This window comes from Providencia rustigianii, assembly GCF_900637755.1.
Classification (GTDB): Bacteria; Pseudomonadota; Gammaproteobacteria; order Enterobacterales; family Enterobacteriaceae; genus Providencia; species Providencia rustigianii.
In genome coordinates, this window is the sequence record NZ_LR134396.1 from 3,458,797 (window position 1) to 3,574,139 (window position 115,343).

Annotated in this window: 90 protein-coding genes, 3 tRNA genes and 4 pseudogenes; 47 read left to right on the plus strand and 50 right to left on the minus strand. The window is 43.5% G+C overall.

Going from position 1 to position 115,343, the window contains the following annotated elements; genetic code table 11:
* Positions 1-181: 181 nt before the first annotated feature.
* On the plus strand, positions 182-3,553 hold the full coding sequence (locus EL244_RS15930) for an autotransporter outer membrane beta-barrel domain-containing protein (RefSeq protein WP_230084880.1): 3,372 nt from the start codon (positions 182-184) through the stop codon (positions 3,551-3,553).
* Positions 3,554-3,656: 103 nt separating this feature from the next.
* Here EL244_RS15930 and EL244_RS15935 read toward each other — a convergent pair whose 3' ends face one another.
* Positions 3,657-5,033 (minus strand): rhodanese-like domain-containing protein, encoded by a 1,377-nt coding sequence (locus tag EL244_RS15935; protein ID WP_126462252.1) that lies wholly within the window; start codon positions 5,031-5,033, stop codon positions 3,657-3,659.
* Between the two features lie 8 nt (positions 5,034-5,041).
* Positions 5,042-6,034 carry a YeeE/YedE family protein gene (locus tag EL244_RS15940; RefSeq protein WP_126462255.1) on the minus strand — a complete coding sequence of 331 codons (993 nt, stop codon included), beginning with the start codon at positions 6,032-6,034 and terminating at the stop codon, positions 5,042-5,044.
* Positions 6,035-6,633: 599 nt separating this feature from the next.
* Between EL244_RS15940 and EL244_RS15945 the strand changes: the two genes are divergently transcribed.
* The 3 genes and pseudogenes from EL244_RS15945 to EL244_RS15955 form a co-directional block, all read left to right on the plus strand.
* Positions 6,634-7,470, plus strand: a complete 837-nt coding sequence (locus EL244_RS15945; protein WP_197721683.1) for an HNH endonuclease — start codon at positions 6,634-6,636, stop codon at positions 7,468-7,470.
* Positions 7,467-7,868 carry a (deoxy)nucleoside triphosphate pyrophosphohydrolase gene (locus tag EL244_RS15950; protein ID WP_126462258.1) on the plus strand — a complete coding sequence of 134 codons (402 nt, stop codon included), beginning with the start codon at positions 7,467-7,469 and terminating at the stop codon, positions 7,866-7,868. The genes EL244_RS15945 and EL244_RS15950 overlap by 4 nt, the downstream gene beginning before the upstream one ends.
* 109 nt (positions 7,869-7,977) lie before the next feature.
* A pseudogene (locus tag EL244_RS15955) lies at positions 7,978-8,194 on the plus strand (transposase); the annotation flags it as partial.
* A 293-nt stretch (positions 8,195-8,487) separates the two neighbouring features.
* On the opposite strand, the gene EL244_RS15960 reads toward EL244_RS15955, so the two are convergent.
* The 5 genes from EL244_RS15960 to EL244_RS15980 all read right to left on the minus strand — a co-directional run bounded on the left by EL244_RS15960 (position 8,488) and on the right by EL244_RS15980 (position 11,693).
* Entirely contained in the window at positions 8,488-8,709 is a 222-nt protein-coding gene (locus EL244_RS15960; RefSeq protein WP_108478868.1) for a DUF987 family protein, read from the minus strand.
* A gap of 8 nt (positions 8,710-8,717) precedes the next feature.
* On the minus strand, positions 8,718-9,200 hold the full coding sequence (locus EL244_RS15965) for a JAB domain-containing protein (protein WP_108478867.1): 483 nt from the start codon (positions 9,198-9,200) through the stop codon (positions 8,718-8,720).
* A 17-nt stretch (positions 9,201-9,217) separates the two neighbouring features.
* Entirely contained in the window at positions 9,218-10,039 is an 822-nt protein-coding gene (locus EL244_RS15970) for a DUF932 domain-containing protein (protein ID WP_108478866.1), read from the minus strand.
* 101 nt (positions 10,040-10,140) lie between these two features.
* The gene (locus EL244_RS15975; protein ID WP_108478865.1) at positions 10,141-10,575 is read right to left on the minus strand and encodes an antirestriction protein; all 435 of its coding nucleotides are present in this window, start codon (positions 10,573-10,575) and stop codon (positions 10,141-10,143) included.
* Between the two features lie 161 nt (positions 10,576-10,736).
* Positions 10,737-11,693, minus strand: a complete 957-nt coding sequence (locus EL244_RS15980) for a hypothetical protein (RefSeq protein ID WP_108478864.1) — start codon at positions 11,691-11,693, stop codon at positions 10,737-10,739.
* Between the two features lie 799 nt (positions 11,694-12,492).
* On the opposite strand from EL244_RS15980, the gene EL244_RS15985 reads away from it, so the two are divergent.
* From EL244_RS15985 to EL244_RS16010, 6 genes and pseudogenes are all read left to right on the plus strand, one after another.
* Positions 12,493-13,062 (plus strand): inovirus Gp2 family protein, encoded by a 570-nt coding sequence (locus EL244_RS15985; protein WP_108478877.1) that lies wholly within the window; start codon positions 12,493-12,495, stop codon positions 13,060-13,062.
* Between the two features lie 137 nt (positions 13,063-13,199).
* Positions 13,200-13,418, plus strand: a complete 219-nt coding sequence (locus EL244_RS15990; RefSeq protein WP_108478863.1) for a helix-turn-helix transcriptional regulator — start codon at positions 13,200-13,202, stop codon at positions 13,416-13,418.
* Between the two features lie 212 nt (positions 13,419-13,630).
* Positions 13,631-15,073 carry a DUF262 domain-containing protein gene (locus tag EL244_RS15995; protein ID WP_115164746.1) on the plus strand — a complete coding sequence of 481 codons (1,443 nt, stop codon included), beginning with the start codon at positions 13,631-13,633 and terminating at the stop codon, positions 15,071-15,073.
* Positions 15,066-17,099 (plus strand): DUF262 domain-containing protein, encoded by a 2,034-nt coding sequence (locus EL244_RS16000; protein WP_108478861.1) that lies wholly within the window; start codon positions 15,066-15,068, stop codon positions 17,097-17,099. The genes EL244_RS15995 and EL244_RS16000 overlap by 8 nt, the downstream gene beginning before the upstream one ends.
* Positions 17,100-17,182: 83 nt before the next feature.
* The gene (locus EL244_RS16005) at positions 17,183-17,653 is read left to right on the plus strand and encodes a hypothetical protein (protein WP_108478860.1); all 471 of its coding nucleotides are present in this window, start codon (positions 17,183-17,185) and stop codon (positions 17,651-17,653) included.
* A gap of 150 nt (positions 17,654-17,803) precedes the next feature.
* A pseudogene (locus tag EL244_RS16010) lies at positions 17,804-18,433 on the plus strand (tyrosine-type recombinase/integrase); the annotation flags it as partial.
* An 88-nt stretch (positions 18,434-18,521) separates the two neighbouring features.
* Here the strand turns inward: EL244_RS16010 and zorE are convergent.
* Genes zorE through zorA2 form a run of 3 tightly spaced genes read right to left on the minus strand, consistent with a single transcriptional unit; the run spans position 18,522 to position 21,983 of the window.
* Positions 18,522-19,613, minus strand: a complete 1,092-nt coding sequence (gene zorE, locus EL244_RS16015) for a type II Zorya anti-phage system protein ZorE (protein WP_108478859.1) — start codon at positions 19,611-19,613, stop codon at positions 18,522-18,524.
* Positions 19,614-19,616: 3 nt separating this feature from the next.
* Positions 19,617-20,324, minus strand: coding sequence for a type II Zorya anti-phage system protein ZorB2 (gene zorB2 / locus EL244_RS16020; RefSeq protein ID WP_108478858.1), 708 nt, complete (start codon positions 20,322-20,324; stop codon positions 19,617-19,619).
* Positions 20,325-20,330: 6 nt separating this feature from the next.
* A complete protein-coding gene (zorA2, locus tag EL244_RS16025; RefSeq protein WP_108478857.1) occupies positions 20,331-21,983 on the minus strand; it encodes a type II Zorya anti-phage system protein ZorA2 in 1,653 nt (550 codons plus the stop codon).
* A 213-nt stretch (positions 21,984-22,196) separates the two neighbouring features.
* On the opposite strand from zorA2, the gene EL244_RS16030 reads away from it, so the two are divergent.
* The 6 genes from EL244_RS16030 (at position 22,197) to EL244_RS16055 (ending at position 48,356) form a co-directional block, all read left to right on the plus strand.
* Positions 22,197-25,556 (plus strand): STY4851/ECs_5259 family protein, encoded by a 3,360-nt coding sequence (locus EL244_RS16030; RefSeq protein WP_126462261.1) that lies wholly within the window; start codon positions 22,197-22,199, stop codon positions 25,554-25,556.
* Entirely contained in the window at positions 25,556-31,882 is a 6,327-nt protein-coding gene (locus EL244_RS16035; protein ID WP_108478855.1) for a motility-regulating DEAH-box RNA helicase, read from the plus strand. The genes EL244_RS16030 and EL244_RS16035 overlap by 1 nt, the downstream gene beginning before the upstream one ends.
* Before the next feature lie 223 nt (positions 31,883-32,105).
* Positions 32,106-34,964 carry a DEAD/DEAH box helicase gene (locus EL244_RS16040; protein WP_126462265.1) on the plus strand — a complete coding sequence of 953 codons (2,859 nt, stop codon included), beginning with the start codon at positions 32,106-32,108 and terminating at the stop codon, positions 34,962-34,964.
* Between the two features lie 2 nt (positions 34,965-34,966).
* Positions 34,967-39,901 carry a DNA methyltransferase family protein gene (locus EL244_RS16045; protein WP_115164747.1) on the plus strand — a complete coding sequence of 1,645 codons (4,935 nt, stop codon included), beginning with the start codon at positions 34,967-34,969 and terminating at the stop codon, positions 39,899-39,901.
* The gene (locus tag EL244_RS16050; protein WP_108478852.1) at positions 39,901-46,242 is read left to right on the plus strand and encodes a DEAD/DEAH box helicase; all 6,342 of its coding nucleotides are present in this window, start codon (positions 39,901-39,903) and stop codon (positions 46,240-46,242) included. Before EL244_RS16045 ends, EL244_RS16050 begins: the two co-directional genes overlap by 1 nt.
* A complete protein-coding gene (locus tag EL244_RS16055; protein WP_108478851.1) occupies positions 46,239-48,356 on the plus strand; it encodes an ATP-dependent helicase in 2,118 nt (705 codons plus the stop codon). Before EL244_RS16050 ends, EL244_RS16055 begins: the two co-directional genes overlap by 4 nt.
* A 345-nt stretch (positions 48,357-48,701) precedes the next feature.
* On the opposite strand, the gene EL244_RS16060 is transcribed toward EL244_RS16055, so the two are convergent.
* Both EL244_RS16060 and EL244_RS16065 read right to left on the minus strand, forming a co-directional pair.
* The gene (locus tag EL244_RS16060; RefSeq protein WP_230084879.1) at positions 48,702-49,292 is read right to left on the minus strand and encodes a helicase-related protein; all 591 of its coding nucleotides are present in this window, start codon (positions 49,290-49,292) and stop codon (positions 48,702-48,704) included.
* Positions 49,293-49,337: 45 nt separating this feature from the next.
* Positions 49,338-49,733, minus strand: a pseudogene (locus EL244_RS16065) (IS630 family transposase); the annotation flags it as partial.
* Positions 49,734-49,793: 60 nt separating this feature from the next.
* Here EL244_RS16065 and EL244_RS16070 point away from each other — a divergent pair.
* Together EL244_RS16070 and EL244_RS16075 are read left to right on the plus strand one after the other, a co-directional pair.
* A pseudogene (locus EL244_RS16070) lies at positions 49,794-50,490 on the plus strand (IS1 family transposase).
* Between the two features lie 30 nt (positions 50,491-50,520).
* On the plus strand, positions 50,521-50,910 hold the full coding sequence (locus tag EL244_RS16075; protein ID WP_230084878.1) for a DUF2130 domain-containing protein: 390 nt from the start codon (positions 50,521-50,523) through the stop codon (positions 50,908-50,910).
* 102 nt (positions 50,911-51,012) lie between these two features.
* On the opposite strand, the gene EL244_RS16080 is transcribed toward EL244_RS16075, so the two are convergent.
* From EL244_RS16080 to EL244_RS17925, 4 genes are all read right to left on the minus strand, one after another.
* Positions 51,013-51,297 carry a hypothetical protein gene (locus EL244_RS16080; protein ID WP_108478850.1) on the minus strand — a complete coding sequence of 95 codons (285 nt, stop codon included), beginning with the start codon at positions 51,295-51,297 and terminating at the stop codon, positions 51,013-51,015.
* A 110-nt stretch (positions 51,298-51,407) separates the two neighbouring features.
* A complete protein-coding gene (locus tag EL244_RS16085; protein WP_108478849.1) occupies positions 51,408-52,676 on the minus strand; it encodes a tyrosine-type recombinase/integrase in 1,269 nt (422 codons plus the stop codon).
* A 198-nt stretch (positions 52,677-52,874) separates the two neighbouring features.
* Positions 52,875-52,959: transfer RNA gene (locus EL244_RS16090), tRNA-Leu, on the minus strand.
* 204 nt (positions 52,960-53,163) lie between these two features.
* Complete coding sequence (locus tag EL244_RS17925) at positions 53,164-53,313, minus strand: hypothetical protein (protein WP_154600595.1); 150 nt, start codon at positions 53,311-53,313, stop codon at positions 53,164-53,166.
* A gap of 78 nt (positions 53,314-53,391) precedes the next feature.
* On the opposite strand from EL244_RS17925, the gene ampH reads away from it, so the two are divergent.
* Positions 53,392-54,618: a D-alanyl-D-alanine-carboxypeptidase/endopeptidase AmpH gene (gene ampH / locus EL244_RS16095; RefSeq protein ID WP_126462267.1), complete on the plus strand. Its 1,227-nt coding sequence runs from the start codon at positions 53,392-53,394 to the stop codon at positions 54,616-54,618.
* Between the two features lie 175 nt (positions 54,619-54,793).
* Here ampH and lptG read toward each other — a convergent pair whose 3' ends face one another.
* Positions 54,794-55,870, minus strand: coding sequence for an LPS export ABC transporter permease LptG (gene lptG / locus EL244_RS16100; protein ID WP_126462270.1), 1,077 nt, complete (start codon positions 55,868-55,870; stop codon positions 54,794-54,796).
* Complete coding sequence (gene lptF / locus EL244_RS16105) at positions 55,870-56,967, minus strand: LPS export ABC transporter permease LptF (RefSeq protein ID WP_126462273.1); 1,098 nt, start codon at positions 56,965-56,967, stop codon at positions 55,870-55,872. The genes lptG and lptF overlap by 1 nt, the downstream gene beginning before the upstream one ends.
* A 275-nt stretch (positions 56,968-57,242) precedes the next feature.
* Between lptF and pepA the strand changes: the two genes are divergently transcribed.
* The 4 genes from pepA (at position 57,243) to EL244_RS16125 (ending at position 63,264) form a co-directional block, all read left to right on the plus strand.
* Positions 57,243-58,754, plus strand: coding sequence for a leucyl aminopeptidase (pepA, locus tag EL244_RS16110; protein ID WP_006814462.1), 1,512 nt, complete (start codon positions 57,243-57,245; stop codon positions 58,752-58,754).
* A gap of 484 nt (positions 58,755-59,238) precedes the next feature.
* A complete protein-coding gene (locus EL244_RS16115) occupies positions 59,239-59,688 on the plus strand; it encodes a DNA polymerase III subunit chi (RefSeq protein WP_039854984.1) in 450 nt (149 codons plus the stop codon).
* A 37-nt stretch (positions 59,689-59,725) separates the two neighbouring features.
* A complete protein-coding gene (locus EL244_RS16120) occupies positions 59,726-62,596 on the plus strand; it encodes a valine--tRNA ligase (RefSeq protein WP_172597558.1) in 2,871 nt (956 codons plus the stop codon).
* A 164-nt stretch (positions 62,597-62,760) separates the two neighbouring features.
* Complete coding sequence (locus EL244_RS16125) at positions 62,761-63,264, plus strand: GNAT family N-acetyltransferase (protein WP_126462276.1); 504 nt, start codon at positions 62,761-62,763, stop codon at positions 63,262-63,264.
* A 59-nt stretch (positions 63,265-63,323) separates the two neighbouring features.
* Here the strand turns inward: EL244_RS16125 and rraB are convergent, their stop codons facing one another.
* Entirely contained in the window at positions 63,324-63,758 is a 435-nt protein-coding gene (gene rraB / locus EL244_RS16130) for a ribonuclease E inhibitor RraB (RefSeq protein ID WP_039854835.1), read from the minus strand.
* A 163-nt stretch (positions 63,759-63,921) separates the two neighbouring features.
* Between rraB and argF the strand changes: the two genes are divergently transcribed.
* The 7 genes from argF (at position 63,922) to nrdG (ending at position 70,302) form a co-directional block, all read left to right on the plus strand.
* Positions 63,922-64,947, plus strand: coding sequence for an ornithine carbamoyltransferase (gene argF / locus EL244_RS16135; RefSeq protein ID WP_126462278.1), 1,026 nt, complete (start codon positions 63,922-63,924; stop codon positions 64,945-64,947).
* Positions 64,948-65,001: 54 nt separating this feature from the next.
* Positions 65,002-65,223, plus strand: a complete 222-nt coding sequence (locus EL244_RS16140; protein ID WP_126462281.1) for a hypothetical protein — start codon at positions 65,002-65,004, stop codon at positions 65,221-65,223.
* Between the two features lie 251 nt (positions 65,224-65,474).
* Entirely contained in the window at positions 65,475-66,410 is a 936-nt protein-coding gene (gene pyrB, locus EL244_RS16145) for an aspartate carbamoyltransferase (protein ID WP_006814474.1), read from the plus strand.
* 10 nt (positions 66,411-66,420) lie between these two features.
* Positions 66,421-66,885 carry an aspartate carbamoyltransferase regulatory subunit gene (pyrI, locus tag EL244_RS16150; protein WP_006814475.1) on the plus strand — a complete coding sequence of 155 codons (465 nt, stop codon included), beginning with the start codon at positions 66,421-66,423 and terminating at the stop codon, positions 66,883-66,885.
* Positions 66,886-66,979: 94 nt separating this feature from the next.
* Positions 66,980-67,366, plus strand: a complete 387-nt coding sequence (gene ridA / locus EL244_RS16155) for a 2-iminobutanoate/2-iminopropanoate deaminase (protein WP_006814476.1) — start codon at positions 66,980-66,982, stop codon at positions 67,364-67,366.
* 328 nt (positions 67,367-67,694) lie between these two features.
* The gene (nrdD, locus tag EL244_RS16160; protein WP_112837445.1) at positions 67,695-69,833 is read left to right on the plus strand and encodes an anaerobic ribonucleoside-triphosphate reductase; all 2,139 of its coding nucleotides are present in this window, start codon (positions 67,695-67,697) and stop codon (positions 69,831-69,833) included.
* A gap of 4 nt (positions 69,834-69,837) precedes the next feature.
* Positions 69,838-70,302, plus strand: coding sequence for an anaerobic ribonucleoside-triphosphate reductase-activating protein (gene nrdG, locus EL244_RS16165; protein WP_115164754.1), 465 nt, complete (start codon positions 69,838-69,840; stop codon positions 70,300-70,302).
* Here nrdG and EL244_RS16170 read toward each other — a convergent pair.
* Both EL244_RS16170 and EL244_RS16175 read right to left on the minus strand, forming a co-directional pair.
* Positions 70,299-70,736, minus strand: coding sequence for a YhbP family protein (locus tag EL244_RS16170; RefSeq protein WP_126462284.1), 438 nt, complete (start codon positions 70,734-70,736; stop codon positions 70,299-70,301). The two genes, nrdG and EL244_RS16170, sit on opposite strands and share 4 nt — an antisense overlap.
* Before the next feature lie 311 nt (positions 70,737-71,047).
* The gene (locus EL244_RS16175; RefSeq protein ID WP_039854843.1) at positions 71,048-71,299 is read right to left on the minus strand and encodes a YdgH/BhsA/McbA family protein; all 252 of its coding nucleotides are present in this window, start codon (positions 71,297-71,299) and stop codon (positions 71,048-71,050) included.
* Between the two features lie 297 nt (positions 71,300-71,596).
* On the opposite strand from EL244_RS16175, the gene EL244_RS16180 reads away from it, so the two are divergent.
* On the plus strand, positions 71,597-71,905 hold the full coding sequence (locus tag EL244_RS16180) for a GIY-YIG nuclease family protein (protein ID WP_126462287.1): 309 nt from the start codon (positions 71,597-71,599) through the stop codon (positions 71,903-71,905).
* On the opposite strand, the gene EL244_RS16185 is transcribed toward EL244_RS16180, so the two are convergent.
* On the minus strand, positions 71,878-72,381 hold the full coding sequence (locus EL244_RS16185; RefSeq protein ID WP_006814483.1) for a GNAT family N-acetyltransferase: 504 nt from the start codon (positions 72,379-72,381) through the stop codon (positions 71,878-71,880). The two genes, EL244_RS16180 and EL244_RS16185, sit on opposite strands and share 28 nt — an antisense overlap.
* Positions 72,375-72,899 (minus strand): ubiquinone anaerobic biosynthesis accessory factor UbiT, encoded by a 525-nt coding sequence (ubiT, locus tag EL244_RS16190; RefSeq protein ID WP_115164756.1) that lies wholly within the window; start codon positions 72,897-72,899, stop codon positions 72,375-72,377. The genes EL244_RS16185 and ubiT overlap by 7 nt, the downstream gene beginning before the upstream one ends.
* Positions 72,900-73,278: 379 nt before the next feature.
* On the opposite strand from ubiT, the gene ubiU reads away from it, so the two are divergent.
* The 8 genes from ubiU (at position 73,279) to EL244_RS16230 (ending at position 78,884) form a co-directional block, all read left to right on the plus strand.
* Positions 73,279-74,274: a ubiquinone anaerobic biosynthesis protein UbiU gene (gene ubiU / locus EL244_RS16195; RefSeq protein WP_126462290.1), complete on the plus strand. Its 996-nt coding sequence runs from the start codon at positions 73,279-73,281 to the stop codon at positions 74,272-74,274.
* Positions 74,275-74,290: 16 nt separating this feature from the next.
* Entirely contained in the window at positions 74,291-75,166 is an 876-nt protein-coding gene (locus EL244_RS16200) for a U32 family peptidase (protein WP_126462293.1), read from the plus strand.
* A gap of 261 nt (positions 75,167-75,427) precedes the next feature.
* A complete protein-coding gene (locus tag EL244_RS16205) occupies positions 75,428-75,826 on the plus strand; it encodes a PAAR domain-containing protein (RefSeq protein ID WP_126462295.1) in 399 nt (132 codons plus the stop codon).
* A gap of 6 nt (positions 75,827-75,832) precedes the next feature.
* The gene (locus tag EL244_RS16210) at positions 75,833-76,333 is read left to right on the plus strand and encodes a DUF4123 domain-containing protein (RefSeq protein WP_126462298.1); all 501 of its coding nucleotides are present in this window, start codon (positions 75,833-75,835) and stop codon (positions 76,331-76,333) included.
* Positions 76,323-76,661, plus strand: a complete 339-nt coding sequence (locus EL244_RS16215; RefSeq protein WP_126462301.1) for a hypothetical protein — start codon at positions 76,323-76,325, stop codon at positions 76,659-76,661. The genes EL244_RS16210 and EL244_RS16215 overlap by 11 nt, the downstream gene beginning before the upstream one ends.
* Before the next feature lies 1 nt (position 76,662).
* Complete coding sequence (locus tag EL244_RS16220) at positions 76,663-77,430, plus strand: Tox-REase-5 domain-containing protein (protein WP_126462304.1); 768 nt, start codon at positions 76,663-76,665, stop codon at positions 77,428-77,430.
* Between the two features lie 13 nt (positions 77,431-77,443).
* On the plus strand, positions 77,444-78,121 hold the full coding sequence (locus EL244_RS16225) for an Imm52 family immunity protein (protein ID WP_126462307.1): 678 nt from the start codon (positions 77,444-77,446) through the stop codon (positions 78,119-78,121).
* Between the two features lie 283 nt (positions 78,122-78,404).
* Positions 78,405-78,884, plus strand: a complete 480-nt coding sequence (locus tag EL244_RS16230; protein ID WP_223844732.1) for a hypothetical protein — start codon at positions 78,405-78,407, stop codon at positions 78,882-78,884.
* Between the two features lie 66 nt (positions 78,885-78,950).
* On the opposite strand, the gene EL244_RS16235 is transcribed toward EL244_RS16230, so the two are convergent.
* The 3 genes from EL244_RS16235 to EL244_RS16245 are packed head-to-tail and all read right to left on the minus strand — an operon-like array spanning position 78,951 to position 82,239.
* A complete protein-coding gene (locus EL244_RS16235; protein WP_126462900.1) occupies positions 78,951-80,111 on the minus strand; it encodes an ABC transporter permease in 1,161 nt (386 codons plus the stop codon).
* A complete protein-coding gene (locus tag EL244_RS16240) occupies positions 80,111-81,256 on the minus strand; it encodes an ABC transporter permease (protein ID WP_006814494.1) in 1,146 nt (381 codons plus the stop codon). Before EL244_RS16240 ends, EL244_RS16235 begins: the two co-directional genes overlap by 1 nt.
* An 11-nt stretch (positions 81,257-81,267) precedes the next feature.
* Positions 81,268-82,239: an HlyD family secretion protein gene (locus tag EL244_RS16245; RefSeq protein WP_126462310.1), complete on the minus strand. Its 972-nt coding sequence runs from the start codon at positions 82,237-82,239 to the stop codon at positions 81,268-81,270.
* Positions 82,240-82,907: 668 nt separating this feature from the next.
* Here EL244_RS16245 and EL244_RS16250 point away from each other — a divergent pair.
* Entirely contained in the window at positions 82,908-84,590 is a 1,683-nt protein-coding gene (locus EL244_RS16250) for a sensor histidine kinase (RefSeq protein ID WP_126462312.1), read from the plus strand.
* A 17-nt stretch (positions 84,591-84,607) separates the two neighbouring features.
* Complete coding sequence (gene btsR / locus EL244_RS16255; RefSeq protein WP_126462314.1) at positions 84,608-85,324, plus strand: two-component system response regulator BtsR; 717 nt, start codon at positions 84,608-84,610, stop codon at positions 85,322-85,324.
* A gap of 75 nt (positions 85,325-85,399) precedes the next feature.
* Here btsR and EL244_RS16260 read toward each other — a convergent pair whose 3' ends face one another.
* From EL244_RS16260 to rlmE, 16 genes are all read right to left on the minus strand, one after another.
* Entirely contained in the window at positions 85,400-87,382 is a 1,983-nt protein-coding gene (locus tag EL244_RS16260; protein WP_126462317.1) for a DEAD/DEAH family ATP-dependent RNA helicase, read from the minus strand.
* A gap of 168 nt (positions 87,383-87,550) precedes the next feature.
* Entirely contained in the window at positions 87,551-88,468 is a 918-nt protein-coding gene (gene nlpI, locus EL244_RS16265) for a lipoprotein NlpI (protein WP_006814500.1), read from the minus strand.
* An 81-nt stretch (positions 88,469-88,549) separates the two neighbouring features.
* Positions 88,550-90,670 carry a polyribonucleotide nucleotidyltransferase gene (gene pnp / locus EL244_RS16270; protein WP_039854852.1) on the minus strand — a complete coding sequence of 707 codons (2,121 nt, stop codon included), beginning with the start codon at positions 90,668-90,670 and terminating at the stop codon, positions 88,550-88,552.
* A 278-nt stretch (positions 90,671-90,948) separates the two neighbouring features.
* On the minus strand, positions 90,949-91,218 hold the full coding sequence (gene rpsO / locus EL244_RS16275) for a 30S ribosomal protein S15 (RefSeq protein ID WP_006814502.1): 270 nt from the start codon (positions 91,216-91,218) through the stop codon (positions 90,949-90,951).
* A 112-nt stretch (positions 91,219-91,330) separates the two neighbouring features.
* The gene (gene truB / locus EL244_RS16280; RefSeq protein WP_126462320.1) at positions 91,331-92,284 is read right to left on the minus strand and encodes a tRNA pseudouridine(55) synthase TruB; all 954 of its coding nucleotides are present in this window, start codon (positions 92,282-92,284) and stop codon (positions 91,331-91,333) included.
* Positions 92,284-92,697, minus strand: coding sequence for a 30S ribosome-binding factor RbfA (rbfA, locus tag EL244_RS16285; RefSeq protein ID WP_006814504.1), 414 nt, complete (start codon positions 92,695-92,697; stop codon positions 92,284-92,286). Before rbfA ends, truB begins: the two co-directional genes overlap by 1 nt.
* Before the next feature lie 86 nt (positions 92,698-92,783).
* Positions 92,784-95,504, minus strand: coding sequence for a translation initiation factor IF-2 (infB, locus tag EL244_RS16290; protein WP_126462323.1), 2,721 nt, complete (start codon positions 95,502-95,504; stop codon positions 92,784-92,786).
* 23 nt (positions 95,505-95,527) lie between these two features.
* Complete coding sequence (nusA, locus tag EL244_RS16295) at positions 95,528-97,036, minus strand: transcription termination factor NusA (protein WP_006814506.1); 1,509 nt, start codon at positions 97,034-97,036, stop codon at positions 95,528-95,530.
* 23 nt (positions 97,037-97,059) lie between these two features.
* Positions 97,060-97,512, minus strand: a complete 453-nt coding sequence (gene rimP / locus EL244_RS16300; RefSeq protein WP_039854991.1) for a ribosome maturation factor RimP — start codon at positions 97,510-97,512, stop codon at positions 97,060-97,062.
* Positions 97,513-97,720: 208 nt separating this feature from the next.
* A tRNA-Met gene (locus EL244_RS16305) sits at positions 97,721-97,797 on the minus strand.
* Between the two features lie 57 nt (positions 97,798-97,854).
* Positions 97,855-97,944: transfer RNA gene (locus EL244_RS16310), tRNA-Leu, on the minus strand.
* Positions 97,945-98,049: 105 nt separating this feature from the next.
* The gene (gene secG, locus EL244_RS16315; RefSeq protein ID WP_006814508.1) at positions 98,050-98,394 is read right to left on the minus strand and encodes a preprotein translocase subunit SecG; all 345 of its coding nucleotides are present in this window, start codon (positions 98,392-98,394) and stop codon (positions 98,050-98,052) included.
* Positions 98,395-98,662: 268 nt separating this feature from the next.
* Positions 98,663-100,000 carry a phosphoglucosamine mutase gene (gene glmM, locus EL244_RS16320; protein ID WP_006814510.1) on the minus strand — a complete coding sequence of 446 codons (1,338 nt, stop codon included), beginning with the start codon at positions 99,998-100,000 and terminating at the stop codon, positions 98,663-98,665.
* Positions 99,993-100,841 carry a dihydropteroate synthase gene (gene folP, locus EL244_RS16325; protein ID WP_126462326.1) on the minus strand — a complete coding sequence of 283 codons (849 nt, stop codon included), beginning with the start codon at positions 100,839-100,841 and terminating at the stop codon, positions 99,993-99,995. The genes glmM and folP overlap by 8 nt, the downstream gene beginning before the upstream one ends.
* A 70-nt stretch (positions 100,842-100,911) precedes the next feature.
* Positions 100,912-102,879 carry an ATP-dependent zinc metalloprotease FtsH gene (gene ftsH / locus EL244_RS16330; RefSeq protein ID WP_126462903.1) on the minus strand — a complete coding sequence of 656 codons (1,968 nt, stop codon included), beginning with the start codon at positions 102,877-102,879 and terminating at the stop codon, positions 100,912-100,914.
* Positions 102,880-102,936: 57 nt separating this feature from the next.
* Positions 102,937-103,566, minus strand: a complete 630-nt coding sequence (gene rlmE / locus EL244_RS16335) for a 23S rRNA (uridine(2552)-2'-O)-methyltransferase RlmE (protein WP_006814514.1) — start codon at positions 103,564-103,566, stop codon at positions 102,937-102,939.
* A gap of 257 nt (positions 103,567-103,823) precedes the next feature.
* Between rlmE and yhbY the strand changes: the two genes are divergently transcribed.
* Positions 103,824-104,117 (plus strand): ribosome assembly RNA-binding protein YhbY, encoded by a 294-nt coding sequence (gene yhbY, locus EL244_RS16340; RefSeq protein ID WP_006814515.1) that lies wholly within the window; start codon positions 103,824-103,826, stop codon positions 104,115-104,117.
* Between the two features lie 118 nt (positions 104,118-104,235).
* Here yhbY and greA read toward each other — a convergent pair whose 3' ends face one another.
* Positions 104,236-104,712 (minus strand): transcription elongation factor GreA, encoded by a 477-nt coding sequence (greA, locus tag EL244_RS16345; protein ID WP_006814516.1) that lies wholly within the window; start codon positions 104,710-104,712, stop codon positions 104,236-104,238.
* 259 nt (positions 104,713-104,971) lie between these two features.
* Here greA and dacB point away from each other — a divergent pair, with 259 nt between their 5' ends.
* Complete coding sequence (gene dacB, locus EL244_RS16350) at positions 104,972-106,420, plus strand: serine-type D-Ala-D-Ala carboxypeptidase (RefSeq protein ID WP_126462329.1); 1,449 nt, start codon at positions 104,972-104,974, stop codon at positions 106,418-106,420.
* Between the two features lie 87 nt (positions 106,421-106,507).
* On the opposite strand, the gene cgtA is transcribed toward dacB, so the two are convergent.
* The 3 genes from cgtA to rplU form a co-directional block, all read right to left on the minus strand.
* Positions 106,508-107,683 (minus strand): Obg family GTPase CgtA, encoded by a 1,176-nt coding sequence (cgtA, locus tag EL244_RS16355; protein WP_126462332.1) that lies wholly within the window; start codon positions 107,681-107,683, stop codon positions 106,508-106,510.
* A gap of 132 nt (positions 107,684-107,815) precedes the next feature.
* Positions 107,816-108,073, minus strand: coding sequence for a 50S ribosomal protein L27 (rpmA, locus tag EL244_RS16360; RefSeq protein ID WP_004905922.1), 258 nt, complete (start codon positions 108,071-108,073; stop codon positions 107,816-107,818).
* A 19-nt stretch (positions 108,074-108,092) separates the two neighbouring features.
* Entirely contained in the window at positions 108,093-108,401 is a 309-nt protein-coding gene (gene rplU, locus EL244_RS16365; protein ID WP_008913976.1) for a 50S ribosomal protein L21, read from the minus strand.
* Between the two features lie 334 nt (positions 108,402-108,735).
* On the opposite strand from rplU, the gene ispB reads away from it, so the two are divergent.
* Positions 108,736-109,707 carry an octaprenyl diphosphate synthase gene (gene ispB / locus EL244_RS16370; protein WP_006814520.1) on the plus strand — a complete coding sequence of 324 codons (972 nt, stop codon included), beginning with the start codon at positions 108,736-108,738 and terminating at the stop codon, positions 109,705-109,707.
* Between the two features lie 62 nt (positions 109,708-109,769).
* Here the strand turns inward: ispB and EL244_RS16375 are convergent, their stop codons facing one another.
* Both EL244_RS16375 and EL244_RS16380 read right to left on the minus strand, forming a co-directional pair.
* On the minus strand, positions 109,770-110,135 hold the full coding sequence (locus EL244_RS16375) for a DNA-binding protein (protein WP_006814521.1): 366 nt from the start codon (positions 110,133-110,135) through the stop codon (positions 109,770-109,772).
* 111 nt (positions 110,136-110,246) lie between these two features.
* Positions 110,247-110,594, minus strand: coding sequence for a DNA-binding protein (locus EL244_RS16380; protein WP_126462906.1), 348 nt, complete (start codon positions 110,592-110,594; stop codon positions 110,247-110,249).
* A gap of 492 nt (positions 110,595-111,086) precedes the next feature.
* Here EL244_RS16380 and EL244_RS16385 point away from each other — a divergent pair, with 492 nt between their 5' ends.
* Positions 111,087-111,368 carry a helix-turn-helix domain-containing protein gene (locus EL244_RS16385; RefSeq protein WP_006814523.1) on the plus strand — a complete coding sequence of 94 codons (282 nt, stop codon included), beginning with the start codon at positions 111,087-111,089 and terminating at the stop codon, positions 111,366-111,368.
* Positions 111,369-111,584: 216 nt separating this feature from the next.
* Here EL244_RS16385 and mdh read toward each other — a convergent pair whose 3' ends face one another.
* Entirely contained in the window at positions 111,585-112,523 is a 939-nt protein-coding gene (gene mdh / locus EL244_RS16390; protein WP_126462335.1) for a malate dehydrogenase, read from the minus strand.
* A 468-nt stretch (positions 112,524-112,991) separates the two neighbouring features.
* Between mdh and argR the strand changes: the two genes are divergently transcribed.
* Positions 112,992-113,462 carry a transcriptional regulator ArgR gene (argR, locus tag EL244_RS16395; RefSeq protein ID WP_039854857.1) on the plus strand — a complete coding sequence of 157 codons (471 nt, stop codon included), beginning with the start codon at positions 112,992-112,994 and terminating at the stop codon, positions 113,460-113,462.
* Between the two features lie 41 nt (positions 113,463-113,503).
* Positions 113,504-113,914, plus strand: a complete 411-nt coding sequence (locus tag EL244_RS16400; RefSeq protein WP_126462338.1) for a DUF6122 family protein — start codon at positions 113,504-113,506, stop codon at positions 113,912-113,914.
* A 40-nt stretch (positions 113,915-113,954) separates the two neighbouring features.
* Here the strand turns inward: EL244_RS16400 and mpl are convergent, their stop codons facing one another.
* A complete protein-coding gene (gene mpl, locus EL244_RS16405; RefSeq protein WP_126462341.1) occupies positions 113,955-115,334 on the minus strand; it encodes a UDP-N-acetylmuramate:L-alanyl-gamma-D-glutamyl-meso-diaminopimelate ligase in 1,380 nt (459 codons plus the stop codon).
* Positions 115,335-115,343 lie beyond the last annotated feature (9 nt).

A 115,343-nucleotide genomic window follows, 5' to 3' on the forward strand; every position in this document is an offset into this window, starting at 1 on the left:
TTATTAAAGACTAAAAAAAATTCACCAATAAAATCAATGCTCATTAATTTAATAATAAGAGCTTAAAAATAGTTTAAATAATCCCGTAACTGCATCAGTAGCCTAACAGCTCGCTGGGCATCATTACATTGCTAATAACTTGATTTAATTTATAAAAATTAAACGTCAAGGATGGTTCCACATGAAAAATAAAAAGCGTTATTACCCCGCCAATTATCTTCTTTTACTTATAATGGCCTCAACAGGTAATGCTGCCACCATTACAAATGGTGAAGTCAAAGAGTTGGATGATAAAAATGAAATTTTAGACCTTGATAATTTATATCTAAAAAATGGGAAAATTCTCATTAATTCTGGAACACTAAATACTCAGGACACTATTATAACTGATATGGCGGGAGACTCTGGACATGTGACTCTTTCAGGTAAAGACTCTATCTGGAATAACAGCAGCACTTTGAACCTTGGCGTTACGAATGAACGTTCTCGTTATACAAATACTCCCGCTTATTCAGGTATTGATATTCTCAATGGCGCTCAAGTTTACACCAATAAATTTGCTATGGGTAATTATACTGGTGTCTTTATAGACGAAAGAAGGAATTCTACACTGAATGTCGATGGTAAAGGTTCACTCTTAAAAGTTAATCATGATTTAACCGCCTCTTCATATACTGGTAATCGATTCCCAATCGGTGTTGTCACAATAAATATCGATAATGACGGTGTTATTGAAGCTGAAAATGTCGTCATGCATGATATGGACACAAACAATAGTGATGCCTCCATAAAAACGGTTTTAAATATCAAAAATAAAGGATTGTTAAACGTTAAAGAAGACGTTTACTTTGCCAAAAACTTTGGAAATTCACATTCTGATACCCCCAGTGAACTGAATATTTTGTCTGGCGGTAAAATTAAAGCTAAAAACTTCCATGCTGGCGTACATAAAGTGTGGAGTGATACTTCCCCAATGACCATATTGGTGTCAGGTCAAGGTTCATCGATTGATGTGGTTGAAGACTTTACGACAGGCGGAAATTTACTCAGTTTATTAAAAGTTGAAGATGGCGCTGAAATAAACGCAAAAAATATCACCTTGGGAACGGGGGAGTCAAAATCTGTTAGCGGCGGAGATAAACGCGAACCGCATCCAACCGTTATCGTGAGCGGAAAACAATCAAAAATTACCGCTCAAAATCACCTTACTTTAGGGGATAATGTTAACAATGAAATCACCATTGCCAACGGTGGTTCCGTCTCTGCCGAAGAAATAACCTTCGGTAAAACAAAGTTTAACCCACGTCCTTCAGGGGAAAGCACCATGAACCTACTGGCTGGAGGGACCGTCACCACCCACAAAATCAACTTAAACAAAGACAGTAATTACTTTAATGCCGTTATTTATCATGGTGATGGTGGCCTAGCGGGTGAATTAAATACCGAGAGTATCGAAGGCTTCACCGGTAAAAATAACTACCAGTTTGATGGCGATAAACTCCCTATGCAGGCGGGATTAGTGTTCAATTATCAAAATGATAATGATTTCTCACCGAACCTGATTAATACCATCAATGTGGTAAAAAACAATACCAACACTATTACGTTTGCAGGGAATAACAGCGAGCATAGTGGCATTGTGGTCATCAACGGTGGCGCATTAAAAGCAGGTAATCAAAACGCATTTGGAAAAGGTGTCGATGTTAAAAACTTCAGCCATTTTGATCTTAATGGATTTGGTCAGACTATTTCCTCACTGGATAACCGAGGAGAAGTTCATCTTTCAAGGAACAACCAAACACAAACGCATTTGAATATTCTTAATGGTTATAAGGCTGATAATGGTTCTCTCTATTTTAATACTGAACTGGGTGGCGATGATTCAAAAACAGATAAATTGATCATCAATGGTGATAGCACCGGTAATACCACGGTTTATGTGAACAATATTCATGGAAAAGGCGCACAAACGGAAAAAGGCATTGAGCTGATTACCGTTGCAGGTCGTTCCCTTGGGGAGTTTAAACAAAGCGGACGTATTGTTGCGGGCGCCTATGATTACACTCTACTACGCGGTGGCTATATTTCAGGTACCAATTATAACAACTGGTATTTGACTAGTCTTTATGTGGAGCCGCCTGTTGACCCGGTTAAACCTGTCGACCCTGTTGACCCGGTGAAACCTGTCGACCCTGTTGACCCGGTGAAACCTGTCGATCCTGTTGACCCGGTTAAACCTGTCGATCCTGTTGACCCGGTTAAACCTGTCGATCCTATTGACCCGGTTAAACCTGTCGATCCTGTTGACCCCGTAAAACCTGTCGACCCCGTGAAACCTGTCGACCCCGTGAAACCTGTCGACCCTGTTAAACCTGTCGACCCCGTGAAACCTGTCGACCCCGTGAAACCTGTCGACCCCGTGAAACCTGTCGACCCTGTTAAACCTGTCGACCCCGTGAAACCTGTCGACCCCGTGAAACCTGTCGACCCCGTGAAACCTGTCGACCCTGTGAAACCTGTCGACCCCGTGAAACCTGTCGACCCCGTGAAACCTGTCGACCCTGTTAAACCGCCACCTCGACCAGAAGTGGGGACTTACATCAGTAATATGCAAGCTGCCAATACTCTGTTTGATCTGCGACTGCATGACCGTTTGGGCGAGACTCAGTACACCGATGCGTTAACGGGCGAAACCAAAGTAACCTCAATGTGGCTACGTAATGTGGGTGGCTTTAATCGTTCCCAAGTGGCGCAAGGATCCCTCAATACACGGGATAACCGTTATGTTGTCCAACTGGGTGGAGATGTTGCCGATTGGTCGACCGATGGGCTTAATCGTTACCATGTTGGGGTAATGGCTGGGTATGCTCACCAGAACAGCAAAACCAAAAATCACCGCAATGGTTATGATTCCAAAGGTAATACAAGTGGTTACAGTGTAGGGCTTTACGGTACTTGGTATGCAAATGAAGCGGATAAATCTGGCTTATATGTCGATACTTGGGCGCAGTATAACTGGTTTGATCATGAAGTTAACGGTTATCAGCTTGCCAACGAAAAATATAAATCCCGAGGCATGACGGCCTCTGTTGAGTCCGGTTATACCTTCAAAATGGGGGAATATACCACCAATGAGATGGTCAACACTTTCTATCTACAACCTAAAGCACAAATGACGTGGCAAGGCGTGAAAGCGAATGATCATACAGAAGCCAATGGTACCCTCGTCAGTAGCAGCGGAGAGAACAATATCCGTACACGCCTAGGATTACGAGCTTACCTACATGGCCACAATGCGATTGATGAGGGTAAAGGCCGCAATTTTGAGCCTTTTATTGAGACCAACTGGATTTATAACAGTAAACAATATGGCGTGAAGATGGATGGCGAGCAGTTTAACGTGGCTGGAACCCGCAATATTGGGGAAGTGAAAATCGGTATTGAAGGCCAGATTAACTCGAACTTGAACCTGTGGGGGAACGTTTCTCAGCAGCTCGGCGATTCCGGTTACAGTGATACTCAAGCGGTGTTTGGTATTAAGTATATGTATTAGTTTAGTCTCGTATTTTTAATCTCGTATTTGGGATCAATAAAAAAGCGGCTTGTATCTATATGGTGCAAGTCGCTTTGGTTTGTGCGTGTAATCAGAGGCCTGATTAGCTTTTGCAAGATTGCCCCGGCTTTTTCACGATTTCGCCAAAGTCATTCAATGCACTTGGTTTGGTGATTTTACTCTGCGCATTATTTAGCACAGGTAATTCAGGATCCATTTGCCACGCATTCCAGCCTCCATCATATATCTGGCTATTTTCCCATCCTGCCATTTGAGTCATAAACCATGAAACACTGGCTCGCCACCCAGTACCACAATAAAAAGCAACGTGGTCTGATGGCTCAATTCCCTGTGTTTTCCAGAGCGCAAATATCTCTTCTGGGTTACGTAACGTGCCGTCAGGATCATAATAATCGGACATATCGTTAGCGTTTTTACCGCCGAATCCCCAGATAGCCCCAGCAGGTTCGCCTTTACGTGGAATATAATCATACCCCGTAATTTTCCCAGTATATTCATCCCAAGTACGATTACTGATCAGCTTTAGTCCCGCCTGTTGTGCTTGTATCGCTTCCGCTGGCATCGCGATAGTGACCTGAGGGTTTGCCGGAATGGATGTACCAAAATCTGCAATCGGAACAGGTATATTCACCACCGTTTCTGTTGGCAATTCCGCATCAACCCAGACATTTAAACCACCATTAAGAAAACGGACATCTTCTACACCCGCCCATTTTAGTGCCCATAATACCCGTAATGCCGCCATCTGGTTTTCAGAATAAACCACCACTGGCGTATCCTTATGGATACCATTTTTCAATAAATTATGTTTAATCACATCCGGTTCGGATAGATTCCATACAGGCGCATTTTCAATCCAATCAGTATTAAAATGATAGGCACCTTTAATGTGGGTTGAATAGGATTTTGACTGTTCCGCATCCCCCCAAGAGACTTCAAAAATGACAGGTTTTTGTTCGCTGGTATAGCTTTCTGGTTTTTCGCCATTCAGTGCCGCATTGACCCAGCTTGGCGAAACACTCATCCAGTAATTGGGATATTTATCCATCGGATAATCTGCATTCGCATATTTAATGAATTCTTTAAATGCGAGTACGTTATAGCCCTTAGCCGCAAATTCTGCGGTGACACGTTCTAAGTCATCCAGATTGCTGTCATAGAAAACCAATATTTTTTCTTTGGTAATTCCTTTTTCTTCCACGAAGTGAGTAAACTTATTTTCATCAATAAAGTCCAGCCAGCCCGTCGTAAATTGCATGGCGCCTTGTATATGACCACCACGCGCAGCATCTTTATCTTTAAAACCAAAAAATAAGCTATCCGGTCGGGTGTCGATAATAAGATAATCCGGATTATTTAAATTCTTCGATAATTCATCAATACTGATATCTTTTACTACGGTCTGATCACAGCCCGACAACCAAACCGATAATAATAAAATGGCGAATTTTGCCTTCATTTTTTTTCCTATATTCTGCACTGTGTCGGTCTAATGAAATAACTTGTGAGCCAGACGCCTGCCATCACCATAAATGTTGAGATCCATCCCTGCCAAGAGAAATATGCGGTTGCCACCAATGAGTTAGTGACGGTACATCCCCCCGCTAGTGTTGCCCCTATTCCCATCACTACCCCACCCATTAGGCGTTTCACGACGGTTTTTCCGTCAGGGGGTAATGTTAATGCAAACTCGCCTCGGATTTTGGCGCTGATCATGGAGCCGACCAAAATACCAATAACAAATAGGGTTCCCCAATTAAGGTAGCGCTGTTGGCCTGTAACTAAATACTGAACCACATTGGCAGAAGGCACAGAGATACCAAAACCAAAGTTACGTCCATTTTCTGCACTCAAATACCAAGCAATAATCCCGAGAAGCCCAATAAGTACCGCAGTTAAGTTAAGGGGCAATTGCTTAAATTTTCCTAATGGTGGCGGCGAATAGCGAGGATGACGATGCTGATAAATCAGCAATCCAATGGTCACAATAATTAATATCGCTACCAGATACCATGGAGATATATTCAATGTTTTATCGATGGTATCAATCTGTGCTGGGTGGGCTAATAATGGGTCAGTCCAATGTTTTAAACTCCCTTTCCAAGCGGAGGCCATCGTGACAATAAAAGCAAATAATGCGAGCCATGTGCCTGTTAACCCTTCACCAGAACGAAACCAAGCTCCGCTACCGCAGCAGCCCGCTAATACCATGCCTATACCAAATAAAAAACCACCAATAATTGTGGCAGTCACGGGCAACGTCCCTTCTGGGATAGTTATCAATCCCATTGATTGCAGAGCAAAAAATCCAATCGCTTGAATTGAGATAGCAATCAACAACGCAGTGAGAAAACGCGTATTTTTCTGATAAACAATATTTCTGAAGCCGGAAACAAAACAAAACTGCCCTGATTGCAGCAGCGCACCAAAAAGTATGCCAATAAATAAGCCGCTAATCATGAGCAGGCTCCTGTAGTAACGTAATAAACTGCATAGATATTTCTCAATAGTTATTCTAAAGAAATCAGAAGAATCAATAACGAGCTTGGGAGAGTCGTTTTAGCGCGATATTTTAATACTTCACAGATTTTCCTATGATAGCGCTTAATGAATATGGTTGAAGATTATTAATTTGTTTTGCATCAATTTTAGAGAGAAAAAAGTACAAGTCGGTTATATTTCACCCATTTTATTTCAATCAAGGGGCTAAGTATTATTACGTTCACTTATGGAATATTACTCACCTTAATTTAAACCCGATAATACAGTTACAATAACTTTTAAAGGAAAAAAACTTTTCATATACCCAGTCGAAAAGGTTGAATCACGATTTTTCATAAAAATTAAATAAAACGTAAATCTCAGGAATCAACATAACTATTATCAGACATCAAAACCATGCATACATATACTCCAAGGCATTAAGATATTCTGCAAAATTAAGCACACACATTATTCCAATGATCAATTATCACCTGTAAAGTATGAAAGTTAATTGAGCTAGTAATTATTCAAGATTTTTTGATGCTGAATATGCTAAGAATGGAGTAAAAAATATTGTGTATAAATATAATGATCTAAAAATAGGCACAAAGCTTAACAACGCTGAGCTCTGTGAAATATTTGGATGTAGCCCCCAAGGCGGTATGCGTCGTGCACACAAAACAAATACTTTAATTATTATCTCAAACCACATCAAATCTATCTACGATGACCGATGGTCCGGCAATGTACTTCATTATACCGGCATGGGTACTAAAGGCGATCAAAGCCTAAGCTTTCAACAAAATAAAACCTTAGCAGAATCAAAAAGTAACGGAGTTACTGTTCATCTGTTCGAAGTATTCAAAGACCAAGAGTACACCTATATGGGTGAAGTTATTCTTGATGGTGATCCGTATCAAGAAATACAAACGGATGAACAAGGAAAGCTTAGAAAAGTGTTTATCTTCCCGTTGACACTAATTCCAGGTGAACGACAAGTTCAGCAAAAAGATCGAGATAACATAGATAATATTAGAACACGTAAAGCAAAAAAATTATCTATAGAAGAACTTCAAAAATTAGCAGCTGGAAGTGGAAAAGTAGCGACTTGTTATCAGCAGCAATCGACAAATTATGAGAGAAATATTTGGGTCGCTGAGTTGGCTAAAAGATTAGCGAAAGGTCAATGTCAGCTTTGTCTTCAACCCGCACCGTTTAAAAATGCTAAAGGCGAGCCTTATCTGGAAACACATCATATCGTTTGGCTTTCCAAAGGTGGTGATGATACATGTGAAAATACCGTAGCCCTATGCCCTAATTGCCACAAGAAAATGCATATCGTTAATAATGGCGAAGATATTGAGACTCTAAAAAACCGAAATAAAGAATTATTAGAAGCGAACAACCAATGATCAAAAAGCATATTGAAGTCGTCGCTGCTGTACTGAAAAATGAAGATAAGTTTCTAGCCGTGCAAAGGGGGTTCTCGAAGTTAGATTATATTAGCCATAAATGGGAGTTTCCTGGAGGCAAAGTAGAAGTAGGTGAAACACTTGTCGCTGCAATTATTCGAGAACTAAATGAAGAGTTAAAAATTACAGTTACCGACCCAAAGTTTTTATTAACTATCGAACATAGCTATCCTGACTTTGATATCTCAATGCATTGTTTTGTAATTGAATTACCAAATAGAACAGTAGAACTCACAGAGCATATTGATTCTCTTTGGCTTTCTAAAGAAAAGTTAAAAACCGTAGATTGGGCATCTGCCGATATTCCTGCAGTAGAAAAACTCTTAGCAACATTTTGAGTGTATTTACTCAGTCAATAACCATTCCCTTTTTAGTGTAATTGTCCACGTTCCCTAAAATAAGACAGATATAATTAGATTTTCTGCCCTAGCCATTTTAGAGGTCATGATGAAAAAAGCCCGTTTTACTGAAACTCAAATCGTTAATATTTTAAAACCCGCTAATCCTGATATAAAATTTGAAGATATTTACCGCAAAAATAGCATCAGCAATGCTGACTTGTTATAATTGAAAATCAATGTATGGCGGGATGGAAGACAATGATGTTAAACGATTAATACAGCTTGAAGATGAAAATGTGAAACTGAAAAAGCTCTCTGCGGAAAAGCCTTATAAAACAGAAATTCCAGACATAAAAAAAGACACTCTAAGCGTCTGATTTTTGGTGCGAAGGCCGGACTCGAATATATCAGTTAATCCACTGATAGTTAAAGAATTTAAATTAAGGTACATCACAATGTATACTCACTTATATACTCAATAGAAAATCTTTCTCAAACAAAGAATATTGTATCTCATGAAGTTATTCTATTAACTTATTAAAAGTTAACATATCTTTCTTACCAAGTATCGTAAACAATTACTCATACCTAATTTTTTTCAAAAATCATAGATTTCTCAATGCAACGTCACACACATGACACAAGTATAAGCACCATCTCTGTCTTGGCGACGTTCAATATAAACGGCTAACACACCACGACAATCTGGCACCTCTTTGCCAATATAGTGATCGTTTTTACCAATCCATTGATACTTTCCGGCACAATAACGAGCAAGGCGAGAATCAGGATGTTGCTGATGGGTTTTCATTGCTGCGGATTTACTGATGATATTCATGGTTCACCTCATACTAAGCCATGCTCAGCGAAAGAGAAGATTTGCTGACCACCGATAATCAGATGGTCAAGCACACGTACTTCAACTAGTTGCAATGCTTTTATTAATTGTTGTGTTATAGATTTATCCGCTTGGCTTGGTGTGATATCGGCTGATGGATGGTTGTGTGCAAAGATAACGGCTGCAGCATTAAAATGAAGTGCTCGTTTGACGACTTCACGAGGATAAATCTGTGTGCTGCTAATCGAACCAGCAAAAAGTGTTTCACTACTTATCAACTGATTTTGTTGATTCAGGTAGAGTACGATAAACGCTTCACGCTCTAATGCTGACATTTTTATCCGTAACCAATCCCTCACATTTTGCGTTGATGTAAAAGCGATACCCGGTTCACGCAGATATTTATCCAGTATGGTCAACGCACGTTTGATAGTGCGTTGCTCGTTTGGAAGCAGTGTTAAAGTGTCCGTATAGGTACTGATATTCTCCATTGTTAATATCTCCATCATTACGAGGCTAACTGAAGCATATTCTCAGCCATCACCCACAAGGCACGATTAAGCTTCACATCACCATCAATCCCTTTTACAGCACGAGTATGGCTACGTTTACCTTTCGCATTGCGTCCGTAGAGACCGCCTTTCACCAGATTCTCTTGTATGCGTTGATAGGTTGTCCATAAATCGGGTTTATCATCTTCATACCGTCTAGGTGTAAGAATTTGTTCAGTGGTGATCGGTTGATGCTCTTCTCCAAAACGATAAGTTAAAGCAGCTTGTGCTAGAGCTTGTTGGGCTGGTGGCGGTAATAACAGAGATTGCATGGCATCACGTTGCTCATCCATACGTTCAAACAGACCTAACACTTCATAAGCCCCTTCAATCACTTTTTCGACCACATCACCTTTATGAGGTACACGCACCTCACCAAAGGTTTGTCCGCAAATTAAGCCATTCTGACAAACAAAGCGGAACATTCCCGGCAACATCTGATAACTCGATGAGCCATCATGACTATTGAGTAAGATAATCTCAGGCACTTGTTGACCGGTGATTTGTCCTTCACGACGTAGACGTAACATGTGTTTGGTATGCTCACGCCGGCTAATATCACGCACACGCGTCTGACAAGCAAAGAACGGTTGAAAGCCTTCCTTCTGTAAACTTTCTAATAACGTAATGGTCGGAATATAGGTATAACGGTCACTACGAGATTCATGCTTATTTTCACCGAATACACTCGGTACGGTCTGATATAACTCATCAATCGTTAATGGACGTTCACGACGAATGATATTGGCTGCGCCAAAGCGAGAAGCTAAACGAGACATAGGGTTTCTCCTCAGTGATAACACTGATTAATTAAAGTAAGATAAAGGGAATAAGTGAGGTGGTAAGCTGGTGGTCGCTGTATTAAAAGGTTATCAATGCTTTAGTCAATTAGGTGAAAGATTTGTGCTTGCTCAGGATGTTGCATCGCATAGTCACGAAGCTGGTAAAAATACTCCACCAGCACCGGACTCTTGGTTTTAAACGACCAGATGCTATACACCATTAGACAGACTGCGATACCGGCTGCTTCAGGACTTAACTCAGCCTCGTTGCCATTATGAGGGTTAAACATCGGCAAGGTAATTTCAATCATCTCAGGCCAGATAAAAGCCCCTCCATTCGATAACATGCTGAACTCCCAGAAAGCCCCTTGATAGAGATGACATAGCTTAGCCATCATGTTAAAGATATCGCCCTCGATACGTTGCCAATCTGGTACCGTCCCAAAGTAGAAACGCCAGAAGGTATGACGACCACTTGAGTGAACGAGATTGGTTTTGATAACGGTGGATCCTTGCTCTTGTAAGGTAAACATAATAGAACTCCTTTTAGTTAATGTAATACAAGCAAACACCCCCCACACCATGAGGTGTGGGGGGTGTTTGTCATCAAATTTAATACTTAAATGTTTGTTATTAATATAACTTCATTTTGATAATATAGGTCTGAAATATTTTTCAATACATGTTGTTATTACTATCGTCTGTATTTATTTTCATAATACTCATTAATAATTTTCTCTAACACATCACTAATACGGCAACTACTATTATCGGCTATAAAATCTAATCTTTTTTTAGTTTCATTTTTTAAATAAGTATTTAAGGCTTTCTTATCTATTCTTGATTGCCGTAATTTTTGTTGATTCCAGGATTTATTTAAATTAAGTAGAAATAATTTTTTTGAATCAAGTGCATCACCCCATAAATCTAATGCTGCGCGTAAAGCAAGATTTCGCTCTGAATGGTTTAATGGCACGAACCAGTTTGTTAATCTAAGTCCAGTCTGAAAACTGTTACTATCTAATAGGGAGGGGTTGTTTTTAGATTGAAATTTACAAAGACTATCCCAAGCCCAAGCAATTGCACTTTCATTATCACTAGGTAACCATTTCAATGGTTCTTGTTGATTTAAAACCAACGCCCACTTACCTTTTATTTTTTCCATCTCATTTGCTTTTAATCTATAAATTGGATATGTTGGTGTATATATAGTATCAAAAAAATATATTATTTTATTTACTCTTTCTTGATGACTTGATGATGATGGAAATAGCCCAACTCGATGATACCAATTAAACTGATCATTATTATAACCAAAATCAAAGTCAGAATCATTTGCATAACATAAGTATGCCCACAGCCAAAATGCAACCCGCTCACTTTTTTCTATCCAATCAAAGCACTCAATAGGAAGAATATTGGCATCTTTATTAATATCCATTTGGGATAATAATGATTTTTGCTCTACTTTATTTGGAATATACTGGTTTATTATTTCATTTAATACTAAGCGACAACTGCTTGCATCATTCCTAGGAATATTACTTATATCTATACCTTTATTTACAGCTAGCCATGTAGCATAAAAAAGACACTCTCTTAGAGCACTACTTTTTATCAAACAATCTTTTCCAAATCTATCATTCATCATTAATTACACACCTAAAGACAAAACTACATAGTAGTGATTGTAGTAGTTAATTAGTATGCTGACAAAGCCTTTTTGGTGTATTTTTGAAGTTGATCAAAGGTCATTATTTAGTAGTATTAAAGATTTATTATGGTTTTATAATATATAATAATTACTGATTTCATTAAATAACATAGATGAAAAGGCTATAAAAGTCTCAATAAGACTAGTTCAATTGACCATTAAAATCACTTCTTTTTCCAAAAAACACAATCACACATATTCTGATTAGATAAAACCAAAGAGTACTTATGAATATAAAACCAAAATAAGTGAAGATATAACAATGATTATTATTTAGATCAGATAATAAAACGTAATTCATAAATATTTATTGAAAGAGAGGTTAATATTAAATGGAGTGTGATAATTCCAGAGTTGATTTGGAATAGAGTTCAACTAGCAGACCTATACATGACAACCTATATATAAGAAATAGGACAATTGAAATGCGTTGGATTGGTAATATATATGTAAAGGACATATATATGCACGCAAGGAATATAATGTAATAAAAACAATTATCACGACACTAAATAATAGAAGTGATTATCTATAAAAAACCTTAATTAAAAACCCAACACAATAAACATTACTATATTCAATAGGTATATTTAAAAAATAAACTTTGGAAACCAAATTATATCAAGGTTATTTACATCACTGTTTCAATTTCAATAAAAATCATTTTCCTTTAAAAAAGTTATTTTTAACAGTGCCAGTAATGATTATGAACAATCATAAACTGGAGATATTTAAAATGACTTATAACTATAACCCTTATTGGGAAAGATGTATTTCTGAAACCTTCACTAATGCATTGAATAAACACCCTAGAATAATATCTATTCGTGTAGACCTTCGACTCCCTAATATATCCGCAGATACAGATGCTGCCGTTATCTCTCGATTCATAGAGTCATTGAAGGCAAAAATAGATGCTTATCAGCAACGCAAAGTAAATGTGGGTCAGCGTATATGGCCGACATCATTACATTATGTTTGGGCTAGAGAGTTTGGTGAATCAAATGGTAAGAAACATTATCACGTTGTTTTATTATTAAATCGTGATACTTGGTGCTCTCTCGGTAATTATAATTATTCAGATTCTCTCGCGGGGATGATTAAACAAGCTTGGTGTAGCGCATTAAGAGTAAATATAACGGAATATGCAACATTAGCTCATTTCCCTGAAAGCCCTGTTTTATGGATAAATAAAGGAAATCATCACGAATTAGACGAGGCGCTAAAGCGTGCTAATTACCTTGCAAAAAACCATACCAAAATAACAGGCAATGGTGAGCGAAATTTCGGCCGTAGTAGAAACTAGCTTTAGTTTTTACCTTATTGCTGTGAGCTAAAAAGTATTTTTTTACACCAGTCCCTTATCCTCTGAGGAAGTACCGGTATCGACCAATCATCATACCGGACTCCTCCCATCATTTACTTTCAAGAGGGAGAGACTCCATGAATACTAATACCTTACTGCGTGCAGAAGACCCACTCATCGATATGGCATTCATCACTACTTATACAGGGATGACTGATAAGTGGTTTTATAAATTGATTAAAGATGGTGAATTTCCAAAACCAATCAAACTAGGACGTAGTTCTCGTTGGTTTAAAAGCGAAGTAGAAGCTTGGGTGCAGCAACGAATTGACCAATCTCGAGTAGATGAGCAATAGTTATCTTTGTTACCAGTCTTGTATAGGACTATATTTCATAGCCCCAATAGTGAATTAATATCTAATATATAGAGATTAATCACGTCATCTATTCTCGCATTACAGTATAAATAGCATCATAAAATAAATTATTTCAATAACGGTTAGTTAGATCCGTAGCATATACGAGATTAATTAGCGGTATACTACGGATTCGCTATCCAAGGAATGTGATGGATAATCTCAATAATCAGATCAAATCAGTTAGTGAGCTTTTAAGTTTACCACATCTTGCAATACCAAATTATCAACGCCCCTACCGCTGGGGAATAAAGAACCTAGCAGATCTTTTTAATGATATTGCTACTCACCAAGAAAAAACTGCCTATCGCCTTGGTTCAATTGTCTTTCACTATGAAAAAAACTCTGATGAAAAAGAAAAAGCATCACTTGATATTGTGGATGGACAACAGCGTACATTAACGCTTATGCTAATTATTCAAGCATTAATTGAAGAAAAATTAGATAAGTTAGAAAAGTACACGTTAAAACAACAACTCCAAAAATTGGCCGAACCAATCGAGTCGTTCATGAATCGTCAATATTTCTCTAGCAAAGATTCTGAACATAATCTTAGACGAAATTACTTAGACATTCGTCGCCGTGTCGCCAGACCTGATTTTACTGAAAATCAGATAGACTTTCTGCTTAATCGTTGCCAGGTCGTTTGTTTTGTTCTTCACGATATATCCGAAGCTTTTCAGTTCTTTGACTCACAAAATGCACGAGGAAGAGATCTAGCTCCTCATGATCTACTCAAAGCATTTCATCTTAGAGAGTTTCCATTACAAGAGTCACATTTAAAAGCTAATGTCGTCGCTCATTGGGAGAAACTACCAGATAACAAACTGAGTGAGCTATTTGCTTATTATCTCTATCGTGTTCGTCAGTGGGCGAATGGAAAATCTGCCCGATTCTTCGGAAAAGACGATATTCACCTTTTTAAAGGTATCAATATTGAACAAATTGATCGATTTCCTTATGTAGAATCACTCCGTCTCGCTCATCATTTTGTTGATGATTACAACGCTCAATACCAACGTAAAATAGATAGTAATAGAATTGATTTTCCATTTAGTTTAAATCAAATGATTATTAATGGGCGGCGTTTCTTCGAAATGGCAGAGCACTACCAAAAACAAGTAGCGGCTATCGTTGCTGAAGAGTCTAAACCAAAAGAATCGGAAATAGCATCAGATAAAAAAATAGAAATAAGGCTTTTAGGTGAGTTATTAACACAGATAGCAAGCCGCATACTTATTACATTAAATAGCTATACGCGTAAACATCGTACCGGTGATAAATATATACGAAGCATGTTTGACTGCGCGCTTATTTTCTATATCGATAAGTTTGGTAGCCATGAGCTTTCGATGGCTATTGAGCGTTGTTTTATTTGGGCTTATCAATGCCGTATCCAATACAAAGCTGTACAACTTGCAACGATGGACAATTACGTTTTAGGTCGGAATTTCATTCGAGTAATACAAGATGCTCGAACACCATACGACTTGCATCATTTTCCTTTAAAGGTGCTAACAGAGGAAGATAATAAAAATACTGGCAAAAAAGATGAGCTTATCAAGCTATTCAAGGAGATGAAATACTATGAATAACCCTAGTATATGCCCTTTATCTATCCGCATGCTGTTAGAGGACAAGCATAGTTATACTATCCCTATGTACCAACGTAACTACGCTTGGGGCGAAGGTGAGATTACTCAGCTTTTACAAGATATTCTGGACTATCAAGATAAGAAAAATATATATGGGGAACCTCAGACTTATTATATCGGTACCCTAGTGGTTTTTTCACGTGGAGATCACTGTTTTGAAGTTATTGATGGACAGCAACGTTTCACGACGCTTTCACTGCTTGCAAACTGGCTAAAACGCAATGCTAAAAATACTGTGGATATGGACTGGTATAAAAATATTAATATCTCGTTTGAAAGTCGCCCAGTATCTACTCATACGTTTAATGCATTATGGCAACAAGATAGTCAGATTAAAAATATGCGCACAAAAGATTTTAATCCTGGGTTAGTAAAAGGATTTGAACTTATTGGTACGGCTATCCATAAACTTGGAATTAAAGATAGTAAATTAATCTCTTTCTGTGATTATCTCTTTAATCATGTACAAATTTCACGAATTGAAGTTCCAAAAGATACTGACCTTAATCATTTCTTCGAAGCGATGAATAATCGTGGTGAACAACTTGAAAAACATGAGGTGGTCAAAGTTAGATTGATGGATAAGTTGAAAGATATTAATGATGACCATATAAAACAGCAAAGTATTGATATACTCAATCAAGTTTGGGATGCTTGCGCTAATATGGAACGTTATGTGCAATATGGCTTTACATCCGACATTAGAGATCGTTTATTTGGTGAAAATGACTGGGGGCGCTTCACTGCGACTAATTTTCAAGATTTACTGAATATTTTTTATTCAAATAAAACGAATGATTCTAAGGAACAAATCTTACATAAAGGACAAAACTTATCGACAATTTTGAAAGACTATTCGTTGGGTAAAGATATTGAAAGTAATAAAGAGGATAAAGGAAGTTCAGAACGTTTTAGTAGTGTGATAAATTTTTCTAATTTTTTACTTCATGTACTGAGAATTATAAGACGAGAGATAACAGACAAAAATGAAAAAGAAGGTGTCCCACTCGATGACAAAAGGCTTATAAGCCAATTTGAAGAGCATATTCTAAGACAAGCGGACCCGATTACTGCCGTGCAATGCTTCACTTTTAGCTTGCTCAAGTGCAGATTTCTTTTTGACCAGTATATTATCAAACGAGAATATACGAGCTGGAGTTTGAAAAAACTACACTTCAACTTGAACAGCGAAAGTGCTAGCTATATTAATACATTTGATAATAATGAAGGTGGTTTTGAAGGCATTAATAGGCAGATCTTAATGCTACTCTCTGCATTCCACGTCTCAGCTCCAACACAAGTTTATAAGCACTGGCTTAATGGTGCCTTACGTTACCTTTTTGATAGTAGTGAGAATGGTAGTCAGATAGAACACAGCCAATATCTTCATTATCTTGAGGCACAAGCTCGTCGATTTATATTCTTACGGTTCTTGTCACCAACTGACAGCGCTTCTTATTATCAAATGATTTACGGTAATATCGATGAGCTACCATCTTTAACCGTAAACTCATGCTGGCAAAAAGAAATAATATCAAAATTAAGATTTGGATCGATAGAAAACAATTTCATTTTTAATTATTTAGACTATTTACTTTGGGTTAAAAATAGAAACAAGAACGACATCTATCGCCGATTTGATTTCACCTTCCGCAGTTCAGTCGAACACTTTACACCTCAGCATCCAATGGATGGTTATAAACGTGTCGATGATCTTTATTTACACGCTTTTGGTAATCTCTGCCTCATCAGTCATAGTAAAAACTCTCGACTCAGTAATTATCAACCAAAGCAAAAACAAGAGCATTTTGAAAGAGGCTTGATTAATAACCAAATCGACAGTCTCAAATTATTCACCATGATAGAGCTTATGAAAAAACATAATGACTGGGGGGAAAAGGAAATAGAAATACATCAAGAAGAGATGATCGACATTATCGTCAATGAAGCAAAGAAAATGATGTGATACACATTTTTAATGTAAAACAGTTGCTATAAGCCAAAAAGAAAACCGTTCTACTACTATACAGTTTAATTAACAGGTGAACTATGAAATTAAAATATGCCTTTTTAATAACATCTATGTTGATGTCATGTTCTGCACTGGCGATACCTAATTTATGGTCCTACGAGTTCGGGCAAGGCAACACAACTTACGATATAGAAAATCAAAACGGTGCCTCTTTCACTATCAATTGCACTGGAAATCCAGACGAGAACAATACATTACAGCATAGTGTTACATTATCCCTACCCAAAGGAGAAACAGTTAATTCATACGATAAAAACGATCCAAGCATTGTTGTTGTAATCGATGATGAACAGTACGGTATCCCCTCATCACTAGGATGGCGTAATGCTGATAACGCATGGTACAATTTTATAGAAGCCATCGGTAAAGCGACAACCTTCGATGTATATCTAAATAATAAACCTGTTGGTACATGGAAACCTAGCAAAAAAAATGTTAGCAAAGTGTTGAATGGAATACAGACCTGTGCCAGTTCAACATATGAATAATCTAATTAGATAGCTTTTGTGCCTGAAATCTAATATCCGCAAGGCTTTCCTCGCTTTTCATTCCACCTAAGCCAACCTGATTTAATCTACATCAACTTACTGATGCGGGTACAACCGCGGGTATATCTTGGTTCGATAATGTTTGTACCCCGCATTGATCACTACTCTGGCAGACCCTTAACTTGATTAGCTGTTTAACTCACTTTGTTGGTCTTCATTCGTTCGAGTGAACAGCGTTTTGCTCGCTGGACAGAAGTGGATTTTGAAACGGCTATGTGGACGATTCCTGATGATCGTGAACCGCTGGAAGGCGTTAAACATTCTCAGCGTGGTTCAAAGATGCGGACGCCTCATCTTGTTCCCCTGTCGCGTCAGGCCTTAGCTATTTTGGAAAAGATTAAAAGTATGAGCGGAAATCGAGAGCTGATTTTCGTAGGCGATCACGATCCGCGTAAACCTATGAGTGAAAACACGGTGAACAAGGCTCTGCGAGTGATGGGCTATGACACAAAAACTGAAGTCTGTGGGCATGGTTTCAGGACAATGGCTTGTAGTTCGTTGATTGAGTCGGGATTATGGTCGAGGGATGCGGTAGAGCGGCAGATGAGTCACCAGGAGCGTAGCTCTGTGCGAGCAGCTTACATCCATAAGGCGGAACATCTTGGGGAGCGTAGGTTGATGTTGCAGTGGTGGGCTGATTATCTGGATGCAAATCGAGAGAAGCAGACTTCACCATTTGATTATTCTAAGATTTACAAACAGTCTTTTGACGATAGATAAATATGAATTATTAAGAGAACCCAAGTCAAAATTTACAGAGATTAGTATAAATAATCAACTGCTGTTTGTTCAGACTTGGGTTGTATAATTAGAAAATAACCCCAGATTGTATTTCTTTAACGAGTTCTCCCACGGAGAATACTTTCCAACCATCGACTTTTAACGGTGTTAAATTTACTGCAATTTTTGAAACCGGCCAGGCAGCTTCTACGGTGGCAATAATTTCATGCTCCGCGTTTTGTAAGTCTAATCCCGGAACTGGTGGCGGGTATCCTTTATGTTGCATAATGTTTATATCACCATGAATCGATGGATCTGTCAGATCGTAAATATCCTTCCAGGATTCAGCCTTCAAAAGCCCTTGTTGGGAACGTAAGCGTTGAATGATTGCCATGTCAGCCTGAGTGACAAATATTCCTTCGTGCAAAGGTTGCTTTCGATGGCAATCTTTACACAAGACGAGTAGATTTTCAGCTGAGTTATCATATTTAATACCATTTTTGTGGTGAACATCGCATAGACTTTTCATGGACATTAAATTCACACCACAATCACTACATTTGTAGTTAGCTTGTTCTCGAGTAGTTCTGGATATATCCTTCCAATTTTCTACATAGCCGCTATTTGATTTATCATAGATTCCTTTAGGCATATGGCGAAAGCAGGTACTATAATCTGAAAAAAATTCATTCAAAGAAAATGATTTAAATATTAATCTTTTCTGTTGTTTATCTATACTTCCTTTGTAATTAAGGCGTTCTAGGCAGTTCATACAAACTTTAAGAGCGACATCTTGGCTCCGACCGAGTCCATCATCAATTTCAAATAAGCCATCAACACGATTTGTTGCATGATACCGTTCAAATCGATTTTTTTGGCGCATGTCATCTAATGTTCTACACCAGGAAATATGAAATCGCTTCCCTTTCTCTCCATCTTCAATAGCCGCATCATAACGTCCGGTATGGTCTCTAATATACAAAAGAACCTGTCTCCCTTGGTAGGAAATAAGACCACTGCCGGGATCAAGATCTTCAATTCTAACTTCTTTACCTGTAGAAAGTTCGATATCAATTGGATCAAAAACTACAGGCGTTTCGTCAAGGAAAAAATCAACGCCTTCCGGCAACATTTTTCTTCCTAACTGAATAAGTTCAGAAATGTCGATAGATAATTTCATCTCTTACTCCTGAATTATTTTTCTAATCTGCAACTCGGCATTTGTTACAACTTTAAATGTTACTCGGCGAGAGCGATTGGGATCTTCTTTACCAGATTTATCAAGAATAGGGTGTGCGGAAGAATATCCAACGGCAGCAAATTTACTTTTTACCCACTTCTGGTGTGCTGCGCTTTCTTTTAAACCATAGACATACTGCAGTACTGCTCGTGTTCGCCCTTGCGAGAGTTCCATGTTATTAAAATAGGCCATGTCAGAATTGGACGCTCCACTCCAGTCAGTACTTGTATGTCCCTCAATACGTACTTCAGTAATATGTTCCTGGTAGTTATCAAGAACTTTAAGGTAGCGAGGGAAGAAATTATCAAGGATCTGTTTAAATTTTGGCTTAAGCTCTGTGCTACCTAAACCAAATAAGACATCGGGTGATTTAAAACGAACCTCAAGAGTTTGTTTGTCAATTTCAGCATCCCAAGCTGGCAAATCCTTTGTAAACTCAGTTTCTAGTGCATTATAGAGTTGAAGTTGAGCATTTTCATAGGCGACAGCCACTTCTTTAATTTTTTCTTTTTCAATACGCACATAGTGCATATAGGCGATAGAAATAAACATAAATACCATCATCAGACCTGCCATTAAATCTGACATTGAAACCCAATGTTCATTATCTTGATCTTTTTTAGGGGCCTGCTTGCCAAGGATTTTATCCATTAGCAATTATCCTCGTTTTTGATTAGCAGAAATTAATGTTTGCAGTTGTCCCATGACAGCTTGATACTCTTTGAGTAGTCGCTCGTAGTTACCGACAAAACCTTTGCTGATTGAGAGCAGAGCATTCCCTAGTGATTGCATCTCACGATTCATTTCGCGCTCTGTTGCTTGCTCAAAAGCATGTAACTGCTCGTTAATTGAACTACCAAATTTCTCAATTGACTCTTTCACCTGAGATGTCAGTCCCGCGCTTGCTTTATCAAACGAAGATTGCATTGAACCAAACATGTTATCGGCATTGCTGGATAATTGTTGATTAAATTTCTCACCTGTCTTACTGAACATATCAATAACATTAGTAGTGTTTTGTTCCATATTTCGATGCAATTCTCTTGAGTGTGTTTCCAGAGATTTCAGGAACTCATCACCACTTTGTTTCATCTCCGTAATAGTGTCTCCTAGCGTGCTGGTAAGAGTTTCAGAGGAATTGCTGACATCATGCGCCATTGATGCAAAAGCTTGCTGTGTCTGAGTCACTGATTGTCTGAAACCTTCAGTGCCTTCATCAAGGGCAACTCGCATCGAATCAGCATTGATAAGTATCTGCTGACTGGTTTGTTCAAGAGACGCGCTGACATTCGCGGCACCTAATTTTAAGAGTTCACCCACTTCAGACATTTTTGTTTGAATTTCAGGTAAAACATCAGTTGCCTTATCGCGTATGGCGACAAAGGTTTCCAGATGACGGGAGAGTTCACCAATTTGGTGCTGATTCACTTGCAGCACGTCACGAAGCTCAGCCATCGCAAGAGGAATCTCTTTGCATTCTTCCCAGATCCCTGCGACAGCTTTTCTGGTTTCGACTAAAGATTCAACACTTTGTTGGTATTGCTCACCCATCTGCTCAACTTGGTTTTTATAGTTTTCCTGCCAGTCGACAAGTTTTTTTACAGAAGTATCAAGTGCTTTGAAATTCTCACCGAATTGTTCAGTTAAATTATTGTTGAAATCAATAATAACTTGCCTAAGGGCATCGATAATTTGTTCGGTTGCTCCTTTTGCCATCAGGTCTGCAAATTGCTGTAATTGTTCCCAGAGCTTATTACTGAAATTAGAATGGTTAGATATTTGTGCCCGGGAGGCATCATTGATTTCATTACGCAGTAGTTTTATTTGGGCAACAATGGAACCCTCTTCGCTACCACTCATGCCAGAGATTAACTTCACTAAATGTTTATTTTGTTCTTTTAATTCTTGATGGATATGCTCAGGAGTAACCGACGCTGGAGTATTCGCCTCCAATAGGCGACGTTTATTGGCAAAAAAGAAAGCATCTAATCCATTAAACAAAATTGCGAAAAACATTCCAACAATACTGGTAATGAATGCTGTTTTAAGACCTCCTAATAATACAGGGATGCTGGTATCAATGCTTTCAGTATTAAAATTAAGCAATCCAATAATGATACCGATAAAAGTACCCAGTATGCCTAATGCTCCCATTAATGTTGGAGCATACTCTCGGAATTTGTTATGAATATTTTTATGATCACACCACCAAGCAGCACAAAATACAAAGATAACAGCCCAAATAAAAATGTTTGTGACGAGTGTGGAATCAATTGATTGAAACAAATGTTCAAAAAGCTGAGCTAACATTGTTATTCCTGTAATAATCACAGTTAGTAATGCTGGTGTAAAAATTGCATGTACACCTTGTAAAATATATGGCCTTTAAGCCAGTGAATCTTCGTTGATTGTATCAACTTTCGCCAAGATATACATGATTTCTATCATATTTGGTTGGTCTCAGGCATTGAGCTTTTCTGCAATCATAGTAATCTGTTACTAATTGTATCAATCGAAGGAAGGTTGCTTGTGAAAACTCCAGTTAACCCACTTTTGCGATGGCTCAATGCGTTTTTTAGCAGTCGTTCATTACCCGGAGCTGATGGGAGGGCGCTGTATGCTTACCGTTGTCATGATGCAGAGTATGAAAGTTTGGCTGCTCTTCTTCGTGCCCATGTTCCACGTAACTACCCCAAAACCATATTCATTTCTTACAGTGATGTTTTGTTCAGCATATACGCCGCTGAGTTTATCCGCCGTAACCATACTGCAGGACATCCAAGATGGGACGTTATTTTAGAATCGATTGGCTGGAAGGTACCTTACGCACATCGGCAAAAGCTGGTAAATGATGGGATTCGTTACTGGAAAAGAAAGGTGAGAAGTCTGGGTCAAGCATCGGGTTATCTGCATACTCTGGCTTGCGAAGGCGGTTTGCCCATCCGGATGATTGAAAATGAAAGTGGCTATTTAATAACCTATTTCAGACGAATTTATCAGGCACTACGTGGGCAATCGTCAAGGCGTCCTGCGGAAATAATCGCACAAGAACTGGGCGACACTATTCCTGTGACAATGCAAAATGAACTCGTCTATGAAATAGCTGGTGAATTTTGCGAGACACTTCATACGTTACTCAATGAGCATCCCACTCATGGTCAGGACCCCGTTTCCTCACTACGCAAACAATATCCTGACTGGCATCTTCAACTTCCGTTGGTACTCCCGGAAGAGAATGCCTCAGAGATTGTAAGACGATTACTTTCTCAATCTTCAGAGCCCCGTATATCAAGCAATGTGCTGGTTGAAAGGATATGGGTTGATGTTGATGACAGTTGGTATTGCGATGCCCGGTTTCGATTTCCGGCCACAATACGTACTGAACAGTTAATATCCCTGTTTGAAAGCAATATTCAGCCGGAACAGACACGACTCATCATTTCTGCAAAATGGAGAAATGGTGGGGCCCGGTTGGCAATGCTAAGCCGTTATGAACAGCAAGATTGGCGAGTAGAGTTATTACCCTTCGCTATGCAAAAACTCTCTGGGGCAGATGCGATGACCGAAATATCGTTGTCGCTCCATGAAGGGCCGATTCTGCTAGGTCACGTAATTCCCAAAGGGGGTTATGAGCTTACCGAAGATTTACCATGGGTTTTTGAAGCGATGAATGAGAGCGAATCGCAGTTAAAACTTGTCGGCATGGGCTCTGTTAGTTCCAGGCAAAACTCTCTGTTTATTTCGCTACCGACAAATAGTCATTTGGATATTAGTGGAGAAGGTGAGTTTGATATCCCGAGGTTGCTGAAAAATAGTGAACGTAGCTTAACTAAAATAAGCGGAGTATTCAGCGTTGTTTTACATGATGGCGCAGTTTGTACGATTCGCACGCAGCAACTTTATGATTCTGCGATTGAGTATTATATAAAACCGACAGAGATCGATCTGGTAAAATCTGATTATCCTGTCCATCGTGCCTGGCCAAAGATCGGCTGGAAAAAGGATATGCAGCATGGCATTGTACCAGAGAACGAACTTTTTTGGCGATCTATTCGTTCAGGTAACAACTCTTGGTTTTCTGTCGCATCAGTAATGCCGAAAGGGCAGATAGAAGTCAGGCGAATAGTCAATGGTGAGGTTTTATTTAGCGGTAAAGTTGTGATTTTGCCAGCAGATTTCGATATTCAAATTATTCCCGAGACTGCTCAGCAAGGAGTTATTGTACTCTCTGGTATAACGGATGCAAGGGTTGATAAATATTCAAACAATGAAAAAGTAACACTTAAATCAGATTATTTGCAAAACGAGTGTGTTATTGATTGTAATTCATCACAGATGCTAGAGAGCACCATCAATTTACGAGTATCCTGGAAAGATGGTTCTAATCTTAAATTGTTATTACCTAAGCCCGTTAGCGGTGGACGGTTTGTAAGTAATGATGGTTCTGTTCATTTTGACGGTGTTGCATCTATAGCACATTTGCATGGCGTGGACGCTGAGCTGTTAACAATATCTTGTGCCGGGAAAGGATATCTTAATATCGAGTTGTTGGATGAAAACCCGATGTCTGAAAAATTTCATTATTTACATGCGGATATTCCATTGTTATCTGGCCGTAATGAAAAATTGCAACAGATTTCACTTTATGAGAATTATAATCTGCTGAACGCCATGCTTGCATGTGCATGGAAAAATGATAGTACATTACGTGTTGATTTTTACTCTGACAGATTTGGTAAGGACAAAACAACACTCAATATTAAACGCTACGATGGCCGTTTTATTGAGGGTGATGAAAGATTGCTGGTTGATATAAAAGATTCTATTGTTTTTCCTTACCATAAAATAGACGACATGGTTGTTGAAGCCATTTCTCTTAATACTCCTGACTTATGTACAGTCCTGCTGAAAAAAGATGAGTCTGGTTATGATTTCTCGACGTTGAATAATCAAGGTGGCCCATGGCTAATTGTGGGTAAAATTGATGGTGCAATTCGTATTGCACCAGTGATTAAATGGATGCTACCTACATTACAGACAGATGATTTATTTCTAAATGCTATATGCAACGCATCGCCAGAACAACGCAAGGAATATTGTAATGCGCTGTTTTTGGAAATGAAAAATAATCCTTTGCAAAACTCTTGTTATTTGTTGGTTGAGTACATTAAAAAATATAAGTTGAATAATAGCTTGCCTTTGCTGGAACTGGATTTATTTAGAGAAATTTCGAGTAATTATTGCGTGGTTGTTCAGTTGTTAATATCATCATGTCTTTCTGGGGATAGTGATGCTATTTATGATATACAGGAGGAATTACCCTTCTCATGGGGATGGATTCCTGTTTCAATATGGAAAGATGTCTTTGAACAGTGTTGGTATTCTCTGGAAAAACAGATTAATGATAAGGCATTTGCATTAAATATACTACAGCCATTTATTGCATTTATAAATCATCAAGCGCATATCGATCGTCGATTAGTTCCCATCGCTAATATGTTGCTTACACATAGTGAGATATTACCTGCAGGTTGCACTGTATTGCCATCTGTAAGCCGCGAGCAGTTTAATGATGCCAAACAGATGTTATTAAGAAACCCAGATAGTTTTGGACGTGTCAGCATTTTTTCTAAAGAGCTTTGGGATAGTGCTATTACTCCAGACCTTAAATCTGTTTTTAATAAATTTTGGATCGAAAACACATATCACACTCGTTTTGAAAAACGTTTTAATTTGATGTTAGTCGCGGCGCTGCTCTCCCAAAGAAACAATAAACTTATGCATCAGCTAACTGCACTTTTTGAATTTCACTATCAGCAAGCCCCGCAGCAATTGGGGGTTATCTATCAGTATTATTTTGAACAAGCTGGAGTATGTCATTGATGAACGTTCAGCAACTGCATTATGCGCCACTTCTAAATCAGCTTCATCAGCGTGCGGTGAGGTCGGTAGTAAATCAGCTGGCATTGCGGAGCAAGTCGTTGAGTCAATATCTGGAATCTCAATATTTCCAGCCTCCAGGTCTGGGGGGGTCACTGCTTGCAGATCCGGTATTCGAAAGTACGTTTGGCTGGATGCCTGCGGATGAAACAATGGAGGATTTGCGTGACAAACTGATCTCCAGCCCGCTGGTTGATGCTTTGAGCAATGCGCCAGTGCCGTTTCGTCATCAGCTAACTGCGTGGCGAACGATTCTTGAAGACAAGCAGTCCCTATTAGTGAGCAGTGGTACAGGGTCAGGAAAAACAGAATGTTTTATGGTGCCGGTGCTGGAAGATCTTATTCGTCAGCAAAATTTGACCCGGCAGTCACTAACAGGGACGCAGGCTATTTTCTTGTATCCGTTGAATGCGCTAATAAATAGTCAGCAAGAGCGGCTTCGCGAGTGGACTCGCGGGTTTAAAGGGAAGATACGCTTTGCGCTATATAATGGCGAAACCCGGCATACCAAATATGAAGTTCAGGAAGACCAGCTCAAAGTACCTGAACAGGCATTGAGTCGGGAAGCCATTTATGAAGCCCCACCGTCCATCATGGTGACGAATACCACGATGCTGGAATATATGCTGATTCGTCGCAAAGATGCCCCTGTCATTGAAAAGTCCCAGGGAATGCTGAAGTATATCGTCCTTGATGAGGCTCACAGTTATATTGGCTCTCAGGCAGCTGAATTAGCGCTGCTTTTACGTCGCGTCATGCAGGCCTTCAATGTTGGACCTGGTACAGATAAACCTGTGCAAATCATTGCTACCTCGGCCACTATTGGTGAAGATTCTCCTGAAGGTAATAAAGAACTTGCTAAATTTGTTGCCGATCTCGCGGGGGTCACAGAACGTGATGTAAAAGTAGTTCGCGGCTATCGACAAATACCGCCGATATCGGAGTCTCTTATTCGTCATGAATATCCCACATCTTTAGCATCTCTTAACTCACTAAGTTCTCAGGAACTTTACCAACAGCTGTGCAATTACCGTGTGGCCCAGCAATTGCGTCAGGCGTTAACTCGCCCCGGACGCCTGGCGGTACGTTTGAGTGAATTGCTCAATGTTGCCAAAAGAACCTGGCCAGACATTAATCACCGTGAGCTGCTGCAGCTTCTCGATCTGATGGCGAAATCGCGAGAGGGTGAATCTAAATTTTCACTAGCTTTTACGCCATTACGTATGCATGGGTTTATCCGAACACTCGCGGGCCTATGGGCATGTTCAAATAAACAATGCGCACATAAAGCGAGTGAATTAGGTGAGAGTGACTGGCCATTTGGTCAGGTATGGTTTGAACAACGCCAATATTGTGACTGTGGTGCGCCTGTATTTGAAATCTTACGTTGCTCCGGGTGTGGTTCAGCTTATTTGTCTGCCAAGGAGGAAGTGCGCGGTGATGGAACGAGCTGGTTGTTGGCGCAACCTGCTGCTGCCGAAGAGGATGAGTTCGCTCTTGATCTCGATGTTTATTCTGAAGATGAAGATAACAACGAATTAGAAAATAACTCCCAATTTGATCGTCTTATAGCGAGCGATGGTGAAAAATATATCATTTCACTGGAGGAAGCGACGGCGGGTAAAATCGACCGCGAGGCGCAAAAGCACTATGAGATAAATCTGCTAAGACCTGAATCTCGAGGTGAGGGACGCAATAATTCCTTTGCTTGTGTTTGTTGTGGTGACACCCAACGGAAAAATAATCCTTTGTTCCGTCCGCTTCGACTCGGTGCACCCTTTTTTTTAAATGAAATTATTCCTACTCTGCTTGAATTTTCGCCTTTACCGCAAACAAGAGAAGAGCAGTTAGGACCGTTTAATGGTCGACGTTTGCTCACCTTTACGGATTCACGTCAGGGAACCGCCCGTATCTCTGCCCGATTACAGCAGGACGTAGATAAAGCTACGTTACGAACCCTTTGTTATCAGGAACTGGCAAATATTAATGAGCCATCAGTAAAGCTCAGTCCGGCACATTGTGCATTGTTAGAGAGTTTTATTACCCAGTTTTCTATCCCTCCGTTAAAAAATTCCATCGACGCACTGAGAAAAGCGATGGTTTCGAATGAGAAGCTTAGCCCAGCAGACGTTCAGGCGCTTAGAATTATCGAGCCGATGGTTAGTTCCTTAAGTCAGGAACATGCTGAAGCAATGCAAATACTCCTCGTCAATTCAGGCAATCAGCAGAAGAAAACCATGTCGTGGCAAACTCTGTCTGAACAACTTGTTGGCAGTGTGGACCTTGCGGACAGAATGAGAGGCAGTTTTAAAGACTTGTCTGGACTTGAGCTTACTAAACAACAGTTTGCTGATTTTTGTTTATACAGTGAGTTTGGTCGCCGCCCTAAAAATGCCTGGACCCTCGAAAGTCTGGGGCTGGTGGCCATTCACTATCCATTTATTGATAAAGTCACAACCTGCCCGCAGGACTGGAAGACATTATTACCCGACCCCGATAAGCAATTACCGGAATGGCGTAATTTATTGAAGATTACCCTTGATTTCTTTATACGTGAAAACAGTGCCGTTTTTTACGAAAACGAGGAGTACCCTCGCTGGATGGGAGCACGTTTCCCGGTAAAAATGCTGCAGGGGCCAGATAAAAAATACAAAGGGCAGAAACGTGATCAACTTTGGCCACAAATACGCGATCGTCATTATAACCGGGTCATTAAGCTATTAATTGCTGTCTTTCCGGCAATACAGCCTGAGCAGGCTCACTGGAAAGCGCTGGTTAATTACTTAATGAATGAGGTCTGGGAAGCTATTCGACCATGCCTGCGTCAGTTTGAATCGGGTTATCAATTGGACATTAAACAACAAGCTGAATTTTACAGTCCAAAGCAAGTCTGGCGTTGCCCCTATACTCGCCGTGCGTTAGATGTCACTTTATTGGGTTATTCTCCGTATTTACCAGGTAGCAAAGAGATAGCACCTGAAAAAGCTGTATTGATTGAAATGCCTGAGCTTCCTGCGCGTCACTGGCGTTTATCTGGTGGTGGAGAAATGGCGCGAGAAGAGCGCCTGCACTGGCTGGAATGTAATGAACGCATTCAACATGCTCGGGAGGAGGGGGTATGGTCTACTCGCAGTGATCGATTGGCCCTGAAAGATAGCTGGTATCGTCTGGAGGAACACTCAGCGCAGCGAACACCAGAGAAGAACCAGTTTAATGAAAAACAATTTAAAGCAGGGAAAGTCAATGTGTTGAACTGTTCCACGACCATGGAAATGGGCGTGGATATTGGTGGTATGAGTTTGGTCGCGATGAATAACGTTCCTCCGGCTCCGGCGAATTATTTGCAGCGTGCTGGCCGTGCTGGCCGTCGCGGTGAAAGCGCATCTGCCGCCATTACGTTATGTAAAAACACCGCGCATGGAATGGAGGTATTCAAAGACCCTCTCTGGGCGTTCAACACCGTTGCGAGTGCCCCACGGGTTCGTTTTGGTAGCAGTAGTATTGTTCAGCGGCATGTTAACGCATTGGTTTTAGGTGCGTTTTTACGAGCTGAAGTTCCTGATGCGACAAAACTGAGTTGTAAATGGTTCTTTGAAGGTGATGATAGCCAGTGTCTTCGTTTTCTCCATTGGTTAAATCATCAGGCCGATCAGCTGGCGGATAAACTTAAACGCCTTACCCAGGGAACTGTACTGATGCCATTGACGCCGCCACAGCTCTTGACTCGTACGCAAACGATGATGCAGCTGGTTGATACTCGTTGGAGAAGCCAACTTGCCATACTGTTGGAAAACGTCGAAGCGTTGAAAGCAGATAACAGCGCGTGGGAAGAAACGCCAGCAGGTAAAGCCATCACTTATCAGCTTCGTGATTATCGCGGTGCTTATCTGTTTTCTAAACTCATCAGTGAAGCGTTCCTGCCGGGTCATGGTTTCCCGGTTGGCGTGGTCAATTTCAATTATCTGACCGCGGATGAACTGGAAAGACGTCGCGCAATAAAAGCCACTCAGGCTGACCCTAATGAAGGGGGAGAAAACTTTTCTCGCCGCATTGAAAAACTGCCCAGCCGTGACCTGCCCACAGCATTACGTGAATATGCTCCTGGTGCTGATGTGGTATTGAGCGGAAAAGTGTATCGTTCCTCGGGTATTATGCTTGGTAAAGTACTTGCCAGCGGGCAGGAGCTGTCTGGCGATCATCATATTCCGTGGTTCTGGCATTGCCGTAAATGCGGCACGGGAGCGACCAGCGCCACCCGGCCTGTCGAATGTTGCCACTGCAAGGCAGATATACAGCAGCTTGATGTGAAGCGGTATTTACAGCCTGTCGGTTTCGCGACAGACATTCGTTATCAGGCACATAATGATGTATCCATGCCTGCGCAACTTCCCTGGAAAGATCCTCGTGTTCTTGTACCTTCTTCGGTATGGGTCTCCTTACCCGATGCTGGACTCGGACGTTACCGTTTTAGTCATAGCGGGGAATTGTTCCACTTCAGTGAGGGTGAATTTGGTCATGGCTACGCAATTTGTCTTTCCTGTGGCCGGGCAGAATCTCAAACTCAGCCCCAGCGTACTCCGGAGAATCTAAAGAACCCGGAGAAAGAAAATACGCACTACCTGTTGAGAGGCGGTAGTAATGATCGGCAGGGGAACAATAAATTGTGCCACGGTCATGTTCATAAAGATCTGTGGTTGGGATATAGCAGTCGTACGGATATGGTTGAGCTGCAACTCAATGGTGATAATGGTCAATTGATCCTTGATGATGTTGCCGCTCGATCCCTTGCGGTTGCTTTGCGTGAAGGATTAGCGCATAAATTGGGTATCGAAAATACTGAGCTGGGCGTGACGACGCAGCAAGCGCGCGATATTGATGGCCCCACCGGATATTCTATCTTTATTTACGATAATAATGCTGGTGGTGCGGGTTATGCAGTGCAATTGATCGATCATTGGTCGGATGTCTTTAATTACGCCAGAAAATTGCTCGATTGTAGCTGCGATAAATTCTGTCACCACTGCTTGCTCAGCTACGATAGCCAGCATTATGTCGGCAAATTAGATCGTCACCAGGCATTGACCCTGCTCACTAATCTTCGGCTACAGCGGCTTAATCTCGCGCCAGAATATCAGTACTTCGGAGAAAGTAGCCGGGTTGAAACCAACCCACTCAGTTTGCGTATTGCGCAATGCCTAAACAGCGAGGTTTATGATTCCTGCTCGTTGGTCCTTGCTGGGTCGCAGGAACAGTGGAATTTTGCGCAATGGCCATTATTTAAAGAGTTACTCCAGTTTGCTTCCTCTGGGGGCAATGTTGAGTTGCTGATTGCCACGCAGCTGGAAAACTTAGCTGATAGCACCAGACATCAGCTTTCCGCGCTGGCGGCGATACCGGGTGAACGCTTGCGAGTGAAATCTATAGCCACTGCGCAACTTGTGCAAGGGAAAGGGCTCTTGCTGGCACAGGTCACTCGTGAGGGGCAAACCCAACAGTGGGCCGCTGACGACAATGCCACCGTTTCGCCCGGTGAATTATGGGGACAAAGCTCGGCATCGCCGGTAGTGACGATTAAAGGGGCATCCAGAAAAATATTCTCGGGTCAGACCTTGAGTGCAGAAGACTTACTGCCAGCGTTACCCGCCGGGGCGGTACGCATCAATCTCTGCCAACAACTTGACGGTCAGGTGGAAGGTTTTGGTTCGCGTTTCTGGGCACTGATAGCTCAGCAGCATGCTGGCTGGAAGAAGGCTGTTGCCAATCGACGCGAAATTACGCACGTCCATTATAGTGATCGTTATCTCAATAGCCCGTTTACTGTACGTTTGTTAGGTGAAATTTTGACGGAATTGGTTGAACAGGGGCTGGCAGAACGCGCCGAACTCACTGTTTCAGTTAAAAAGTTAGAGTACAGTTCTCGCCAACACGATTCACTCTATAACGCATGGCTTGATGAGCAGGATCGCCAGCATGTTATGACCACGTTGCTGGTAGAGGGCTACCTTGGGCCTGCCTGGTCAGGGAAAATCTCATGGTTAGCAGGAGATAATCAGAACACCGATCACGGACGTGAACTGACCGTGACCTTCAGCGATGGCAGTGAACATTATGTGTTACTTGATATGGGACTGAGTTACTGGCGTTGTACAGGTGACACATTCTTCGATTTTTCAGGACGAATACCGAATCAGGTCGAGCGCCTGGCAACATGCCGGGCATTGGTTATAGCCCCGGATAATGGATTGAAGAGTTATATCATCGCAGGCTAAACGGACACTCCCCCACCGACTCATGGTGGGGGAGTTGACCTGGCTCATTTTTTAATTGTTGATGTTTGAAATTTCTGCGTGTTTTCTGCGCATTACATTCCATTTTATTCCCCTGATGCTGCCATTCATGTTATCTTTAAGGCCATCTTTTTTATCGCAGTGTGCCGCGCCACATCGATCGGGATAGTGTTACCGCCACTGCCTCATACAGACAGAAAAACCGATGAATAAGCAAAATTATGCACCTGGAATGCGGGTGGTTATTCGTGATGCAGAGTGGCGCATTCGCCGGGCGGATGAAAGCGGAGATGGTGGCAATCTGCTGACCTGTGATGGCATTTCGGAGCTGGTACGCGGTAAAGAAGGGCTGTTTCTGACAAAGCTGGAGCAAAAAGTCGAGATTCTCGATCCAGCAAAAACAAATCTGGTGGAAGATGAGTCAGCCAATTACCAGGCGGCTCAGTTGTACATAGAGAGCCAGCTACGCCAACGCGTACCGACGGACGGCAAAGTCCATTTTGGACATCAGGCTGCGATGGACTCTATGCCATTTCAGCTCGATCCCACGCGTATGGCGCTGGCGCAGCCGCGCCAGCGGATATTAATTGCTGATGTGGTAGGGCTGGGTAAAACGCTAGAAGCTGGTATTCTGGTTTCAGAGCTGATTCGCCGTGGACGTGGCAAACGCATTCTTGTGCTGGCGGTTAAATCAATGCTCACGCAATTCCAGAAAGAGTTCTGGAGCCGTTTTGCTATTCCGTTGACGCGGCTTGACTCTGCTGGCTTACAAAAGGTGCGCAACCGCATTCCAACCAACCACAACCCGTTCCACTATTTTGATAAGAGCATTATTTCCATCGATACCCTGAAACAAGACATCGAATATCGTCACCATCTGGAAAACGCCTGGTGGGATATTATTGTCATCGATGAAGCGCATAATGTCGCTGAACGTGGGACCAGCTCTTTGCGCAGCAAACTGGCAAAATTGCTCGCCGGGCGCAGCGATACGTTGATTATGCTTTCAGCTACGCCGCATGACGGTAAGGCTGAAAGTTTTGCCAGCCTGATGAATATGCTCGACCCGACGGCCATTGCCAATCCGAAAGAGTATGAATACGCCGATTTTGCCGATAAAAATCTGGTTGTGCGTCGCTTCAAAAAAGACGTAAAAGATCAGATGGCTGGCGAGTTTCCGGAACGTAATATCGTCAAATTGATGCGCCCGGCAACCGGACCTGAAGAGGAAGCCTACCGCCGATTGGTTGAGAGTCAGTTCCGTGACGATGATGATGAAGACTCGCGGTCAAATAAAGGCCGCCTGTTCAAAATTACGCTCGAAAAAGCGTTGTTCTCCAGTCCAATGGCATGTGTCAGCGTGGTGGCTAACCGCCTGAAGCGGCTTGAGAACCGCAAAGAAATAAACAGTCAGAGCCAGATTAACGAATTAGAGTCACTGCTGCTGGCGCTCAATAATATTGATGCCAGCCAGTTCAGCAAGTATCAGTTGTTGCTGGAGACCATCCGTAACGATCTCCGCTGGAAAGCGAATAACACGGAAGATCGTCTGGTGATCTTTACCGAGAGTATCAAAACGCTCGAGTTCCTTGAGAAGCAACTGTGCTCCAATCTCAAGCTGAAAGACGATCAAATTGCCACGTTGCGAGGCGATCAGGGCGATACAGTTCTGATGGAAACCGTCGAAGCGTTTGGCAAATCCCAGTCTCCGCTACGCCTGCTCATCTGCTCGGATGTCGCGTCTGAAGGTATCAACCTGCACCACCTCAGCCATAAAATGATTCACTTCGATATTCCTTGGTCGCTGATGGTATTCCAGCAGCGTAACGGACGTATTGACCGCTACGGGCAAAAACACCAGCCACAGATCCGTTACTTGCTGACTGAAGCCAGTGAACCGCAGATCAACGGTGATATGCGCGTGCTGGAAGTGCTGATCAATAAAGACGAACAGGCGCAGAAGAATATCGGCGACAGTTCCGAATTTACTGGCAAATTTACCCAGGAAGAGGAAGAAGAGCAGGTTGCTGAATTCATGATGCAGGACGATGGCGCCAGCCTGTTCGACGACCTGTTGAATAGCAATGTCACTGAAAATTCTGAACACGACCTGTTTGGCGAAATCTGCAGCGCAGTGTCCAGCGATGCTTCGATCGTGACCGAAAGTGACATTAGTCTGTTTGATAATGAGCAGGCATACTGCGAAAAAGCGCTAGGCTATCTGAAGACCTGCGGCCAGACCGTGCAATACGATACCATGCCTGATAACACCTTATCGCTGGTGGCACCGGAGGACTTACGCCGTCGCTTTAACCAGTTACCGCCGGAAATTGCGCCGGAAAACTGGCTGCTTTATCTAAGCCAGGACAAAACTGTTATTACGGAAGCCATTTCGCGTGCGCGCGGTGAGCAACATGCCTGGCCCGATGTGCAGTATCTCTGGCAAATTAACCCGGTCGTGCAGTGGTTAGACGACAAAATTCAGTCTGCCTTTGGTCGCCACCAGGCTCCGGTGATGCGCCTGCCGCACCTGTTTGAACCTGATGAGGATCATTTCATCCTTTCCGGGTTGTTCCCGAACCGTAAGTCGCACCCGATGGTGAACCCGTGGCTGGTGGTGAGCTTTAACCGCGAAACGTTAAGCGGTAGCCTGCCTTTTGCTGAGTTCCTGAAACGACATCCGCAACTGAGGAGCAAGCTGACTAACAGTGGCGGCAAAGATCGTAACCATCAACGCCAGCAGGATCTGCTGGAAGCGGCAATCGCCCATGCGCGGGATGTGTTTGTTCACGATCGAAATGCTTTTGAGGAGCGTATCAATCAGCAGCTCAATGAGCATCTACAGAAGCTGGACGTTCTGCGTGGGCGTCAGCTGAATCAACTGGAGCTGGATTTTGCCGATAATAAACAGCAGCTTTCAGTGAAACAGAGCCGCAAAGAACAACGTCAGCGCGAAATCGAACACAATTTTGACAGCTACATCCAATGGATTGAGGACACCATGACCACCGAAAAAGAGCCCTACATCCAGGTTATTGCTGTAATCACCGGAGCGGAGGGCTAATCATGGCGCTGGTCGGTATTAATAACGAAAACGAGTTTTACTCTAACCACTATCTGGGCGAAGTCTTTACCAGCGATATTCGCGATGTACTGGAACCCTGGATTGAGCAGGAAAATACCGCTCGCGAAGCTGAACGCGCAGCCCGTGAACAGGGCAAAGAGGTTGAGGCGGGCTACCGTGCGCCATGGAACCAGCTTAACAGCCTGGCGACAGAGTTTTTCCGTAAACTCACTGAACATGAAAAACAGCGCCAGATCCCACAGCGTCTAGCTGATCAGCGCAGTCGCTGGCAACCGCTGTTAAAGGCATTGGGTTATGAACTCAATCCGCACATTCAGATGCTGGATGACGATACGCCTTTGCCGGTACTGGCTCGTTACAACAGTACCGACGGCAGCCCATGGCTGTGGATTGTTGAAGCACATGATCAGGATGAAGGAACGCTGGATCCGCTGGCGCTGTCGCTGCTGACCGCGCAGTTCCCGGCAGATACCGATAAACATAAGCGCGACAGTCTGCGTAAAAAAGCGAACGGCGAATACCGTAGCTGGCAGGATCTGCTCTCCACGGTGGTCTTCACGCAAAATGAACCGCCGCGTTTTGTACTGCTGCTTGGCAATCGCCAGCTGTTATTGCTGGATCGTACTAAGTGGGCGCAAAACCGTCTGCTGCGTTTTGATTTTGAAGAAATTTTAAGCCGTCGTGAAACGGATACGTTGAAAGCGACGTCGGTGTTGTTACACAAAGACTCGCTGTTACCCGGCAGCGGTGCGCCATATCTCGATTCGCTGGATGACAATTCGCACAAACATGCGTTTGGCGTGTCGGAAGATCTGAAATATGCCCTGCGTGAGAGCATTGAGCTGTTGGGTAATGAAGCGATGCGTTATCTCATCGACAACGAGCTGGCTTATTATACCGGGAAACGTGCTATTAACCCGGATGAGTTGAGCCGTGAATGCCTGCGGTATATGTATCGTCTGTTGTTCCTTTTCTACATAGAAGCGCGCCCGGAACTGGGCTATGCGCCGATGACCGCCAAAACTTATCTGCAGGGCTACAGCCTGGAAACGCTGCGCGATCTGGAGATGATCCCGTTGACCAGTGAAGAAGATCGCAACGGGCGCTACTTCCACGATAGCCTGAATATGCTGTTCAAACTGGTGCGTGACGGCTACAGCGGCGGCGTGAAGATGCAGAGCGATCTGGAAAGCGGCGACAGGATCACTATTCACAGCCATCAATTCAGCGTACCACGTCTGGAAAGCCATCTGTTTGAAGCGAATAACACCCGCATTCTTAACCGTGTGGTGTTTCGCAACGAAACCCTGCAACAAATTATTCAGGCGATGTCGTTAAGCCGCCCGGGTAAAGGACGTTTTAATCGCCGGGGGCGTATCTCCTATCGCCAATTGGGTATCAACCAGTTAGGTGCAGTGTATGAAGCGCTGCTCTCTTACCGAGGGTTCTTTGCCAGTGATGACCTCTACGAGGTCAAAAAAGCCGGAGAAGAGTTTAACGAGCTGGAGACAGGCTACTTCGTCAGCAAAGACGAGATCGGTAAATACCACGACGACGAGAAGGTTTACGAAAAAGACGGCAGCCTGCGTATTCACCGTAAAGGCAGCTTTATCTATCGGATGGCCGGGCGTGACCGCGAAAAATCCGCCTCTTACTACACCCCGGAAGTGCTGACCCGCTCGTTAGTCAAATATGCCCTGAAAGAGCTGTTTAAAGAGCAAATTGATCCGATTACCGATCCGCACGCCAAAGCCGACGCCATATTAAACCTCACCGTGTGCGAACCGGCGATGGGCAGCGCAGCATTCCTTAACGAAGCCATCAACCAGCTGGCGGAAGCTTACCTGTTCCACAAACAGCAGGCGGAAGGTCGCCGTATTCCTCAGGATCGCTACACCCAGGAGCTGCAAAGGGTGAAGATGTACATTGCCGACAACAACGTATTCGGCGTGGACTTGAACCCGGTGGCGGTGGAACTGGCGGAAGTGTCGCTGTGGCTGAATGCCATCAGCGGCGATGCATTTGTACCGTGGTTTGGCTACCAGCTGCACTGCGGCAACTCGCTGGTTGGCGCACGCCGTCAGGTGTTCAACAAGAGCGAGCTGACTTACAAAAAAGCGAAAGAGCCGAGCTGGCTTAACAGCGAACCGGCCGTGCTGGCGATGAATATTCCACGCGAAGATAAGCAGATTTTCCACTTCCTGCTGCCAGATAGCGGTATGGCCAACTACAGCGACAAAACCGTTAAGCAGCGCTATCCGGATGATTTCAAAGCGCTGGACAGCTGGCGCAAAGAGTTTACCAAAAGCTTTGAAGCGCATGAGGTTGCTGATGTGCAGCGCATTAGTGGCAAAGTGGAAGCGCTCTGGAACACATTCCGACAGCAGTTGAAAGCCGAGCGCCAGAAAACCGCCGACAATTACCCAGTATGGCCTGCGGATAATACGGCTCAAGTCCGCTCTTCTATACGCAGTAAAGATGAAACCTTCAGCGGTCGCCTCGAAGATAACAGTACCTATCAGAAACTGCGCTGGGTGATGGACTACTGGTGTGCGCTATGGTTCTGGCCAATCGACAAAGCGAATGAACTGCCAGATCGCGGCATGTGGCTAATGGAGATGGAGACACTGATCGACGGTATTGTCGTCACGAAAAGAGTCACTGAAGTTGCAGAGCAGGCCACCGGCAATCTGTTTGCCGACGAGGATATTGTGCGTGAAGAATCTTCGCTGTTTTCTGGTGCAGGCCGCCTAAAAACTGAAGTACTGTTCCGTCATTTGCCGCGTCTGGCGATTGTTGATGCGCTGAAGAAGCAGCACCGATTCTTCCATTGGGATCTGGAATTCTGCGATCTGTTTGCCGAACGCGGCGGCTTTGACCTGATGCTCGGAAACCCGCCGTGGTTGAAAGTAGAATGGCAGGAGGCTGGCGTGCTGGGCGATTACGAGCCGGAGTTTGTGCTGCGTAAGCTGAGCGCCTCGAAGCTGGCGATGTTGCGTGTTGATACCTTTAATCAGATTCCGGCGCTGGAAGCGGCCTGGCGCAGCGAGTATGAAGGTTGTGAAGGGATGCAAAACTTCCTGAATGCGCAGCAGAACTACCCGGTACTGCGTGGTGTGCAGACTAACCTGTATAAATGCTTCCTGCCGCAGGCATGGCGTTTAGGATCGCAGAATGGCGTGGCAGGTTTCCTGCACCCGGAAGGGATTTATGACGACCCGAAAGGCGGGCAATTACGTGCGGCGGTGTATCCGAGGTTGAGGACACATTTTCAATTTCATAACGAATTGAGTCTTTTTGCTGAAGTGCATCATGCAACGATGTTCAGCATTAACGTATATGGACCGCAGAATACAACGCCGTCCTTTATTAATATGTCAAATGTTTACGCAGTAAGCGCTATTGATGCCTCTTTTGAACACAACAATGTAGGCCCTGTTCCTGGTATCAAAGATGAGCAGGAAATTGAAGGCAAAATCAAAGTTTCCTGGAATACATCGGGCCACCGTTCAAGACTAATTCATATTGGTCTAAAGGAGCTCTCATTATTTGCTCGTCTGTATGACAGTGAAGGAACTCCTGCATGGCAAGCGCGTTTGCCAGCCTTGCATGCTAGACAACTTGTTGCAGTACTGGAGAAGTTTGCTAATCAGCCGAAGAGATTGGGTGATTTACAGGGGCAATATTTATCCCTGGAAATGTGGCATGAAACAAACCAGCAGAAAGACGGCACTATTGAACGTAAGACGCAGTTCCCTGAGGATGCATCACAATGGGTATTGTCTGGCCCGCACTTCTTTGTTGGGACGCCGTTCTACAAAACTCCACGCCAAAACTGTACGTTAAACAGCGATTATGACTGCCTGGACCTGCTAACTTTGCCCGACGATTACCTGCCGCGCACTAACTATATTCCGGCATGTGATGCGCAGGAGTATGCCAAACGTACTCCACGCGTTACATGGACTGAACTTGGTGAAGATGAACCGAGAAAGGTGACGGATTATTATCGTTTTGTGAATCGTGAAATGATAGGGCCATCTTCGGAGAGAACGTTGATTTCAACAATTGTTCCACCGGGTGTAAGTCACATTAATACTTGCCTGGGCTCAGCATTTAACAATACTCAAACATTGCTCGATTATTTTTCAATGACGCTTTCTGTACCGTTGGATTATCGGGTTAAAAGTACTGGTATGGGGCATGCCAATACCTCTCTTATTAACCAACTGCCAGTACTTACAAATGATGCTTATCGTACGGCACTGCATAGTCGAGCACTGTGTCTCGTATCGCTTGTGAGCAGTTATACCGATCTCTGGCAATCCTGCTACAACCCGAACTTCAACACCCTGCGCTGGAGCCGCAATCTCCCGCAACTTCCACAAGATTTCTTCGCCAATCTGACCCCTGAGTGGCAGCGCAATTGTGCATTACGCTCTGACTACAGTCGCCGTCAGGCGCTGGTGGAAATCGACGTACTGGTGGCGCAGGCGCTGGGGTTAACCCTTGAAGAACTGCTTACCATCTATCGCGTTCAGTTCCCGGTCATGCGCCAGTACGAAGCCGACACCTGGTACGATCAAAACGGCCGCATTATCTTTACCCCAAGTAAAGGCCTGGTGGGCGTTGGCCTCCCGCGCACCGCGCGTAAAGTCGACCTAAAAAACGGTTTTGTCTTTAACGTCGACAGCCCGGACTGGTCCGGTGGCGACTGTACTGATCAAGCTATTGGCTGGGATGATGTCAAGCATCTGCAAACTGGTACCGTCAGCGTCACTTTTGATGACTATACTCGCAGCGACGAAGGTGAGCGCCGAACCGTCACCTGGCAGGCTCCGTTTATCAAGCCGGATCGCGAAGACGACTACAAAGTGGCCTGGGCATTCTTTGCACAAGATAAGGAGAGCGCCTGATGCTGCCTTCTGTTGTCAGTCGGCAGGTTGCCGACAGCGTTGCCTCCTTTTTACGGGCAGCCTTCCCGCTTAACAGCCCGCTGTTTAATGGTGAAGAAAATAATAACGTCTCGATGCTGGAGCAATTTCTAGCCCAGCCGGAAACGCTGCTGAAAGGGCCGTATCTTTCTGCTCAGCTTCCGTTTCGTAAAAGTGACTTACCGCTGAATTTCTTCCCCAACCTGACGCTGCCGTTCCCACCGCACGCGCATCAGGCGCAGGCGTTTCAACGCCTGGGTATCGAGACGCCTCAGCCGACGCTGGTGGCGACCGGGACAGGTTCTGGTAAAACGGAATGTTTTATGTTCCCGCTGCTTAACCATTGTGCTGGGGCATCAGAGGCCGGTGTGAAAGCGATCATCATTTACCCGATGAACGCCCTGGCAACCGATCAGGCCAGCCGTTTCGCTAAAACCATCGCCAGCGATCCGCAGCTGCATGGCAAAGTGACCGTCGGCCTGTTTGTCGGCGACAGTGAAATCGAACCCAGCAAAAAGATGTCTGCGGATAAAGTCATCACCTGCAAACATACCCTGCGTGAGAATCCGCCGGATATCCTGCTAACCAACTATAAGATGCTGGATTACCTGCTGATGCGCCCCGGCGATCAGAAACTCTGGCGCTATAACCAGCCAGGGTCACTGCGTTATCTGGTGGTGGATGAACTGCATACGTTTGATGGTGCGCAGGGATCGGATTTGGCTTGTCTGGTGCGCCGCTTAAAGCATCATATTGGTGTCGATGACAAGCGTTTTACCTGCGTGGGGACGTCGGCTACCGTAGGTGACGAACTGGGGCAACTACTCGATTACGCGAAAACGATCTTTGATCAGCCGTTTAGCGATGACGCGGTTATTCGCGAAGATCGCTACACGGCGGCAGAGTATCTGCAAGGTTATACCATCGAGTACAGTCAGTATCCGGGACAGGATGTCAGCGCAGCGCTGGATCCGCAAACGTACGCCAGCCCGGTAGATTATCTGAACGGACAAATTCCGCTGTGGTTCCCGGATAGTTCACTGCAATTACCTGCCGATCTGGACAGCGAGCTCGGACGTGAAAAGCGTATTGAGTTGGGCTCATTGTTACGCCGCCACAGCATCCTGCACGTACTGCTTGAGGATTTGCAGGGGGGTATTTTGTCGGAACAGCAGTGCCTGGAAAATCTCCAGGTGATGCTGGCGGAAAGCGCCGGGCATGCGACCCGCGTGCTGCAAAGCATTCTGGCACTGATTGCCCAGGCACGCCTAGAGGTTCCAGAAAAACAGGAAGATCGGGAAAAGCGCCTACAGGCGAATAAAGCACGTCCCGTTCTGCCTTTTGTGCAACTACGTTCTCAGCTGTGGTTGCGCGAGATGCGCCGCCTGGTTGCCAGCGTGTCAAAAACACCTGAGCTTGTTTTTGCTGATGATGTCGCGGTGGAAAATCGCGAACATTACCTTCCCGTTATTCACTGTCGTGACTGCCATGCTACCGGTTGGGCGAGCCTGCGCCATGGTCAGAGTGTTCAACTCGAAACCGACCTGGACGGTATTTATCGTCAGTTCTTCGAAAAAGGCCGTTCGATTGTATTAGCCTTCCCGGACAACAACGATAAACCGGTCAGCGGTGTTCACCAGAAACTGTGCCCTTCCTGTTTAAAACTCAATAAGCAAACTAACGTGCAGTGTGGGCATTGTGGCCATACTGATCTGCTACAAGTACTCATCCCGGATATGCTCAAAGAGCGTAAGGATGAGCTGGAATTTGCTAACGAATGTCCGTACTGCAACAGCAAACAGGGTATTTCGATTCTTGGGTCACAGGCAGCCAGCCTGTCAGCGGTGATGATCCACCAGCTTTATGGCAGCCAGTTCAACGAACATAAAAAGCTGATTACGTTTTCTGACTCGGTACAGGATGCCGCACACCGCGCCAGTTTCTTTACCGCCCGAACTTGGCCGTTGATGGTACGCGGACAAATCGCCAGCGTGTTGGGTGAAAAAGAAACGTTACCGTTGGATGCCTTTGCGGCACGCGTCTGCCAGCAAGCGCGTGAACGTTCACCGGATGATGCTCATTTTGCCGCGAGCTTCATCGCGCCTAACATGCAGTGGATGAACGATTACCAGACGCTGAAGAACGAAGGCCAGCTGGCAGAGAGTTCCAATTTACCGGAGCTGGTTTCTCTTCGTCTCGACTGGGAGGTATACAGCGAATTTACCCTACGCGCACGAATTGGACGTACGCTGGAGGCCACTGGTTACGCAGCCGCAGGAATTGATATTGCACGTTTCAATTCAGCGATAACGGCGCTTCACCAACAGCTTGTCGAGGAGCTGGGTGATGAAATGGTTGGGGTCAGCGTTGAGCAGGTGGCACACCTGGTGATTGGCGTTCTTTGGCATCAGCGGCAGGCGGGAGCTGTTCTGCATCCGGCGTTCGAAAGTTATCGGCGCGAGGGTAAGACCTTTATGATGACGCAGAAGGAGCGAACTTCGCGCTATATGCCGTCTATTGGTCCGAAAACGCGTAAACCGGCCTATGCCTCGTTTGAAAAAATAAATGGCTTCCATCGACTGATTGGTGCGAAATCCAACCCCAGCTGGTATCAGCATTGGATCAACCGCACGCTCAGCAACGGCAATAATCTGTTTATCAGCAGCCTGGCCGAGACGGTTTTACGACGTCTGTTTGCGACACTGAAAATGACCGGGTTGGTAAAAGACTTTGACACAAAAGGCAAAGAAGCTTGGGGGCTAGTACCTTCGGCGCTGGTGGTGAGTCGTGATGTTGTTCAGCTAAACTGCACTTGCTGTCGTGAGGTTGTTCGGGCTCCGGCCGATCAGGGCTGGCACTGGCGAAACGCGCCATGCCTTTCTCTGCGCTGTGAGGGGCACTATCAGGAAGCTGAAAATACAGTGACCTGGCACTGGGATAATATGGACATCGCGCGTGTTCAGGGGGCAGAGCATACCGGATTACTAAGCCGTGAAGATCGTGAGGCTACGGAAAAATCGTTCTACCGCGGTAATCAGCCATGGAATATCAACCTGCTCTCGGCAACACCGACGCTGGAGATGGGTATCGATGTGGGTGACCTTTCTACGGTATTACTCTGTTCTGTTCCACCCGCGCAGGCTAATTACTTACAGCGTATTGGTCGTGCCGGGCGTAAAGACGGCAATGCGCTTAACATTACGGTGGCTGAGGGGAACCCGCACGATCAGTTCTTCTTTGAAGAACCTCTGGAAATGATGCAAGGGCAGGTACAGGCTCCAGGTGTGTTCCTGAACGCAACGGCTATTTTGGAGCGTCAGCTGGCTGCATTCTGCATGGACAACTGGGTGAAAACCGGCGTCCCGGCATCTGCTATCAGCAAAAACGTGAAACAGATGCTGGACGGGCTGGAGTTTGGACACAAATCTGGGTTCCCTTATAACTTCCTGCGTTACGTCGAACAGAATCATGTGGATATTGCTGCGCAGTTCTCGTCCATCTTCCCTGACCTTACGGAAGACACACGTCTACAGCTCCTGTCATATTTGCAAGGGGCACCAGGACAACGTTCCCTGGTGCAACGTATTGAAGAGGCATTAAAACTGCTGGTGGAAGATCGCAAATCGTTGCGTTCCCGGATTGATAAGCTCAAGCGTAGTATCGACAAGCTGGATAGCGACCCGCACGATCAAAACTTTGACAGCGATATGCGCGAGTTGACTTCGGAACGTCAGGCGCTGATGACGCTGGTGAACCAGATCAATAACAAGCAGACGCTTAATTTCCTCACCGATGAAGGATTACTTCCCAACTATGCCTTCCCGGAGGCCGGTATTACGCTGCGTTCTGTGCTGTGGCGGCGCAAGGACGGTGGGGAAACGCGTGAGTATCAGAACACGACCTACGAATACGAACGTCCGGCTTCAACGGCCCTGGCTGAGCTTGCCCCGTTGAATAACTTCTATGCGGGCGGGCATAAAGTTGAAATCGAACAGATTGACCTTAAAGTGTCTGAGCCTGAAAACTGGCGTATTTGTAGCCACTGTAATTACAGCGAGAATATCGATCAGACCGGCGATCAGCATAAATACTGCCCAAAATGCGGCACACCGGGTTGGGCTGATGCCGGGCAAAAAACGACGTTACTGAAGCTTCGCCAGGTTTATGCCCGCTCAAGCGCCCGTGACAGCCAGATCAGTGATGAGAGCGATAGTCGCGAACCGGCATTCTTCCAGCGACAGCTACTGGTCAGCTTCGAAAAAGAGGATGTATCGGCCGCTTATGCTATTGATGAAGGAGATATCCCGTTTGGCTTTGAGTTTTTGAGCAAAGTGACTCTGCGAGATATCAACTTTGGCAAAATGGCGGATGATGCCAATGAGCTGATGATCGCAGGAGAGGCAAAGAAACGCACCGGGTTTAAAGTTTGCCTCGGCTGCGGCATGGTGCAGCGCCCTCGAGATCATGAACCACGTCATGACCTGAGCTGTAAATATCGCGCTGAACCCGAAAAAGCGAAGTTTGAAGATTATCTCTACCTTTATCGCCAACTGGAATCTGAGGCGTTGCGTATCCTGCTGCCGGTAACCAGCTACAGTAACGATCGCGTGGTAGAAGCCTCCCTGGGGGCAGCCATTCAGCTTGGGCTCAAACATTACTTCAAAGGTAACGTGGATCACCTGAAAGGCGTGGTATATCGCGAGCCGGAAAATGAGGGCGAATCCTGGCGTCAGTATCTGGTGATTTACGACACCGTACCAGGGGGGACCGGCTCACTCAAAGAATTGATGCGTACACCTGACAACCTGCTGAAATTACTTGAGCTAGCCTACAAGGCGCTAGTGGAATGCAGCTGCAACCATGATACGCATAAAGACGGCTGCTATCGCTGTGTTTACGCATACCGTGACCGCGGGCGTATGAAGTATGTATCAAGAGATCAGGCGCGTCTCTTACTGGCAAAAATCCTGAAGGCCAGTGCTTCTATACGCGTTATTGATTCCATCAAAAACATTTCGCTTGATGCCATGATGGGGAGTGAACTGGAAAAAAGGTTCATTCACTGCCTGCAGGATAACAAAAATCTTCTCGTGAGCCGGAGTTATGCCCATCAGAACGCAGGCTGGATTATTAATACCCGTACAGAACCGGCGATGAGCTGGCATCTCAAAGCACAGGTTGATTTAGGGGTTAAAGAAGGGGTTGGCATCCTTAGCCGACCAGATTATGTGCTCTATCCTCTGATGCAGTCAGAAAAGATAAAACCGGTAGCAATTTTCCTGGATGGTTTTGCTTTTCATAAAGATAGCGTATCGGATGATGTCCAAAAACGGCAGGCGATTAAAGACAGCGGGAAATTTTGGGTATGGACAGTGACCTGGGCAGACCTTCAAGAACAAGGACTGAAACATGTTCAGGATGTCATGGGGCTTGGGCATAACCCGGATATGAAACAGCCTAAGTTTTATAACCCGTTCCATGATACAAACTTTGCGAGGCTTGAAGGTTCATTCAGGGAGAGAAACAGTTTCGCACTGTTACTCGATTATCTCACTGATCCCGTTAATAAAACTCTGCTATGGCAGAAAATGGCTGCAGCTTATGCCTGGGTGTGGCTGGATCCTAAAAAGTCGCAGGATACCGGAGTCAAACAAAAGTACGCCTATGAAATGCAGGAGAACGCTCCCGCTTATCGGTTGAATGCACTTTTGCCTGATGAACCATTTGTATTTGGCGGTTTACTGGATAGCTGTAGCTCATCACAACTGTTCATTGAGCTGGCAGCTGTTGTACCGCAACAAGCCATTAAATCAACGACAAGCATTGAACAAATGCGAAATTGGTTGAGGCTGCATATTTGCTTTGACGATCGTTATTCTCAGGATGATGGCTATGAAGCCGGATTTAACGGTTTCTGGCGGATGGTGAATTTACTGCAGTTCTTGCCAGATATGACGTTTACCAGTCGTAAAGCGGTTAACTCACCGCAAGAGTCTGGAGCAGCCAAAATTGAGACGTCGGTGGTAGCAGAGATTCAATCTGATGAGAGCTGGGCGGAGATAATTGAGTTCGGTTTGTTGAGTACAGAAGAAATCGCTTTGCTTCAGTCATTATCGCTACCTGCACCGACAGTAGGATATGAATTGCAGGATGACGATGGCGAAATTATTGCAGAAGCCGATCTCGCCTGGCCGTTACAAAAGCAAGCCTTGATTATAGATAATCAGGACTTTACTGCTTTATTCGAAAGTAAGGGTTGGCACGTTGCATTCGGGCCAATTGACGAAAATACATTGCAGCATCTGTCCGGAGGTAACAAATGACGATTCCAACGCCAAAGGTGGCACTTTCTGATGGTTTTCTGGGGGCTTTTGCGCGGATTCCTAAAGCGCAGCAAAAAAAGGTCCAGGAATTCATCTCCAAGTTCCGCCAGGATCCGACGAGTAATGGGCTGAACTACGAAAAGATCCACGATGCACGCAGCAATAATGTGCATTCCGTGCGTATTGACCAAACCTACCGGGGGATCGTCCTGAAACCTGAGCAGGGTACTCTGTATATGCTGATGTGGGTGGATAAGCACGACGAAGCCTACGACTGGGCGCGGCGACACGAATGTGCGATTCACCCGGTAACCGGTGCGATTCAGGTGATTGACACCAGCTATATCAAACCTACACCCGAGCCGACTGTTGTTGATAAACCTAAACTCTTTGCTGCTTATACGGCAGAGCAGATCCTCGCGCTGGGTGTTCCTCCTGTGTTTATTGAGCAGGTGATGGCACTTGTAGATGCCGCAGGGCTGAATCAGCTGGAAAGTGTGATGCCTGCGGAAGCCTGGGAACCCCTACACTGGCTGGCAGAAGGTCTGGATTACCGGGAAGTGCTGGAGGAGTTTAACGAGCACCGTGATGAGCCTGTTGATACCAACGACTTTATTGAGGCGATGGAACGAAGTAAACGTCGCTTCCATGTCGTTGAGAATGAACAAGAGCTACTGCAAATGCTCAACGCGCCACTGGAAAAATGGAGAGTCTTCCTCCATCCGAGCCAGCGAAAACTGGTAGAGTCTCCGGCAAATGGTCCGGTACGTGTATTAGGTGGTGCAGGCACGGGCAAAACAGTTGTTGCGATGCATCGTGCACGTTGGTTGTCCCAACGCCTGGTCGATAAACCCGGAAAAAAAGTTCTGTTCACGACCTTCACCCGTAACCTGGCGGCGGATATTCGCGCCAACCTCCAGCGTTTGTGTAGCCGTGAAGAGATGGCACGTATTGAAGTTGTTAACATTGATGCCTGGATGAGCGAGCAGCTTAAACGCCATGGATATGATTTCCGTGTGGTGTATGACAGCGATGAAGGGCGACGTAAATGCTGGAACTATGCCTTGCAGCAAGTCCCTGCTGAATTGGGATTACCTGATAACTTTTATTCTGAAGAGTGGCAACGTGTTGTTCAGCCGAATGCGGTTTACAGCCGTGAAGAATATCTGAAGGTGAGTCGTATTGGTCGTGGCACGGCGTTATCCCGTATTCAGCGTGCGAAAATCTGGCCTGTGTTCGAAGAGTTCCGGGCACAAATGGCGCGAGCCAAACTGCGAGAGATGGGTGATGCCATGCATGAGGCTATCATTCTGTTTAAAGAAAAGCAGGTGCAATTGCCTTATAGCAGTATCGTAGTCGATGAAGCTCAGGATATAGGCGCACCGGCCTTTACCCTTATTCGTAGCCTAGTTCCAGAGTCTCCTAACGATCTCTTTATCGTGGGTGATGGCCATCAGCGTATTTACCGCAATAAAGTCGTTCTAGGTCAGTGTGGGATTAACGTTCGTGGGCGCCGTAGTAAAAAACTGAAAATTAACTACCGGACTACAGAAGAGACGCGACAGTTTGCTGTCGGGTTGTTAACCGGCGTTAAGGTTGACAACCTGGATGGTGAAACTGATTCCTGCAACGATTATTTATCATTGCTTCATGGTGAAAAACCCATGATTACTCATGCTTCAGATTTTAAGGAAGAGGCTGAGACGATTATCAAGCAAATTCAGGTGTTGTTAGCCAATGATGTCCGTTCCCAGGATATCTGCATTACTTCCCGCACGCGGCATACGAATGAGCGCTATGTGTCAGCTCTGAATGAAGCGGGAATTGAAACTTTTAATTTAGGGAACGATAGTGGCGACAGTGATCAACGGGCCGGTGTTCGCATTGCAACAATGCACCGCATTAAAGGGCTAGAGTTCCAGTATGTGTTCCTTGCCGGTATCAACGATGGCGTTGTACCGGAAGTAAAAGCCATAGCATCTGACGATCCTGTTGAACAACGTGATGCACTATTTAATGAACGTGCGCTGCTCCATGTTGCAGCAACTCGTGCGGTAAAAGGATTGTTTGTTTCTTCATTCGGTGTACCAAGTACATTATTAACCGTTAAGTAATATTTTTCTGTATGGGCCTGGAGGGCGAATTTTTCTGGCTCTTAGTACGATATTGAAGCTAGAAATATGGATCTTAGGGTTTATGTATTTTCTGTCCGTTCAGTGGGCGAATCACATCGCTGGCGCCAACTCTGACCCAGCGTTGCGGTCATCGCCCACATACGTTCATATCGCGGTCTTAAAACTTCTGAGATTCATACGGCGCTCAGGCAAGAATCATCCCTGTGTGGGTAGGCTGTCGATGCGCAGAAGCTGTCATATGCTTCAATAGTAAGCTTACTGTGCCTGACAGGTTAACTTCCATGGTATAAGCAATTCGAATAAGGTAAGGGATAACTTCTCACACTAAGGTGCATCACACTTTGGTGGCTCAAGAGAGATAAGGCACTGTGCCATATCCGTTAAAGACTCATCGCCACTGTGTTTCAGGCCGAACAGCAAATCTTCCTGGCGCGGCTGACCGAAGACTATACGGTAGAGTGCAAGTTCTCGTTTGAGCCACTTAAACTTAATGCTCTCTTTGCTGTATGGCAGTATGGGAACCCGGCGCTCGACGCGAGAGGTTCCTTCCTCAAAAATCCAGTAGGGAATCAGATCTGACTGTCCAGCTTTGCGTTGACTTGCTGCAAGTGCGAAGAGCTGTGCCCAGGGATCTGCACTTTCTGCCAGTGAATGAAGTGCACTCAAACCATAATACTCGGCAATATTCTTCCTTACCGCATGGCCCTTATAACGGTGTACTCGTCCTTCACGCTGTTCTAGATCGACCGGGTTTGACGGTAGATTCCAGTGCATCACCGCATGACACCAGGTGTGAAAATCGAGCCCCTCTTGCCCGATTGAGGTGGAAGCCAATACAAAGGGGTGGAAGGGAGAGTTAAACGCATCTTTTACCGATTCAGCATGTGCGACTGCTTGATCCGTGTCGTCTCTCAACTGACCGTAGCGTAAAGCAAAGCGACAACGTGTATATATACTGAATCAACTTGAAGATGCAGGTTTGAGTACCTGAAAATTATCATTAATTCGAGACGCCAAACTACCTGCGATCTCTGGAAGCGTCACAGTAAAAAATCGGTCGATCGCAGCCTTAAAGTCTCGTTTATTGTTGAAATAAACGTTGTTTCTCGACTGCTCATTCATTACCTTCCATAGCCTCTCTATTGGATTGAGATTTGGACTATAAGGTGGGAGATAATGAAGCTTTATATTAAGGGTCAGCGCTGCATTTTTGACGAGATCACTTCGGTGATATCCCGCGCCATCTAAAATAAGATGAAGCTTATGGGATAATGGATAACTCTCTCTTAATTTGCTGAAAAAACGAACAATACTTTCACTATTAATATATTCATCATCACTCACGATGGTCGCGCCGGTCATGTATCCAATCCGGTGAGTAACCTATAATATAGGGTAATTTACCGGAGAATACTCATGGCTAAAGTCGATGTAAGGTGCCCATTTTGTCAACAAACTCCCTCAGTAAAAAAACATGGATTAGGAAGCACTGGCCATCAACGCTATCGTTGCCAAGATTGCTGTCGAAGCTTTCAACTCGATTATGAATATCGCGCCTGCCTACCTGGGACTAAAGATAAAATTATCGATCTCACGATGAATAATGCCGGTATTCGTGATACCGCTAGAGCCCTTCATATCAGCATTAATGCTGTTGTTCGTACTTTAAAAAACTCTCGCCGAGGCAGGTAACCTCTTTACCTCTTGATAATCTGCACATTGAACTGCTTTGTGAAGTGGATGAACAGTGGTCTTTTGTTGCTAGCAAGAAGCAACAACGCTGGCTCTGGTATGCTTGGGAGCCTCGCCTAAAACGAATTATTGCCATACATTTGGTCGTCGAAATAAGAAAACGCTTCACAAGTTACTAGCATTACTCTCTAGATTTAATGTGGCCTTTTGGTGCACCGATAAGTTTAACGCTTATGAGATATTGCCGAAGGAAAAACACGTAGCCAATAAGTTTTATACACAACGAATTGAACGAGAGAACTTAAACTTAAGAAACCGTTTAAAGCGACTTAATCGTAAAACATTAGGCTACTCAAAGTCAGCAGAAATGCACGACAAGATCATCGGCACATTTATTGAACGCGAACACTACCTATTATGATGATCTACATATTGAATACATGACCCAAAAATGTATGTCGTACGGCCGCAGTTTTTCATCCCTATAATTACTCTGTTGCGTAACGCATCGATGAGTTCCCTTCAGTACAAATCAGAGTTAGCGCTGGTAAGAGCACAAAATATCGATATCACTAATTTTGAAACTCAACTTGATGATTTTAAAAGTGCTTTTGGTCGTAATTGGCGCTTGGCTTCGGATGGATTTGAAGAAGCAGTAAAACGTATTGATGAAGCCATCAAAGATCTAGAAAAAACAAAAGATGCACTACATAAATCAGCTAATAATTTACGACTGGCTAACGATAAAGCAGAAGATCTCACAGTGAAAAAATTAACTCGAGGCAATCCAACAATGGCAACAAAATTTGCTGAACTCAAACATCAGTCGCCATCAGAATAACTGCCATTCATTCTGCTCTGGTAATGATAATGTCTCATGTAAAATCTAATAAAAAATAAAAGACTCATCAATCGGGTACCCAAAGGTACCCGTTTTAATCCATTAATCAAATGTATATTCACACTCGATACATTCATAACGGTCAAATACGACGCCATCTAAGGTTGCACCTGTTACAGCTCCTGCAGCAGCACCAGCAACTAAACGTCCAAACAGCGCACCAATCGTCGCACCAGCAATAGTTCCTACAATAGGAACAGCAGAGCCGATAGATGCTCCAGCTAATGCGCCTGACATGCCACCAGCAACAGCTCCTGTCTTTTTCCCTATATGACGTTCACGAATACGAGTTGAGTCGCATACAGGGCAATACCGTTGATTTTCCATCATGATTTCCTTTTAGGTTGATTAAAACGAAAAAAAGCCTCTGTCCGTAAGGACAGAGGCTTATGAGATAATGTTTAATTATTGAATGAGACGTATTACGATTGGATAAATTATATCTTAAATGGGTTATTCACTTTGGCATAGTCAAATGGTGAGATAGCTTGTTCTCTATTGGCATCAAGAAAATCAGCCCACCATTGCAGCATAAGTCTACGCTCATCAAGGTGTTCAGCTTTATGGATATAAGCAGCTCTTACTGAGTTACGCTCCTGATGGCTCATTTGGCGTTCTACTGCATCCCTAGACCATAGACCTGATTCAATCAGCGAACTACAGGCCATGGTACGAAAACCATGCCCACAGATATCCACTTGAGTATCGTATCCCATCACTCGTAAGGATTTATTCACCGTATTTTCACTCATCGGTTTGCGAGGATTATGATCACCAATAAAAATAAGATCATGATCACCACTAATCAGTTTGACTTGCTTTAAGATCTTTATCGCTTGTCGCGATAGTGGAACTAAATGAGGTGTTTTCATTTTAGAACCACGATGAGAGTGCTTTACACCTTCAATTGATTCACGCTCTGCTGGTATGGTCCACATTGCTGTTTTAAAATTAACTTCTGACCAACGAGCAAAACGCAGTTCACTAGAACGAATAAAGACTAATAAGGTGAGTTGTACTGCTAGTCTTGTTAACGGTCTACCAGAGTATTGATCGATACGATGAAGGAGTTCCGGTGTGCGACTCAGCTCTAATGCTGGTCGATGTTGTCTATTGCTGGTCGCAACAGCACCAGCCATTTCCTGTGCAGGATTGTAGTCAATTAAGCCACTCTGTACAGCAAAGCGCATAATCGCTGTGGTTCTCTGTTGTAAACGAGAGGCCACCTCAAGACGTCCAGACATCTCTACGGCTTTAATAGGAACAAGAAGATCTCGCGTTTTTAACTCAGCGATATTGTAATGCCCGATTGCAGCAAAGAGATTATCCTCTAAACTTTTGAGTACACGAGCACTGTGAGATTCAGACCATTTTTTATTACTCGCATGCCAATCTCTTGCCACTGACTCAAATGTAATACTTTCTTTTAGCTGCTCTTCCTTTATTGCTCGTTTATTTTCACGAGGATCAATCCCAGCAGCAATAAGTTTCCTTGCGCCCTCTCTCTTCTGTCTCGCATCAGCTAACGATATTTCAGGATAGATTCCAAATGCCATTAGATGTTGTTTACCAGCAAATCGAAAACGAAAGCGCCAATATTTAGAGCCATTAGGATGAATAAGCAAAAACATGCCATCACCATCCACCAGCGTGTACTCTTTTTCTTGTGGTTTAGCAGAACGTACTTTGATATCAGTCAGAGCCATAAAAGTTCTCCTTCTATGTATCTTTTGAGTATATAACGATTATCGAACCGAGATATATACTCATTTATATACTCACATGTTACTTGATGTGGGTTGAGCTCAATTGACCCATATTGACTGAAAAGCCGTGTAAAACCTTGTATTACGTGGATTTTAGGCATAAAAAAAGACCTCAGTTGAGGTCTATTTACATACTGTTGGTGCCGAAGGCCGGACTCGAACCGGCACACCCGAAGGCGGTTGATTTTGAATCAACTGCGTCTACCAATTCCGCCACTCCGGCACGAAGTGATGTGTTTTTTGGAAAACGCTGTCATTATACTTGCCTGATGACGACTAGCAACAGTTATCTTGAAGAATCAGAGCGTTCGATTAAAAAAAAAGCATATCCACAATCATCGCTGCCACTATTTTCTCAATAAAATACAAAATCCCCTGTTATGTTCAGCAGCCTTTGCATATCTATGCTAATTTTCCTATAACTATTTTAATCGCCTTCCCCCTTGGGTGACTGGCGGCTCGCGGTTATTTTTGTTAGTTTATCCGCTTTCTTATCTGAAATTAAAAAGGCACTAAATATGGGTTTTGTCGGATGGATCGCCACAGGTGTGGTTATTGGCATCTTAATTGGTGTCATTATGAAAATATTCTCAAAGAAAAAATAATTTTTGGCTGAAAAGCCCTTTATAAACAACCATATCGGCTGGCTTCTAATATGAAGAAATCGTTTTTAAAAATTTTGTCGGTAACCGCACTTTCCGCGGCTTTAATGGCATGTTCGTCAACGACAGATAGACAACCTCAAAACTCACAAAGTGGAATGCTAGCTGGCAACTCCGAGTGGCAAATATTTGAAGGTGATAAAAGGACTTACGAACGCGTCGCAAAAATTGTCGATATGTATGCCAATCGAATTTATAAAGAAAGTGATGCACGGGGAATGGCCATTATTGTTATCGATAATAACCAAACCTTATCCCGTTATTATGGGGAAACCGCGCCGGGTAATGGCCAAAAACCGGGGCCGAACTCGTTAATTCGTATCGCATCGGTGAGCAAATTAATGACGAGCGAAATCTTGATTAAGTTGGAACAAGATAAGAAATTAGCCATCACCGATACACTTCAGCAATATAGCTATAATGGCGTTAAAGTCCCCGATAATAATAGTGGTCAAGCTATCCGCCTATATCATTTAGCGAGTCATACCAGTGGGTTACCTCGCGAACAACCGGGAGGAAAATGGGGGCGCCCCGTCTTTATTTGGCCAACCCAAGACAACCGCTGGACATGGCTGAAAACTGGCAAGCTGGATGCGACTCCAGGTACTGAAGCCGCTTACTCTAACTTAGCTTACGACCTACTGGCTGATGCGATGGTGAAAGCCACGGGGCAGTCATATCCCCAGTTGTTCAGCAAGTATGTCACGTCTCCGGCTAAAATGACCGAGACCACCTACACGCCGAGTAAAGCCCAATGTGCTCGCTTGATGGAAGGCACTAAACCAAGCCCATGCCATAATACTCTTGCAGCAGCAGGAAGTGGCGGCGTCTATTCCACACCAGCGGATATGCAAAAATGGATGCAACAATTTTTATCTACGGATAACAATCTGCGCAAAGCTACCGCTGCCCGTGAGCAAGGGATCTTTTTCCCACGTGAAAAATTGTTAGACGTCAAAGGGATGGATGTGGCTGGCTATGCCGATGGAATCGGACTTGGCTGGGTGTATATGAAACCGAAAAATGGCATTCCGGGGATCTACCAAAAAACCGGTGGCGGCGGCGGATTTAATACCTATATGGCGATGATCCCACAACAAAATATCGCGGTATTTGTGGTGATGACTCGTAAAGAAAGCAGTAAATTTAGTAAGTTAACAGCCGGTGTTAACGATATGGTCGCTTCGTTATCCTCTAATCATGCGTATGGAAAAAATTGAAAGGGTACCGCCGACGCGATTAACGCACTGGCGAGCTATACTCCAACAATAAAAACAGGATTCATACACTTAGTAACGCTGTTTGTGACCGTTTCAGCTTAAGCTGAAACGGTCACAAACAAAAAAGCCATTGTGCTTTCACACAATGGCTTTTTTTATTCCTAAGATTAAAGCGTTATTTGCGCTTAACCAGCAAGAAGATACTCACACCGAGGAATAATACGCTCGGCAATACGGCTGCAATGACTGGCGGGATGGAATACACTAAACTCCAATTACCGAACCCTTGGTTTAGGATATAGAACAGGAATCCGCCTACAATCCCTGAAACCACACGAACCCCCATAGGTACTGTGCGCAATGGGCCAAAGATAAAGGAAACCGCCATCAGCATCATGACTGCCGCAGACAGTGGTGCCAAGATTTTTTGCCACATACTCAGTTGGTATACGGAGGCCAGCTGTCCGCTCTCTTTCAAATACGTAATGTATTGATAAAGCCCACGAATAGACAGTGAATCTGCATGCAATGAAACAATGCCGAGTTTCTCAGGTGTCAGATTAGTTTGCCACTCATAAGTTAAACGCTGAGAACCGGTAATTTTTTGCTGACTGCTTAAAATCGATTCGTCAACTTGGGATAACACCCACAGCTTTTTGTTCGCATCATAGGTACCCCGAGCAGCAAACATAACTGATTTTAATTTACGTTGATCATCAAAGCGGTAGATTGAAACATCTTGAATATTGTTCGCGTCCTTAATGCTCTGAATGTAGATAAAATCATGTGCATCTTTCGCCCACATACCGGAATCAGTCGCAACTAACGAGTTACCCACAATTTTTTCAGCGCGGTAATTTCGCGCCCATTGGTCGCCGGCTGGTGCAACCCATTCACCGATAAGCATCGCAACAATCACTAACGGAATTGCCGTTTTCATCACAGACATGGCAATTTGCAAACGGGTAAATCCTGAAGCTTGCATTACCACCAGTTCACTACGGGATGCTAGCGCTCCTAGCCCCAACAAAGAGCCAAGTAATGCCGCCATTGGGAAAAAGATATCAATATCCTTTGGCACTGTTAGTAAGGTGAAAACTCCCGCACTCATTGCGGTGTAGTCACCATCCCCGACCTTGCGAAGCTGCTCAACAAACTTGATGATCCCTGACAAAGAAACCAGCAAAAATAGCGCCATTAAAATCGAATTGAGGATAGTTCGACCAATATACCTATCTAAAACACCAAACATTAGGCAATCCCTCTCGTCAATTTAGCTCGCACTCGACGCATGGGTACTGTGTCCCAGATATTCAGCACAATGGCTAGCACCAAATAACTAAGGTTGACCGCCCACATAGCATATTTAGGGTCGATATCGCCCTTCTCGGCACTATTTCGTAACGTACTTTGTAATAAGAAGAAAATGAGATATAGCAACATGGCTGGGATCATGCTCAATACACGACCTTGACGCGGGTTCACTTCACTAAGAGGAACCACCATCAACGCCATCACCACAACTGAGAACACAATCGTTAAACGCCAATGGAATTCCGCGTTTATCTCTGGGTCATTACCATTCCAGAGCTGCATCATGGTTTTTTGTTCCACTTTATCTGTACGTACTTCCGTGGTTCGATGATCGACGACGGCTTGGTAATTCCTGAAATCAGTAATACGGAAATCCCGCAGCAGCGCTGTGCCTTCATAACGTGTTCCCTGATCTAGAACGACAACTTGGCGACCATTGGCATCTTCTTTCATGTAGCCACTATCGGCGACCACTACCGATGGACGCTGCTCATTCGCTGTGCGTAACTGAGCCAAAAATATATTTTTAAAATCGTTGCCTTTCACTTCGCCGATATACAACACAAAGTTATTATCTTTGGTGGTTTTAAATTGCCCTTCCACCATCGCAGCCAATCCTGGGTTGGCTTTCGCATCACCTAATACTTGCTCTTTATATTGAGACGACCACGGTAAGATCCACGTAATGTTGGCGATAGCAACCAATGCGGTTAATACAGCAAGTACCAATGCCGCTTTGACGAGGACATTTTTGCCGAGACCACAAGCATGCATCACGGTAATTTCACTTTCAGTGTACAGCTTACTGTAAGTCATCAGTAGCCCAAGAAATAGGCTCAACGGCAGGATGAGCTGCGACATTTCTGGCAGACCCAATCCCAACAAAGGGAGGACTAAATTTGAAGGAATATTTCCCTGAACAGCAGCACCTAAAATGTCGATGGACATCTGACTAAAAAAGATCAGCAATAGGACAAAAAGTATCGCTAACTGACTTTTCAGGGTTTCCCGTACCAAATATCGAATAATGATCACGCTTATTACGCCTGTGAAAACTTGTCTTTTGGGAAGAAAATGGCTAAGTTCGTTCTATGACAGCCATTTACTAACATATACTCTGGTTTATTGTTTGGCTAGAATGATATAAAAGCATTATCTATACTGATTACAATATCAGAACATGCTTAATATAAGCGAACTAGATATTCGCTCAGTTTAACACAAAGAGTTCATTCTCTATGAGCCAGATCATGCGAAAAGCTAATTTTAGCCGGAGCATCGACCTTTGTCTTTAAGATTCAGGAGAACGCATGGAGTTTAGTGTAAAAAGTGGTAGCCCGGAAAAACAACGCAGTGCATGCATTGTTGTCGGAGTCTTTGAACCACGCCGTCTGTCCCCAATTGCTGAACAGTTGGACAAAATCAGTGACGGATATATCAGCGCCCTGCTGCGCCGCGGAGAACTTGAAGGTAAAGTAGGACAGTCCCTGCTACTCCATCATGTACCGAATGTTCTTTCTGAACGCATCTTACTCATCGGCTGCGGTAAAGAACGTGAGCTGGATGAGCGTCAATTTAAACAAATCATTCAGAAAACCATCAGTACTCTGAATGAAACTGGCTCAATGGAAGCCGTTTGTTTCTTGACTGAGCTGCATGTAAAAGGTCGCAATAACTACTGGAAAGTTCGTCAAGCTGTTGAGACAGCAAAAGAATCTTTATATGTCTTTGACCAACTGAAAAGTAACAAAACCGAACACCGTCGCCCACTGCGTAAATTGGTCTTTAATGTACCAACACGCCGTGAACTGACCAGCGGTGAGCGGGCGATTGCCCACGGTCTCGCTATTGCTTCTGGCGTAAAAGCGGCTAAAGATTTGGGTAACATGCCACCTAATATCTGTAATGCAGGCTATTTAGCGTCCCAAGCTCGCCAATTAGCAGATTTCCCAGATAGCCGACTCACCACCCGCGTCATTGGTGAAGAGCAAATGAAAGAGCTGGGAATGAACGCTTACTTAGCGGTCGGTCAAGGCTCTCAAAACGAATCTCTGATGTCTATCATGGAATACAAAGGCAACCCAGATCCAGAATCCAAGCCAATTGTGCTGGTCGGGAAAGGGTTAACTTTTGATTCCGGTGGTATTTCAATCAAACCTGCTGATGGCATGGATGAGATGAAATATGACATGTGTGGCGCGGCAACCGTGTATGGTGTGATGCGTTTTATCACTGAATTACAGCTGCCAATTAATGTGGTGGGTGTATTAGCTGGCTGTGAAAACATGCCGGGTGGGCACGCTTATCGCCCTGGTGATATCCTCACTACCATGTCAGGACAAACCGTTGAAGTACTTAATACTGATGCGGAAGGTCGTTTAGTTCTGTGTGATGCGCTAACTTATGTGGAGCGTTTTGAACCAGAGCTGGTCATTGACATTGCCACCTTAACAGGCGCATGTGTGATTGCATTAGGTAGTCATTACACTGGGTTGATGTCAAACCATAACCCATTGGCCCATGAGTTATTAAATGCTTCTGAGCAAGCGGGTGACCGCGCATGGCGTTTACCACTGGCTGATGAGTATTTTGACCAAATCACGCCTAATTTTGCTGATTTAGCCAATACAGGTGGCCGCCCAGCGGGTGCAATTACCGCAGGCTGCTTCCTTTCTCGCTTTGCGACGAAATATAACTGGGCACACCTTGATATCGCAGGAACAGCTTGGCGTTCTGGCGCAGCAAAAGGTGCAACAGGCCGTCCAGTTTCTATGCTAGCGCAGTTCTTATTGAACCGTGCTGGTTTAAATGGCGACGAGTAATTTCGATTACGATTGAATAATCGCTATTGCGTAAGTTGTTATTATAATATCCCGATGAGCACACTCTGCGATTCGGGATATTGTTTTTAAGCAACAAGCAGTTAGGTATCACTCACCACTCTATTTTGAGGCTGTGGTAAAAACGAGTATAATTCAGCGCAGATTTAATGTTGCTTTAGGCCAGCGAAAGAACACAACCAACACCCCTGCAAATTGATGGGTAGCAACTCGCGCTATACCTTAGGTAATTCAGTTTGTAGGTAAGCGGCAAGTGATTGAGACCTTGGGAGCATACATAAGTATGTGACCGAGGCGAAAGAGCGTAGCCAACACCCCTACAAATTGAAATATGACGGGTAGACCCTAGATAATTCAGTTTGTAGGTAGGCGGCAAGTGATTGAGACCTTGGGAGCATACAATAAGTATGTGACCGAGGCGAAAGAGCGTAGCCAACACCCCTACAAATTGAAGTATGACGGGTATATGAAAAAAGGTACATTTTACCAACTACAACAGCCCTCCCCACAAGCTGAATATGAAGCCCACGAATGGCTGGCTTGTGAGCTTGCTGCGCAAATGTGGCGTAATGGGAAGCGAGTTTTAATTGCGTGCGAAACTCAGCAACAAGCTGAAAAAATTGATGAGGCACTTTGGCAACGGGATCCTCATCAATTTGTTCCTCATAATTTGGCGGGGGAAGGTCCTCGTTATGGGGCGCCGATTGAAATTTGTTGGCCAAATAAAAGAGGCAATACGCCTAGAGATATCCTAATTAATTTACAAAGCCAGTTCGCAGATTTTGCAACAGCTTTCCATGAAGTGGTAGACTTCGTGCCTATCGATGAAACTTTAAAACAGTTGGCGCGTGAGCGGTATAAAATTTACCGTAGCGTCGGCTTCAATTTGACTATGGCGACGCCGCCAGCTTACTGAATACAAAGATAAAATGGAAAAGAAACCAGAGAACGCAATGATCGAGCCATCCCTCGACAAAACTTATAACCCAGCGGAAATCGAACAGTCCCTGTATACCCATTGGGAAAAAAGTGGCTATTTCCGCCCAAACGGTGATACCTCACAAGAGAGTTTCTGCGTCGTGATCCCACCACCGAACGTCACCGGTAGCCTGCACATGGGTCACGCATTCCAACAAACCATTATGGATACCATGATCCGTTACCAGCGTATGCAAGGGAAAAATACCCTGTGGCAAACCGGTACCGACCATGCGGGTATCGCAACACAAATGGTGGTTGAGCGTAAAATTGCTGCGGAAGAAGGCAAAAATCGCCATGACTATGGCCGTGATGCGTTCATCGACAAAATCTGGGAATGGAAAGCCGAATCTGGCGGTACTATCTCTCAACAAATGCGCCGTTTAGGCGATTCCGTTGATTGGGAGCGCGAGCGTTTTACGATGGACGAAGGTCTGTCTAAAGCGGTAAAAGAAGCGTTCGTTCGCATGTACAAAGAAAACTTAATTTATCGTGGTAAGCGTCTAGTTAACTGGGATCCTAAACTTCACACCGCAATTTCCGATCTGGAAGTTGAAAACCGAGAAGTTAAAGGTTCCATGTGGCACCTGCGCTACCCACTGGCTGATGGCGCAAAAACCGCTGAAGGCAAAGATTATTTAGTGGTCGCGACGACTCGTCCAGAAACCATGTTGGGCGATACTGGTGTTGCTGTTAACCCTGAAGATCCACGCTATAAAGATTTAATTGGTAAAGAAATTATTCTGCCAATCGTCAACCGCCGCATCCCAATTGTGGGTGACGAGCATGCTGACATGGAAAAAGGCACTGGTTGTGTGAAAATCACACCTGCGCACGATTTCAACGACTATGAAGTGGGTAAACGTCACCAACTGACCATGATCAACATGATGGATCTGGACGGTAATGTACGTAATGAAGCGGAAGTTTTCGACACTAACGGCAATCCGTGCACCGCATACAGCTGTGAAATCCCTGAAGCCTATCGTGGTATGGAGCGCTTTGCTGCGCGTAAAGCCATCGTTGCTGAATTTGAGCAATTAGGCTTACTGGTCGAAGTCAAACCTCATGATTTAACCGTGCCTTACGGTGATCGTGGTGGCGTGGTTATCGAGCCAATGCTAACTGACCAGTGGTATGTGCGTACCGCACCTTTAGCGAAAGACGCTATCAAAGCCGTTGAAGATGGCCGTATCCAATTTGTTCCACGCCAATACGAAAACATGTATTTCTCTTGGATGCGTGATATCCAAGACTGGTGTATTTCTCGTCAATTATGGTGGGGTCACCGCATCCCAGCTTGGTATGACGAAAAAGGCAATGTTTACGTTGGTCGTGATGAAGACGAAGTTCGCCGCGAAAATAACCTGAGCGCGGATGTTGCTCTTCGCCAAGATGACGACGTTCTCGATACATGGTTCTCTTCCGGTCTGTGGACATTTTCAACCTTAGGCTGGCCAGACAATACCGAAGCCCTGAAAACTTTCCATCCAACGGATGTATTAGTCAGCGGGTTCGATATCATTTTCTTCTGGATTGCCCGTATGATCATGATGACCATGCATTTCATCAAAGATGAAAACGGCGAGCCACAAGTTCCGTTTAAAACCGTGTATATGACCGGCCTTATCCGCGATGAAGAAGGCCAGAAAATGTCTAAATCCAAAGGGAACGTTATCGACCCATTGGATATGATTGACGGTATCTCTTTAGAAGCCTTACTGGAAAAACGTACTGGTAACATGATGCAGCCACAACTGGCTGAGAAAATTGCTAAACGTACTCGTAAAGAGTATCCAGACGGTATCGAAGCACACGGTACTGACGCCCTGCGCTTTACTTTAGCCGCGCTGGCATCGACCGGTCGTGACATTAACTGGGATATGAAACGTCTGTCCGGCTACCGCAATTTCTGTAATAAATTATGGAATGCGAGCCGCTTTGTTCTGATGAACACCGAAGGTCAAGATTGCGGTCAAAATGGCGGCGAAATGAGCTTCTCTCTGGCTGATCGCTGGATCATGGCCCAATTCAACCATACCGTAAAAGTGTACCGCGAAGCATTGGACTCCCATCGTTACGATATCGCTGCTGGTATTCTGTATGATTTCACTTGGAATGAATTCTGTGACTGGTATTTAGAGCTATCAAAACCTGCGGTTCATAAAGGCAACGAAGCCCAAGTTCGTGCGGCACGTTTCACCCTGATTGAAGTGCTGGAAGGCTTACTGCGTTTGGCTCATCCAATCATTCCATTTATCACCGAGACCATCTGGCAGCGTGTGAAAGTGGTGAAAGGGATTGATGCGGACACTATCATGCTGCAACCATTCCCAGAATTTGATGCAGCGAAAGTCGATGAGCTGGCACTGAGCGATTTAGAGTGGATCAAAGAAACTATCATCGCAGTACGTAATATTCGTGCAGAAATGAATATCGCACCGGGTAAACCGCTGGATGTGATGCTGCGTGGCGCGTCTGCCGATGCGGCTCGTCGCGTGGCAGAAAACGAAAACTTTATCCGTTCTATGGCACGTTTAGCGAGTATCCGCGTTCTGGCTGAAGGTGAAGAAGCACCTGTCTCTGTGACCAAATTGGTTGCTGGTGCTGAAGTGCTGATCCCAATGGCGGGTCTGGTTGATAAAGACGCTGAGCTAGCTCGTTTAGATAAAGAGCTGGAAAAAGTGATAAAAGAGATTGATACCATCGAAAGCAAATTAGCAAACGAAGGCTTTGTCAGCCGTGCTCCTGCTGCCGTGGTTGAGAAAGAACGTGAGCGTTTAGCGGAAAATATTGAAGCGAAAGCCAAAATTGAAGCGCAAAAAGTCACCATTGCTTCTCTGTAATTAGTCAGTTTTATCTCTCGAGCCCTAGCGCATTATTGATGCGTTAGGGCTTTTTTGTATTCTGACATTGAAAACTTTCAAACAGTACTCAATATCATAATCATTGCAGCTAACAATATTGCGATACGAAACATAATGAATATAAATAAAAAAGAGATGTCTCTATGACAACAAACACAACACCACCCGTTCAAGTTCGCCCTATTGAAGCCAAAGATAATTCAGGTATTGCCGCGGTGATCCGCGAAGTTTCTGCCGAACATGGTCTGACAGCAGACAAAGGCTACGCAGTTGCCGACCCGATTTTAGATACGTTGTTTGAGGTTTATAACCAACCCCGCAGCGCGTATTGGGTCGTGGAAATGGAAGGTAAAATCGTTGGCGGCGGCGGTATCTCACAACTTGCCGGTGGCGATAACCAAACGGCTGAGCTACAGAAAATGTATCTTGCATCCGTATTACGCGGAAAAGGGCTGGCAAAAAAAATCGTATTGATGTCGCTGGAATTTGCTAAACAGCAAGGCTATACCCGCTGCTATCTAGAAACCACCAAAGAGTTACAAGCGGCAATTAAGCTATATGAAAAATTAGGCTTTGAATTTATCGATGAGCCATTGGGTAATACGGGCCATAGCGACTGCGAAATACGCATGCTGAAAATACTTTAATTCCCAAAAAGCAAAAAGGATAGCCGCAGCTATCCTTTCTTACTGATGGTGAACATCAATTAGTGAACGCGTTTCTCAGACTCATCATCTCCGTCTTCGTCATCGCCTTCATCATCACCATACTCATCGTCTTGCGCATCTGGATCCTCAAAATAGGTGCCCCAACCATCGTAGTTCACACCCATTTTTTCAGCCAGCTTCATCAGCTGTTCAACTTGTGCATCAATCAGCTCAGCATTTAATGCGCTTTCACTGATAACGTCACAACACAGCAGAGTTTCACCAGTTTCAATTTCCAGTTCTTCTGCATCAGTGACTTCATAGCCCAGCTTAAATGCTTCAACCGCTGCTTTTTCTAACAGCTCAAATTTTTCTGCAGAGAAGTGATGTTCAATCGCATACAGTGCATCAGGATCACTACCATCTTCCAGTAATTCTTCAATAATCAGGCGAGTCTCTTCATACTGCGCATCAACTTCAGCTTTATCTACCATCTCCACACCCCTTATTCCACGGTCTCTAATCTGTGTGCCATTCTCCCATAGGGTTGCAAGTGAAACCATACCTAACGAAATAATTTCTTTTGCCAAAGGGGTTGATTTTGAATTTTTATGAATATAAATTGAATATTAATTCAATCATAAAAGGCTATTATTCATGAACCCCCTACATGGTAAGCATTTTTTAAGACTACTCGATTTCAGCTCTAACGAAATTCATTCATTATTAAAACTCTCCGCTTGGTTGAAAACCGCCAAAAAATCCGGCATTGAGCCACCTTTGCTCGCTGGAAAGAATTTTGCACTGATTTTTGAGAAAGATTCCACACGGACACGCTGTGCTTTTGAAGTTGGCGCATTCGACCAAGGTGCGAAAGTCACTTATCTCGGTCCTTCTGGTAGCCAAATTGGGCACAAAGAAACCATGAAAGATACCGCCAGAGTGCTAGGACGGATGTACGATGGCGTGCAATATCGGGGATATGCGCAAAGTACCGTAGAAACTTTAGCCAAGCATGCGGGAGTGCCTGTCTGGAATGGATTAACCAACGAATTCCATCCCACACAGTTATTAGCCGACTTGCTCACCATCCAAGAACACAAGCCGAATACCCCGCTATCCCAAATCAAATTCGCCTATTTAGGGGATGCTCGCAATAACATGGGCAATTCCATGTTAGAAGCTGCCGCATTAACGGGAATGGATTTACGCTTAGTGGCACCTAAAAGCTGTTGGCCTGAAGCAGAGTTAGTCGAAGAGTGCCAAAAGTTAGCACAAAGTATCGGTGGAAAAATTACGCTAACGGAAGATGTGGCTGAGGGTGTTAAAGATGCTGACTTTATCTATACCGATGTGTGGGTGTCGATGGGGGAGCCAAAAGAGGTTTGGGCACAACGGATTGAATTACTGAAACCTTACCAAGTGAATATGGATGTCATCAAATTGACGGGTAATCCCGATGTAAAATTCTTGCATTGCCTGCCAGCATTTCATAATGAAGACACCACATTAGGCGCACAGTTAGCGAAAGAGTTTAATTTATATGGCGGTTTGGAAGTGACGGAAGAGGTTTTTGAATCCCCTTACAGCATCGTTTTTGACCAAGCCGAAAACCGCCTGCATACGATAAAAGCCGTGATGGTGGCGACATTAGCCCCTGAATTGCCGGTGGGTAGCTTTTAAACAGACGGTGAAATATTGCTGATGGCTTCGTCCTGACATGTCCTCGTCGCCATCATGCTATTCAGTAAAATTCCTCAATGGTCACAAGAGGTGCTAGATGATTGCATTGTTAGCCCAAATGACCCCATACAGGTGGATGCTAGAATTAATCCGCCACATTTATGGCGCTATATCTTCGCCAATGACCCTTTAGAGGTTTATCAAGCCCGCTATGATAAACAGCAATCGGCGAACCAGCGTATTAAGCTTAAATTAGAAAAGCATAAAATAGACTAAATCAAAAATTTTCATTTTCCTTATAGCAAACGCTTGCGTCATAGCATAACACGCGTATAATGCGCCACAATTTGCCGGGAGAAACCATGAACGCTGCTGCTCTATTTTTGACAGAGAACACCTCCACTGCACTGCCTTCTGGTGGTCTGGACAGCCTGTTTTTTCCCTCCCTATTCTTAAGAAAGCCCCTCATTGAGGGGCTTTTTTTTGGCCTACCAACTAGCAAGTCTTGCTGACACAGGAGAACCACGATGCCGAATCCTTTATATCACCGCGACATAATCTCAATTAACGATTTAGACCGCACCGATCTTGAGTTAGTCCTTAACGTCGCTGCTTCATTAAAAAAGCAGCCACAGCCTGAGTTTCTCAAACATAAAGTTATCGCCAGCTGTTTCTTTGAGGCATCAACCCGTACGCGCCTCTCTTTCGAAACTGCCATTCATCGTTTAGGCGCTTCGGTGGTGGGTTTTTCAGATAGTGCCAATACCTCGCTGGGCAAAAAAGGGGAAACCCTCGCAGATACCATTTCGGTTATCAGCCAATATGTGGATGCGATTGTGATGCGCCACCCACAAGAAGGCGCCGCTCGTTTAGCCAGCCAGTTCTCAGGTTCGGTACCAATTATCAATGCTGGCGATGGCTCGAATCAGCATCCAACGCAAACTCTACTCGATCTTTTCACCATCCAAGAAACCCAAGGCCGCTTAGAAAATCTGAAAATTGCCATGGTCGGTGACCTGAAATATGGCAGAACTGTTCACTCGCTGACTCAAGCATTGTCCAAGTTTGAAGGAAATCACTTCTACTTTATCTCGCCTGAAGTTCTGTCGATGCCGGCGCATATCCTGAATATCCTAGAAGAAAAAGGCGTGACATACAGTACCCATAGCAATGTTGACGATGTCATTCCTGAAGTCGACATCCTATATATGACTCGCGTCCAAAAAGAGCGCCTTGACCCATCCGAGTACGCCAACGTCAAAGCCCAATTTATTTTACGCGCCCAAGATTTACACAGTGCGAAAGATAACTTAAAGGTTCTGCACCCGCTGCCACGTATCGATGAAATCACTGTTGATGTGGATAGCACGCCATACGCTTACTATTTCCAGCAAGCAGGTAACGGGATTTACGCGCGCCAAGCGCTGCTGTCTCTGGTCTTAAATAAAGAATTAGCAATCTGAGGAGAACACCATGACACACGATCATAAACTACAAGTTGAAGCCATTCGTTGCGGCACTGTCATCGACCATATCCCTGCTCAGGTTGGATTCAAACTGCTGAAACTCTTTAAACTAACAAAAACCGATGAGCGCATTACTATTGGATTAAACCTGCCATCTAGCAACATGGGCAAGAAAGACATTATCAAAATTGAAAATACCTTTTTAACCCCTGAACAAGCTAACCAGCTAGCGATGTATGCCCCAGAAGCAACCGTTAATCGTATTGAAAATTATCAAGTGGTGGAAAAATTAGACCTCAAACTGCCTGAACAAATTGATAATGTGTTGGTGTGCCCAAACAGCAACTGCATCAGTCATAATGAGCCCGTTGCCAGCAGCTTTCGTATAAAAAAACGTGAAAATAATGTGGCATTAGCCTGTAAATTCTGTGAGAAAGAGTTCGATAGAGACGCCGTGATCAATAATCAGTAGACTATTTAAGCGTAGACTGCGTCTTTATATGGATGTCGTTCCGAGTCTATAATAGCGTCTAATCCACCTTTTTTACGTGATAAACGGAGAAATTATGTCATACGAAATCAACACCGAAAATGCACCAGCAGCTATTGGTCCTTATGTTCAAGGCGTCGATTTAGGCAGCATGGTGATGACCTCTGGTCAAATTCCTGTTGATCCAAAAACTGGGAATGTGCCAGAAGATATCGCGGCACAGACTCGTCAGTCACTGGCAAACGTAAAAGCGATTTTAGAAAAAGCAGGTCTGGGCGTTGCTAATATCGTAAAAACGACCGTTTTTGTGAAAGATTTAAATGACTTCGCTACCGTCAACGCAACTTATGAAGAGTTCTTCAAGCAACACAATGCGCCATTCCCAGCGCGTTCTTGTGTTGAAGTCGCTCGCCTACCAAAAGATGTAAAAATTGAAATCGAAGCTATTGCAGTACGTAAATAGTTATCGCCTTTTTATCATCTCTTAAATAACTCCCCTCTGATGCCTATCAGATCAAAGGGGAGTTTTTTTTATTTTCTCTCATTTTCTCCACCTATTTTTTCTTTCTTCTCTGCCCATTTGAAATTCATACAAATTATTTTTTTCCTTGTTTTAAATCAAACTATCGTCAGCTAAAAAAAGGCAATATCCTACATATTGTGCTTTAATTACATCGTTAGGCACTATATATAGTAAAAATTCACATTTCCTTCACAGGTTTGCCCCATACTGAATAACGATAATGGATATTATCCTCGGTCCTGTGAGGGATTTAACAAGGAGTAAGACAGTGAAAACGGTGGTTATAAAAAGAGATGGTTGCCAGGTCAACTTTGATCTCCCGCGCATTCAAGAAGCTGTACGACGCGCTGCGGCAGCTGTAGATGTTAAAGATGATGATTATTGTCATCACGTTGCCACGACCGTCGCCGAGCAACTTTGTTGTCGTGAAACCGTCGATATCGCCGAAATTCAAGATGCTGTCGAAGATCAGCTAATGTCAGGTCCGTATAAAGATCTCGCTCGGGCTTACATTGAATACCGCCATGATAGAGATAGCGAACGTGAAAAACGCAGTAAGCTCACCCATGATATCCGTGGTCTCATTGAGCAAAGTAATCTATCCCTACTCAATGAAAATGCCAATAAAGACAGCAAAGTGATCCCAACTCAGCGTGACTTACTCGCTGGGATCGTTGCCAAACATTATGCTAAACAGCATATTTTGCCGCGTGATGTGGTACTTGCCCATGAACGTGGTGAAATTCACTATCATGATCTCGACTATGCGCCATTTTTCCCAATGTTTAACTGTATGCTGATTGATCTTGATGGCATGTTAACCAATGGCTTTAAAATGGGAAATGCAGAAATTGAACGTCCAAAATCAATTTCTACCGCAACGGCTGTCACCGCACAAATTATCGCACAAGTGGCGAGCCATATTTATGGCGGTACCACCATCAACCGTATTGATGAAATTTTGGCACCCTATGTTGCTATCAGCTATGAAAAGCATCTAAAAGTCGCTAAAGAGTGGGGAATTTCTGATGCTGAAGCTTATGCGAAAAATCGCACGGAAAAAGAGTGCTACGATGCATTCCAATCCCTAGAGTATGAGGTCAATACGCTGCATACCGCCAATGGGCAAACCCCATTTGTCACCTTTGGATTCGGTCTAGGTACCTCGAAAGAAGCACGTATGATCCAAGAATCCATTTTGAAAAACCGTATTGCAGGCTTGGGTAAAAATCGCAAAACTGCCGTTTTCCCTAAACTGGTTTTCGCCATCAAAGATGGATTAAATCATAAGCCTACAGATCCTAATTACGATATCAAACAGTTAGCTTTAGAGTGCGCCAGCAAACGCATGTATCCTGATATCCTTAACTATGATCGTGTGGTTGATGTCACCGGTTCATTTAAAACCCCAATGGGCTGCCGCAGTTTCTTGGGCGTTTATGAAGAAGATGGCAAACAGATCCACGATGGTCGTAACAACCTTGGGGTTATCAGCCTGAACTTGCCGCGCATTGCCATTGAAGCTCAAGGTAATGAAGACGCATTCTGGGCCCTACTCGATGAACGTTTAGCTATCGCGAAAAAAGCCTTAATGACGCGAATTGCCCGCTTAGAAAACGTTAAAGCACGCGTTGCCCCAATTCTGTATATGGAAGGCGCCTGTGGCGTTCGCTTAAAAGCAGATGACAGTGTGGCGGAGATTTTCAAAAATGGCCGAGCTTCAATCTCTTTAGGTTACATTGGATTACATGAAACCATTAATGCTCTGTTTGGCACAGAAACTCATGTTTATGATAATGAGCAGCTACGCGAAAAAGCCGTCGCCATTGTCAATCGTCTGCGCCAAGCCACCGATGAGTGGAAAGCACAAACCGGTTACGGTTTCAGCCTCTACAGTACGCCAAGTGAAAATCTCTGTGACCGTTTTTGTCGTTTAGATACTGCGGAATTCGGTGTTATCGACGGGGTAACCGATAAAGGTTATTACACCAATAGCTTCCATTTAGATGTGGAAAAACAGGTCAATCCTTACGATAAAATTGATTTTGAGCAGCCATACCCCGCTATCGCTAGCGGTGGCTTTATCTGCTATGGAGAGTATCCAAACTTACAGCATAATATCAAAGCGCTCGAAGATGTTTGGGATTATAGCTATCAACATGTGCCCTATTATGGCACCAATACTCCGATTGATGAGTGTTATGACTGTGGATTTTCAGGGGAATTTTCCTGTACCAGTAAAGGCTTTACTTGCCCAGCTTGTGGTAATCACGATACCAACCGCGTTTCAGTGATCCGCCGGGTTTGTGGCTATTTAGGTAGCCCAGATGCTCGACCGTTTAATGCCGGAAAGCAAGAAGAAGTGAAGCGACGAGTTAAGCACTTGGGTAATGGTCAACTAGGCTAATACTATGAATTATCATCAATATTATCCTGTAGATGTGGTGAATGGACCCGGTACTCGCTGCACACTGTTTGTTGCGGGCTGTGTCCACCAATGCCGCGGATGCTATAACCAAAGTACGTGGCGAGTGGATTCAGGGGTTCCGTTTACCCAAGAGATGGAAGATAAAATTATCCAAGATTTGCAGGATACGCGTATTCGTCGCCAAGGGCTTTCGCTCTCTGGCGGTGATCCACTCCATCCCGCGAATCTGCCAGCAGTATTAAAGTTAGTGAAGCGAGTGAAAGCGGTCTGCCCAGATAAGGATATCTGGCTGTGGACTGGCTATACCTTCAATGAACTTTCTCTGGAACAACAAAAAGTGGTCAGTTTGATTAATACCCTGATTGATGGAAAATTTGAGCAAGACCTGTATGACCCTGCGCTGTTATGGCGTGGGAGTTCGAATCAGGTGATCCACAAACTGCGCTAGGCTTCCCGAGGCCAATGTAATTTGGTACCAAAACCTAATGTGTTATCCACCATTTTGATTGTCTGTAACTGGAGCTGCCACATTGGCAGCTTCGCTTCTAATGCCACAGGAAAACGTTGGCAATAAAACGCCCTCATCGCAGAATCTTCGCTCCCTTCAAGCTGACTAATTTCACCGATAAATTGAATACCTTGAATCTTACTGACTTGCTTAGTTTGCGCAGTGATAGTCCCTGCAACGTGAGGATTTGCCAGCATTAGCTGACCATGTTGAGAGTCTGGGGAGGTCATCAAGATCAAACGCATATTTGGGCGATCAAAAGCATAGTAACAGCTGGCAGACCACATATCGTTTTGATGGGAGGTAAAAAGGGAAAAAACGTGTTGGCGAGCAATATAGCGCCGAATATGTTGTAGCGTATTTTCTGGTGTCATCGCGAATGTCCTGTTAGACCGTTCAGAACACGCTCATCAAGATGGCTGAGCGTGCTTAAGCGGTTCTGAACGTTATCTGTACTTAGTTCGCACTACTATACGCTAAATCTTTCTAGCATTTCCCTGAATAATTAGATTTTTAATCTCATAAATTCAAGGCTTTTACTCTAATCATTGTGATTTTTTACTCTAAATAATTCGAGTTGCAGCTAGGCGGCAAGCGAACGAGTCACTAGGAGCATACACTAGTATGTGACTAGTGGGAGTGAACGCAGCCAACAACGCTGCGGCTCGAAGTATGACGAGTAAAATTATTTATAGATGGCTGCTGTACCTTGCATCTCATTCTCACCACTCGCGGCGATTACGCGGAAAGATTTCGCGCCAGCTTCATCAGCTTTTTTGGCCAATTGTGCAGTCAAGTCACTCACACCAGCAGCACCATTTACAGTCACATAACCCGCAGCTTGACCATCAGCTTGTTTAACTTCTTCAGCAGCCATTGTTCCAAATGAAACGGCACTTAAAGCTAAAACAGCAGCAAATAATGTTGATTTATTCATGGTTAACTTCCTCATTGTATGTTTAAACATTAACAGGGGTTTTTCATGTTTCCCTGTGATGTGGGTCATACTATGCGCTTTAATCTCAGATGAAAATTAGCTAATTTTGCTATAGTCATTCAATTTATTTGAACAATAAGATAGGTTGAGGTTACAAATTTGTGACTGTTTTATATCAATTTTTATTTATAATTTAATGTGTTATAAACTTTCTTATCCACGAGAATATTCGTTGCTATAAAATATTTTTCCTTACAAATCAGCACAGAAAGACAAATTTATCCCTAAGAAAAAACGATGGAACAGCACAATTGGTATCTTTATTTGATTCGACAAAGCAATAATGCATTGTATTGCGGAATTTCTACGGATGTTCAACGCCGATTTTTAGAGCATGGACAGGGGAAAGGTGCAAAATCATTGAAAGGAAAAGGACCTTTAGAGTTAGTTTTTCACTGCTTGGTAGGAACTCGCTCAGAAGCATCCAAGCTAGAATATCGCGTTAAGCAGCTGAATAAAAAGACAAAAGAAAGGCTGGTCATTGACCAGCCTAGTGAACTATTGAAGTACTTAAAAACTTATACGTTATCAAAATGCGATGAATAAGCCACTTCACCTTTATGCTCGTTGATCGCGCCATTTTCTAATCCACAGACTAAAAAATGCTTTTGTAACGTCGGCCACTGGCAACTTAAACCATGATTTGTAGCAGGTTCAAAACCAAAACGGCTGTAATAGCCTTCATCACCTAATACAACAACAGCGCCATAACCAAATTCATTCAGGCTATCTAAACCTTCATAAACTAATTTTTCGGCAATACCTTGGCTTTGGTACTCTTTTTTAACTGCTAATGGCGCTAGACCCACCCATTGGACATCTTCACCGTTAACATCCACCGGCGTAAACCCAACATAGCCGATCACTTCGCCGTCATCGTTAGTGGCGACAACACCCAGCGTTAATAAACCATCTTCACGTAGATGCTGCACTAAATCCGCTTCCCCTTCAGTCGGGAAAGTTTCACGTAATAGTCGGTCGATCCCCATGGCATCGACTGGAATTTCAACGCGTATTAGCATGATGTTAACGCAGACGTTTTGTGTTCTGCGTCCTCATTGTCTTGGACGTTTTTAATTACCTCAGCCAATTGCATCAAGGCAAAACGAAGAGGCGCTGGCATATTTTCTAATTCAAACGCATCCATTAGGTTTTTCACATAGAGACCTAATTCAGTGTCCCCTTCGATCACTAACCGACGTTGGAAGAACAACGTATCTGGGTCTTCTTTGCGGGCCGCAATCAAAATTAAGTCATTCGCATTAGCGCTGACGCTCACATCCGGCTCAGCATGTTTTTGTACCACCAGCTGACCTTCTTGTAAGCTGATAAACCAAACGAGCTCAAGATCGTTGATTTCAACTTTTAACCATTTTGATTCTAGAAAGTCGAGTTCACCCTCTTTGACTGATTCATGAAACTGCCAGCTTAATAGCTGTTCGAGTACTTGACGCTGTACGACAAATGGGGTCACTTTCAAAGGAAACTTCAGTAATGAAGGGCCTTGAGTGATAAGCTGAGAACGAATTTTACCAAACACTGTGCTGACTCCCGTATCAATTATCTGTCCGTTTCGCGTAGCTACCCGTTAAGTAGCGGCTCGGGGCAAGTTTCATACCCATTATTTGAATTACGATGGGTAGTATTGATGTATCGATCCAAAGATATACAGAGATATATCTCGATTATTGAATATATGGACGTATATTGCCAAAAAATAGTTCGATTGGACTGATCCTATATCAATTTTTATCCAACACGCTAATCTTTATTTCCAATAATTGTCACACTTTAATAATAGTCACGAAATAGTCATCTCGCGTCCCCCAAAACCTGCTTACTCTGCGCTAAATCAAAACACCCCCTAACGACGTTGTCTAGAATGACCAACTGTTAAATTTTATACAGAGATAACGTTAATGGAATTACTCTGCCCTGCGGGGAATTTACCTGCGTTAAAGGCTGCGGTGGATAACGGCGCCGATGCGGTATATATCGGTCTCAAAAATGACACTAACGCACGTCATTTTGCAGGATTGAATTTCACGGAAAAAAATCTGCATGAAGCTGAGCGGTATATCCATCAGCGTAAACGCAAATTGCATATTGCAATTAATACATTTGCGCATCCAGATGGCTTTCAACGTTGGCAAAATTCCGTCGATCTAGCGGCAGATTTAGGGGCTGATGCACTGATCCTCGCCGATATTGCGATGTTAGAGTATGCCGCTAATAAATACCCTCACATTGAAAGGCATGTTTCTGTGCAAGCTTCTGCCACCAATACCGAAGCTATTCGTTTTTATGAACGTAACTTTCAAGTACATCGCGTGGTTTTGCCCCGCGTATTGTCAATTCATCAAGTTAAACAGCTCGCGAAAACCAGCCCTGTTCCATTGGAAGTCTTCGCTTTTGGTAGCTTGTGCATTATGGCTGAAGGACGATGTTATCTGTCATCGTACTTAACGGGAGAGTCACCAAATACCGTAGGCGCTTGTTCTCCAGCTCGTTTTGTACGTTGGCAACACACTGAAAATGGTATGGAATCCCGCCTGAATGATGTCCTAATTGATACCTATAAAAAGAATGAAAATGCAGGATATCCGACATTATGTAAAGGGCGCTATTTGGTGGATGAACAGAAATACCATGTCCTTGAAGAGCCCACCAGCCTCAATACAATTGAATTACTGCCGGAGTTAATGAGTGCGAATATTGCCTCAGTAAAAATTGAAGGTCGCCAACGTAGCCCTGCCTATGTCACTCAAGTGACCAAAATTTGGCGACAAGCTATTAACCGTTATAAGGCAAATCCAGAAGGCTTTGTGACCGACCCTCGATGGCTAAAAGCACTTGGCGATTTATCCGAAGGCAGCCAGACCACCCTCGGCGCATATCATCGCAAGTGGCAGTAATTTAAGGTTAACTATTATGAAATATGCATTAGGCTCCGTGCTCTATTACTGGGACACGGAGAGCTTACAAGATTTTTATCAACGTGCCGCTAGCAGCCAAGCCGATATTATCTATCTCGGAGAAACCGTGTGCAGTAAGCGCCGAGAAATGAAGCCCAACGATTGGATTGACACAGCTCGCCAATTAGCCGGAAGTGGAAAACAGATCGTTCTCAGCACGCTGGCACTTTTACAAGCGCCCTCTGAACTGAAAGAGATCAGTAAATTAGTCGACAACGGGGATTTTTTAATTGAAGCCCACGATTTTGGGGTGATCAATATGTTAGTTGAGCGTAAGCTCCCCTTTGTGGCAGGACACGGGCTAAACTGCTATAACGCACCGTCCCTGAATATTTTGTTGCGCCAAGGTATGATCCGCTGGTGTATGCCAGTTGAGTTATCCCGTGATTGGCTGGCCAATCTGTTGAATCAGTGTGATGAGCTCGGTATCCGTGAGAAATTTGAAGTGGAAGTATTCAGTTACGGTCATCTGCCTCTTGCTTATTCCGCGCGCTGTTTTACCGCCCGTTCTGAAAACCGCCAAAAAGATGAGTGTGAAACCTGCTGCATTAATTATCCTCAAGGGCGCAAAGTGCTTTCTCAAGAACATCAGCAAGTCTTCACGCTGAATGGTATTCAAACGCTGAGTGGCTACTGCTATAACCTAGGGAATGATTTGTCTTCAATGCAAGACTTAGTGGATATCGTGCGTATTACCCCAGAAAGCCTCGACTCCCTCGATGTGATTTCCCAATTTAAAGCCAATGAGCTAGGACAAGCTCCCCTGCATATCCCCGACCAAAGCTGTAATGGCTACTGGCGTAATATTGCGGGATTGACGCTGGAAAATTAAGGATTATCAATAAAGGTTCTGAATAGAGCCTTTATCGTTAAATTTTCAATATAGCTCCCTATATTGGTCACTACATCACCTTATCTAAAAACCACGATTTTATTCACCTCGCAACGCTCTCCCAATATTTAACTAGCCTAGTTTTACGTAATTATTTGTGATTAGTCCTATTAATTAAGTTAAACATAAATTTTTAATTGTAAATTTAACTTAAGTGTAAAAGAATGGTAGCGAAGTTTATTCATGGATGGGAGACAAATAATGGCAGTTGGATATTTTTTACGAGTGGGTGATAAAACAACCTGCGGAGGACAAATATTAACGGGAGACAATACCATGCAATGGTATGGTGTTGCTGGTGCTCGTGAAGGCGATATGGTCAGTTGCGGCGAGCATTCTGGACGATTTTATATTATTGGGGGCTGTAACAGCGTTTGGGATGACGGACGAAAAGTAGCGGGCACACTCGAAAGTATAAGTTCATGCCCTTGTCATGCCAGGTTTATTCATTCAATTCAAGATTGCTATAGCGATGAAAGCCGCTCAGCTAGCATGGAATCTACATCAATTTTCCCTCCGGCTATCACCAATAAAATTTGCATTAGTTGCTTAATGAAAGCGGCTGAGTCTGGGCAAATGTTAGTCGTGAGAGAAGGATAATGCTCAATGAATAATCAGCATCCTATTTTTAACTATTTTGAGCGTTACCCTGATGCCAAACATTATTGTCTGATTTGCGGACTACAGTATGAACGCTACTTTGATGAAGCGCTTCAAAATAATTATGGAACAGCAAGCCCACTGTTTAAGCAACCTTCAGATACAGAAATAGCATGGGCTGGGCCGTGGTTGATTGATGTGACCCAACGACATCATTTACTGGCAGATTTAATACAGTTGGAAGCCAAATCACCCTCCTTGTCATGGCTAGTCAGTGATTCTCCGATTGATAAACTAGCTATCCATTTCTCTGAGCGGCTTAATGTCAGTTTGCCTGATGGCAAAACCGCCTTATTTCGGTTTTATGATCCCCGCGTAACCCACAATATGCCCCAAGTTCTCACTCTTGAACAATTTAATGAGATAACGATGCCTCTTATTGCATGGTATTACCGCTTTGAAGGGCAATTTTATGCATTACAAGGAGGGCGATTAAATGCAGTTTAGCGAAGAACAATTAACCAAAATTCAAAATATTGAACAGAGTGATTACGTGACTCAAGTGAGTGCTGATTTTTATCAACATTATCCCGACAAATTACAATCCGTTGATACATTAAACAGTCGATTAAAATCAGCTTTTCAGTATGTGTTATCTCTTGGTTTTACCAGTGAACCTTTGATTCGTTCTTTTCTGCTTTATGAAGCTTGCGAACCGTATTTTTATTTAAAACCAGAAATAAGAGCCATGCTCGAGGAAAAAGATCGAAATCCTGAGCAGCAGTATCAAGACTTTTTACGGATAGCCATGAAATTGATTGAATGGAGAACTTAATATGCCAATTCCATTAATAGTTGCAGGAGCGGGATTAATGACGCTGGGCGGCCTAGCCGCAGTGACCCATGAAGCCTCAAAAATCGGTTTTCCCTCTTCATCAGGTAGTGGAGATGATGAGTGGGGAGATAACACAAGTTACGGTGATAAAATACGTGAGTATGAAAGTATAGCGATAGGTGGCGAGCTTGGTGATGAAGACGTTGCAGGTAAACGTGGAAGTCGTCAAGGTGCCGCGGTAGGCGCTACAGCTGGGGCATCCGTTGGTGTTGCTGCAATTGAAGCAAATAAAGGGTGTGAAGATTGCCCTGCCATTCCTTATATTGTTCCTCATCAAAATGATATTACCAATACACGCACTCCCAATGCTTATGCTTATCAGGCAAGAATTTGTAATACACAAATCAGAACAGTCGATACCCCCGCAGGGCAAATGAGATACATTGATGAATGGAAGTGCACACTTCCCGTACCAACCAGAACCAAAAATCCTTTAGTGGAGTTTGACGGCTGGAAGCCCAGTGAATGTAACTTTATTGAAACTAAAGATAATTATGATTTTTTCTTTAATAGCCAAGGCGAGCCAAATATATTTATGGGGGAAGATAAAAAAATACTTAAACAAGCTACAGACCAAAATTGGTTATGTACTAGTCAGTTTCAAAAAATATCATTTATTGACTGGCATTTTTCGCATAAAAAAATGTATGGCTTTTGTAATAAATTTTTAAAGAAATTATCACAGATACGAACACATTATTCACCTTAATTTTGAGGTAGTTATGAATTTATCAATCAGTTTAGATATCGAGCTACATGAAGAAATGTCAATTCCATCTTTAATTGATATTTTTAGTCATATGATTTTAATATGTGAGTCTATTACACATGAAAAGGAAGACTCATGGTATTTAACAGGAGATACTCTTGAAGAAGCATTACAAAAGAAAGCCTTTAACCAATACACACCCACTGATTTATTGAAAACGATTCCATATTTTGATTGTATGGAGACAATATGGGCAAACAAAAATAAATCGTTAAGCATTAAATACACTGGTTCAGGGCAGATATACAGCTTAGATTTTACAATTCGTGATATTCATTTACCCAATAAAATAGCAATAATTGAAACATTAAATTACTATATTAGTAATTATAAGATAGTGTGTATGCAAATAGACATTAATGGTTATTGGTATAATGATAAGAATGTTTTCCCTGACAGACTCCCCGTTGGTTGGATGCTTTATTTAAATAAAAAAATAACGCAACAACAAGTCCCCATGGCAGCTCAGCTTATTCATATTGATAATGACAAAAATAAAGGCACGTTAATTATCAGTACCGACCATGTGTTTGATGGTTCAAATAAAGACGACATCAAAAAAGCCAATGAAATCGAAATCCAATTAACCGCATTGGGGTTATTACCGTTGATACGGGAAATATACAGTTAGAATGTGGACAAGCTCCCCGACCAAAGCTGTAATGGCTACTGGCGTAATATTGCGGGATTGACGCTGGAAAGTTGACGGTGTTCAGTATTTGAAAAATGCTGCTGCTCAATGAGCGGCAGCTTAATTAATTCAATATCTTTATCTCATCCTTCTTGTTATCACCCGCTCAAATTTCACCCTATAACCTGAATACCCTATAAACAGAGGCTGAGTTAGCCAATTTGAGAGTGAATTATTTCCTGTAGATTAGAGGCATCCTCTTAAAATCAATAAGGAAATATCCGTGATAAAACGCTCTCTGACCCTTATGACGTTATTGTTAGCCGGATGTTCAACATCTCTTGAGTACACCAAAGCCGATCTCGAAAATAATCCCGATGTAGGCTACTCCGATTCGGGCTACTATCGACTGGTATTTAAAGATAAAAAAGTGATTTCTGTACCCGAAAATGCGCATCTTGTTCCGGGCACTGACAATAATGTTGTTGGGAAATTAAATGCCGATAATAAAACTGGCGAGATTGTCGTGGCGGGGCTGGCAACAAAATTGAATGGCAATATTAATTCTCAAGTCGGCGGCCACGATTACAACCTCAGCTTTCTGGTCACTGATGAAAATAACTTACCTATTTCTTCCATTAACTATCTGATATTTAATGATTGTAATGACGAGGTGTACCCTGGGATAACCAATGCTAATGGACGAACTTTTTCTGTTTCAACGCAAGCTGAATGTACATTAAGCCTCGGTATTCCAGAGTAATGCAGAGTGAACTGCAACAGCAATATTAGCGTTCAAAGAGGCTGGCAATGCCAACCTCTTTATCATTTATGATTGATGAAAATGCTTCCGCCAGCGATGGAGTGCATGGCTGATTTTACGCAACTCACCATCCCGTAACATGCCGATAAATACCCCAATAAATGAATAAATCACCCCGAGGATCAGCATCATCACAATATCCATTAGGATATCATTAAAAGGCAGCCCCATCTGGTTGATCCCTGCCATCGCATTAGTCGCCCATGTTGATGGTAACGACGAGGCAATCATTCGAACCCAATCAGGCATCGCTTGTAACGGCCAAATCGTACCGGACATATAGAACACCGGAGTCGTAATAAACGCTAACGTTAAGTAGATCATTTCGACACTACGCAAACATTCTGTCACTAATTTTCCTAGCCCAATCACCGCCAGCAGGAAAGGAAATGTCAGCATCCAAATTTGGTACAAAGGCGCTTCTTGGCGATAGCCCAGTATCCATGGCCATAGCGCAAAAAATACCGTGGATAAAAATAACCAAATAGGGATCAGCGCCGATAATGCGCCTAAATATACCGCTAACGGGGGCTTACCTTTCGGTGTTGAACGGATAGCAATACTGACTCGCACGCAGGCAATCAATAAGGAGTGCTGTAAAAGCATCACTAATAAACCAGGAAAAATAATCGCAGCGAAGCTAATTCCGGGGTTATAAAGTGGCTCAGTTTCACTGCGGACAGGTGCAATAATGACTTTGGCCTGTTCCGCACTAAAACCTGATTTTTCCAATAGCTGTGTATTATAGGCATTCAATAAAGTTTGATAAGCTTTGGAAAGCTCTTGCTGAATTTGTCCACTGGCAAGTCGGTTTGTCGCATCCCCATAGACGGGTACGGTAATATTTTTCCCACTGAGTAAATGCTTCTGAAAATCCATTGGAATGATCACAATTGCAAATAGCTGCCTCGCGATCATATCCTGACGCGCTTGAGCTAAATTGTCGTAGCTATGAAGCTGGACTTTTGGTGTCGCATCCAAATCACGAATTAACTCACGGCTTGCCGCTGAATGATCCATATCGATAACTGCAACGGGTAGATCCCACAGAATTGGGCGGGCATACACCAAACTCATAATACACAGGGAAACGATCAGCAATAGCCACATCGGTTTCTCCAGCATGCCCAGTAGTACCTTTTTGAAGGTCGCAAAATAGACCGCCATCATACGATACTCCCTTGGATCTCAATGCGTTTAACTAACCGCTTACGGATCAGAACTGCCGTGATGATTGGGTAAATCAATAAGAACAGACAGACTTCTACGATCCGCTCAAATGAGATTTCACGTAGGAAGATGTCAAACATCGCGTTTAAGGTATGAGTGAGTGGCTCAATGTTCGAAATAATCCGTGCGGGTAAAATCATCGATAACTCAGGTACTGCCATCCCAGAAAATGCTAAGGCGATACTGACCAGCATACCTATCAAGCTGTATGCCATGATGGCGCTCGAGGTAAAACTAAACAGCAATAAGCCAATACTCTGAGCCGCTATGACATAGAAAAAGCCCACCAGCACCATGTATATAGGATTCCCCACCACTTTCGCGTCAAAAAGCGTCACCAATGCGGCCAACTCAACAATTAATAGTGTGGTAAAGAATAAGGTATAAGGCGCCATTTTCCCGAGCAATGCCATAGAAAACGGTTTCACGCTCTGTAAGATTGTCCCACGAGACATGGTATAAATCGTGGCTGTCACCACAAACAATTGCAACATATGGATCGTCGCAGCGAATTGTTGGTAATAAATATAGCTACCACTTGGGTTAAATAAGCTGTCGTAGGATAACGTGACTTGCGCCAAAGGCGGTAAAGTATGCCCCATGGATTTTGCCATGTCTTGACGATATTTGGCATTCAGTTCAGCCACCATCCCGCTAAAGTCTTGGATCGCATAGCTGCCTGATGCATAAAACAGCGCATTATAGTACATCCGTAATTCTGGCTGACGCCCACGTAATATATCCTCTTCAAAATTATGAGGGATATACAGCAATGCATAATCCTTAGCACTACCCAGCTGCTTAATTGATGTTGCCAAGTTCCCATCTATGGCTTTAACTTCCGCATGAGGACCCGCATCAAGATCACGAATAATTTGCCGAGAAATGGGGCTATGGTTGTTATCTACCACGGAAACTGGCACATCCATCAACGTTCCCTCTGAAAAGTTAGCACTGACTAACGTGAATAGCATCAAAGGGAATAACCAACTCAGCCAGTGAAATACTGGGCTACGAATTGCCATTTGGGTTTCGCGGCTAAAGGCATGTTCAAAGCCGTGCCAAGCGAATTTAAGTTTCATGGCAGCCCCTGTTATTTATCCCAACGCCATAAAACACTCATTCCCGGTCGTAATCCATCGATAGGTTCAAGTGGGTACAAACGTACTTCAAAGGTTTTTAAGTCAAAATCTCCAGTCGCTCGGGTGGCACGCTTAGTTGCATAATCCCCTTTAGGGGCAATATAACGCACTTGCGCTTCAACCGTTTTATCCCCTAATGCAGGGATAACTAGCTGGACTTTATTCCCTTTTTTCACACCAACAAGAATGTCTTCACGCAAGTTATAAACAAAGTAAGATTGAGGAAGGCTAATCAATGAGAGTAATGGACTACCAGCATTAAATAGTTCACCAATTTCGGCGGGGATTGGGCCGACTTCACCATCCACAGGAGCTTTAACCTGTAGGTCATCAATCTGTACTTGAATCTCAGCTAATTTTTGTTGAGCTTGATTCACCGCCGCTTCATATTGTTGGCGCAGCTCGATACGGTCCCCATTTTTTCCCTCTTCCAAACGCGCTTTTGCACTTTGTACTTGCTGGAATGCGACCTCTTTAGCTTTACGGGCATTATCGAGTTCATTTATTGAAACATAGCCTTTGCCCAATAAATTGTTTAGACGGGTAAACTCTCGGGAAGCATTTTGATATTGTGAATTGGCTTGAGCGAGGGAAGCTTGTAAGTCACGCAGGGTTTCTTCACGCGTTCCATGTAAGGATTGGTCCAGTTGCGCTTGCGCTTGGTCTTTGGCGGCTTTTAATGCCGCATATTGCGCTTGTAATTCTGGGCTTTCCAACGTTAACAGCAACTGCCCTTTTTTAACGTCATCGCCCCGTTCAATATGACGTTCAATCACGCGCCCTTTCGCTTTTGATGTCACAATTACTTCTGGTGCATCCACTTCCCCTTGCAATAATAAAAATTGATTATGGGAATGAAAAAGTGCCGCAGCAGCGATTAAGATCAGCATCAGCAAGATCAATATTATGGTTCTTTTTTTCATTATATATGTGAGCCTTGAGTAATAACGGGGGAAACTACTTTTTTATTATGACAATAAATAGAAACGAGCGTTAAGAAATTCGTGCGTAAGATCACGGATCTGGGATCATTTTTTTATACTGCGGCTATTTGTATTTTATGTCAAATAATGATGTTTTGCTAATTATTAAATGACGATTACTTAACCAGCCCAATAAGATACAATATCCCCCAAAAGTATATGGCTAAATCCACTGAGCATAGCCAACACCCCCATAGCGCAAAATATCATGAGCCATGCTCTAAATAGTTCGCATTGTGGGTAGGCGACAAGAGAAGATATCTCTAGGAACATACAAAAGTATGTGACTAGAGGAGCTGAACGTAGCCAAACCCCCATAATGCGAAATATGACGAGCCTCGCTCTAAATAGTTCGCATTATGGGTAGGCGACAAGAGAAGATATCTCTAGGAACATACAAAAGTATGTGACTAAAGCAGTTGAGCGCAGCCAACACCCCTACAACTCGAAACTTGCAACATTGTGCATTCATTGCACCAATGTCCTAAATAATTCGAATTGTAGGTAGGCGGCAAGAGAAGATGTCTCTAGGAGCATACAAAAGTATGTGACTAGAGCAGCTGAGCGCAGTCAACACCCCTACAACTCGAAGTATGACGGACATTAAGATGTACGAATTTGATTTAATCTTATTACTCCTACAACAAATGTGCGTATATCTCGTGATCGCATGGGCACTGAGTAAAACCCCGCTGGTCATCCCCTTACTAAAAGTAACGATCCGCCTTCCCCATAAAGTCATGTGTTATCTGATTTTCTCCGTATTCTGCATTATGGGGACGTACTTTGGTCTGCATATCAATGATTCTATTGCCAATACTCGTGCCATTGGCTCTGTACTTGGGGGCTTATTAGGTGGACCTGCTGTCGGGGTTGCTGTTGGATTTACTGGGGGATTGCATCGTTATTCATTGGGAGGAATGACTGCCACCAGCTGCATGGTTTCGACGATTGCCGAGGGACTCATTGGTGGATTAGTTCATCGTTACTATATGAAACGCGGGGAAATTAATAAAATTTTTAACCCCGTGACCGCTAGCTGCGTCACCTTTGTCGCTGAAATTATTCAGATGCTGATTATTCTATTAATCGCCCGCCCTTTCGACGAAGCTTATGAATTAGTCAAAAATATTGCTGCTCCAATGATTATCGCCAATACCATTGGGGCCGCGATGTTTATTCGAATATTGCTGGATAGACGCGCCATCGTTGAGAAATACACTACGGCTTTCTCTGCTCAAGCCTTAAAGATTGCCCTTTGTACTGACGGAATTTTACGTAAAGGTTTCAATGTAGATAACAGTATGAAAGTGGCAAAAATTATCTATCAAGAGTTGGAAATTGGAGCTGTAGCAATCACTGATAGAGAGAAAATACTCGCCTTTATTGGCTTAGGTGCGGATCACCATATACCGGGCACACCTATATCCTCCGAACAATCACGGCGGGCGATTGATAATAATGAAGTCGTGTATGCTGATGGTAATGAAACCCCGTACAAATGTACCCTCAGTGCGTCTTGTAAACTCGGTTCTGCTCTGGTAATCCCGCTCCAAGGCGAAAACCAACAAGTGATTGGTACCATCAAACTTTATCAAGCCAAAAACAGTTTATTTAGCTCGATAAACCGCACTCTTGGAGAAGGAATTGCTAGCTTATTTTCAGCGCAGATCCTTGCTGGGCAATATGAACGTAATAAGCAATCCTTACTACAATCGGAAGTAAAATTACTTCATGCACAGGTGAATCCACACTTTCTGTTTAATGTGCTCAATACTCTCCAAGCCGTGATCCGCAAAGATAGCCAACAGGCGGGACAATTGGTGCAATATATTTCAACTTTCTTCCGCAATAACCTAAAACGGCCAGAGCAAAATGCCACACTGGGTGAAGAAATTGAGCACATCAATGCTTACCTGCAAATTGAGAAAGCCCGCTTTCAAGAGAATTTACAAATTCATTTGGATATTCCAGATGAAGTCAGGCATGTGGAACTTCCCGCATTCAGTCTACAACCGATAGTCGAGAACGCAATAAAACACGGTACCTCACAGTTATTAAGTACCGGATATATTACAATCCGTAGCTATATACGCTGCGAGCATGTCTACATTGAAATCGAAGATAATGCCGGTCTCTATCAGCCCAGAGCACAATCTGATGGCTTAGGCATGGGGCTAGTTGATAGACGTTTACGTCTTAAATATGGCGAAAAATATGGTATCAGTGTGGAGTGTGAACCAGAGAAGTTCACCCGAGTGAAATTACGTTTACCTTACACCACGACATAATAAATGGCTTTAATTCTATGAATGTATTAATCGTTGATGATGAACCCCTAGCGCGTGAAAATGTGCGCTGCTTACTTGAGGAACATGACGATATCGAAATTATTGGCGAATGCGCCAATGCTATCGAGGCGATTGGGCTTATCCACAAAAAAAAGCCTGATGTGGTATTTCTGGATATTCAAATGCCACGACTTACTGGGCTAGAAATGGTGCGTATGTTAGATCCTGAAATACGCCCGCATATTGTTTTTCTGACCGCATTTAATGAATTTGCAGTTCAAGCTTTCGAAGAACACGCTTTTGACTATTTACTCAAACCATTAGAATCAGAACGTTTCAATAAAACGTTAAACCGTCTACGCCAAGGCGCACAGAAACAAAATCTTGAGCTGCTCGATAATCACGAGCCATTGAAATTTATTCCTTGCACCGGACACAGCCGCATTTATCTCATGAAATTGGATGAGGTCCAGTATGTGACTTCGCGAATGAGCGGCGTCTATGTAAAGAGCATCCAAGGGCAAGAGAGCTTCACAGAATTAACATTACGCACATTAGAAATGCGCACGCCGTTAGTTCGCTGCCACCGACAATACCTAGTGAATATGACCCAGCTCAGTGAGATTTTATTTGGTGATAGTGGGCAAGCAGAGCTTGTGCTGGGTTCAGGAGAACATATTCCCGTCAGCCGTCGCTATTTGAAGCCATTGAAAGAAGAGCTAGGCTTGATTTAATGTTCTGTTTATAGATATAAAAAAACCACCTAAGCGGTGGTTTTTTATTAGATATTACTACTTAATTAAAAGTAATTATGCATTGTGGCTGCTGCTACGACGACGAGGTGCTGCGTTGTTGCCATCTTGACGAGGTGCTGAACCAGTACGGTCACGATTTGCACCATCACGGTTAGCGCCACCATCACGGTTTGAAGAACCACGACGGTCTCCGCCGCCACGACGACCATCACGCTCACCGCCACGATCATTACGACGACCTGCACCGAAACCACCTTCGCTACCGCCTTCACGACGTGGGCCACCACGACGTTCGCCACCGCCACGACGCTCAAATGGTTGAGCATCACCGATCAGTTGCATTTGCATTGGTTTGTTCAGTACACGCGCACGGCTTAAGTGAGTTAACACTTCGCTTGGCATGCCTTTTGGTAATTCAATCGTTGAGTGAGAACCAAACAACTTGATATTACCAATATAACGGCTGCTGATATCCGCTTCGTTAGCAATCGCACCAACGATGTGACGAACTTCAACACCATCATCGCGACCCACTTCGATACGGTATGTTTCCATATCACCAACATCACGACGTTCACGGCGAGCAGAGCTTTCACCACGCTCAGCGCGGTCAAAACCATTGCTGTTATTACGGTCACGGCGACGGTCATCACCACGACGGTCGTCACGACGGTCATCACGGTCGTTGAATTCACGACGAGGACGGCGAGGTGCATCTGGTGGCAGGATCAGAGCGCGTTCACCCTGTGCCATTTTCAACAGTGCCGCTGCTAAAGTTTCCATATCAACATCTTCAGATGGAGATACTTTCGCCAACAGTGAACGGTATAGATCTAAATCGCTACTTTCTAATTGTTGCTGAACTTTCGCAGCAAATTGAGCCTGACGACGCTGGCTTAACAGCTCAGCATTTGGCAGGTCAACTTCAGGGATAGTCAGTTTCATCGTACGTTCAACGTTGCGCAGTAAACGACGCTCACGGTTCTCAACGAACAGTAAAGCACGACCTGCACGACCCGCACGGCCAGTACGACCGATACGGTGAACATAAGATTCTGCATCCATTGGGATATCGTAGTTAACAACTAAGCTAATACGTTCAACGTCCAAACCACGAGCAGCAACGTCAGTAGCGATTAAAATGTCTAAACGACCATTTTTTAAGCGCTCTAATGTTTGCTCACGCAGTGCTTGGTTCATATCACCGTTTAATGCAGCACTGTTATAGCCATTACGCTCAAGTGCTTCAGCAACTTCTAAAGTTGCGTTTTTAGTACGAACGAAAATAATCGCCGCATCAAAATCTTCTGACTCTAAGAAACGAACTAACGCTTCATTTTTGCGCATTCCGCTAACAGTCCAGTAGCTTTGAGCGATATCTGGACGTGTAGTAATGCTCGACTGAATGCGGATCTCTTTAGGATCTTTCATAAAGCGACGAGTAATACGACGGATTGGTTCTGGCATTGTTGCCGAGAACAGAGCAGTTTGGTGTTGTGCTGGAATTTGGCTCATGATGTTTTCAACATCATCAATGAAGCCCATACGCAGCATTTCATCAGCTTCGTCTAATACTAAGCCTTTCAATTTAGAAAGATCTAAAGTACCGCGTTTCAGGTGGTCAAGAAGACGACCCGGTGTACCCACAACAACTTGTGGACCTTGGCGTAATGCACGAAGTTGAACGTCATAACGCTGACCGCCGTATAAGGCAACCACGTTGACACGGTTCATGTGTTTAGAAAAATCGCTCAATGCTTCAGCAACTTGCACCGCTAACTCGCGTGTCGGTGCCAGTACTAAAATTTGTGGCGCTTTTAAATCTGGATCGATGTTATGCAGTAATGGCAAACCAAATGCAGCGGTTTTACCACTACCAGTTTGTGCCATACCTAATACATCATTACCATTCAGTAACAATGGGATACATTGTTGCTGAATTGGTGATGGTTTTTCATATCCCAGGTCGCTTAGTGCGTTCAAAATAGATGCTGATAAACCTAGATCAGCAAAAGACATTTCAGTCTCAGTCGTCATGTAAAGGTGCCTCATACTTAATGGCGGCCAGTTTACATAACGGTGAGAAAATCATTTCCGTCATTTTCATTAAAATGTGAACTGGCTCAAATTGTGTTATTAAACGAACAAATAGGCCGTCATCCATCAGGATGAAGGCTCAAGAATTAATAGAGAAATGTTCGTCAGCTATTGCTGGCCCGATTCTAATAGGTCGTCTTGTTCTTGGCCTAACAGCGCCAATTCCAACAATGCATAGCGGTGTTCAACAAAGCTGTGGGCGTTGTTTGCCACCGTCAGTTTGAATAACGCTGTTGCGCTATCCTTATCCCCCAGACTTAGGTAATGTTTACCTAAATAGAAGTTAGTTTCACTGAGATGCTCAGCGAGCGAAGTGTTATCCGTAGATGTCTCTTTCAAGCGCTCCATCAATGTCGTTTCATTGATGTTGCCAAGATAGAATTCTACGATATTCCAGCCCCATTGCCCTTTCTCCGCTTGGTCGTAACGGGCTGCAAGATTATCTTGCGCCATACGCGGGTCTATGTCTTTCTCGACGAGATAAAGCCACAGAGTTCGAAAGGGATCATTTGGATCTATCTGATAATACGCCAGCAGATCATCCTGCGCTAGTTTGTATCGTCCACCGTAATATAAAGAGATGCCACGATTCATCCGCGCGAAATTGTAAGTTGGATCAAGCTCTAAAACAGAATCAAACGCTTCATAGGCGGCATCATAGTTGCCAGCCTGCGTAAAGTATATCCCTAAAAAGTTAAAAATTTCAGGAATATCAGGACGTATGGACAACGCAGTTGAAAAATCATTCCGCGCCAACGCCCTTAAACCGAGACTATCATACAGTACTCCGCGCTCATATAAAAGCTGCGCGTACTCATCATCGGTTAAAGATCGGCTCGCAAGGATTTGTTCCATACGAGCCAATATCACTTCTTGTTGTAATGAAGGCTGCAAAGGTACTGCAAAAACCTCGTTTTTACGCCAATCTTTATTACTACATCCAATAATAATAAAAAAGATAAGCGCAGATAGCACACGAACTAAGGTGCGACTATCGAAAAAACGAAAACTTATACAGTTCTGCATACAACGCCCTTACATTACCACTGTTCAGCAAATTTAGGCTGATAGCGCCTAATATTATCAGGCGCTACACTTTAGGTCAGCTTATTCCGCTGAGTCTTGCTGAGCTGGAGCTTCTTCGCTCACAACTGCTTCTTTCATGCTTAGGCGAATACGGCCTTGACGGTCGATTTCTAACACCTTAACAGGAACTTCTTGACCCATTTGCAGATAATCAGTCACTTTCTCTACACGCTTATCAGCGATTTGAGAAATGTGAACCAGACCTTCTTTACCACCACCGATGGCAACAAATGCGCCGAAGTCAACGATACGAGTGACTTTACCTGGGTAGATACGACCAACTTCGACTTCTGCTGTGATATCTTCAATGCGACGAATCGCTTCTTTCGCTTTCAGACCATCTGTTGCAGCAATCTTCACGGTACCGTCATCTTCGATTTCGATAGTTGTACCCGTTTCTTCCGTTAATGCACGGATAACCGAGCCGCCTTTACCAATGACATCTTTGATTTTGTCTGGGCTAATGCGGATGGTATAGATACGTGGAGCAAATTCAGAGATTTCTTCACGTGGACCATTAATTGCTTGTTCCATTGTGCCTAGGATGTGCAGACGCGCACCTTTAGCTTGGTTCAGAGCAACCTGCATGATTTCACGAGTGATACCTTCGATTTTGATATCCATTTGTAAAGCACTGATACCTTCACGGCTACCAGCAACTTTAAAGTCCATGTCACCTAAGTGATCTTCATCACCTAAGATATCAGACAGAACAACGAAATCGTTACCTTCTTTCACCAGACCCATCGCGATACCAGCAACAGCCGCTTTGATAGGTACACCAGCATCCATTAGAGCTAGTGACGCACCACATACAGACGCCATTGATGATGAACCATTAGATTCAGTGATCTCAGACACTACACGAATAGTGTATGGGAAATCTGCGTGTGAAGGCATTACTGCTAATACGCCACGCTTAGCTAAGCGACCGTGACCGATTTCACGACGTTTAGGTGAACCCACCATGCCAGTTTCACCAACAGAGTATGGAGGGAAGTTGTAGTGGAATAAGAAGCGATCAGTATATTCGCCCATTAATTGGTCGATAACTTGTGCATCACGCTCAGTACCTAACGTTGCTGTTACCAGTGCCTGTGTTTCACCACGGGTGAACAACGCAGAACCGTGGGTGCGTGGCAGAACACCAGTACGCACGTCTAACGCACGAACCATGTCTTTCTCACGACCATCGATACGTGGCTCACCACGGATAACACGGCTACGAACAACTTGTTTTTCTAAGTGAGCAAGAATGTCTGAAACTTCTGACAGATCAACGTTTTCGTCTTCAGCAAGCAGAGCTGCTGTCACTTCTTCTTTGATCAGGTTAACTTGAGCATAACGCTCTTGTTTTTCAGTGATGCGGTAAGCATCGCCCATACGGCTTTCAGCCAATGCAGCAATACGATCTTTCAGTGCTTGGTTAACTGGCTCTGGCTGCCAATCCCATTTTTCTTTACCGGCTTCTTTCACTAAATCATTAATGTTTTGAATAACAACTTGCTGTTGGTCGTGACCAAACACTACCGCACCCAGCATTTGTTCTTCACTTAATAATTCAGCTTCAGATTCAACCATTAAGACTGCGCTGTCAGTACCTGCAACAACTAAATCCAGACGGCTTGATTTTAATTCGTCTGCAGTTGGGTTCAGAACATATTGGTCATTGATATAACCAACACGTGCAGCACCGATAGGACCATTGAATGGAACGCCTGACAGAGCCAGTGCAGCAGAAGCACCGATCATCGCAACGATATCAGGGTTAACTTGTGGGTTAACTGAAACAACGGTTGCAATGATTTGGATTTCGTTCAGGAAACCTTCTGGGAACAGCGGACGTAGAGGACGGTCAATTAAGCGTGCAACTAAAGTTTCACCTTCACCAGGACGGCCTTCACGACGGAAGAAACTGCCTGGGATGCGACCCGCTGCATAAGTACGCTCTTGATAGTTAACAGTTAAAGGAAAGAAATCTTGACCTTCTTTCACTTTTTTCTGTGCTACAGCAGTAACGAATACTGCAGTGTCATCCATATTAACCATCACAGCCGCAGTTGCTTGACGTGCGATCATGCCGGTTTCTAATGTCACGGTATGCTGGCCATACTGGAATTTACGAACAATAGGATTCAACAAAATATTACCCTTTTTGTAAGGCTACCAGAGATTCTCGAGTAGCATGGTTATTTTCTACTACAGCCTCGCGACTAATGAGAAAATTGATATTCTTGTCATCAATGTTCTCATTAGTCGCGCGAATCGGATGTAGTTTTAAGAGGTTTTAGCTAAAACAATCAATTATCGATAATAGCTTAACATTTAAGTTAAGTATAATTCGAGTATTACTTCAACTTTCGAAATAACTTTTAGCAGAAAAGGGGCCATTAGGCCCCTTTCCACTGAAACTGACAAGATTAACGACGCAGACCCAGACGCTCGATCAGCGCTGTGTAACGTGCGATATCTTTACCTTTCAAGTAAGCCTGTAAACGACGACGCTGAGCAACCATACGCAGCAGACCACGACGGCTGTGGTGATCTTTTTTGTGCTCTGAGAAGTGACCTTGCAGGTGGTTGATTTGAGCTGTCAGCAGAGCGATTTGAACTTCGCTTGAACCCGTGTCATTTTCACCGCGGCCGAATTCAGCAACGATCTTCGCTTTCGCTTCAGTACTTAGAGACATAGTAAACTCCAAATGAATTAATATAAGTGATGAGAGCCAATCTCTAATTTAGCATCTCAAGATTAAGCGCCGCTATTCTACGCTGCTTAAAGCAGCAAAGCAATAAGCGCCATTATGCGGGCTGCTCATTTTCTACAACCAAACGCTTTGGTGCGATACGTCCATCTTCACTCACCAGAGCAATACCAATAAACCGCTGCTCTGTACCACTAGTGACTCGGATCATTTCGCCTTGCGCAAGGCCTTGTACATTACCACATACAGGTTGACCCTGTTTAAAATATGCGGCGGTGTCTTCTGTGATATTCACAGCAGGAAAATGAACAACTGCGGTATCCATTGGCAATAACAGTGAATCCAAGAGTGCTTCAAAAGACCCTTCACCGGCATCCACTTTTGCCCGTAAAGCCGCTAATTGTTCCAAAGAGACCATTCGGTCATAAGGATAATTAGCCACTTGTACACGACGCAGATAAGTGACGTGAGCACCACATCCTAACATTTCACCTAAATCATCAATGATGGTTCGAATATACGTACCTTTCGAACAATGAATTTCCAGCTCTAATTCGTTGTTATCCCAACGAATAAACTGAAGCTCATACACAGTGATAGGACGGGCTTCTCGCTCTATTGTAATCCCTTTCCTTGCGTATTCATAAAGTGGCCGCCCTTGGTGTTTGAGTGCCGAATACATGGAAGGAATTTGTAGAGTATCACCACGAAAATGCTCTAAAGCATCATCAAGTTGCTTTGCTGTAAACTTAACTTCACGCTCACAGATAATTTCACCATGGGAGTCGGAAGTATCCGTACGCTGCCCAAGGCGTGCAATCACTCGATAACGTTTATCCGAGTCGAGTAAAAACTGTGAAAATTTTGTTGCTTCACCAAGACAGATTGGCAGCATCCCCGTCGCTAACGGGTCTAATGCACCAGTATGCCCTGCTTTGTTCGCGTTAAAGAAGCGCCGCACTTTTTGCAGCGCATCATTTGAAGAAATATCAGTAGGTTTATCCAGCAGCAATACGCCATCTATATCACGCCCGCTACGACGACGACCCATTATTTTTCCTCTTTATCATCTGTACCAGAACGACGTTCTTCGTCATTACGAATCACATTCGATACTAGGTTAGACATACGCATACCATCAACTAGCGAGCTATCATATTCAAAAGTCAGCTCAGGAATAATGCGTAAACGCATTGCTTTTCCGAGTAATGAACGAATAAAACCAGATGCTTCGTTTAATGCTTTAATACCTTCAGCAACCATTTCAGCTTCGCTCTTATCATCATTGGCGATGTTGAAAAAGGTGACGAAAACTTTACCGTATGCCAGATCCCGTGAAAGCTCGACACCAGATACGGTTGCCATGCCAATACGAGGATCTTTAATCTCACGCTGCAAGATAATCGCAATTTCTTTTTGCATTTCTTGAGCTACGCGTTGAGAACGACTGAATTCTTTTGCCATCGTTATATCTCCTGACAATAAAGGGGGCTATTGCCCCCTCACAAATACTTTTTTATAACCACGATGTCTCGTGGGTACTCACAAAATTAACCGTCGATTGAACGCTTAACTTCGATGATTTCAAAGACTTCGATCATATCGCCGACACGGACATCGTTGTAGTTCTTAACACCGATACCACATTCCATACCGTTACGAACTTCGCTCACGTCATCTTTGAAGCGACGCAGTGACTCCAACTCACCTTCGTAGATAACCACGTTATCACGTAAGACGCGGATTGGGTTATTACGTTTAATGGTACCTTCAGTAACCATACAGCCAGCAACAGCACCAAATTTCGGTGATTTAAATACATCACGGACTTCTGCAAGACCAATGATTTGCTGTTTGTATTCAGGTGCCAACATACCACTCATTGCTTGTTTGATTTCATCAATCAGGCTATAGATTACTGAGTAGTAACGTAAATCGACGCTTTCACTTTCAATAACGCGACGTGCAGATGCATCAGCACGAACGTTAAAGCCAAGAATGATAGCATTCGATGCCGCAGCCAGAGTTGCATCAGTTTCAGTGATACCACCCACGCCTGAACCGATGATTTTAACTTTAACTTCATCAGTTGACAGTTTCATCAGAGACTCAGTGATAGCTTCACAAGTACCCTGAACGTCAGTTTTCAGAACGATATTCAGTTCAGAAACTTTACCTTCTTCCATGTTAGCAAACATGTTTTCCAGTTTAGATTTCTGCTGACGAGCTAATTTCACATCACGGAATTTGCCTTGACGATAGAGAGCAACTTCACGTGCTTTTTTCTCGTCACGAACAACTGTCGCTTCATCACCGGCAGAAGGAACGCTTGAAAGCCCTAAAATTTCAACTGGAATTGAAGGACCTGCAGATTGAACTTCTTTACCTAATTCGTTACGCATTGCACGAATACGGCCATATTCAAATCCACACAGAACGATGTCGCCTTTATTCAAGGTACCTTCTTGAACTAAGATTGTCGCAACTGGGCCACGACCTTTGTCCAGATAAGATTCAACAACAACACCGCTTGCCATACCTGCATATACCGCTTTCAGTTCTAAAACTTCAGCTTGCAGCAAGATAGCATCTAACAGTTCATCGATACCGGTACCCACTTTTGCAGATACACCGATAAACTGCGTTTCACCGCCCCACTCTTCAGAAATAATACCGTACTGAGACAGTTCATTTCTAACGCGATCTGGGTCAGCTTCTGGTTTATCCATTTTGTTCACAGCAACAACAACTGGTACGCCCGCAGCTTTCGCATGTTGGATCGCTTCAATTGTTTGTGGCATTACACCATCATCTGCAGCAACAACCAGAACAACGATATCCGTTGCCTGAGCACCACGTGCACGCATCGAAGTAAACGCGGCGTGACCTGGGGTGTCTAAGAAGGTGATCATACCCTTGTCAGTTTGGACGTGGTATGCACCGATGTGCTGAGTAATACCACCTGCTTCGCCTGATGCTACTTTCGTTGAACGAATGTAGTCCAGTAAAGAGGTTTTACCATGGTCAACGTGACCCATGATGGTCACAACAGGAGCACGAGGTTCTTTTACCGCTGAGCCAGTGTCACGGTCATTCATCACCGCTTCTTCTAACTCGTTTTCGCGACGCAGAATAACTTTGTGTCCCATTTCTTCTGCTACTAACTGTGCAGTTTCTTGGTCAATCACTTGGTTAATGGTTGCCATCGCACCCATTTTCATCATCGTTTTGATGACTTGTGAGCCTTTAACCGCCATTTTGTTAGCCAGTTCGCCAACGGTAATGGTTTCGCCAATCACTACGTCACGGTTTACCGCAACAGCAGGTTTGGTGAAGCTTTGCTGTAAAGAACTACCTTTACGCTGCTTACCTTTAGAACGACCTGAACGACCCGCAGCACGCTCTTCTTCACGATCAGCTTTCTCAGACAGTTTATTGCCTTTTTTCTGACGTGGAGCTTTCGCTGTACGGTTACGTGAACGACGACCTTCTTCTTTCTCATCACTTTCGTCTTCTGCTGCACGAGCATGGGTAGACGTTGTAGTGTGATAGTCGCTGTCTTCTTCAGTTTTAGTTTCAGCCGTCCATTTCTCACCGTTCTCTTCAGCCATTTTACGGGCTTCTTCAGCAACACGGCGAGCTTCCGCTTCAACTTTACGTTGAGTTTCTTCTTCGGCTTTACGTTTCAGCTCAGCTGCTTCAGCTTCACGACGCTGTTTTTCGGCATTACTTTCGTTAGTCTTGCCTGGTTTTTGATGATTTTCGCTTTGTTTCACTTTTTCTCTTTCCGCTGCTTCGCGCGTAGCTTTATCAGCTGCTTCACGTTTTGCTTTCTCTTCGGCTTCACGTTTAGCGTTTGCTTCCGCTTCACGTTTGGCAGCGTCTTCTGCTGCACGTTTTGCCAGTTCCTCAGCTTCGCGCTGTGCCTGCTCTTCCGCTTCACGCTGCGCCTGCTCTTCCGATTTCGCTTCTTCAGCGTCACGGTTCACATAAGTGCGTTTTTTGCGGACTTCAACATTTACCGATTTGCTTTTGCCACCGGTGACTGGAACACTCAGCGTACTACGAGTTTTACGCTGCAATGTTAATTTACTTGGCTGACCCGCTACTCCGCCTTGTTCACGGTTTAAGTGGCTCAGTAAAGCTTCTTTTTCAGACTGGTTAACAGAGTCATTCTCACCTTTAGTGATCCCTGCTTCAGCAAATTGCTGTACCAGGCGATCAACTGTGGTTTGAATTTCCGTTGCCAATGATTTTACAGTTTCTGTCATGCCGTTCCTTCCTGCTACAGTGTTTACGCATCGTTACCGAACCAGCAAATATTACGTGCGGCCATAATGAGTTCGCCTGCTTTCTCATTATTCAGACCTTCAATATCAATGAGGTCGTCGATGCCCTGCTCAGCAAGATCTTCCAGTGTACAGATTCCACGAGTAGCCAAATTATAGGCAAGAGTACGATCCATACCGTCAAGATTCAACAAATCTTCTGCTGGCTGATTATCACCTAGGCTCTCTTTTTGAGCCAATTCGATTGTGGTGAGGGCCGCTTTTGCTCTTTCACGTAGAACTTCAACGGTTTCTTCATCAAGACCGTCAATTTCCAGAAGCTCTTTAATTGGCACGTAAGCCAGTTCTTCTAACGTAGAGAAGCCTTCTTCAACCAATGTTGTGGCAAACTCTTCGTCAATATCAAGATGCTTGGTGAATGTTTCAATAGAAGCATGTGCTTCTGCCTGATGTTTTGCATTCAGCTCTTCCGCAGTCATGACATTCAGTTCCCACTTGTCATCACCACGATGTATTTTCAGTAACTGAGCTGCTAAGCGAACGTTTTGACCATTACGACCAATCGCTTGGGCTAAGTTGCTGCTTTCAACGGCAACATCCATTGTACAGTTGTCTTCATCAACAACGATAGATGCCACATCAGCCGGAGCCATAGCATTAATAACGAATTGAGCAGGGTTATCATCCCATAACACGATGTCAATTCTTTCACCGCCTAGTTCACTAGAAACGGCTTGAACCCTTGCACCACGCATACCAACGCAAGCACCAACTGGGTCGATACGTTTGTCGTTAGTTTTTACTGCGATTTTAGCACGCGAGCCTGGATCACGAGCTGCAGCTTTGATCTCAATGATTTCTTCACCAATTTCTGGCACTTCAATGCGGAATAATTCAATCAGCATCTCTGGGCGAGAACGAGTGACAAAAAGCTGTGCACCGCGAGCTTCAGGTCGAACATCATACAGTACTCCGCGAATTCGGTCACCTGGACGGAAATTTTCGCGAGGTAACATATCTTCACGCAAGATAACCGCTTCTGCATTATTACCTAAATCTAAGGTGATATTTTCACGGTTAACTTTTTTCACTTGAGCAGTGATGATTTCACCTTGTTGCTCACGGAATTGATCAACTACCATCGCACGTTCGGCTTCACGAACTTTCTGTACGATAACTTGTTTAGCAGTTTGCGTTGTAATACGGTCAAAAACAACAGACTCAATCTGGTCTTCAACATATCCACCCAATTGCAGTTCAGGATCTTCGAACTGAGCTGCATCAAGAGTGATTTCACGTGTTGGCATTGTCACTTCATCAACAATTAACCAACGGCGGAAAGTGTCAAAATCACCTGATTTACGGTCGATCTCAACACGTACCTCAATTTCTTGCTCGTATTTCTTTTTGGTTGCTGTCGCTAGTGCAGTTTCCAGAGCCTCGAAGATTTTTTCACGAGGGAGGGATTTTTCGTTAGAAACCGCTTCAACAACAGCCAGAATTTCTTTGTTCATCCTAGTTGCCTCATTGAACTTTATTAAAAGTGGGGTACCAAGTTAGCTTTTTGGATGTTGCCGAGGGCGAACACCTCATCCTTACCATCTACAGTAACCGTAATCATTTCACCATCAACGGCTTTAATAATACCTTGCCATCTACGGCGGTTCTGCATAGCTATACGTAATGTCAGAGCCACCTCTTCACCCATAAAACGCTCGTAATGAGCGATCGTGAATAATGGACGCTCCATTCCCGGTGACGAAACTTCAAGGTTATAGATTACAGAAATTGGATCTTCGACATCCAATACTGCACTTACCTGATGGCTGACATCAGCACAATCATCAACAGTGATGCCTTCTTCACTATCAATGAAAATACGTAGTGTCGACGTGCGCCCACGAACGAATTCTAAGCCAACAAACTCAAAGCCTAGTGCTTCTACTGGTGCCGAAACCATCTCTGTTAATTTTTGCTCTAATGTGGACAAGCCCACCCCCAGACATAAAAAAAGGGCATATAGCCCAGTTAATTCGATTATCAAATAACAAAAAACCCCGATATCGGGGCTTTTGTAACTGGACCCATAACGCATGGGTTTACCATAATCCTAGTATACCTTGAAAATCTAGATAAATCGATGAGAAATTACGTTAACGATATCTAATAATGGACTGCAAGATATGTGAATAAGGAAATGGTTGCGGGAGCTGGATTTGAACCAACGACCTTCGGGTTATGAGCCCGACGAGCTACCAAGCTGCTCCATCCCGCGTTCGAAACGTGACTATTTTACACTGACTATTTGTTGTATACAAGTCGTCTAAAATAATGGTGCCGAGGACGGGACTTGAACCCGTACGCCCGTTTTGTAGGCACTACCACCTCAAGGTAGCGTGTATACCAATTTCACCACCTCGGCACTGAGGTGAGGTTACTAATTTACTCATCAATAACCTCAAATTTTTAACTTCTACTGCTTTACTACTGATGAGGACTAAATGCCTTCATCCGGAATCTTAAACACTTAACGAGGGATATCGCTCGTTGGTGTTGCTGGTGCTGCCGGAACGTCTGTTGGTTGCTCGACTTTTGCCGGTTCACTAATGTTTTCCCACTTACTACCTGTACCAGTGCCATATTTGTTGGCAGTCATATTGCCAAGCACTAAACTGATAATGAAAAACACAGCAGCCAAGATTCCAGTCATACGGGTCATGAAGTTACCTGAGCCCGATGAACCAAACAGTGTTGCAGAAGCGCCCGCACCGAATGATGCACCCATGTCAGCACCTTTACCTTGCTGTAACATCACCAGACCAATCAGGCTGATAGCCACTAGCAAAAAGATAATTAAGAGAGCTATATACATTTGAGTTACCTATTCAGTTACGGCGCATAGCCTATGCTATGACCCTTATACTGCACACCTACCCAATACTGAAAAATATAATTGCAGGATTGAGCAGGTGCGAATACTAACCAAAGCTGAGCTGACAAGCAAGTCTATTTTGCTTTCACGCGACCATTTGAAGAAAAAATCAACAAATTATCGAAATAATACTCAGCCATCTAATTATGTCGTCTTAACGTTTATTTTTATAAGCATTAAGAAAACCCATTTCAATGAATAAATTTAATTAACCCGCTGCTTTTACTGCATCAGCAATATGGTTAGCCATTTTAGTCACGGTCTCTTCATCTTCACCTTCGACCATCACACGGATAAGTGGTTCGGTACCCGATTTTCTGAGTAATACACGACCTTTCCCAGCTAACTCTTTTTCTACTTGTTCATTTGCTGCAATGACCGCATCACTTTGTAGAGGATCATGCTTGCCTTTGAAACGTACGTTAACCAACACTTGTGGCAATAATTTCATCCCACTGCAGAGGTCATGTAAACTCATTTGGTTACGAACCATTGCACTAAGTACTTGCAGCCCAGCTACAATACCGTCACCCGTAGTGGTTTTATCTAATAAAATAACGTGCCCTGAGTTTTCCGCTCCCATGCGCCAGCCTTTTTCTTGCAGTTTTTCCAGTACATACCGGTCACCGACTTTAGCTCGCTCAAAAGGAATACCCAGTTGTTTCAGTGCAATCTCCAAACCCATGTTACTCATCAAGGTGCCAATAACGCCACCTTTTAACTGGCCTTGGCGTAATGCTTCACGTGCAATGATATATAGGATTTGGTCACCGTCGACTTTGTTACCTTCGTGGTCAACCATGATGATTCTATCGCCATCACCATCAAAAGCTAAACCTACATCCGCTTTCTCTGCAATGACGCGCTCTTGCAGCATACGAACATCTGTTGCGCCACACTCTTCATTAATATTGATACCATTAGGATCGCAACCAATGGCGATAACTTCTGCACCTAATTCGCTAAATACATTGGGAGCAATGTGGTACGTTGCGCCATTTGCACAGTCTAGGACAACTTTAAGGCTGTTCAGGCTCTGCTCATTGGGGAATGTGCCTTTACAGAATTCGATATAACGTCCTGCCGCGTCGACGATACGGTTTGCACGACCTAATTCAGCAGACTCAACACAAGTAATCGGTTTTTCCATCTCAGCTTCGATAGCTTCTTCAACTTCATCTGGCAACTTAGTTCCATCAATAGAGAAGAATTTGATCCCATTATCATAATATGGGTTATGAGAGGCAGAAATAACGATCCCCGCTTCGGCACGGAAAGTACGAGTGAGATATGCAACCGCAGGCGTTGGCATTGGACCAGTAAACGATGCAGATAATCCAGCAGCCGCTAAGCCAGCTTCTAAAGAAGACTCCAACATATAGCCAGAAATACGCGTATCTTTGCCGATAATAATTTTTCGTGAGCCATGACGTGCGAGGACTTTACCCGCAGCCCAGCCTAATTTTAAAACGAAATCAGGTGTGATCGGACTATCGCCCACTTTGCCACGAATACCATCAGTACCAAAATATTTACGGTTACTCATACGCTAACTTTTCCTTTTCTGACAGAGTCATCTGAACCACTTGCATTGCCTGCACAGTTTCTTTCACATCATGAACACGAATAATCTGTGCTCCCTGCATTGCAGCAATAGTTGCACAAGCTAAACTGCCCGCAAGACGTTCTTGAGGTGGAACATTCAATAATTGCCCAATCATAGATTTGCGTGACAGACCTGCCAATAGCGGTAGTCCGAAATCATGAAACTGATCTAAATATGCTAATAATTGGTAATTATGCGACAGGTTCTTACCAAAACCAAAGCCTGGATCGATAATTATTTGCTGTTTATCAATTCCAGCATCTACACAGCGTTTAATTTCAATGGCTAAGTAGTCTTTAACTTCCTTGACGACATTCGCATAGTCAGGTGCATTCTGCATCGTTCTTGGCTGGCCTTTCATGTGCATAATACATACGGGTAACCCTGTATTGGCTGCAACCTCAAGCGCACCATCTTCATGCAATGAACGAATATCATTGATAATGTGCATTCCTGCTTTAGCGGCTTCATTCATGACTTGAGCTTTTGAGGTATCGACAGAAATCCACACATCAAAGCGCTTAGCAATGCCCTCTACAATTGGAATAACTCGGTCTAATTCTTCGCTTACAGAAACTTCAGCCGCACCTGGACGTGTCGATTCACCGCCGATATCAATAATCGTTGCGCCTTCTTGAACCATTTTAGCAACATGATCGAGTGCATCGTGATAACGATTATGGGTGCCACCATCTGAAAATGAATCAGGAGTAACATTCAGAATCCCCATCACCTGAGGAGTAGATAAGTCAAGGAGATGACCTCGAGCTTTAATGTGCATGATTATTTTTCCTTAACGTAAAAAACCCCAGTAATCTGGGGTTTTCAATTAATCAACTTGTGACGATAGCTTATTGTGGCTTGCTATCGTTATTATCGGATGAATTATTTTCATCTGACTTATCAGTTGGTTGTTCAGGCTGAGGTTCTGTCGCCGCTGTTTCAGGTTTTGATGCGCTTGCTGCTGCACCAAATGAGCCTGTCACGTTGTTAACTTTTTTATCCTCATCCCAACCTGCTGGCGCACGTACTGGACGGCGGTTCATCAGGTCATCAATCATTGGCATATCTATCGTTTCATATTTCAATAATGCATCTTTCATTGCATGCAGAATATCCATATTGTCGGTTAAGGTTTTATGTGCAACCTTATAACCACGGTCGATAATTGCTTTGATCTCTTCATCAATAATACGTGCAGTTTCATCTGAATAAGTCGAGCTATGTCCTGAACGACCTAAGAATGCTGGGCCTTCTTCTTCAGAATATAACACTGGACCTAACTTGTCAGAGAAGCCCCACTGAGTCACCATTTTTCTAGCTGTGTTGGTGGCTTGCTGGATATCGCCTGATGCACCGGTAGAAATTTTGTCATAACCGTAAATCAGTTCTTCAGCAATACGACCACCATAGGTGCTTGCAATGTTACCTTCTAACTTCTGACGGCTCGCACTAATTTGGTCACCTTCAGGTAAGTAGAACGTCACACCCAATGCACGACCACGAGGAATAATAGTCACTTTATGAACAGGGTCATGCTCTGGCATCAAGTAGCCCACAATCGCATGTCCAGCTTCATGATAAGCAGTCGATTCTTTCTGCTCTTCCGTCATCATTAAAGAACGGTGTTCAGCACCCAGCCAAACTTTATCTCGTGCTCTTTCGAATTCAGCCATGGAGACAACACGCTTATTTTCACGTGCCGCAAACAATGCTGCTTCGTTAACTAAGTTTGCTAACTCCGCACCAGAAAAACCTGGGGTTGCACGAGCAAGGATAGAGGTATCAACACCTGGGTCAATTGGAACACGACGCATATGAACTTTCAGAATCTGTTCACGGCCACGGACATCCGGTAGACCAACAACAACCTGACGGTCAAAACGACCTGGACGTAATAATGCTGGGTCAAGTACGTCAGCACGGTTAGTTGCAGCAATAACAATGATGCCTTCATTACCTTCGAAACCATCCATCTCAACCAGCATTTGGTTCAGTGTCTGTTCACGTTCATCGTGACCACCACCTAAACCAGCGCCACGTTGGCGACCAACAGCATCGATTTCATCAATAAAAATGATACAAGGCGCAGCTTTCTTTGCTTGTTCGAACATGTCACGAACACGCGAAGCACCAACCCCGACAAACATTTCCACGAAATCAGAACCGGAAATAGTAAAGAAAGGAACTTTAGCTTCACCAGCAATCGCTTTTGCCAGTAATGTTTTACCTGTACCCGGAGGTCCTACCATCAGGACGCCTTTAGGAATCTTACCACCGAGTTTTTGGAAACGAGCTGGTTCACGTAGGAATTCTACGATTTCACCCACTTCTTCTTTAGCTTCATCACAACCAGCAACGTCTGCAAATGTTGTTTTGATCTGATCTTCTGTCAGCATACGGGCTTTACTTTTGCCGAATGACATAGCCCCTTTGCCGCCGCCACCTTGCATTTGGCGCATAAAGAAAATCCAGACACCAATCAACAGAAGCATTGGGAACCAGGAAATGAAAATAGATGTCAGTAAGCTAGGTTCTTCTGGTGGTTCACCGACGACAGTTACATTCTTGTTTAACAAGGTGTCTAACAACTTCTCATCCTGCATAGGAAGATAAGTTGTATAGCGGCTATTATCCGCTTTTCTGACGTTCAATTCACGACCTGTGATACGAACTTCACGTACCTGATCCTGGGCTAACTCATTGATAAACGTTGAATAATCAACTCTGCGACTATTCGAATCGCTTGGGCCAAAACTCTGGAACAAGGACATCAGAACAACTGCGATGACTAACCAGAGAATTAGGTTTTTCGCCATGTCACTCAAGGGATTAACCTCACCTTACAACTGTGTTAACAAATAACGCTCAGGGTACTATAGTTTTAGTCCTGTCGCTACAATGTATACTTCACGCGATCGTGCCCGCGAAGATTCGGGTTTACGAACTTTAACTTTCGTAAATAGGGAGCGGATATCCCTGAGGTATTCATCAAAGCCTTCTCCCTGAAATACTTTAACAATAAAACTTCCCCCAGGAGCCAATACCGCACGGCACATATCCAATGCTAATTCAACCAGATACATAGAGCGAGGAATATCTACTTCAGGTGTTCCGCTCATATTTGGAGCCATGTCAGACATAACCACTTGTACTTTTTTATCCCCTACTCGCTCTAACAAAGCAGCAAGTACGGCTTCATCGCGAAAATCTCCTTGGAGGAAATCAACACCGACGATGGGATCCATTGGTAACAGGTCACAAGCAATAACACGACCATGATGACCTATTTGGCTGACAACATACTGCGACCAACCACCTGGGGCGGCCCCTAAATCAACAACGGTCATACCTGGTTTAAAAATCTTATCACCTTGCTGGATTTCATCCAGTTTAAACCATGCACGTGAGCGGAGCCCTTTTTTTTGTGCTTGCTGAACATATTTATCACTAAAATGTTCTTGCAACCAACGACTGGAGCTTGCCGAACGTTTTTTATTGGCCATTGCACTTTCCAACTATACTAATAGAAATACATTTCCCGACATTCTTCAAGTTACAAGGGATTAGCTTCATTTTTTCCCCAAGCTACATAATTTACTATGTATTTCAGGATAGTTTACGTTGCCGCCTACTAGTAACCCGATGGACTTCGGGTAATCATTAGCTGCTTCTTTACCATCAAATAAGATATAATTGATGGTGATAGTGATCAGATGGCGGTAGAATATGCCATTTTCAATACTAACCAAGCAAAAAATCGATGAATCTTAATAAAAAACAAATCCAGCACCTAAAAAGTCTCGCTCACCACTTAAACCCTGTTGTTATGATTGGCAACAATGGCTTAACCGAAGGTGTTTTGGCCGAGATAGAACTCTCATTAACACATCACGAGCTTATCAAAGTCAAAATCGCAGGCGAAGATCGTGATACTAAAAATTTGATCGCTGATGCAATTGTTCGCGAAACTGGTGCAGCAAATGTCCAAGTTATCGGTAAAATTCTTGTTCTCTACCGTCCTTCAGCTGAGCGCAAAATCATTTTACCTAAATAATAACTCTTCATTTATATAAAAATGCCATCGAAAGCATGTTTTATATGACGAAAAAGGCCGCCTGCGGCCTTTCTCTCTAAATCAGTGAAATAATATAACCAATTCAGGGAAATAGGAATCAGATATACTCAACTTTAAGAATTTCGAACTCAACATCCCCGCCCGGCGTCTTAATTGTGACGACATCATCAACTTCTTTGCCCACTAATCCACGAGCAATTGGCGAATTGACAGAGATTAAATTCACTTTAATATCTGCTTCATCATCACCGACAATACGGTAAGTTAGCTCTTCATCTGTATCTAGGTTAAGTACAGTGACTGTTGCTCCGAAAATAACACGTCCATTGTTAACCATTTTCGTTATATCGATCACTTGAGAGTGGGAAAGTTTAGATTCAATTTCTTGAATACGACCTTCACAAAACCCCTGTTGTTCACGCGCAGCATGATATTCAGCATTTTCTTTTAAATCACCATGCTCACGAGCATCTGCAATTGCCGCAATAATTTCAGGGCGACGGACAGATTTCAAGTACTCGAGCTCTTCTCTGAGCTTGTTTGCACCAAATACTGTCATTGGAATCTGTTTCATTTGATAAATACCTCTGATTCAATCCTATATAAAAAATAAGTATCTTCCTGATTTTGTAACAGCAGTACACCGAACACCACTGTGTGTAGGGGGGTGTTCAAATTACTTGGGGTGTAAATAACTCAATCAGACTAATTTAGCCACTTATCTTATCATACTGTTCGCTATTTTAACTGAGAGTTAATAGCGGATCATCGTTTACTTTATTGGGCATTACACTTTAGTATGTGCAGTATGTCTACCCTGATATGTGAAATATATGTCGTTATTAACTTCAACCAGAAAATTAATCATCACTTTAGGACTTGCCTTCGTAAGTTCACAAGCTTTATCTATTCCTGTTGATGATTTTAAACAGTATCTCCCCGACGGCACTAACCTTGCTCTGGTTGCGCAGAAAGTAGGAAGTAATACTCCACTCATTGATTATAACGCTCAACAAATGGCGCTACCGGCCAGTACCCAAAAAGTCGTCACTGCATTGGCTGCTTTATTGCAATTAGGCCCAGACTATCGTTTCGTAACCAATTTTGAAACCGATGCAAAATTAAATAACAACACGCTGACGGGTGATTTAGTCATCCGCTTCAGTGGCGACCCAACACTGACTCGCCAACAAATTCGCAATATGGTCAACGCATTAAAGCAAGTCGGTATTCATAAAGTTGATGGTGACCTTATTGTCGATATTTCAGCATTTGCAAGCCATGACAAAGCACCGGGCTGGGTATGGAACGATATGACCCAATGCTTTAGTGCACCACCTGCCGCCGCGATTATTGATAGAAACTGTTTCTCAGTTTCCCTCTATCCCGCAGATAAACCGGGCGATATGGCATTTATCAAAACAGCTAATTTTTATCCAGTGAATATGTTTAGTGAGGTTAAAACCCTTGCAAAAGGTTCGCCAGAATCCCGTTACTGTGAATTGGATGTGGTTCCAGGAGAGCTCAATCGATATACCTTAACAGGCTGCTTAACTCAACGCAGTGAGCCCCTACCTCTAGCTTTCGCAGTACAAAATGGCGCAAGCTATTCGGGTGCAATTGTTAAGAATGAGTTGATCAATGCAGGTATTGAACTGACTGGAAGCATAAAGAAAAGAACACTTCCCGTTCCTCAATCCCAAGTTCTCGTCAAAACAGAATCGAAACCTTTGCATGACCTGCTAAAAGTTATGTTGAAAAAATCAGATAATATGATCGCTGATACGGTATTTAGAACCATTGGGCGTGATTACTATGGGGTACCAGGTACATGGCGTTCAGGCTCTGATGCAGTAAGACAAGTATTGAAGCAAAAAGCAGGTATCGATTTAGGTAACACCGTGATGGTGGATGGCTCTGGGTTATCACGACATAACCTGATTACACCAGCAACTATGATGGAAGTTTTGCAGTTTATCGCTAAAAACGATCAGCAACTTGATTATATCTCAATGCTCCCGTTAGCAGGCCATGATGGAACGCTGCGCTACCGTGGCGGTTTAGATGAAGCGGGTGTAAACGGTAAGGTTTCAGCTAAAACAGGCGCATTGCAAGGAGTTTATAACCTCGCTGGCTTTATTACCACAGCAAGTGGGCAGCGAGTTGCATTCGTCCAATTTATTTCAGCCTATGCCGTTCCTCAAAGCCAACAGCGTAGTCGTCGCGTACCATTAGTGCGTTTCGAGAGCCGTTTATATAAAGATCTGTACCAGAAAAACTGATCCTCACAGAGATCCTTTTCAGGATCTTGAGGTATAAAAAAGGCGCAATTATCAAAATTTGCGCCTTTTTATATACCTAACGATTAATTATTTTTGGTAAATGAATTCGACACCTTCGTCGTCATCTTCATCCCAATCATCATCCCAATCGTCATCAAGGTCTTCAGCTTCAGACAGTTGCTCTTTATGGTAATCATCCCACATAAATTCAACTTTCTCTGGCTGTTTGGTTTCATCTTCAACGGACATATTGCGTGGTTGGGTATTCATAAACTCCATGATATCCCAGCACAGTGCTTTCACGCCTTCGTGATTCACTGCGGAAATCATATAGTATTTATCTTCCCAGCCCATACCTTTGGCAATTTCAGCTGCACGTTTAGCTGACTCTTCTGCACCTAAAATATCGACTTTGTTGAAGACTAACCAGCGTGGTTTTTGTGCTAATTTCTCGCTGTATTTCTCCAGTTCACCAACAATGATCTTTGCATTCTCTACAGGATCAGATTCGTCAACTGGACAGATGTCGATCAAATGTAACAATACGCGGCAACGTTCTAAGTGTTTAAGGAATTGGATCCCTAAACCCGCACCTTCCGCAGCACCTTCGATCAACCCTGGAATGTCAGCAACCACAAAGCTCTGCTCGTTATCCATACGCACCACACCAAGGCTTGGTACTAAGGTCGTAAATGGATAATCAGCGACTTTTGGCTTAGCCGCAGAGACTGAGCGAATAAATGTTGATTTACCGGCATTCGGCATACCTAACATACCCACATCAGCAAGCAGCATTAATTCTAAAAGGATCTCACGAGTTTCACCTTTCGTTCCCATGGTACGCTGACGCGGAGCACGGTTAACTGAAGATTTAAAACGGGTGTTACCCAGCCCATGGAAACCGCCCTTAGCAACCATGTGGCGTTGTTCATGACGAGTCATGTCACAAAGTACTTCATTAGTACCTAAATCGCGTACACGGGTTCCTACAGGAACTTTAACCGTGATATCTTGACCACGTTTACCAGTACATTCACGACTTTGACCATTTTGGCCACGTTCAGCCCGGAATGATTTTTCAAAACGATAGTCGATCAGGGTGTTGAGGTTTTCATCTGCCTGTAAATAGACATCACCACCATCACCACCGTCACCACCGTCAGGTCCACCTTTCGGGATATATTTTTCACGACGGAAGCTGACACAACCATTGCCACCATCTCCCGCCACGACCAATATTTTGGCTTCATCTACAAATTTCATAATTCTTTCTCCGTCTGCTAGCCATTATAGTGCTGGATGGCTGTATTACCCAGAGATGGCGTATTTTGAATATAAAAAGCCCCGCAAAAGGTTTTTGCAGGGCTTTAATTCTAAAATTAAAAGTCAGAAAACTTATTCAGCTTCGATGCTGATAAATTTACGATTGTTTGGACCTTTAACTTCAAATTTAACTTTACCGTCCGCTAGGGCGAATAGAGTGTGGTCACGGCCACAACCTACGTTGTTACCTGCGTGGAATTTAGTACCACGTTGACGTACGATGATGCTACCTGCTAATACAGCTTCGCCACCGAAACGTTTTACACCCAGACGTTTTGCTTCTGAGTCGCGACCGTTACGAGTTGAACCGCCAGCCTTTTTATGTGCCATTAATCTGCTCTCCTAAATCTTAAGCGATGCCAGTGATCTTAACATCAGTGAACCACTGACGATGACCTTGCTGTTTACGGCTATGTTTACGACGACGGAACTTAACGATTTTAACTTTATCGCCACGACCGTGTGCAACCACTTCCGCTTTCACTTTAACGCCTTCAACGACAGGAGCGCCGATTTGGATCTCATCGCCATTAGCAACCATCAGAACTTGATCAAATTCAACAGTTTCACCTGTTGCGATGTCCAGCTTTTCTAGGCGGACAGTTTGACCTTCGCTAACTCGGTGTTGTTTACCACCACTTTGGAAAACCGCGTACATATTAACTCCGCTTTCCGCGTACTCGCTAAATATTTCAATTCCTGAGCACGCTATAAAATATTCACAATAGGGCGCGAATTCTACGCAAAAAAGCATCAGAACACAAGCCAATAATGCAGTTAGATTACAAAAAATACGACTTTTTTATCTTGTGTGGCTTTTTCCGGCTGATTTTTTTGGAATATATTGAATTGTTACTTATTTAAACATTTTTTGCACTTCACCCGATAATCTTATTATTAATAATGTTATGCTTACGGAATTACTGTGATCTCGGCTCCCCCCTTTTTGACTCTCGGGAGGACCCAAAAACTAATAATATGAATAATTTACAATGAATTTAGAATCTATTATTGAACTGACAAATGAGGACATGTCAGCGGTAAACAAAGTGATCCTCAGTCAATTAAATTCGGATGTAGCGTTAATCAATCAATTAGGTTACTACATTATCAGTGGCGGCGGTAAAAGGATCCGACCAATGATCGCGATCCTTGCCGGACGATCCCTCGGCTATTCTGGGCATAAACATACCCAAGTCGCCGCACTGATAGAGTTCATCCACACGGCCACTTTATTACATGATGACGTTGTTGATGAATCGGATATGCGTCGTGGAAAACAGACAGCAAATGCAGTTTTTGGTAATGCTGCTAGCGTTTTAGTCGGTGACTTTATCTACACTCGATCCTTCCAAATGATGACGGATCTTGATTCTATGCGTGTATTAAAGCTCATGTCAGAAGCGACTAATGTCATTGCTGAAGGTGAAGTTTTGCAGTTAATGAACTGCAACGATCCTAACATTACCGAAGAAAACTACATGCAGGTCATCTATAGCAAAACAGCTCGCTTATTTGAAGCGGCGTCTCACGCCTCTGCCATTTTAGCGAATGCAACACCTGCTCAAGAAAAAGCATTACAGGATTATGGCCGTTATATTGGCACCGCATTCCAGTTAGTAGATGATCTTCTGGATTACGATGCTGATAATACCCAACTGGGTAAAAATACCGGTGATGATCTGGATGAAGGAAAACCGACGCTACCACTGTTACATGCAATGAACCATGGTAACGAAGAAGAGTCCGCACTGATTAGGCAAGCGATTGAGCAAGGTAATGGACGCCATTTACTAGACACAGTTCTAGCAACTATGAAACGTTGTGGTTCACTCGATTACACTTACCAACGTGCCCAAGAAGAAGCTCAAAAAGCAATTGATGCTTTAGATATCCTTGAAGACAGTGCTTATAAGCAAGCATTAATTGGCTTGGCACACATAGCAATCCAACGCCATTCCTAATTTTTCAGGTGTTATATCGATAGCTAAACTCAGGGGTGAAAGAAATTTCGCCCCTTATTATTTTATTCCTGCTCTTGCTGCGATTCTTGTTCTATTTTGGCTAATAATGACGAGAGGCCATAGCGTAAAATATACTTAACGATTGTTTTACGTTCAGTTTCTGTTAACTGATAATATGCCTCAGTCCAAATCTGGAATGCATCCATTCTCTGTGCTTGATAAGGCACTGATGGCTCGTAGACATTTAATTGCCCTTGAATGTCTGTAGGTAAGCTTTCAAAGTAATATTCTACCGCCTTCCCCTGAACACCTCTTTTACGTCGATTTTTCCAGCCTTCTCTTCGAGCCATCAGATTGATACCTTGAGGTGAAGTAGGAAGACCATCTATGCCTGCTAATTCTTTCGCAGTGAACCACAATTTTTTCATATTCTCACTTTTACGCTTAGCTTATATTTTGTAATCTGCTTTTGTCGCTATACCAAAGTTGTTTTGTTAAAAAATTCATTCGATTCAATACAGTATAAATTTATAGCTTAGTTACTTTTTATTAATTAAACTGATCAATGCCAACGCTCCCTCTCGTACAATAAACGCTAAAACCTTTACGCGTTCATCATCAGAAAGCTGGTTGTATGCTGCCTGCCAGATATGCGATTGCTCCTCATGTTTAATCTGATAAACCACCGGAGTTTCATACATAAAAACGTGTTCAGCAATATCGGAAGGGATGGAACTAATATGGTATTCCAATGCTTTACCTTGAATTCCCCTCCGTTTGCGACTAAGCCAATTTTCTCGTCTAGCCATCGCATTAATACCTTGAGTGCTCATGGGTAATCCCTGAATTCCCACTAACTCCTTAGCTGTTAGCCATTCCTTATTCATCATCGACTCTCCTTGTCGTACGAGTATCTCTCTTTATCGTTGCCGAAAACTATTTCTATATAGCCTTTCACCATCATTGTGAATATTAAGAAATCATAAATAAATGATAGATGTTATCCACATTTTGTTTCTTATATAAAATGTATTAACAACACATTGAAAATGGTTTTTATCAATTATTGAGAAATATAAATCTTCACGATAAACAGAATAAATACATATAAACACAGAGATTTTCTTAATAACCAAATTTAGTTATTTTTATTTTCAAAGCCTTATCTTAATTCACAATAATCATTCTCATCTTTCTATTATTTTCAGAAAAATAACGATAGTTTCATAAAAATGAATATTTAGAAAAAATTAGAAATTATTATTGGAAATTTCTGTTATTTTATTTCCAATAACAGAGCAATTGTACTGAATGTATCACAATACTCTGTTAGATGTACCATTAACTCTCATGAATCTGAGTAAAAAAAGGATTAAAAAATGATGTTACGGAAATCGGATTGGCACCCAGCAGATATCATAGCAGCCCTACGAAAACGGGGAACAACACTTGCTGCTATTTCTAGGAAGGCAGGGCTTAGCTCATCGACTCTTGCAAATGCGCTGTCCAGACCTTGGCCTAAAGGAGAATGGATTATTGCAAATTTTTTAGGTATACACCCATCAGAAATTTGGCCTAGCCGCTATTACGACTCAATGACTGGGGATTTATTAGAAAGAAAGGCGAGAGAGAAAATAGAGCACGAAGAAAACGCGATATAGCAGAAACATAAGTTTCTATTAAAAAATCCATTGGTACGAATAATTAATGAAACTAAATAATTCACCCAAGCCATTATTAATATATCTTTAGTTATGAAATCACTTTAAGAAAAAGTTTTCATTATATTGAAACAGATACACTTAGCATAAAATAAAAGGGTTGAGTTGCATCAAGGCAACCCAACCCTTATTTATGAATGAATCATTAAAACAGCATTAGCCATTAATGAATTTTTCACCAAGCTCGATATCCGCTTTCAATACCTCTAACATCTCATTCAGTGCTTTCTCTTCAAACGCACTTAATTTACCGATTGGTAAATGTTTTTCGATGCCATTTTTGCCTAATAATACAGGTTGAGCGAAGAAACGAGCGTGTTCACCGTCACCTTCAGTGTAAACACATTCAACAACGTTGCTTTCGCCTTGTAAACCACGGATAAGAGATAAGCCCAAACGTGCAGCTGCTTGGCCCATGGACAGAGTTGCTGATCCGCCACCCGCTTTTGCTTCAACAACTTCAGTACCCGCGTTTTGAATACGCTTAGTCAGAGCTGCAACTTCTTCATCAGTGAAGCTAACACCTGGAATTTGAGATAATAATGGCAGAATAGTAACGCCAGAGTGCCCACCAATAACTGGCACTTCGATTTCGCTTGTTTTCTTGCCTTTCAGTTCAGCAACAAAAGTATTTGAACGAATGATATCAAGTGTTGTTACACCGAACAGACGATTTTTATCGTAAACACCTGCTTTTTTCAGAACTTCAGCCGCGATAGCCACTGTCGTATTCACTGGGTTAGTGATAATACCGATCAGCGCTTTCGGGCAAGTTACTGCGATTTGTTGAATAAGATTACGTACAATGCCTGCGTTCACGTTGAATAGGTCAGAACGGTCCATACCCGGTTTACGTGCAACGCCCGCAGAAATTAATACTACATCCGCACCTTTCAGTGCTGGAGTGGCATCTTCACCTGCGAAACCAACAACTTTAACGTCTGTAGGGATGTGGCTTAAATCTGCGGCAACACCTGGAGTTACTGGTGCGATGTCGTAGAGGGAGAGTTCTGAACCTGCTGGGAGCTGGTTTTTGAGAAGAAGGGCTAGAGCCTGACCGATACCACCTGCTGCACCTAGGACTGCAACTTTCATTCTAAAACTCCTTAATTGTACTTTAAAAATATGAATTCATCTGACTACGCACTAAACACATTACTTATAAAAAACAATTCTTTAACAGTTAGAGAGAAGTGTTAACGCGAGATAAATTACCGACTGAATGACACCATTCTAAACAAATTCCTTATCTGTTAATGAGATAACGGACACTTTTTTAACAAATAGTTTTTATTGCTATTGTCTTTAACCCTAAGCACAACTTTATGTGTTATTTTTTCCATCTCAATCATGTGATTTAACAAAAATAAAACATATTTTAAGATGAAACTTAAGGCGCTTTTAAGTTAAATTTTGAGCCATTAATTTAAGATAGAGATAAAAATCAGACTGCAAATTCCTCTTTTAAATCGGCCATTAAATCATCAAAAACCAATTATCTTGCATAAAAATGCAGTTTTACGCATAATGCAACTCAATTTAATACCAAAAGATGGGTTAATTATGCGCACTGTGTCGAAACAAGAAGACTTGGTAAAAGCTTTTAAAGCTCTCCTGAAAGAAGAGAAATTTAGTTCACAAGCTGAGATTGTGGTTGCTCTTCAAGAACAAGGCTTCGAAAATATTAATCAATCTAAAATTTCCAGAATGCTAACCAAGTTTGGTGCGGTTCGAACCCGTAACGCAAAAATGGAAATGGTGTATTGCTTACCAAGCGAACCTGGGGTACCAACTGCGACGAGTCCACTCAAAAATTTGGTACTGGACGTTGATTATAACCACTCAGTTGTTGTGATCCGTACAAGCCCTGGTGCCGCTCAGTTGATCGCACGCCTGCTAGATTCTCTAGGTAAAGCTGAAGGGATCTTAGGCAGCATTGCTGGAGATGATACGATTTTCTCCACACCAACCAATGACTTCACAACTCGTGAGCTGTACGAATCCATACTAGTCTTGTTTGAACAAGAACTTTAGCCCTTTTGAGGGATTATCTCGAAACCTAAAGAGGGAAAACCGTGTTATTTGAAATTTTAAGAAATATAATTCATTACGGTTTTCACTTTTTAGTTCCTTTTCTGTTTGGTTATCTATTCTGGCGAAAAAATTGGAAGTTAGCAGCATTATTGATGATCGCAACTATGACGATCGATTTAGATCATCTTCTAGCTGACCCTATCTTTGATCCAGATCGCTGTGGTGTTGGCTACCACCCAATGCACACTATTTGGGCTGCAATTGCCTATGTGGTGTTATTTTTCTTCCCATCATGGAAACTAAAAGCAATTGCCGTGGGCTGCTTATTCCACTTATTTACCGATTCAGTAGATTGCTATATGGGAAGTATAAAGAAAGAGATGCAAACAACGGTGCTAAGCTGTTCGGGATTACCCGATCGGGCAGATATTGATTTACCACCACAGCGATAAAAATTGAAGCCCTAACAGAGTGTTAGGGCTTTTATTCTGATTACTCTTCAGGTTCAGCTTGTGCTTTCTTTTTCAGACCATCCAGTAATTTTTCGTGAATACCACCAAAACCACCATTACTCATCACTAAAATATGGTCGCCCGGCTGAGCCGTGTCGATCACCATATTTGCCAGAGTATCCACATCGGCATGCCAATGCGCAGGTTGTACACAATGCTCAGCAATCTCAGTCACCATCCAAGGAATATTCGTTGGTTGGAATAAGAAGACTTCATCCGCACGACCTAATGCCGGTGCGATATCATTCTTATTGATGCCCATTTTCATGGTATTCGAACGTGGCTCAAGTACTGCGATAATCCGTGCTGTTCCGCCGACCTTGCTACGTAATGCTTCTAACGTCGCTAAAATAGCAGTTGGATGATGAGCAAAGTCATCATACACACTGACATCATTTTCAACACCACGTAGTTCAAGACGGCGACGAGCATTGATAAATTTATCCAATGCCAAACACGCTTCTTTTGCAGGCACACCAACATGATGCGCCGCTGCAATTGCCATCAAACCATTTTGAATATTGTGATTACCCACTTGAGACCAATTCACTTCCCCAACTTTTTGCTGCTGATAATGCACTTCAAAGCGGCTGCCATCGTGGTTCAGTTTCACGGCCTGCCATTCACCGTGTTCACCCACCAGTTCTTGTTCACTCCAACAACCCATATTCATGACTTGCTTGAGATTATTATCACTGTCAGGCATTAAAATTTTCCCGCTAGCAGGAACAAGACGAACGAGATGATGGAACTGTTTTTGAATTGCCTCAAGATTTTCAAAGATATCCGCATGATCGAATTCAAGGTTATTGAGGATCAACGTTTTCGGGCTGTAATGAACGAATTTTGAGCGCTTATCAAAGAATGCACAATCATATTCATCGGCTTCAATAACAAAGAATGGGCTATTACCAATCTTTGAGGAAACATCAAAATTACCCGGAACACCACCAATCAAAAAGCCCGGTTCATAACCACAATCTTCGAGGATCCAAGCCAGCATTCCCGCAGTCGTTGTTTTTCCATGAGTTCCCGCAACGGCCAATACCCAACGTTCAGGAAGCACATGGTCATGAAGCCATTGTGGTCCTGATGTATATGGTAAACCTCTTTCTAAGACGGCTTCTACACAAGGATTGCCACGCGTCATTGCATTACCAATCACCACCATATCCGGAGCAGGATCTAGCTGAGCAGGGTCGTAACCTTGAATCAGTTCAATGCCTTGCTTTTCAAGCAATGTACTCATTGGCGGGTATACGTTCGCATCGGAGCCTGTCACTTTGTGTCCTAAAGAACGAGCCAAAATTGCCAAACTACCCATAAAGGTACCGCATATGCCTAAAATATGTATGTGCATTATTTTTCA

What these genes read in the sequence shown, in the direction of transcription:
- greA (WP_006814516.1), bottom strand. Translation starts at nt 104,712, where the DNA reads ATGAAACAGATTCCAATGACAGTATTTGGTGCAAACAAGCTCAGAGAA.
- EL244_RS16085 (WP_108478849.1), bottom strand. Translation starts at nt 52,676, where the DNA reads ATGGCTCTGACTGATATCAAAGTACGTTCTGCTAAACCACAAGAAAAA.
- lptG (WP_126462270.1), bottom strand. Translation starts at nt 55,870, where the DNA reads ATGTTTGGTGTTTTAGATAGGTATATTGGTCGAACTATCCTCAATTCG.
- EL244_RS16050 (WP_108478852.1), top strand. Translation starts at nt 39,901, where the DNA reads ATGCTGCCTTCTGTTGTCAGTCGGCAGGTTGCCGACAGCGTTGCCTCC.
- EL244_RS16125 (WP_126462276.1), top strand. Translation starts at nt 62,761, where the DNA reads ATGACAACAAACACAACACCACCCGTTCAAGTTCGCCCTATTGAAGCC.
- EL244_RS16205 (WP_126462295.1), top strand. Translation starts at nt 75,428, where the DNA reads ATGGCAGTTGGATATTTTTTACGAGTGGGTGATAAAACAACCTGCGGA.
- rplU (WP_008913976.1), bottom strand. Translation starts at nt 108,401, where the DNA reads ATGTACGCGGTTTTCCAAAGTGGTGGTAAACAACACCGAGTTAGCGAA.
- glmM (WP_006814510.1), bottom strand. Translation starts at nt 100,000, where the DNA reads ATGAGTAACCGTAAATATTTTGGTACTGATGGTATTCGTGGCAAAGTG.
- EL244_RS16210 (WP_126462298.1), top strand. Translation starts at nt 75,833, where the DNA reads ATGAATAATCAGCATCCTATTTTTAACTATTTTGAGCGTTACCCTGAT.
- rpsO (WP_006814502.1), bottom strand. Translation starts at nt 91,218, where the DNA reads ATGTCTCTAAGTACTGAAGCGAAAGCGAAGATCGTTGCTGAATTCGGC.
- EL244_RS15970 (WP_108478866.1), bottom strand. Translation starts at nt 10,039, where the DNA reads ATGTCTCGTTTAGCTTCTCGCTTTGGCGCAGCCAATATCATTCGTCGT.
- mpl (WP_126462341.1), bottom strand. Translation starts at nt 115,334, where the DNA reads ATGCACATACATATTTTAGGCATATGCGGTACCTTTATGGGTAGTTTG.
- pepA (WP_006814462.1), top strand. Translation starts at nt 57,243, where the DNA reads ATGGAGTTTAGTGTAAAAAGTGGTAGCCCGGAAAAACAACGCAGTGCA.
- EL244_RS16260 (WP_126462317.1), bottom strand. Translation starts at nt 87,382, where the DNA reads ATGACGACTGAGACTGAAATGTCTTTTGCTGATCTAGGTTTATCAGCA.
- mdh (WP_126462335.1), bottom strand. Translation starts at nt 112,523, where the DNA reads ATGAAAGTTGCAGTCCTAGGTGCAGCAGGTGGTATCGGTCAGGCTCTA.
- EL244_RS16235 (WP_126462900.1), bottom strand. Translation starts at nt 80,111, where the DNA reads ATGGCGGTCTATTTTGCGACCTTCAAAAAGGTACTACTGGGCATGCTG.
- EL244_RS16005 (WP_108478860.1), top strand. Translation starts at nt 17,183, where the DNA reads ATGAAATTAAAATATGCCTTTTTAATAACATCTATGTTGATGTCATGT.
- EL244_RS15985 (WP_108478877.1), top strand. Translation starts at nt 12,493, where the DNA reads ATGACTTATAACTATAACCCTTATTGGGAAAGATGTATTTCTGAAACC.
- secG (WP_006814508.1), bottom strand. Translation starts at nt 98,394, where the DNA reads ATGTATATAGCTCTCTTAATTATCTTTTTGCTAGTGGCTATCAGCCTG.
- zorB2 (WP_108478858.1), bottom strand. Translation starts at nt 20,324, where the DNA reads ATGGATAAAATCCTTGGCAAGCAGGCCCCTAAAAAAGATCAAGATAAT.
- nrdG (WP_115164754.1), top strand. Translation starts at nt 69,838, where the DNA reads ATGAATTATCATCAATATTATCCTGTAGATGTGGTGAATGGACCCGGT.
- EL244_RS16180 (WP_126462287.1), top strand. Translation starts at nt 71,597, where the DNA reads ATGGAACAGCACAATTGGTATCTTTATTTGATTCGACAAAGCAATAAT.
- EL244_RS16080 (WP_108478850.1), bottom strand. Translation starts at nt 51,297, where the DNA reads ATGGAAAATCAACGGTATTGCCCTGTATGCGACTCAACTCGTATTCGT.
- yhbY (WP_006814515.1), top strand. Translation starts at nt 103,824, where the DNA reads ATGAATCTTAATAAAAAACAAATCCAGCACCTAAAAAGTCTCGCTCAC.
- EL244_RS15940 (WP_126462255.1), bottom strand. Translation starts at nt 6,034, where the DNA reads ATGATTAGCGGCTTATTTATTGGCATACTTTTTGGTGCGCTGCTGCAA.
- dacB (WP_126462329.1), top strand. Translation starts at nt 104,972, where the DNA reads ATGTCGTTATTAACTTCAACCAGAAAATTAATCATCACTTTAGGACTT.
- EL244_RS16035 (WP_108478855.1), top strand. Translation starts at nt 25,556, where the DNA reads ATGAACGTTCAGCAACTGCATTATGCGCCACTTCTAAATCAGCTTCAT.
- EL244_RS16040 (WP_126462265.1), top strand. Translation starts at nt 32,106, where the DNA reads ATGAATAAGCAAAATTATGCACCTGGAATGCGGGTGGTTATTCGTGAT.
- EL244_RS16220 (WP_126462304.1), top strand. Translation starts at nt 76,663, where the DNA reads ATGCCAATTCCATTAATAGTTGCAGGAGCGGGATTAATGACGCTGGGC.
- nlpI (WP_006814500.1), bottom strand. Translation starts at nt 88,468, where the DNA reads ATGCAGAACTGTATAAGTTTTCGTTTTTTCGATAGTCGCACCTTAGTT.
- infB (WP_126462323.1), bottom strand. Translation starts at nt 95,504, where the DNA reads ATGACAGAAACTGTAAAATCATTGGCAACGGAAATTCAAACCACAGTT.
- cgtA (WP_126462332.1), bottom strand. Translation starts at nt 107,683, where the DNA reads ATGAAATTTGTAGATGAAGCCAAAATATTGGTCGTGGCGGGAGATGGT.
- EL244_RS15980 (WP_108478864.1), bottom strand. Translation starts at nt 11,693, where the DNA reads ATGATGAATGATAGATTTGGAAAAGATTGTTTGATAAAAAGTAGTGCT.
- ubiU (WP_126462290.1), top strand. Translation starts at nt 73,279, where the DNA reads ATGGAATTACTCTGCCCTGCGGGGAATTTACCTGCGTTAAAGGCTGCG.
- EL244_RS16045 (WP_115164747.1), top strand. Translation starts at nt 34,967, where the DNA reads ATGGCGCTGGTCGGTATTAATAACGAAAACGAGTTTTACTCTAACCAC.
- zorE (WP_108478859.1), bottom strand. Translation starts at nt 19,613, where the DNA reads ATGAAATTATCTATCGACATTTCTGAACTTATTCAGTTAGGAAGAAAA.
- folP (WP_126462326.1), bottom strand. Translation starts at nt 100,841, where the DNA reads ATGCACATTAAAGCTCGAGGTCATCTCCTTGACTTATCTACTCCTCAG.
- rraB (WP_039854835.1), bottom strand. Translation starts at nt 63,758, where the DNA reads ATGGTAGATAAAGCTGAAGTTGATGCGCAGTATGAAGAGACTCGCCTG.
- EL244_RS16120 (WP_172597558.1), top strand. Translation starts at nt 59,726, where the DNA reads ATGATCGAGCCATCCCTCGACAAAACTTATAACCCAGCGGAAATCGAA.
- EL244_RS16175 (WP_039854843.1), bottom strand. Translation starts at nt 71,299, where the DNA reads ATGAATAAATCAACATTATTTGCTGCTGTTTTAGCTTTAAGTGCCGTT.
- btsR (WP_126462314.1), top strand. Translation starts at nt 84,608, where the DNA reads ATGAATGTATTAATCGTTGATGATGAACCCCTAGCGCGTGAAAATGTG.
- EL244_RS16075 (WP_230084878.1), top strand. Translation starts at nt 50,521, where the DNA reads ATGTATGTCGTACGGCCGCAGTTTTTCATCCCTATAATTACTCTGTTG.
- EL244_RS16225 (WP_126462307.1), top strand. Translation starts at nt 77,444, where the DNA reads ATGAATTTATCAATCAGTTTAGATATCGAGCTACATGAAGAAATGTCA.
- rlmE (WP_006814514.1), bottom strand. Translation starts at nt 103,566, where the DNA reads ATGGCCAATAAAAAACGTTCGGCAAGCTCCAGTCGTTGGTTGCAAGAA.
- ftsH (WP_126462903.1), bottom strand. Translation starts at nt 102,879, where the DNA reads ATGGCGAAAAACCTAATTCTCTGGTTAGTCATCGCAGTTGTTCTGATG.
- EL244_RS15990 (WP_108478863.1), top strand. Translation starts at nt 13,200, where the DNA reads ATGAATACTAATACCTTACTGCGTGCAGAAGACCCACTCATCGATATG.
- truB (WP_126462320.1), bottom strand. Translation starts at nt 92,284, where the DNA reads ATGGGTCGTCGTCGTAGCGGGCGTGATATAGATGGCGTATTGCTGCTG.
- EL244_RS15965 (WP_108478867.1), bottom strand. Translation starts at nt 9,200, where the DNA reads ATGGAGAATATCAGTACCTATACGGACACTTTAACACTGCTTCCAAAC.
- pyrB (WP_006814474.1), top strand. Translation starts at nt 65,475, where the DNA reads ATGCCGAATCCTTTATATCACCGCGACATAATCTCAATTAACGATTTA.
- EL244_RS16115 (WP_039854984.1), top strand. Translation starts at nt 59,239, where the DNA reads ATGAAAAAAGGTACATTTTACCAACTACAACAGCCCTCCCCACAAGCT.
- EL244_RS16215 (WP_126462301.1), top strand. Translation starts at nt 76,323, where the DNA reads ATGCAGTTTAGCGAAGAACAATTAACCAAAATTCAAAATATTGAACAG.
- rpmA (WP_004905922.1), bottom strand. Translation starts at nt 108,073, where the DNA reads ATGGCACATAAAAAGGCTGGCGGTTCAACTCGTAACGGTCGCGACTCA.
- argF (WP_126462278.1), top strand. Translation starts at nt 63,922, where the DNA reads ATGAACCCCCTACATGGTAAGCATTTTTTAAGACTACTCGATTTCAGC.
- EL244_RS16380 (WP_126462906.1), bottom strand. Translation starts at nt 110,594, where the DNA reads ATGAATAAGGAATGGCTAACAGCTAAGGAGTTAGTGGGAATTCAGGGA.
- ispB (WP_006814520.1), top strand. Translation starts at nt 108,736, where the DNA reads ATGAATTTAGAATCTATTATTGAACTGACAAATGAGGACATGTCAGCG.
- EL244_RS16185 (WP_006814483.1), bottom strand. Translation starts at nt 72,381, where the DNA reads ATGCTAATACGCGTTGAAATTCCAGTCGATGCCATGGGGATCGACCGA.
- EL244_RS15995 (WP_115164746.1), top strand. Translation starts at nt 13,631, where the DNA reads ATGGATAATCTCAATAATCAGATCAAATCAGTTAGTGAGCTTTTAAGT.
- nusA (WP_006814506.1), bottom strand. Translation starts at nt 97,036, where the DNA reads ATGAACAAAGAAATTCTGGCTGTTGTTGAAGCGGTTTCTAACGAAAAA.
- EL244_RS15930 (WP_230084880.1), top strand. Translation starts at nt 182, where the DNA reads ATGAAAAATAAAAAGCGTTATTACCCCGCCAATTATCTTCTTTTACTT.
- EL244_RS16200 (WP_126462293.1), top strand. Translation starts at nt 74,291, where the DNA reads ATGAAATATGCATTAGGCTCCGTGCTCTATTACTGGGACACGGAGAGC.
- ridA (WP_006814476.1), top strand. Translation starts at nt 66,980, where the DNA reads ATGTCATACGAAATCAACACCGAAAATGCACCAGCAGCTATTGGTCCT.
- pyrI (WP_006814475.1), top strand. Translation starts at nt 66,421, where the DNA reads ATGACACACGATCATAAACTACAAGTTGAAGCCATTCGTTGCGGCACT.
- EL244_RS17925 (WP_154600595.1), bottom strand. Translation starts at nt 53,313, where the DNA reads ATGACACCAATTAAGATGCCAATAACCACACCTGTGGCGATCCATCCG.
- ampH (WP_126462267.1), top strand. Translation starts at nt 53,392, where the DNA reads ATGAAGAAATCGTTTTTAAAAATTTTGTCGGTAACCGCACTTTCCGCG.
- EL244_RS16000 (WP_108478861.1), top strand. Translation starts at nt 15,066, where the DNA reads ATGAATAACCCTAGTATATGCCCTTTATCTATCCGCATGCTGTTAGAG.
- EL244_RS16245 (WP_126462310.1), bottom strand. Translation starts at nt 82,239, where the DNA reads ATGAAAAAAAGAACCATAATATTGATCTTGCTGATGCTGATCTTAATC.
- EL244_RS16240 (WP_006814494.1), bottom strand. Translation starts at nt 81,256, where the DNA reads ATGAAACTTAAATTCGCTTGGCACGGCTTTGAACATGCCTTTAGCCGC.
- EL244_RS16055 (WP_108478851.1), top strand. Translation starts at nt 46,239, where the DNA reads ATGACGATTCCAACGCCAAAGGTGGCACTTTCTGATGGTTTTCTGGGG.
- rbfA (WP_006814504.1), bottom strand. Translation starts at nt 92,697, where the DNA reads ATGGCAAAAGAATTCAGTCGTTCTCAACGCGTAGCTCAAGAAATGCAA.
- EL244_RS15935 (WP_126462252.1), bottom strand. Translation starts at nt 5,033, where the DNA reads ATGAAGGCAAAATTCGCCATTTTATTATTATCGGTTTGGTTGTCGGGC.
- EL244_RS16385 (WP_006814523.1), top strand. Translation starts at nt 111,087, where the DNA reads ATGATGTTACGGAAATCGGATTGGCACCCAGCAGATATCATAGCAGCC.
- EL244_RS16140 (WP_126462281.1), top strand. Translation starts at nt 65,002, where the DNA reads ATGCTATTCAGTAAAATTCCTCAATGGTCACAAGAGGTGCTAGATGAT.
- zorA2 (WP_108478857.1), bottom strand. Translation starts at nt 21,983, where the DNA reads ATGTTAGCTCAGCTTTTTGAACATTTGTTTCAATCAATTGATTCCACA.
- EL244_RS15975 (WP_108478865.1), bottom strand. Translation starts at nt 10,575, where the DNA reads ATGTTTACCTTACAAGAGCAAGGATCCACCGTTATCAAAACCAATCTC.
- EL244_RS15950 (WP_126462258.1), top strand. Translation starts at nt 7,467, where the DNA reads ATGATCAAAAAGCATATTGAAGTCGTCGCTGCTGTACTGAAAAATGAA.
- argR (WP_039854857.1), top strand. Translation starts at nt 112,992, where the DNA reads ATGCGCACTGTGTCGAAACAAGAAGACTTGGTAAAAGCTTTTAAAGCT.
- EL244_RS16170 (WP_126462284.1), bottom strand. Translation starts at nt 70,736, where the DNA reads ATGACACCAGAAAATACGCTACAACATATTCGGCGCTATATTGCTCGC.
- EL244_RS16375 (WP_006814521.1), bottom strand. Translation starts at nt 110,135, where the DNA reads ATGAAAAAATTGTGGTTCACTGCGAAAGAATTAGCAGGCATAGATGGT.
- EL244_RS16250 (WP_126462312.1), top strand. Translation starts at nt 82,908, where the DNA reads ATGTACGAATTTGATTTAATCTTATTACTCCTACAACAAATGTGCGTA.
- EL244_RS15960 (WP_108478868.1), bottom strand. Translation starts at nt 8,709, where the DNA reads ATGAATATCATCAGTAAATCCGCAGCAATGAAAACCCATCAGCAACAT.